Here is a 115343-nt window from a genome sequence, read left to right as displayed (position 1 = left end):
GCGCTAATACTGAAACTATGGCTTTGCATATGCTCAAAATGTGCGTTGGCATCAACAGTGTAGCCCAGTTGCGGGAGCGCCAGGGTGAGCGCCTAGGCCGGCTCGAGGCTGCCGGACAGCCGGCGCGGCTCGCCCACTGGACACGCAATTTTCCCCGTCGCGCAGCGCAAATTCTCGACGGCGGCTCGCTCTATTGGATCATCAGGGGCCAGGTTCGCGTGCGCCAACGCATCACTTCGCTAGATTGCCTGAAGGCGGAGGGCACAGGCAAGCGCTGCGCCATCATCCTCGATGCCGATTTGATCGAGACGGTATTGCAGCCGAGGCGGCCGATGCAGGGTTGGCGCTATTTTGAGCCTGAGGACGTGCCCGCCGACCTGAGTCCGGGTGCCGCGGCGGAGGCAGCTGCCATGCCAGTCGAAATGGCTGAGGAGCTGAGAGAACTCGGTCTGCTCTGAAACGTGCTAGGCTCTAGACCAAGGGCTTTTGGAAGGATGGACTGATTGCCCGCTTGTCAACTTTCGCCGGTCCGGCGGGGCCGGCACGGTATATCGCACTGACCCCGCGAACGGCGAAATCCGTACCCTGAGCGGCTACGGTAGTTCGTAGCCCTTCTTGGCCATCTTGATCTTGTAGAGGCTCTTGCCGGACGTCACGTACAGAACATCCGCTTCGGCGCCCCGGCCGAACCCAACATTGGTCGGCATTTCCTGGCCGGTCGAAATAAAGGCCAGTTCCTTGCCAGTTACCGTACGGACCGCGATGCCCGGCCGGCTCTCGGAGCGTTCGGCAACATAGATATTGCCGTCGATATCGGCGACTAGCCCGTCTGGGCCGCTGTCGGGTGCATAATCGATCAGGACCCGCCGGTTGCTGACGGTGCCGTCGGCGGCAAGATCGAACGCCTGGAGCAGATGGTGCCCCTTCAGGGTCCCCTCGCCTTCGTCTAGTTGCATGAAGCCCAGAAAACCGTTGTCGTTGCTGACCACGTAAAAGGTCTTCTGATCGGGCGACACAAGGACGCCATTGGTCTTGCCGGCAGCGGTCACGATTCGATGGACCGAGCCGTCAGTGTCCAGGCGATAGATCGCGAAGCCCGGCTGCTCGACCGGCTCATGGCCCAGATAGCGGGGGTCGCTGAAATAGATGCGGCCCTGCTCATCGATGGTGATGTCGTTCAAGGCGTTGTAGGGCCGGCCTCGGAACAGGCCGCTCAGGATAAAAGTCCGGCCGGTGGCCATTTCAGTCTTGATCAGCATGCGCCCACCGTAATCCGCCCCTAGTGCGGCGATCATGTTGCCGTCGGTATCGAATTTGATTCCGTTCGACATGCCAGACGGTGAACGGTAGATGGTTGTATTGCCAGACCGGGGATCGTATCGCCAGATATTGCCGGCCTGAAGGTAGGTGTTGGTGGGATCCTTGCAAAACTTGGTGAAGGTGATATCGCTGAAATACATGTAGCCGTCATGCCCGGCAGCGACCCCCTCGGTAAGAGCGCAACCGCCATCCCAAAGGCGCATCAGCTTCGAGCCGACGGGCAACACGCTCGTATCGCCGCTCGGCGCCGGGAAACCGGAATCCACACCTTCGTAAAACATCTGTGCTTCGGCGGTGGTCACCGCCAAGCTTAGCCCCATCGTCGCCACAAGGGCGAGACGAGCAACCCGGACTGTTGACATGTGTTCCTCCCAATTTGATTCACTGGCCAGCAGAATGGTGCACGAGCATTGCGCCTAGTTTCCAACTAGACTAGGGCCGATCCAGACTTTTGGGAAGCAGGGCTAGCACCCACGAGTGATCCTGGCCAAGAACGTGTCTCGCGCAGGATGCAGTGCATTATAGTCCACGATATTGCTGGGTGACGCCGGATCGGCCGGCAAGGTCAGCTCGGTGAGCGCGCAATGATTGCTGGCGTGTCACGGCAATGGCATAAACGCGCCATCGATCAGGGAGGATGAACGTTATGAGTTTTGGGCAGGCTATTTCGAGCCGGCGGCAGCTTCTGGCAGGCGCTGGGGCGGCGCTAGGTGTCACGCTGCTACCCTGGCGCGCACAGGCCGAGGAAGCTCGGCTCAACGTCTACAATTGGGATACCTATATTGGCGCGACGACGCTCGAAACTTTTGCGGCCGCGACCGGTGTTTCGGTGCAATACGACCTCTTCGCCTCGAACGAGGAGCTGTTCGCCAAGTTACAGGCCGGAAACCCGGGCTATGACGTCATCGTGCCGAGCGATTACATGATCGAGTCGATGATCGCGCTCGACATGCTAGTGCCGCTTGACCATGCGCAGCTGCCTAACCTACGCCATCTCGATCCCGATCCTAATTTCTCCGATCCGGCCTTTAATCCCGGCAACCGTTTTGCCGTGCCCTATCTCTGGGGCACAATGGGGATTGGCTATCGCAAGTCGGCGGGTCCCCGGCCCGACAGCTGGGCGACGGTGTTCGAGTCGGATGCTTATGCTGGGCGCATTGCGCTGCTCGACGACCCGCGGGCGATGCTGGGCATGGCGCTCAAATATCTTGGCTACAGCATGAACAGTATCGACGCGGCTCAGATCGCCGCTGCGCGCGATGTCATCATTGCGGCCAAGCCGCGCATCAAGACCTTTGCGCCGGATTCGGGCCAGGACATGCTGCTCGCCGGTGACGTCGACTTGGCCGTCGAATGGTCTGGCGATATCGTCCAGGTCATGCAGGAAGACCCGGACCTCGACTACGTCATCCCGAGCCAGGGCGGCAGTGTCTGGATGGATACGCTGGCCATCCCCAAGGGCGCGCCGCATCTTGAGAATGCCCATGCCTTCATCAATCACATCTACGATCCGGCGGTGAATGCGGAAATCGCTAGGATCACGCGCTATCCGACACCAAATCTGGCGGCTAAGGCGCTGATCGATGTGGCTGATCGCGATAATCCAGCAATCTATCCACCGGCGGAGGTCATCGCCACCAGCGAAACGCTCATCGATGTAGGCGATGCGGCGCGCCTCTACGATGAGGCCTGGACCGTGATCCAGGCCGCCTGACACGCCCGCGATGGAGAGCTGGCGGCGAGACAAGGCGGGGTTCACGATTCTGACTTTGCCGGCGAGCGTCTGGCTACTTCTCTTTTTTACTCTGCCCTTGACGCTGGTCTGGGTCTATAGCTTTGGCGAGCGTGGCCCGCATGGCCAGACAGAGTTTACCGTTTCGCTCGCTAATTATATCCGAGCGCTCGAATGGATCCATCTCGGCGTGATTTGGAAATCTCTGATGATCGCCGTCGTGGTGATGCTGATTTGTCTGGTGCTCGGTTTCCCAATGGCTCTCGGCATCGCCTTCGCCGCGCCGCGCTGGCGCACGCCGCTCCTGGTCCTGGTGATGCTGCCGTTCTGGACCAATCTGCTGGTGCGGACCTATGCCTGGGTGGCGGTGCTGCGCGATCGTGGCCATATTAACGGCGTGTTGGAGTGGTTGCACGGTTTGCTCGGTGGGGCGCCCGAGGCATTCGAGCCGCTACCCTTGCTCTATAACCAGACCGCGGTGATGATCGGGCTGGTGCATGTACATCTGCCATTCTTGGTCTTGCCGCTTTACGCCGCTATGGCGCGGCTTGACTGGCAGCTTCTCGAGGCAAGCCTAGATCTGGGTGCCAACCAGTGGCGAACGTTGCGCTCGGTGCTGTTGCCACTGGTCATGCCGGGACTGGTAACCGGTTGCTTGCTGGTTTTCGTGCTTGCCCTCGGCAGCTTCCTCACGCCAGATCTTCTCGGTGGCACCGATAGCATGATGATCGGTAACCTCATCGCACGCGAGTTCGGCGGTGCCCGGGACTGGCCATTCGGTGCGGCGCTGTCGTTTCTGTTGGTCTACGCTGCCTTTGCCGCGCTCTGGCTGCGTGCCAGCCTCGGTGGAGGCCGCGCATGAGCGCCGTCGACTATGGCCGCCGCGGCTGGGTGAGGCTGATGCTGGTCGCCGGTTTCATTTTCCTTTATTTCCCAATCTTGTCGCTAATCGTCTTCAGCTTCAACGACAGCAAGCGTAATGTTACTTGGCGTGGGTTTACCCTTGCTTATTACGAAAAGGCTCTGGCTAACGAATCCCTGCATCAGGCTCTTTCTAACAGTCTTCTGATTGCGGGTTGGACAACCGTCGTGGCGACCGTTATCGGTACTATGCTAGGTCTGTCATTGCAGCGCTATCGATTTCGCGGGAAAGGTGTCTTCGAGAGTTGGGTTCATCTACCTATTGTCGTGCCAGAGGTTTGTTTTGGCGTCGCTCTAATGGTTTTTTTTGCCGCTATCCGTCTGCCGCTTGGCCTGACGACGGTGATCCTAAGTCACATAGCCTTTTCTATCCCCTTCGTCGCCGTGGTCATCCGCGCTCGTATGGCGAGCTTCGACCCGGCGCTCGAGGAGGCCGCCCACGACCTAGGCGCCAGCCGCTGGCAGAGCTTTCGCCATGTCACCCTGCCGCACTTGATGGTGGGCATCGTTGCTTCGGCGCTGCTGGTTGCAACCCTATCTCTGGACGATTTTGTCATCACCTTCTTTACATCTGGTCCGGGTGCGACGACCTTGCCGCTCAAGATCTACTCCATGGCGCGATTCAGCGTCACGCCAGAGATTAATGCCGCCTCAACGGTATTGATGGCCCTGACGGTAATGTTGGTCCTCGGTGCTGTGGCAATACAAACCCGGTGGCGTCGATGAGTTCGCTAACGGTGCGTCATGTCTCGAAGCGCTTTGGCAATACCAGAGCTGCTGTTGATGTCAACTTGACGGTGGCAGAAGGAGAGCTGTTCGCGCTGCTCGGGCCATCAGCTTGCGGCAAGACCACGTTGCTACGGCTAATCGCTGGGCTGGAAGAGCCGGATTCCGGCAGCATTCTCGTTGGGGGTGCAGAAATGGTGGGCGTTGCTGTCAATGAGCGGCCCATCAACATGGTTTTTCAAAGCTATGCGCTGTTTCCATATATGAGCGTCGCCGATAACGTCTCATATGGCTTGCGCGTCCTCGGCATGGCGCGAAACGAGGTTGCGGCACGGGTCGCTGAGGCCCTGTCGCTGGTGCGCCTTGGCGGCCTGGAATACCGCCGCCCAGACACGCTGTCGGGCGGGCAGCGCCAGCGCGTCGCCTTGGCTCGCGCCCTGGTCAAGCGGCCAAAAGTGCTGTTGCTGGACGAGCCCCTGTCAGCGCTTGACGCAAAGCTGCGCGACGAGATGGGGCAGGAGTTGGTGCGTCTCCAAAAGACGCTTGGTATCGCCTTTGTGCTGGTTACCCACGACCAGGACGAAGCTTTGTCGATGGCCGACCGTGTGGCGGTCATGGATCACGGACGCATATGCCAGGTCGCCCCACCGCGCGAGCTTTACGAGAGGCCGGCAAGTCGCTTCGTCGCGGCCTTTCTCGGCACCACTAATATGTTTGAAGGGCAAATCGTTGGGCGCGAGGGCGATGCCGTCATGATCGAGGTCGCTGGGCTCGGGTGTCTTGCCGTACCGCATGCGGGCGACGCCTCTGGTAGGATAACCTTGGTGCTGCGGCCGGAAAAGCTGCTTCTCGCTGATGCGGCGCCGGCCTCTGGCCCCCGATTGCAGGGCCAGGTCCGCGAAACCAATTACCGCGGAGATCACACCCGGGTCACGCTCAATACCGCAGCTGGGCCCGTGGTGATGACGGCGGCGACAGCTCCCGCCATCGGCGAGACTGTTTGGCTTTGCTGGGACGCTGCCGACATGCGGCTGTTAGTCGAGGAAACCTAAGCCGTCCTGAAAGTTTTCGGTGATCTCCACATTAGCGAAGGTATAGGCGCCGTCGCCGCGAATGGCGATGACCACATAGTCGTCCGAGGGGGCAAGGATGTCTTCGGCAGAAACCGGCGCCGCGCTGAACGTCAAGACTGAGAGGAATGCTATGGCAAGCCTCTTCTTGATCAGCTCTTCTGTCTAGTTTGCAGTTACTGGTACCTGCGCAGCAACTGTCGTAAGCTTCCTCTGGGCTCCGACACGGAGGGCATCGACGATGCCATGGTCGTGGCGGAGAAGGCCGGAGCCGTACGCTAGAGCTTTGCCGGCAAGGACGAGGTGACTATTCATAACGATGGCGGTGCTGTGGCAACCTATCTTGGCTGATCCGATGATGCACGTCTGTTTAATAGCAAAGATGTCCTGAAATTCAAGCGTCTGCCATAACGCGAGACCCGGGAGGATTAGAACTGCGCCATGACGACGATGCAACCGATTGATCTTGGCAATAAGCAGCTTCCGCGCAAGCTGGTTGAAACGCTTTACACTACCATGCGCCGTATCCGCACTTTCGACCAGCGTGCGCAGGAACTGTTCGACGAGGGCGTGGTCAAGGGCACTGCGCACAGCTATGTCGGCGAGGAAGCGGTGGCAGCCGGTGTCTGCGCGGCGTTGCGCGACGACGACTATCTGGCCAGCAACCATCGCGGCCACGGCCATTGTATCGCAAAGGGCGCCAACCTCGACCGCATGATGGCCGAGCTGATGGGCCGCGATACCGGCTATTGCCGCGGCCTTGGCGGCTCCATGCACATTGCGGACCTCGATCTTGGCATCCTCGGCGCGAACGGTATCGTCGGCGCCTCCATGCCGCTTGCGGTGGGAGCTGGCCTTGCTGCCAAGCTGCGAGGAAAAGGCCAGGTTTCCATCGCTTTTTTCGGCGACGGTGCCAACAATCAGGGCACTTTCCACGAATCCCTAAATCTCGCCTCGGTGTGGAAGCTGCCGGTCATCTTTATTTGCGAGAACAATCAATACGCGCTGAGCACATCCTATCGCAACACCACGTCGGTGGAGCAGGTGGCTACGCGTGCCGCAGGCTACAGTATCCCCGGGGTCACGATAGACGGTAACGATGTCGCCGAGGTGCATCTGGTCGCAGCCGAGGCGATCGAGCGTGCCCGTGCCGGGGAGGGTCCGACGCTGATCGAGGCGATGACCTATCGCTGGGGCCAACATTCCATGCGCGTCAATATTCGTGACCCGCGCCCCGAGGCCGAGCGCGAGGATTGGACGACCAATCGCGATCCCCTGGCGCGTCTCGAGGACGCCATCACGTCGAACAGTGTGATCACTAAGAAGCGCATGAAGGAGATCAACGACACCCTTGCCGAAGAGCTGGCCGGTGCTGAGAGCTACGGCAAGGCCGGTCCCGAGCCAGTCGTCGAGGTCATGCAGGCAGCGGTCTACGCGCCCCACGCCAATGTCGTCGAGCCGGGGCCAGAGGGTAGCCGCGAGTTGTCCTTTCCCGAGGCCTTGAACGAGGCGCTGACACAAGAGATGGAGCGCGACGAAAGTGTCTTTCTGATGGGCGAGGATGTGGGCGAGACCGGCGGTATTTTCACTGTCAGCAAGGGGCTGTACGAGCGTTTCGGTGCCGACCGCGTGCGCGATACGCCGATCTCGGAGGCGAGCTTCGTCGGCTGCGGCGTCGGCGCCGCCATCGCTGGTATGCGTCCCATCGTCGAGATCCAGATCTTCGATTTCGTTGCCCTGACCATGGACATGCTGGTCAACCAGGCCGCCAAGTTTCGCTTCATGCTTGGGGGCAAGCCCACTGTGCCACTAGTGGTGCGTGGCCCCCAAGGAGGTGGTATCCGGCTTGCTGCGCAGCACAGCCAGAGCCTGGAGGCCTGGTTTACCCATGTGCCAGGTCTGGTCGTGGTGGCGCCGTCGACGCCCTATGACGCCAAGGGTCTACTGATGTCGGCGATCCGCGACGATAATCCGGTGATCTTTCTCGAATCCAAGCTGCTCTATCTGGGCGCCTCCGGCCCCGTGCCCGAGCAGCCCTACGCCATTCCGCTCGGCAAGGCCGATATCAAGCGCAAAGGCACTGACGCTACTGTTGTAGCCACCAGTTCGATGGTGCCGCGCGCCCTTGCGGCGGCGGAGATGCTGGCCCGTGAAGGCATCGAGATTGAGATTGTCGATCCGCGCACTCTCAAGCCCCTCGACGAGGAGACCATCCTCGCCTCGGTCGCCAAAACCAACCGCCTGCTCATCGTACATGAGGCCTGGCGCTCGGGCGGCTTCGGCGCCGAGGTGGCGGCCATGGTGGCAGAAAAAGGTTTCGATGATCTTGATGCGCCTATCGCCCGTATCGGCGCGCTGGACACACCCATGCCCTATAACGATGAACTCGAGCGCGCGGTGATACCGTCGCAGGATCGCATCATCGAGGAACTGCGGACCCTACTTCCGTGATGTTGGCGTACAATGCCGATTGCCCTCTCGTGAGCCATGGGGAATGGCTCAATAGATAGATAGGCAATCATGAGGGAAACCGAAGAGATCTGCGCCGTGCTTGTGGTAAGTCTACTCATTGCGTCCGCGGCCGTGGCGTAGTTTGCAGATGCCAATGCGAAAGACGAGCTTCGGGTCAAAAGTCAGCCCGGCGAGGACAGCGAGTGCGATGTCGTCAAGACCTTTGGTCTCGTCGCCTGAACAAGAAAATTCACCTCTTGCGGCGCCAGATAAATCAAGTAACCAAGCGTATTAACCAGTTGGAATCCCACACGGAGCCCTAAGTCACATGTCCGATACTGCCCATGACATCTCGGCCGAGACTCTCAAAATTTTGGCCGAAAAGCTGAACGGTCTGCTCGCTATTCGCACTTTGCCAATCGGTATCAAGCTGTTTGAAAACATCGACGAGATGATGCAGGTGCGCGGCATCCGCACGCCAACCGAAGGCTATAACTTTACCGGCTGTCAGCTTGTCACCCAGGCTCGCATTGCCGGCTTCACGTTGGGTATCGTGCACGACAATGTTCGCCCCGATAGCAATTGTGGTGGCGTCTTCGGTTTGAATGCTCCGAGCGAGAGCTACTTGTCTGGTGAACAGATGGACGGCGTGTGGTTCGAGAACCGCGAGGCGGCGCGTGGTCATCAGGATGGCATGACGCGCGTTGAGCCCGGGCGTTATCACGGTGTCTGCGCGTCCCCGCTTCGCGGTGCCCGTCTCAATCCGCCGGACATCGTTCTGTTCTACGCCAACCCGGCCCAGACAATCCTGTTCGTTAACGGCCTGCAGTGGAAGCGTTACAAGCGCTACGACATGTCGATTACTGGCGAAAGCGCCTGTTCCGATGCCTGGGGCAGGGCGCTGGCGACGGGCGAAACCTCTATCTCGATTCCTTGCTATGCCGAGCGCCGCTACGGCGGCGTCGCCGATGACGAGATGCTGCTCGCTATGCCGCCCGACGAATTCGGTCGCGGCATCGAGGGCCTGGAGGGCATCGCCAAGAACGGCCTGCGCTATCCCATCCCGCCATACGGCGCTCATATGGACCCGGGCGTCGGTTTGGCTCGCAGCTATGCCTCGGGGAGGGGTTAGACACCCACGTTTCGTCGTCGAGGTTCAGCAACGGCCGCGCTCCGGCGAGCACCTGATCGTCAACGGCTGACCCCTGACCCTCCGGCCGCAAGCCCGTTAAAGTGTGTCTGCGCCACGCGCTGGCGCATTGGCTACAACTTCATCCCTGCGTCTCCCGGCCAGGATTAACGGTTCAGGAACGGGATGCTCTAACTGGACACGGTACTAGCGTTTCGACGGTTGAATATATTCCACCGTCACCCCGTCATCATCGCGTGTATAGACGACGCGGCCACCAGCATTGGGGCCGTGGTGGAGGTCCTGGGGCTGGTTCAGGGGCTTGAAGCCGAAGGGTGCGGCGGCGGCAAGCGCGGCATCGATGTCATCCACGTCATAGGCAACATGGGCGAAGCCCGTATCGCAGGGGCGGCTCTCGACCCGCTTGCGGTCCGCCGGGCCCTTGTACTGGATCAGCTCGAGCCGGTGACCGGGGCCCTGAATGTAGGCGGCCTCGATATCGGCGCCTGGCACACCGACTACCTTCTCGATTAATGCCGGGTCACGGCCGCCGCGATGGACCAGACTAAAGCCGAGTGCCTCGGTGAAAAACGCCACCGACCGATCGAGGTCCGAAACCGTAAAACTGGTGTGGTTGGTCGCGAGAATCGCGAAGCTGGCCATGCTGTCCTCCCATATCTGCGATGGTGTCGATAATGTATTTTAAGGTGATATTCCCCAGGGATCGACATCTTTACTCCCTCGGAGTTGCGAGCCATGCTGAGCTATATTTGCGGCGTGAGAGACGTACCCTAATCAGCCCCTATGGCCGCAGCGTTCACTATCTCTCGTGACAAGTCAGCCGAGTTTTAAATTGCATGTAGCGCGTATGCACGAGGCCGAGCGTCAATTGCCATTTAGGTGCGAGTCCCACCCGGACCAATCTGCCGCTATTATGGCGCCCCTCGGGATCCGGAGGCGTGAGATGGGCATTCTGCAAAGCCATATTGATACCAAGGCGGAAGACTACGTCGCAAACCGCGAGCGCATGCTGGCACTGATCACTGAGTTTCGCTCGGCGGAAGCAAAGGTGCGGGCGTATTCTGAGCGCGGCCGGGTTCGTTTCGAAAAGCGAGGCAAGATGATGCCGCGCGACCGTGTCTCCATGCTGCTCGATCGCGGCCGGCCTTTCGTCGAGCTCTCGTCGCTGGCCGGGCTCGGTCTCGACGACGACGACGGCGACGCCACTGCGGCCGGTGGCGGGTTGGTCATCGGCATCGGCTTCGTGTCGGACCTGCGCGTCCTCGTCATTGCCCACGATAGCGCCATCAAGGGTGGCGCCATGACGCCATACGGCCTAGACAAGGCGCTGCGGGCTCAGGAGATAGCGATCCGCAACAAGTTGCCGCTGGTAACCCTTGCCGAGAGTGCCGGTGCCGACCTGCTCTACCAGTCGCGCCTTTTCGTGCGTGGTGGGCGCACCTTCGCCAACCAGGCGCGGCTATCGGCGGCGGGCATTCCCCAGGTCACCGTAGTGCACGGCTCGTCGACTGCGGGTGGTGCCTATTTGCCAGGGCTTTCCGATTACGTGGTGCTGGTGCGTGGGCACTCAAAGATCTTTCTTGCTGGTCCGCCGCTGCTCAAGGCAGCGACGGGTGAGGTCGCCGACGACGAGACGCTGGGCGGGGCGGAGATGCATGCGGCGGTCAGTGGCACCGGCGAATATCTGGCCGAGGACGACGCTGACGGCATCCGCATAGGCCGTGACATCCTCGCCATGCTGGCCCGGCGCTGGGAGCCGTTAGTGCCGCGCGCAGTGGCTCCCGCGCCGCTATACGACGCGGAAGAGTTACTCGGCCTGGTGCCGACCGACTACCGGCAGCCCTATGACGCACGCGAGGTCATCGCGCGGCTGGTTGATAGCTCCAATTTTCTGGACTTCAAGCCCGACTACGGCGCTGTCACACTTTGCGGTCACGCTGCGATCGAAGGCCATGGGGTCGGCCTGATTGCCAATAACGGACCCATCGATACTGACGGCGCCACCAAGGCGGCGCAGTTCATCCAGTTGTGCTGCCAATCGGCTACGCCAATCGTCTATCTGCAGAACACTACCGGCTACATGGTTGGTGCCGAGGCCGAGGCGCGCGGTATCGTCAAGCACGGCTCGAAGATGATCCAGGCGGTGGCTAACGCCACTGTGCCGCAGCTCACGCTGATCATTGGCGCCTCGTTCGGAGCCGGCAATTACGGTATGTGCGGTCGCTCCTACGACCCGCGCTTTCTCTTCGCCTGGCCCAACAGCCGCATCGCCGTAATGGGTGGCGAACAGGCTGCGGGCGTCATGACCATCATCGCCGAAGACCGCGCGCGGCGCGAGGGTAAGGCGCTGGATTCAAAGACCTTGGCAAAGCGAGAGCAGGCCATCGTCGCCCAGTTCGACCGCGAATCTACCGCGCTATACGCTACCGCTCACGTCTGGGACGACGGCATCATCGACCCCCGCGACAGCCGCCGGCTACTGGGGTTCTTGTTGGCTACCTGCGCCGAGGCTGATGTCAGGACGCTGAGACCCAGCAGCTTCGGCGTGGCGAGGATGTAGGCGCGCAGGCGACGAGAACATGAGTTGCCCCCAGGGCAGTTGCTTACCTGTAAAGTAGGCTAATTTTGTGGTATTCACGAGATTCCAGGCATTCATCCAGCGTTCTCCACGACCTACAGAAATAGATCGATCAGCGTTATCTGCCTTATCTCGGATGCGTCAACTCCATCTCAAACAACCGAAATGAGCTTTTGGCGGCTAACGCATCTGCTTCGGCGATCAGTGTCGTGGCCGGACCGGCCTGATCGAAACTGGCGAGTAGAGAATCATAGATGCGCCGGTCGTAGTAGTCGTCGGGATGGACCTCCAGCCAGAAGCGCACACGGTCGTATCCCTTCCACGGGACGGAGAGGGTCGCGGATTGATTGGGCAGCAACCGGGTGTCAGAACTCTCGATCCACCGCCCACCCGAATACGCCACCACTCTCTGAATGACGTACGATGCTGCCGTGTTGCCAACCGGCTGTCCCGCCGCATCTAGCGCGACGCCCTGCAAAATCACCTTCGGCGTCACGTAGCTGGGAAAGGCATGGCCGACACCGGTATTGGCGATGGAAAAGCGCGCCGCTTCAACCTCCGCGGCAAAGGTTGCCGTCAAACCGTCACGCACCATTTCCGGATCGTGAATGCCGCGCCACTCGTGACGGCGGCTAGGCATGTGGCAAGTCTGGCAGGTCTGGCCTGCGGCCGCTTGCGGGCTTGCCTGCCATTCGACGAAAGTATTTTCCAGCGGTTTGCCGTTGACGGCCATGGACAATGGGAACTGATGGCAAGTGCTACAGAAAGACGATTCTTCGAAATCAGTGGTTCGTGTCACACCGCCGTGTGGCATTTCATCATTCGACGGTCCCGTTAACCCCGTGTCCCGTTGTGGCGGCCCAAACCGCTGGTGTCGGCGCACATGGCAGCCGGCGCAACTGTTGCCGGAGGCGGCCAGTCCTTGGGCGTCCGTCAGGTGGCCAACGCCCTTGGCTCTGGCCTGCTCGAAGGCCTGTTTCTGCTCAGCTAGTGGCGCGTGGCAGTCCATGCATCTTGCCGTACCTGCGGCATCGAAGGTGAGGAGTTGGCCAACCAGCCCGGGGGAAAATGCCTTAGCATGAAGCGAGGTGCGCCACTCGTCAGCTTGGCGCATATGGCATTCACCGCAGGCCCCCGGCGCAAGGGAGCGCTCGATCTCAATCCACGCCTGCGGCGCCTCGCCCTGCTTGGCAAGCGGGCGATCCCAATATCCAGAAGGAAGGCTGGCGACCGGCGTATCCTCGCCTCGAGCATTTTGCGCTTGGCCGGCTAGGCCTAGTAATGTGAGGACGAGCATCACTGCCGCGAGTGCAGAAGACGGCCATCGCCGACGCCGCATCACGATTTCCTTCCCGTACACGGACCGTTCGCATCATGGTTCATAAGGAAAATACGGATAAATTAAAATTATAATAATCATAAGAAACAAAGGTCAAAGTAACAAGAATCTCAGCCGTGTAGTTTAGAAATTTTCTCACATTTCTAATTAGCATATGGAAAACTCACATCTTTGCGAAATGGGATGACTACTAAGAAACTTGAGCACAGAGTAAAAGTCTGTTTGAAAAGGGGATCAATGGTCGGCCCTACAAAGGAGAAGGCTTCCCATGGCAACATGGATCATAGCCTCGGAAACATCGCGTCGTTGCTCGTAATAGCGCAGGGGCCGCCACCATCGCCTCATTCAGCCGAAGTTCCGCTCTAGCATCTAGCGCAGCGGAGCGTTGCTAGCATCCATATAGCCAACTTGAATCACACCGTAGACCAAGTGCGAATCACATCTCAAACGGACAGTGGGATACTGTGATGACGGGTGAAATGCGGGTCACGTGCCACAAAACTTCAATGGCTCTGCTTTCACAGTCAAAGCGCTCAAAAACCCTAGGGAGGGCAAGTACAAATGGAGTCGAACAAGATATCGCCTGCAAGACGAATTGCCGCATGTATGGTCTTCGCGGCAATCGTTCTCGGAACCGCTAGCTTTGAAGAGTCTCCCGCCTTGGCTACGAACCCGTGTGCGGCAAATCCGTGTGCGGCAAATCCGTGTGGGGCGGCGAACCCGTGTACGGCAAATCCGTGTGGGGCTGCCAACCCGTGTGCGGCGCAACCTGCAGTCGTGCTCTCCAACACCGCGGCGGCCGACACCTACGATCGCATCGCCAAGCAGTTGCATGCCGGCTACGTCAAATCCGGCGATCCCGTCGCCGCAGTTTACTTCAATTGGCAGCGATATAACATGGCTCCCTATATATCTGAGACCCATGGCAGGCGCTACGTAAACAATTATGCCAACACTGCGGCCTCCGCCTATGCCGGATTCGAGGAGGCAGGTGTCATGCCGCAAGGCTCCGTGCTGGCCAAGGACAGTTTTAGGGTGGTGCCGACGAACCCGTGCGCGACGGAAAATCCATGCGTAGCTAATCCGTGTGCCACTAATCCATGCTCCGCCGGGACCGGTTCTGACTTGCAGTCTGGGCCATTATTTATAATGGAGAAAATGGTTACTGGTTTTAATCTAGCCACCGGAGACTGGCGCTACACCATGATCATGCCCGACGGCTCAATCTTTGGTACGACGGACGGTCCTGGTTCAGCCAAGATGCAGTTCTGCGCCGATTGCCACGGCGCCGTCGGTGACAAACAGGACCACCTGTATTTCTTGCCTGAGGAATATCGGTGAGAAAGTGCGAACCTTGAAACCATCTGACGGGGCACGGCAAGCGACCTTCGAACCAGGCCGCTTGCTTCGCTTGGCCATTATTTGTTCCTTTCTGATATTGGTGGCGCCACAGGTAGGCGAAGCGGAAAAACTTTCTAGTAGTGGATGGGGTTCATTCATCGTCACCACCCCACCGGTGGTGGCACCGGATACACTATTCTACGATTCTGCCGGCGCGCAGCGCCGAATTTCTGAGTTTCGTGGCCGCGTGGTCCTTGTCAACTTGTGGGCGACCTGGTGTGCCGCCTGCATTGTCGAAATGCCGGAATTGGACCGCCTACAATCGATGATAGGAGTTGATCGTCTGGCGGTTCTGGCAATTTCACAGGAGTCCGGATCGGCCCAGGCAATTGCGGATTTTTACGCCGCACGCAACATCGGTGCGCTGAAAATCTACATTGATCATGAACAGGAACTTGGCCGCGCGTTGGGGCAAACTTTGTTGCCAACTAGTGTGTTGATAGATCCGAACGGTGTGGAGGTAGGTCGTCTGGTCGGCGCCTATGCCTGGTCATCCCCGAAGTCAGTGGAACGCATTGTGCGACTGTTAGCACACCATCGATCAGTAGAAAATCCATGATCACGCCCTGGCCGTCAACGCAATGCTGCGTCTCTTCCAAGTTGCCATCAATGTGAGCCCCTTGCGGGCGTCTTCTCAGCTATCGATTTCGAAACGTAGTCCATGAACGGACTCAGGACGGAGCGGACTGGGACCTGTATGATCGCCGGCTTGCCGGCGGTCAGAGCGGCGCCAACTGCCGCGCCGATCTCTTCCACCGTCTCCGCCCGCGCACCAGTGCCGCCGAGGGCTATCGCGAGGCTGGGCCAATCGCGCGCTGGCAGATCCATCTCGTACTCCGCGCCGTAGGCTTCGCGTTGCGGCAAGGCGACCGCCGTCCACTTTTCGTCGTCGAGGACCACGACCACGACCGGACGGTCGTAGCGCGCCGCCGTATCCAGTTCCGCCACATGGTAGCCGATCCCACCGTCGCCCACGAAGACCACAACCGGGCGCTCTGGTTCCGCAAACTTAGCACCGATGGCGTAGGGAATCTCGGCACCGAGAGCGCCCGCCTGGCCGGCGCGCAGGTAACGCCGGGCTGCTCTGACCCGGATGCGGACATCAGCCCAGAAGTCAACGTTTCCGTGTGAGGTGACAATAAGGCTGTCCTCCGGCAGTGCCGCCAATACCGCGTCGACCGCCACCACGGGATGGATTGGTGGAACGGTTGCATCGTCACCCGCTTGAGCTTCGCGCTCATCCCGCCAGGAAGCGACGGTGGTGTCGACCCAGCTTCGGTCGACAGGACCAGGCGCTAGCCCTTTCATGAACGCAACCGTCGCCGAGGGTGTCGCGACGATGTTGAGCGTGGCGCGCCGATTGCGGCCAATCGAGGCGGGATCGAAAGAGCACTGCACGACCTTGGCATCTTGCGCGACGCTTTCACCGTAGCCGAGCTCGGCCTCGAAGTGATGTCCAAGCAAGATCACAAGGTCGGCCTCGGCGAGCGCTGTCCTGAGCGTCCGGTTGGCCGGCGTGTAGCCCGGGCCGACCCACAAAGGATGACGCTCGTCAACCGCGCCGCGCCCCAGGCGCGCGGTCACGAATGGCAGGTGCAGGTGTTCGATGACTTCTTGTAGCCCGGCCGGCGGATCCCAATGGGTATCGTCGCCCACGATCAGTAGAGGCTGCACCGCTTTGGAAAGAGCTTGCGCGAGAGCCGCGCTGGTGGAGGCGTCCAAACCCGGCCGTGGTATTCGGTGATCCGGTCGCGGGCCGCGCTCGGCCTCGGCTGCAAGCACGTCGACCGGAATTTCGAGGAATACCGGACCGGGCCGGCCAGCCCAGATGTGGCGCCAAGCCGCCTCGACGTATTCGGGTATGCGCTCGGTCGAGTGAACCCGCGCCGACCACTTGGTCACCGATGCCATGATCGGCAGGTGATCGGCGGCTAGAACGGCACCGCGGTCGAAGACCGGCGTTGGCACTTGTCCGCCGATGATCAGCAAGGGCGTCCCGGCGCGTTTGGCCACAAAGGCCGGTGTCACGGTATTGGTGACCCCGGCGCCCACGGTCACCGCCGCAACGCCCGGCACGCCGGTTTGGCGCCCGACCGCTTCGGCCATGAACGCCGCAGCTGCCTCGTGGCGGGTGTGCACAAGGCACATGCCGTGGGTGGCCGCAGCGGAGTAGATCGAGTTGATGACCCCACCGGAGACAGAGAAGATCTGCCGGACTCCGAGATGCTTGAGCGCTTCGACCAGAAGGTCGCCGCCTTCATAGCGATTGGTCATTTTGCCAATTTTACAGGGTGGCCGCCCGTTTGTCAGGTATGGGTCTGAGCACCATAAATGTCAGCTCGGGATCAGGCTCCGAGGGCATTTATGCCGCGCGCTTTGTGCGAGCCTGCTCGGCGCTCAGTGGCTAGGGCGAGTTGAGCGATACTGCCATCTTCGCCAAGCTTGAAGCTACCGCCGGGAGAGTCGATATGGATGCCGCCATCATGGCCGTGGCTGTCGCGAAAATCGACGTCTTAGCGCCCTAATAAGACTACTTTGTGACAGTCGTCACTCCTGCATCACGCCGTTCAGCATAGCTTCTGGTTGGTCAAGACAACACGGCACCGCACGGGGCGGTACCAGAACGTAGAGAGGAAAATACCATGCGTAGAGAGGAGAATACCATGCGTATCGTCACCACTTCGAGCAAGTTCGCCAAGGCCTTTAAGGTTTTGGTCGTTGCGGGTACGATTGTTTCGCTCGGCGCTTGCGTGCAGGGCAAAGGCGACAAAGAAGTTGGGGGCACCCTCTTGGGTGCGGCAGCTGGCGGCCTGCTCGGTTCGCAAATCGGTAGCGGTACTGGCCAGCTAGTAGCCGTCGGCGCCGGTGTGCTGCTCGGCGGCCTGCTCGGCAGCGAGATCGGCCGCTCATTGGACAAGGCGGACCAGGCCTATGCTGCTCAGAGCCACCAGCAGACGATGGAGACCGCGCCGGTCGGCCAGACCAATAGCTGGGTCAATCCAGATTCTGGCAATCAGGGCAGCTACACGCCGGTCAAAACCTACCAGGCCAACAACGGCCAGTACTGCCGCGAGTTCCAGCAGACCATCACGGTCGGCGGACAGACCGAGTCTGCGTATGGCACCGCCTGCCGTCAGCCGGACGGGGTCTGGCAGATCGCCAGCAATTGAGCGGTCGCGTTAGCGCCACACGCGACAAGCCTCCCCGGCACGTATAGCCGGGGAGGCTTTTGCATGCTTCAGGACCTGCGCCATGAGCGAGCTTTATCAAGTTCTCGGGGTAGAGCACGGCGCATCCCAGGAAGATATCAAGGCGGCCTATCGGCGCCGGGCGAAGCAGCTTCACCCCGACCGCCATCCTGACGACAGCGCCATCGAGGAACGCTTCAAACAGGTCTCGGCAGCCTATGCCATCCTCTCCGACCCGGCCATGCGCAAACGCTACGACCGCGGCGAGATCAATGCGTCCGGCCAGGAGCAGCAACAATACCAATACCAGCGGGGCGGTGGTGCCGGCGGCGGGTTCGAGGGCTTTGCCGGCGGCTTTAACGTCGAGGATATCCTCGGCGATCTGTTCGGCGGCGCCGGCGGATTCCGGCCCGGACGACGCGGCGGCAAAGGTGCCGATGAGAAATATAGCATCCATATCAGCTTCGCCGAAGCGGCCCGCGGCGGCAAGCAGCGTTTGACCATGGCGGGTGGTCGCTCCTTCGATGTTGCTATTCCCGAAGGCATGACCGACGGCCAGACGATTCGTCTGAAAGGCCAGGGCCAGAAGGGCCAGACCAGCGCTGGTGATGTCTTGATTCAGGTGGAGATTGAGCCGCACCCAAAATTTACCCGCGACGGCGAGCACGTGCGTATGGATCTTGGAATCACGCTCGGCGAGGCTGTACTCGGCGCCAAGATTGACGTGCCCACCCTCGACGGTACGGTCGCCATGCACGTCCCGGCCAGCGCCAATACCGGCGACACGCTGCGCCTGCGCGGCAAGGGTATTTCCGTCAGTGGCGGCAAGCGTGGGGACCAACTCGTACGCCTCAAGATAATGCTACCGCGCGAGCCCGACACGGAGCTTACCAAGCTGGTCGAAGCGTGGTCGCGCAACCACTCCTATACGGTGCGCTGAGCACGAACCATTGCCCAGTTGCGCCGTCCCCGCTACCGTGCCTCATAATGGATAGGGAGACTACGATGGCCGCCAGGCGGCTTTTGGCCACAAGCATGATCACGACGTTGCTGTGCACACCGTCGGCCGCAGCGCAGCAGAACAAGGAGACCAATACGGTTTCGACCTCGGCCGCTGCAGTCGAAGCGACACCGACGGCGCGCGTAGAGAGCGCTTACGAGGCGGGTGATCCCGGTGACTACCGTCTCGGCGTCGAGCCGCTCGCCGATCCTCGTCTGGCCCCGCCGGTACTGACTATCGGAGGCGAGTCGTTGGCTGTGGCCGAGGTCGAGCCCGTGGCAACCACCATCGAGCCGCCGCGGGCATCAGACCCCGCACTCGCGGCACCGCCGGCGGCCAGCGGTGAACTCGGCTTCTCCTTCACCGACTGGTTCGGACGCACGCCTTAGGCGCTGCACCGTGTGGGTTTTCTGCTGCCGTACCATGTTGTAGGCTGCGTATGCGCCATTGGGGACCCAGTGAGATTCAGCAACAACATCTGGTCGGACCAACCATGACCGTCCCGACACCGCATATCGCGGAAACTCGAACCGGCCTACTCGCTGCCCGTAAGGGCCTAGTGATGGGCGTGGCCAACGACCGCTCACTGGCTTGGGGAATTGCCCGCGCGGCCAATGCCCATGGGGCGGAACTCGCCTTTACCTATCAGGGCGAAACCTTGGAGAAGCGGGTGCAACCGCTGGCCGAATCGGTCGGCTCGTCACTGGTCTTACCCTGCGACGTGACGGATGAGAGCAGCGTCGAAACCACCTTCGCCGCGGTTGCCGACCAGTGGGGTGGTCTCGACTTCGTGATCCACGCCATCGCCTATTCCGACAAGGAAGAGCTCAAGGGGCAGTATCTCGATACCTCACGGGAGAACTTCCTCAATACCTTAGATATCTCCTGCTATTCGTTCACCGCCATCTGCCGGCGCGCCAGCGCACTGCTGAACGAAGGCGGCAGCCTGATCACGCTTACCTATGCCGGGGCCGAGCGGGTGGTGCCGCACTACAACGTCATGGGCGTAGCCAAGGCTGCGCTGGAAGCCAGCGTGCGCTATCTCGCGGTCGACCTCGGTGGCCGCGGCATCCGCGTCAATGCGATCTCGGCCGGCCCCATCAAGACACTCGCCGCTAGCGGCATCGGCGACTTCCGTTATATTCTCAAGTGGAATGAGTACAATGCCCCACTCAAGCGCAATGTCACCATCGACGATGTCGGCGGCGCCGCGCTGTTTCTGCTCAGCGATCTTGGTTCAGGCGTCACCGGCGAGGTGTTGCATGTCGATTCCGGCTATCATGTGGTCGGCATGAAGGCCGTGGATGCGCCCGACATCTCGATCGTCTAACAACAGTTATGCCAGGCAATAGTTTCGGTAAAAGCTTCCGCTTCACCACCTGGGGCGAAAGCCACGGTTTTGCCATTGGCTGCGTCATCGATGGCGTGCCGCCGCGATTGCCGCTCTCGGAGGCAAACATCCAGTACTATCTGGACCGCCGCCGCCCGGGCCAGTCGCGCCACACCAGCCAGCGCCGCGAGCCGGATAAAATACGCATCGTCTCCGGTGTCTTCGAAGGCCAGACCACGGGCACGCCATTGGCGCTCGTTATCGAGAACGTGGACCAGCGTAGCCGAGATTACGGCAACACCGCCGAGCAGTTCCGCCCAGCCCATGCGGATTTCACCTACTGGCGCAAATACGGTATCCGCGACTATCGCGGCGGCGGCCGGGCCAGTGCCCGCGAGACCGCCATGCGTGTCGCCGCCGGCGCTGTTGCCCGCAAGGTGCTAGGCGAGCGTATCCGTATCCGCGGTGCACTCATCGAGATGGGTGGTGAAGCCATCCATCGTGATCGCTGGGACTGGGACGAGATAGAACGCAATCCGTTCTGGTGTCCCGACGCCAAGATGGCAACGGTTTGGGAGGGTACACTCAACGCCTTGCGCAAAGACGGAAACTCCACTGGCGCGGTGATAGAGGTAGTCGCCGAAGGCGTACCCGCTGGCCTCGGTGAACCGGTCTACGACAAGCTCGATGCCGACCTTGCCAAGGCGATGATGAGCATCAACGCAGTAAAGGGCGTCGAGATCGGTAAAGGCTTCGCCGCGGCAGTGCAGAACGGCGTCGACAGTGCCGACGAAATACGCGCTGGCCAGGGCGCACATGCCCCAAAATTTCTCTCCAATAATGCCGGCGGCGTGCTCGGCGGTATCTCCAGCGGCCAGGATGTGGTAGTGCGCTTTGCGGTTAAGCCGACGAGCTCTATCACAATTCCCCGTCGTAGCATTGATGTGTCCGGCAATGAGATTGACATACTCACCAAGGGCCGCCACGACCCTTGCGTTGGTATCCGCGCCGTGCCCGTCGGCGAAGCTATGATGGCCTGCGTGCTCGCAGACCACCTGCTGCGAAATCGCGCCCAGACTGGCCAGGTGCCGTGAGCATAGAGACGCGCCGTATCCCGCTGGCGACGCAGTTACAGCCCTGGTTAAAGGCGAGAAAGTTCAACCGACGGCTCAAAGCGACATCGATCACGCCTTCTAGATTCGGTGTCAAATAGGCACGCGTGGCAAGTATCAGCCCCACATTGTCTCTCGCTCAAGTCCCCTATTTGGACGTGGCGTCAATGCCCTCGGGCTCGCCCACTACGACCACCGCGAAGCCATCGGGGTCTAACAGCTCGGCAGCGAGCGCCGCGATGTCCTCTCTGGTCACCGCCTCGATAAGGCCGTTACGGCGGTCCAGATAGTCGATGCCAAGCTTGGCGACCTGCATGCCCACAAGTATGGACGCGATCTCGCCGTTACTATCGAGCCTGAGCGGGAACGAACCCGTGAGATAGGTCTTGGCGTCAGCCAGTTCTTCCTCGCTGACTCCCTCATCGTGCAGGCGGGTCACTTCGTCCCGGACCACACTCAGAGTTTCCGAGACACGCGCATTCTGTGTCGCCGTGCCAATCATGAAGGAGGCGGCGTGATCTAACGGCACGAGATAGCTGAAAATTCCGTAAGCCAGCCCACGCTTTTCGCGCACTTCCATGTTCAGTCGGCTTGAGAAACCGCCGCCGCCGAATATGTGATTCATGACATAGGCGGTATAGTAGCGTGGGTCGGTGCGCTTGAGCCCGACCTGTCCCATCAGCAGTGCGCTTTGCGGCTGCGGCAATCGCTCCACAAGTACCATACCACCGGCCCCGGGAGAGGTTTCGGGAATATCGCCGGGTCGCGCCTCTCCCGGCAAATCCGCGAAAACGAGGTCAAGCATGCGCCCCAAATCTTGCGCGCTGATGTCACCCGCAACACCAATTATCAAAGCATCGCGCCCGAATCTATCACGGACGAAGGCAAGTAAATCGTCGCGGGTTATGGCCTCGACACCGGCAATAGTGCCACCCGGCGGGCGGGCATAGGGATGACCGGCGAAGGCCGTGACATACCATTGTTGTCGCGCCACCTCGTTGCCATCTCTGGCCGCACGCTCAAGCCCGGCAACGACTTGTGCGCGCACCCGCTCGAGCGCATCCAAATCGAAGCGCGGCTCGTTTAGAGCCATAGCCAACAGGTGATAGGCAACGTCACCGGTTTCGGTAAGGGTGGCGAGGCTGCCGCCGAACTCGTCAATGCCGGCCTTAAAGCCCATGCGCACAGCGCTGTCGTCAAGGGCCTTCTGGAAGGCGAGTGCATCCATCTCGCCGGCACCCTCGTTGAGCAGACCCGAGGCCAGCTCGGCGAGACCTTCCTTGCCGTCGGGATCGAGCGCGCTGCCGCCACGAAAAACGAAGCGTAGGCTGACGATGGGTACAGTATGCTCCTCGACCAGCCAGGCTTCGATGCCACCAGGGCTAACCACGCGCTGGACCTCCACCGCGGCGGCGGGACGCTGCACCACGAGCATAAGGGCGAGCGCAGCCAGGAGAATACGTGGCATCACGAGCCTTGCCTCTCGCCGCTTGGCAGCAATGCGCCCGTGACGGAGGCCTCGGGCCGCAGCACCGCCCGCGCCGCTTTGAGCACATCTTCTGAGGTTACCGCTTCCACCGCGTCAGACCAGTTCTCAACCTGCTCCACGGTAAGCCCCACGGTCAGCGCCACGCCGAAGATGCGCGCCAAAGACGACAGGCTATCGCGCGAGTAGACCGCAAGCGAGCGAATGCCAAACTTGGCCCGCGTTAGCTCCTCCTCGCCGACACCATCTTGCAACAGGTGATCGAGTTCCGCGTCGAATGCCGCCTCGACAGCTTCCATGGTCACACCGAGTGCGGGGCGCGCATAGACACCGAAGCGTGAGCGATCAAGCGTGGTGCCCTGGTAATAGGCGCCGGCATTGTTGGCGAGCTGCTGCTCCACCACCAGCGATTGGTACAGGCGGCTGGTAGTGCTGCCGCCAAGCACCTCCGAGAGCACGTCGAGTGCTACGGCAATTCCGTCTGGGTCATCGTGATAGCTGGGGCTAAGATAGCTGCGCATCCATTCTGGCACCGCCACCCGCTCATCCTTCATCACTAAGCGCCTCGCGGCGCGCTGCGGGGGTTCCGAGGGACGTACACGCTCTGCGACAGGTCGCGCGGGAACGCGGCCATAGGTGTACTCGGCCAACGGCCGCAATGCCTCGACCGTAACATCGCCGGCAACGATCAGAATAGCGTTACCGGGTGCGTAATGGCGCCGATAGAAAGCCAGCGCGTCCTCTCTGGTAAAGGCGTGGATCTCGTGCTCCCAGCCGATGACCGGCATGCCATAGGGATGGGAAAGGAATTGCGCCGCGGCCATCTGCTCGCCAAACTGGGCGTTGGCGCGATTGTCCGTGCGCATGCGCCGCTCCTCCAACACCACGTTGCGCTCGGTCTCGAAGTCGGTGTCCTCGAAGACCAAGTTGACCATGCGGTCGGCCTCCATCTCCATCACCACCGCCAGGCGGTCGACGGCAATATTTTGAAAATAGCCGGTGTAGTCGTGATTGGTGAAGGCATTATCGTTGCCACCGTTGCGTGCAACGACACGTGAGAAGTCACCATCAGGCACGCTTGGCGTGCCTTTGAACATCATGTGTTCAAGCATATGCGCAATGCCGGAGACGCGCGGTGGCTCGTCAGCAGCGCCGATCTTGTACCAAATCGCATGGTGCACCACGGGTGCGCGATGATTGGCGATCACCACCACCTGCATGCCATTGTCGAGGAAGAAGGTCTCGGCACCGAAGGTCTTGCCCGGCGCGGCCTCTGCCATCGGTGTCAGGCCGAAGACCAACACAAGACAGGCCGCAACGAGCCGCGTCCACATCATCTGATCTCAGCGCCTTGCCAGCGTGATCAGATCAGAACGAGCTCAGCAGGCCTTCGAGCGGCGCCTGCTCGCGGCGCATGATGACCGGCGTGTCACCATAGGTCGGGGCCCGACCCGCCGCCGCATTCTCCCGCAGACGCTGGGCCTCGGCAACCGGGTCCAGCGCCAAGCCTTCCTTCTCGTCCTGCTGCCAAATCATCAGTTCGTTTACCCATCCCTCATCGTCAGCGGCAAGCACGGAGTTTTCGCGGTTGATAAGGTGCCGGATTCCGGAATCGGCCTCGTTGGCACCGGCCATGTTGAGTAACGCCAGTTCACCCGGGCTGCGTGGCGGCGGTGCACCGCCGACCGATGTGTGCTCAGCATTAGGGCCGAGAATGATTTTCTCTGCCTGGCGGCGCACATCCTGCTCCTGCGGACGCGGGGCGCCGGGAGTCGGCGGGCGTAGGTGATAGTCGGGCGGCAAGGCGAGCGGCTGCGCCTCGACAACCTGGTACTCGTCAGGTACTTGACGACCAACGCCGAACTGCTCCTTGATGCTGTCCCCGCAGCCGCCAAGTACCACCAACGCCATAGCCGCCACGGACATGAAACGCGCAGTTCTGAGATACTTTGTCATGATCCTGACAGCTTACCGTTACCGAGCCGCGGGATCAAACTTGTCGCCAGCAGGCCGATCACTCCTAGAGTGATAGCGGAATCGGCAACATTGAAGGCGGGCCAATGCTCGCCAAGAGCGTGAAAGTCGAGGAAGTCGAAGACCCAGCCGAGACGCACGCGGTCTATGACGTTGCCGATGGCGCCACCCACGGCGAGCCCCAGCGAGACCGCCACCAAGCGCGACTCGGCCCGCGCCATCCATATGCAGAGACCTGCCGCGATGGCGAGCGCGATGGTGGCAATTAACCACACCGGAACCGATTGGAAGAGGCCGAAGCTGACGCCCGTATTCTGCACGTGCACCAAGTTGAAGAATCCAGTCACCGCGATGAACATACCGGGCTCGGGCAAGACACCAAGCGTGACTAGTTTCGATATCTGATCGAGCACAGCGACGACAAAGGCGAACGCTAAGCCGAGCGTCAGATAGGCCCGCCTCCAACTCATGCTGCGACTGCGACCACCGCGTCGCAACGCCCGCACAGCCCAGTCTCAAACGAGACCTCGTGAAGCTGGCGCCAACAACGCTCACACTTATCGCCGTCAGCCGCCCCAACCACGACTGCAATACCGGGCTCCTCTGCCATGGTGAAGACATCGGCCGGTGCAGCATCCGTGGTCACCGTGATCTGCGAGGTGATGGCAAGCTCGGCAAGATCGACGTCCGCCAGTAAAACCGCATCGACCTCGCCGACATGCACGACGGGATGGGCTTGCAGGCTGGACCCGATGCGCTTCTCGCGGCGCTCGACCTCAAGCGCGCCGGTGACCACACGGCGGATCGCGCGCAGGCGCCGCCAACGCTCGGCCAGCGCGTCGTCGCGCCAAGCCTCAGGCGTCTCCGGGAAAGTACGCAGATGGACACTGTCGTCATCGGACGGATAGCGAGATAACCATGCCTCCTCCGCCGTGAATGCGCACGCCGGAGCAAGCCAGGTCACCAGATGCTCAAAGACGATGTCGAGCACCGTGCGCGCGGCCCGGCGCCGAACATTGCCAATGCCGTCGCAATAGAGTGAGTCCTTGCGAACGTCGAAATAGAAGGCCGATAGCTCGTTACCGCAGAAGGTGTGAAGCGCCGCGTAAAAGCGGTGGAACTCGTAATCCTTGAAGGCCTCTACGCGCAGCGCGTCGAGCTCCACCAGCCGGTGCAGCACCCAGCGCTCCAACTCCGGCATGTCGGCCGGCGCGGCACGCTCGCTCTCCTCAAAGCCGGCGAGATTACCGAGCAGGTAGCGTAGCGTATTGCGCAAACGGCGATAAGAATCGACTAGACCCTTGATTATCTCAGGCCCGATACGCAGATCGTCGGTGTAGACGCTGAGCACCGACCAGAGCCTCAGAATATCGGCGCCATTGTCGGCAATGAGCTGCTGCGGCGCCACCACGTTGCCGAGCGACTTCGACATCTTGCGGCCATCCGCGTCGAGCACGAAGCCGTGGGTCAGCACCGCGTTATAAGGCGCGCGGCCACGGGTGCCGCAGGATTCAAGAAGCGAGGAATGAAACCAGCCACGGTGCTGGTCCGAGCCTTCGAGATAGAGGTCGGCCGGCCAGCGTTGAGTCTCGTCACAGTCGAGTACGAAACTATGGGTTGAGCCTGAATCGAACCAAACGTCGAGAATGTCGTTCACCATCTCGTAGTCTGCCGGGTCGCGATCGGGGCCCAGGAACTGGGCGGGATCGGCAGTGAACCAAACGTCAGCGCCCGCTTCTTCCACCGCCGCCGCGACACGCTTGATGACCTCGCCGTCGCGCAGGGGCTCGCCCGTCTCCTTGTGCACGAAGACCGTAATCGGCACGCCCCATTCACGCTGGCGCGAGACGCACCAGTCGGGCCGCGTCTCAATCATCGCGCGGATACGGTTCTGGCCTATCGCCGGCACCCAGTGCGTCTCGTCGATCGCGGCTAGCGCCACCTCGCGCAAGTTGTTGGTCTCCATGCTGATGAACCACTGCGGCGTGTTGCGGAAGATCACCGGCTTCTTGGAGCGCCAGCTATGGGGATAGGAGTGGAGGTAGGATTCCACGCCGAGCAAGGTTCCATAGTCGGCCAGCGTGGCGATGATCTCCGGATTAACCTTGTAGACATGCTTGCCGGCGAACAGCGGCACGCTGTCGAGAAAGCAACCGTCATCGTCCACCGTCGATGGGGCGGGAATGTCATGCACTCGGCCAAGTTCGTAATCGTCGGCGCCGTGGCCGGGGGCGATATGGACAAAACCAGAGCCCTGATCTATAGCAACGAAGTCAGCCGGCAGAAGCGGCACGTCGAAGGTATAGTGGTCGCCCGCCAGCGGATGGCGTGCCCGCGTGCCGGCGAGCGCATGGCCGGCGAAAACGTCCTTGCGCTGGAGGTACAGTTTTGCCTTCTCAGCCACCGCGCTCTCCAGCGCCGTGGCCAGCACGATGCGATCGCCGGGCTTAGCCTGGGCACCGTCTTGCGCCTCCACTACCTCGTAGACGGCGTATTCCACATCTTCACCATAGGCAATGGCCCGGTTGCCGGGCATAGTCCAAGGCGTCGTCGTCCAGATCACAATATCGGCACCGGCGATCGCGGGCATGCCAACCTCGGTCACGGGAAAGCGCACGAAGATTGCCGGCGAAGTGACATCGTGATACTCGACCTCGGCCTCGGCCAGCGCGGTTTTCTCGACCGGCGACCACATTACCGGCTTAGCGCCCTTGTACAGCCCACCATTAAGCAGAAACTTACCGAGTTCGCGCACGATCTGCGCCTCGGCCTTGTAAGACATAGTGAGGTAGCGGCGCCCCCAGTCGGCGAGTACGCCGAGGCGAATGAACTCCTCCATCTGGGTGCCAATCCACTTCTCGGCATAGGCGCGACATTCGCGGCGGAACTGCTGGACCGGTACCTCGTCCTTGCTCTTGCCCTGTTTGCGGTAGTCTTGCTCGATTTGCCACTCGATGGGTAGGCCATGACAGTCCCAGCCTGGGATGTAGTGGGAATCGAGGCCGCTCATCTGGCGCGTGCGATTGACCACGTCCTTGAGAATCTTGTTAAGCGCTGTCCCCATGTGTATCGGCCCGTTCGCATAGGGCGGGCCATCATGCAGGATGAACTTCTCGCGTCCGCGCGCGCTTTCCCGCAGCTTGGCCCAGAGTTTGACGCGTTGCCAGCGTGCCAGTATATCGGGCTCACGCTTGGGCAGGCTGGCTTTCATGGGAAAGTCGGTGCGCGGCAAAAACAAGGTGCTTTTGTAGTTCCGGGTCACGGTATCCTCACGGATTGAAAGCGGTGCGGCCCTTGTCGGGCGGCGGCGCCGAACCCGCCAACATGAAGCGCGCGTTATAGCAGTCCTCGTCCATGTGGCGCACCAGATCGTCGACATCGTCGAATTTTTCTTCGGGCCGGATCCAGTTAACGAAGGCGACGCGCAGATATTTGCCGTAAAGATCCCCCTGGTAATCGAAGACGTGCACTTCCAGCAACACGGTCTTACCGCCGAAAGTGGGGCGCACACCGCAGCTTGCCACGGCGGGATGCCAATGCGTCTCGCTGCCCTCGACGATGCCGGCCCAGACAGCATAAATGCCGAAGGCGGGCTCGACATGCTCGTCAAGGCGGAGGTTAGCGGTCGGGTAGCCGAGGTTCCGTCCGCGCGCATCGCCGCGCCCTACCCGCGCCTCAACCTCCCAGAGGTGGCCGAGCACCGCCGCCGCCAACCGCGGCTCGCCGCGCTGCAGATATTGCCGCACGCGGGTCGAGGAATAGACTTCGCCTGCATTGCCGATGGCGGCAACGCTGGTGACGCCAAAGCCTTGCGCTGCACCGGCGTCTTCCAGCAACTGGTGGTCGCCCATGCGGTGGCGGCCAAAACGGTAGTCGTGGCCGATGGTTACGTGCTTGACGCCAAGTCCATCGACCAGCACGTCGTCCACGAAAGCCTCGACGCTCATCTCGGCAAAAGCGCGCGTAAAACGCATACAGAAGAACCAGTCGACACCGCATTCGCGTAAACGCCGGGTCTTAGCGCGAAAAGGAGTCAGGCGCGAAGGCGCGCTGTCGGCGCGCAACACCGTCGCCGGGTGGGGCTCAAACGACATCACACCGAGCGGCAGGCCCTCGTCGCGCGCCACGTTGGCGGCGCGGCCAATAACGCCGCGATGGCCCAAGTGAACGCCGTCGAAATTCCCGAGCGCGACCGCTGCGCCGCGCGCCGCCGGCGGAACTCGCCCATATTGTCGGCAAATCCGCATGGCCCGCGCGCTTTACCGCAAATGCGAAGTCTGGGCAAGCGGGTGTGACGAATACATTGGGAGTTAATTAGGTTTCGCTTCGGGTGCCTTAAATCGATGGTAAGCGGGTGGCGCATACGAAATGAAAGCATCTTATGCGGCCCGGCTTGGCACCATGACGACGGCTTCGCCGTCGATCACCACTTTCGGGCCGACGCTGCAGGTTGTCTCCAAACGGGCAAAACATTTATCAGCGTCGAGGCTAGTGATCGTAGCGCGTGCCACCACCGTGTCGCCGGCACGCACCGGCGCGCAGAAGCGGCAGTTCTGGCTGACGTAAATGACGCCGGGGCCGGGCAGCTTCGTGCCGAGCACTGTCGAGATCAGAGAAGCCGAGAGCATACCGTGTGCGATGGGGCCGCGGAAGCGCGTACGCGAGGCGTATTCGCGGTCGAGATGCACAGGATTGGTATCGCCAGAAATGCCGCAGAACAGCACTATGTCGCTTTCCGTTATGGTGCGGCTGTAGAGATTGCTCATACCGACCGCGAGATCTTCAAAATAGTGACCATCGAGTTCGCGATCGTGTGTCACCTCAGTCTCGGTTTCTGTCTCGGTCGTCATCGTGGTTTCCCCTAAATGCACCGCACCATTATTTATTGCGACGCAGTATATAGGGGCAGAGAAAATGATCTAGTTGTGTTCGATATTCAGTCAGATCTCATCGGCCTTGGCGATATGGCCGAGAATGTCCTTTTCCCAGCGTGCCTGGACGTTAGAATTGAGGTTCAGATAGTGCCAGCCATCGGCGATGTGCCGCGCTTGCGGGTCGATATCGGGCTTTAAACCTTTGCTGACACCATAGGCGCAGTAAGCGCCATAGGCTGGGGCTTATCCCACCGGATCGGCGACAAACAAATCGTGGTTCTCGGCGCTGGTAAAACCCCAGGAGGCGCCTTCCCACTCATGCTCGTATCGGGCCCTTCGATGGCATTGCCCTGCCAGGTCGGGTTGACGTGGTTGTCGGCTGCGACGGGCGGGGCGATACCGACGGCGAGCAGCGCCGTGGCCAATAGGATGTGCAGCTTGGAGGACATCTCCCCACTCCCGGAATAGGTTGCCATTTTTGCGAACCTAAGATGCGCCTCCGCCTTGCACAAGGCCTTCTCGCAAGGACGTGTTTGGCCTTTGACTGGCCATTCCGCGGGCCCTAATCTTTGGCGTCTATCGGAAAAGGAAGCCGCCTGTGACCATGGATATTGCCGACGAAGCGCGTCTCTCCGGCGGCGCACTCGAAAAGCTGTTACGTGCCGGCCACTTCGTTGTGACCTCGGAAACAACGCCGCCACTCTCGGCCGATCCGGCGACGTTGCTGGCCAACGTCGCACCGCTGCGCGGCGTAGCGGATGCCGTTAACGTCACCGACGGCGCTGGTGCACGCTCGCATATGTCAAGCCTCGCGGCCGCCGCGCTGTTGGCGCGCGAGGGCATCGAGCCCGTGCTGCAGCTCACGCTGCGCGACCGCAACCGCCTGGCTTTGCAGAACGATCTGCTGGGCGCGGCAGCGCTCGGCGTTGCCAACGTCATGTGCCTGCATGGCGACGATGTCGCTGGCGGCGACCAGCCAGATGCCAAGATGGTGCACGACCTCGACAGCGCGGGCCTGATCGCGCTGGCCTGCTCCATGCGCGACGAAGGCCGGTTGCCATCGGGGCGCGAGATTGCCTTGCCGCCGGCGCTGGTGGTGGGGGCTGCGGACACCCCCAGCGAACCCGGACCGGATTGGTCGCCGGTCGCGCTTGAGCGCAAGCTCGCAGCCGGGGCGAGCTTCTTCCAGACCCAGTTCTGCTTCGATGCGGACATGCTGCGCCGCTATATGGCGCGGCTCGCAGACGAAGGCATAACCGAGCGCGCCTGGTTCCTCATCGGCATCGGCGCCTTACGCTCGGCCAAGAGCGCACGCTGGATGACCGACAATCTGTTCGGCGTGCACATCCCCGAGACCACCATTGCGCGCCTAGATGACGCAAGCGATCCGCGCGAGGAAGGTCTCGCCATCTGCGTCGAGCTGCTGGAAGCGCTGCCCGATATCCCCGGTGTCTCGGGCGCCCATGTCATGGGCCCTGGCGCCGAAGCCGCCGCCGCCGAAGCCATCCGCGACGCCGGCATCCGCGAGCGTCGCGCGGCTTAGCCAATTAGACCTGTAAACGCTCCACGACGAAGCTCTCGTCGACAAACCAGAGCCCACCATAAGTCTGCAGCACGTCCCAGGTGGCTTGCAAATAGGCATCGGAGCGCAGCACCTCAGCCAAGCGTACGTCCTCAATCTGTGCCACATAGACCGCAGCGTTCCACGCCGCTAGCAGTGTCGAAGTGCCGATATTGTTGCCAACCTCACCGGGCAGACACTGCAAATTGAAGCGGAACTCCGAGCGGTGGTCCGGGTAATCGTGAAAGCGGAACTCGTTCGCTGCCTCACCGAGATTCTGGCGCAGAGCCGCCACCAACTTCTGGCGCGACACTTGGAAAGGATCCTCTTCTGGCCAGACGGTACGGATGATCTCCATGCCTGGATCGCGCCCGGTAGACTGGATGGCGATCATGCGCCCACCCGGCGCTAGTGCCCGTGACAGCGGCGCCAGAACCGTACCTACCTTGCCCTCGGCCGGCATGCGCGCACGATAGGGCTGCGAGGCCACGACCAAATCGTAACCCGGCAACTCGCTACCGCGCCGCGGGATCACCGAATCGAGCACGAAGCGCCGATCCTCGCGATAGATCACCATTACCGACGGCACCACATAGACCGGGTTGCCGGACGACTCGCTCGTGCGTGCTCGCCAGCCATCGGCGATAAATGACTGCAGGCCCTTGATCTGCTCGTCGAACTCGTAGGCCGAATCGCCGCTCAGCGCTACCTCGTGCCAATTGAGGGCGCCGGCGTGGCTGGCGTCGGGGCGCAGCATTGGTGCCTCCGAATATCGCATGTTGGTTACCACCAACACCGTCTCGGGATGCTCGACGAAACGATCGGGCATCTTTTCCAGGCCGAGACGCACGTCCTCAACACTGATCTCCTTGGCCACCGCCAGAACCGGTACCGCGGGAAAATAGAAATGAACGCAGCGCATGACTCTGGTCAGCACCGTAGCGTCGCCCATGCCGGCATCGAACAGGCGCAGGGCCGGTGGGCGCGGCGCCAGTTTCTCAAGTTCCATGCCGACGCGCTCGGCGATCACCCACTTCTCGTTGCAGGTTGTCACGAAAAGCAGGTACTTCTCACGATTGTCGAAAAAGCGGAACGGGCGGTCGCCATCGTCACCGCCATATGGCACACCCATGTCCAAGGCGAAGCCACGGCGATCATATTTTTGTTTGATTTTCGTTATTTTGTCCCCTTTCCCCCCGCCATAGAGGCGGAAACTAGCTCCAACTTAACCCATGTTAAGGGCATGGTAGAGTGGAATCCATAGTGTCCTCTGTACCAAGTCTCCACTCCACTCGAATCTCGCATCCGACTTTGAGCCTCGCACCTAGGTGCGGGGCTTTCTTTCTTTGCCGCTGCTGGGCATAAGGGCGGCATGATCTTCAGCAACCTGAAGTCATTTGACGACGCGCTCCCTGCGGGACGTCTGCTCGGGCTCGATCTGGGAGCCAAGACAGTGGGCTTGGCGCTATCCGATCACGGGCGCGTTGTGGCTACGCCGATGGAGACCCTGAGGCGGACCAAATTCACCAAGGATACGAAGCAACTGCGCATAATTTGCCGTGAGTACGAGATCGTAGGTCTGGTGCTGGGACTTCCCCTCAACATGAACGGCAGCGAAGGCCCGCGGGCACAGTCGACCCGCGCCTTCGCCACTAATGTAGCAAAGCCGGTGCCCCTTCCGCTATTGTTGTGGGACGAGCGGCTATCGACCCAGGCCGTGACCCGCACCTTGCTCGATGCCGACCTGTCGCGGCGGCGCCGGGCCGAGCTCGTCGACAAGATGGCCGCCGCCTATATTCTGCAGGGCGCTCTCGACGCGCTTGCCGCCAGCGCCCCAAGAACGGCATGATGCCGCCTCTGGCGGCGCTGCTGCCGATTTTCACCCTGACCCCGTTTGGGTCCGGATTACTGCGCATCGACTTCCCAGCGACGGTGTCTGGTATCCTCTCGAGCGTCTGATTTATTTCCTGCTGTTCCCGGACGACCGCCTCACGCGCGCCGTTCGGCAGGCTGGACCTTGGTCCGACCATCATGGCGATTGTGGGCGCTGTGCTGATGCTGTCGCTCGTCGGACTCCGGGTCGGCCGCGCACTCGGTTTCAGCAGGCCGCTACCGTCCTGCTGCTTTTCGCCGCGCCGCCCGGTTCGCCTGTAACCTATCTGATGGCGCGGCAGATGAGCGGCAACGCACCGCTGATGGGGGATCATGCTCAGCGTTATCACCATGCTTACCGCGACCACACCGCAGATGTGGCGGGAACTTTTCGACTAAAGCGTGTTTGCCGGCTTGCCCTCGCGCAAACGAAGGGTATGATCAGCGTTTTGATGCCACTATCGGATCGTACCATAGCTAGCGTACAGTCGCATCTTCTCGGCATTGCCGGAATGAGCGCAGCAGAGATCGAGCACATTCTCGACCTTGCGGAATCCTATGCTGCACTCAATCGCAAAGCTGCCAAAAAGCTGGACCGCCTGCACGGACGTACACTGATCAACCTGTTTTTCGAAAGCTCGACGCGCACGCGCACCTCTTTCGAGCTTGCCGGCAAGCGCCTCGGCGCTGATGTCATCAACATGCAAGCGTATTCCAGCGCCATCAAAAAAGGCGAGACGTTGCTCGACACGGCGATGACGCTGAACGCCATGCATCCCGATGCCTTGGTCGTGCGCCACGGCGATTCAGGCGCCGCCAAGCTGTTGTCGGAAAAGATCGAATGCGCTGTCATCAATGCCGGCGACGGCAGCCACGAGCATCCTACCCAGGCCCTGCTCGACGCCCTGACCATCCGCCGCCGGCGCGGCAAGCTCGGCGGCCTGACGGTGGCAATCTGCGGCGATATTCGCCACAGCCGCGTCGCCCGCTCCAACATCCATCTGCTCGATATCATGGGCGCACGAGTGCGCCTAATCGTGCCACCGACCCTGCTACCACCCGCGGTCGAGCGTCTCGGCGTCGAGGTCTTCCACGACATGTGCGCGGGGCTGGAAGGTTGCGATATCGTGATGATGCTGCGCTTGCAGACCGAGCGCATGAAAGGCTCATACGTGCCCTCGATCCGCGAATACTTCCACTTCTGGGGACTCGACGAGGACAAGCTGGCGCACGCCAAGCCCGATGCCCTAGTCATGCATCCGGGACCAATGAACCGCGGGGTGGAAATTGACAGCCGGCTCGCCGACGACCTCACTCACAGTGTCATTCTCGACCAGGTGGAGCTTGGCGTGGCAGTGCGCATGGCCTGCCTCGATATCCTCGTGCACGGAGGCGAAACGTGAGCGACGACGATCGGCGCCACGGGCGCGTCGCCTATATCAACGCGCACCTCATCGATGGCGCAAGCGGGCTCAATGCACCGGGCGAGCTTCTGACTGACGACCGCCACATCGCCGATGTCGGTCCAAAGCTATTCGCGGACGGCCTGCCCGAGGATGCGGCGGTCGTCGATTGCGCAGGTGCGTGCCTAGCGCCGGGGCTGGTCGATATGCGCGCGCATCTGCGCGAGCCAGGTGCCGAGCACAAGGAGACGCTGGCAAGCGCTAGCAGGGCAGCAGCAGCGGGCGGCGTCACCAGTATTGCCTGCATGCCCAACACTGAGCCGGTTATCGACCAGATCGCCCTGATCGAGTTCATTGCCAGACGGGCGCGTGAGACCTCGATCGTCAAGATCTACCCCATCGCCGCCATCACCCGCGACCTCGAAGGTGTGGAGCTAACCGAGATCGGACTGCTGGCAGAAGCCGGCGCAGTGGGCTTCAGTGATGCCCATCGCACGGTCATGAACAGCCGCGTCATGCGCCGCGCGCTGACCTATGCCAAACCCTTCGGCAAGCTCGTGATGCAGCACCCCGAGGACATAACGCTAACCGCCGACGGCGTGATGAACGACGGCGAGTTGGCGACACGCCTCGGCCTCACCGGCATTCCGGCCGAGGCCGAGGTGATTATCGTCGAGCGCGACCTGTGCCTAGTCGAACACACCGGCGCGCCGTATCACGTGGCCCATCTGTCGACCGCCGCCGCCGTGGACGCTGTGCGCCGGGCCAAGGCGCGCGGCCTGCCCGTGACCTGCGCCACGGCGCCGCACTATTTCACGCTCAACGAATCTGCTTGCGAGGACTACCGCACATTCGCCAAGGTGCAGCCGCCACTGCGCTCTGAAGCCGACCGCATTGCCATGGTGGAAGGGCTGGCGGACGGCACCATCGACGCCATCGTCAGTGACCATGCACCACACGACCAGGATTCCAAGCGCACCACCTTTGCCCAGGCCGCATTCGGCATTATCGGGCTTGAGACCATGCTGCCGCTGGCGCTTGCCCTAGTGCATGGCGGCCACATGACGCTGCCGACGCTCTTCACACGGCTAAGCGCTACACCCGCACGACTCTTGGGCCTCGAGCAAGGCAGACTCTCGGCAAGCGCACCAGCCGATTTGGTGCTGTTCGACCTCAACACGCCCTGGACTATCGATGTCGACAGGCTGCGAAGCAAATCTCTCAACGCGCCCTATGACGACCACCCTGTGCAGGGCCGAGTGCTACGCACGATGGTGCGCGGACGCACTGTCTACGACGCGACAGAGAAGACCTGAGGGTGCCTGACCCACTCGGAGGCTTAGCCTATACCTGGCCGCTTTATATCACTGCGCTTGTCGCCTATCTGATCGGCTCTATACCCTTCGGAATGTTGCTGGCGCGCCTCGCCGGCCACGGCGACATCCGTGAGATTGGTTCGGGCAATATCGGCGCTACTAACGTGTTGCGGACGGGCAACAAGCGCCTGGCCGCGCTAACGCTGCTGCTTGATGCCGGCAAGGGCTGGTTTAGCACACGCGCTGCAGGTTATTGGGGTCCGGATGCCGCGGTCGTGGCCGGACTGTTCGCCGTGCTCGGCCACATGTTTCCGGTTTGGCTTCGCTTTCGTGGGGGTAAGGGCGTGGCGACAGTGCTGGGCGTGATCGCTGCCCTGGCCTGGCCGGTGGCCCTCGCCTCGGCGCTCGCCTGGCTAGCTATGGCCGCTTTGTTCCGCTTCTCCTCGCTCGCCTCAATGGTCTCGATCGTCGCGACCCCGCCGCTGCTCGCCGGCATGCTCTGGTTACAGCGCGATGGCGACCTACCCTATTGGCTGCCAGGCGAGCCCCAGCATATCGAACTCTTTGCAATGCTCGCAGTGCTGGTACTACTACGCCACCATGGCAATATCCGCCGCCTCATCACGGGCCAGGAGCCGCGCATCGGCCAGCACAAGGACTGATGATCACTCTTTCAGGGTGTTGCAGGCGCCGGTGACACGGGTCTGGCGCATCAAACGGCGCTGAGTATCCGCGTCATAGCCGCTGCCGCGATGCAGCAGACAACGGTTGTCCCAGATGACCACTTCGCCGGGTAGCCAGGCGTGGGTGAGGATGTGCTCTTCTCCGGTCGCCCGCGCCAGCAGATCATCGAGCAGGGCGCGACTGTTCGCCTCAGACCAGCCAACAATGGTCTTGGCGTGGGAGCCAACATAGTAATTCTTATGGCCGTGGCGCGGATTGCTGCGCACCAGCTTCTGCTCCACCGGCGGTACGGAAGCGGCATGCGACGGAGTTACCGCGTCGGGCCCAACCTTGCTGCGCGAAAAGACATAGTCGTGGATCGCATGCAGCGTGTCGATAGCGCGCTTCTTGTCCTCGCCGAGCCGTGCGTAGGCCGCCCGCGCGCTAACGAACAGCGTCTCGCCGCCTTCGGATGGCACTTCGTAGACGCCCATGATCGAGACATAGCTAGGCACGGAGCGGAATGACGAATCCGAATGCCACATATTGTTGCCTGTCAGGCGAACTATCTTGATGTGGTCATTGTCGAGCGCCGTGCCATCGTCCTCGACATTGCCGATGGTGCCAAAATAATCGACCACGCCGAGTTGACCGAGTTTAAGGTGATTGGGCTCCGGTTCGCCCAGCGCCCGAGTCAGCGCGAGCTGCCGCTCGTCATCGAAGTCCTGGCCCGAGAAGCAAAGGAAGGAGTATTTGTCGACCGCCGCATGCAACTTCGCCACCGCCACATCCGAGAGCGGCGCGCCGAGATCGATGCCCCAAACACGGGCGCCAAACTCATTATGCAGTGGCTCGAACGACCATGCCACCAAGATGACACTCCCCGGTCAGCGTGGCAGGCTGCTCGCGCCCATCAGATACTCGTCGACAGCGCGCGCACATTGACGGCCTTCGTGGATCGCCCAGACGACGAGTGACTGGCCGCGGCGCGTGTCGCCAGCAGCAAACACCTTCTCCACCGAGGTGCGATAGTCAACCGTGTCAGCTCGCACATTACCGCACTGGTCAAGCGCCACACCGGACTGGCTGACCATGCCTGTTTGGCATGGGCCGAGAAAACCCATGGCCAACAACACCAGATCCGCCTCGAGGCGGAACTGACTGCCCTCGACCTCGTCCATCTGCATGCGCCCGGTGTTATCCTTGCTCCACTCAACGCGCACGCATTCTATCGCCTCGACCTTACCGTTCGTGCCAACGGCGCGCTTGGTGACCACGGACCAGTCGCGCTCAGCGCCCTCTTCCTGCGACGAGGATGTGCGCATCTTGAGTGGCCAATCCGGCCAAGTCATGGCCTTGTCTTCCTTCTCCGGTGGTCGCGGCATGATCTCGAGTTGGATGATAGATTTCGCGCCCTGGCGCCGCGAAGTACCGATGCAGTCGGATCCCGTATCGCCGCCACCGATCACCACGACATGCTTGTCCTTGGCGCTCAGTGTGCCGTTCGGTGCCGCCACGTCCTCCCTGTCTCCAGCGCCGCGCTTATTCTGCTGGACGAGAAATTCCATAGCAAAATGGATGCCGTCTAGATCGCGCCCCTCGACCTGCAGGTCACGCGGATGCTCGGACCCACTGGTCAGGGTGACCGCATCAAAATCTCTTAATAAGGAGTAGGTCGGAACATCCTTACCGACTTCGACACCGGTGCGAAACGTGACACCTTCGGCCGCCATCTGCTCGATGCGCCGGTCGATCAGCCACTTCTCCAGCTTGAAGTCGGGGATACCGTAGCGCAGCAAGCCACCGATGCGATCGTTCTTCTCGAACAGGGTAACGCCGTGCCCAACGCGGGCGAGTTGCTGTGAACAGGCAAGTCCGGCCGGACCGGAGCCAACCACTGCAATCTTCTTACCGGTCTTCGCCTCCGGCGCCTGCGGCTTGATCAACCCCTCGCGCCAGCCATGGTCAACGATCGAGCATTCGATCGTCTTGATGGTGACTGGCGTGTCTTCGATATTCAGTGTGCACGCCGCTTCGCACGGTGCCGGGCAGACACGTCCCGTGAACTCAGGAAAATTATTTGTCGAGTGCAGCGCCGTAACCGCCGTCGCTCGCTGCTCTCGATAGACAAGATCGTTCCAGTCTGGAATCATATTATTGACTGGGCAACCATTATGACAATATGGAATACCACAGGACATGCAGCGTGCCGCTTGTCGCCCCAACTCCTCATCGGGAAGAGGCTTGACGAACTCGTTCCAGTTCTGGATACGAAATTCCAGCGCTTCGTAGCCGCGATCGTGGCGCTCGAATTCCAGGAATCCTGTAACCTTACCCATATTCTATTCCTTCGGACCGGCGCTGCGAATCATCCCGCAGCGGCAATGCCGGCCACGTCGTCATCCTCTTTCATCGCAAGCAACGCCCGTCGGTAATCCCTAGGCATGACCTTGACGAAGCGAGATAGCGTGTTGCCCCAGTTCTCCAGCAGCTCGCGCGCCCGCTCGCTGCCGGTGAACAGACGATGCCGCTCGATGAGCAGACGCAGCCGCTCTGCATCGAAGCGCAGCACGTCACCCATACCATTATTCTCGACCCCTTGTGGGTGCTGCAACGGACGGTCGGGATCGTCAGCGGCGGCGGGATCAGCGCGCGCAATCGGCTCGAGATCGACCATCGCCGTATTGCAGACACTCTCGAAACGTTTGTCTGGATCGTAGACGTAGGCGATGCCGCCCGACATACCGGCGGCAAAGTTGCGTCCCGTCTTATCAAGCACCACGACCACGCCGCCTGTCATATATTCGCAGCAATGATCACCGACACCCTCAACTACAGCAATAGCGCCAGAGTTGCGCACCGCGAAACGCTCGCCGGCAACACCCTCAAAATAGGCCTCGCCCGCGATGGCACCATAAAGGACGGTATTGCCGACAATTATATTTTCGACCGGCTCGCGCTCCGCTTCCTTGGGCTGGCGCACCACGAGTGTGCCACCAGAAAGTCCCTTGCCAACATAATCATTCGCATCGCCATATAACGTCATATTAACGCCATGGGCGAGGAAGGCGCCGAAGCTCTGGCCCGCGGTACCGGTTAGCTGGATGGCGATGGTGTTATCGTCTAGACCAGCATGGCCATAGCGCTTAGCAACTTCTCCCGAGAGCATGGTGCCAACCGTTCGGTTCACATTTCTGATCTCACGCTCGATCCGCACCGACTTGCGCGCCACCAGCGCCGGCTGCGCCACCTCGACTAGATCCTTGTCCAGCGCCTGGTCAAGATGGTGGTCCTGGGCCTCGCAATTGTAGATGGCGACGCCCGGTCGCGCCGGCGCCTCATAAAGCAGACGGGAGAGATCAACTCCGCTCGCCTTCCAGTGGTCAACGGCGCGGCGCATGTCGAGACGATCGACCCGTCCCACCATCTCATTGAATCTGCGAAAGCCCATGCAGGCCATTAATTCTCGCACTTCCTCGGCGACGAAGAAGAAATAATTGATGACATGCTCGGGCTGCCCCTTGAACCTGGCACGAAGCTCCGGATTCTGGGTCGCGATGCCGACCGGGCAGGTGTTCAGGTGACACTTTCGCATCATCACACAGCCCGACGCGATCAATGGCGCGGTGGAGAAGCCGAACTCGTCGGCGCCGAGCAGGGCACCGACGACAACGTCGCGGCCCGTGCGCAAACCGCCATCAGCTTGCACGACGATCCGCCCGCGAAGTTCATTGAGCACCAAGGTCTGCTGTGTCTCGGCAAGCCCAATCTCCCACGGTGAGCCGGCATGGGTAAGCGAAGTGACGGGGCTGGCGCCAGTGCCGCCCTCATAGCCAGATATGGTCACATGGTCCGCACGAGCCTTGCTGACGCCCGCAGCGACGGTGCCGACACCGACTTCTGAGACCAACTTGACCGAGATGCGGGCTTTGGGATTGGCATTCTTAAGATCGTGGATGAGCTGCGCCAGATCCTCGATCGAATAGATGTCATGATGGGGCGGCGGTGAGATCAGACCAACACCCGGCGTCGAATGGCGCACGCGGGCAATGTTGAGATCTACCTTATGGCCCGGCAGCTGACCACCCTCGCCGGGTTTCGCGCCCTGGGCCATCTTGATCTGGATGTCATCAGCATTGACAAGATACTCGATCGTGACGCCGAAGCGGCCCGAGGCCACCTGCTTGATCGCCGAGCGCATAGAATCTCCGTTCTCCATGGGCGTGAAGCGATCGACCTCCTCGCCCCCCTCGCCCGTGTTGGACTTGCCACCCATACGGTTCATGGCGATAGCGAGATTGGTATGCGCTTCGCGGCTGATCGAGCCGAAGCTCATGGCGCCGGTGGCAAAGCGCTGGACGATTTCGCTGGCCGGCTCGACCTCGTCGAGTGACAGCGGCCGCTCTGCCCGGCGCAATTCCATAAGTCCACGAATAGTCAGTAGGCGCTCGCTCTGGTCGTTTATGCTGCGTGCGAACTCGTGGTATTGCTCAGACATATTGCCGCGCACCGCGTGCTGCAGTGCGGCAACACTCTGCGGCGTCCACGCATGATCCTCACCGCGCACGCGATAGGCGTAATCGCCGCCCACATCGAGCATGTCGTGATATATGGGGTCATCGCCGTAAGCGGCATGGTGGCGCTCCAACGCTTCGCCGGCAATAACCGAGACATTCGCCCCTTCGATGGTCGAGGCCGTGCCGGTGAAATATTTTTCGACGAACTTCGACGACAAGCCGACCGCATCGAAAATCTGCGCGCCACAATAGGACTGGTAGGTCGAGATGCCCATTTTAGACATGACCTTGAAGATGCCCTTACCGACGGCTTTGATGTAGTTCTGGCGCACGTCTTCGCTGGACAGCGACATACCCTCGCGCACACGGATTTGCTCAAGCGTGGCAAAGGCGAGATAGGGATTAACCGCCTCAGCACCATAGCCGGCGAGAACACAGAAATGCTGCACCTCGCGCGCCTCGCCCGTCTCGACTACCAGACCCGTCGAGGTACGCAGACCTTGGCGGATCAGGTGATGATGCACAGCCGCGGTGGCCAACAACGCCGGAATCGGCACCCGGCTCTCGCACATCTTGCGATCCGACAGCACGAGTATGTTGTGGCCACCGAGAACCGCTTCGGTCGCCTCGGCGCAGATTCTCTCGACAGCCGGGCCAAGCCCGTCCACGCCCTTACTCGCCGCCCAGGTGGCGTCGATGGTGTGGGTGCGGAAGGCCTCACCGACCAGCGAGGAGATAGAACGGATTTTCGCCAAGTCGCCATCGGTAAGAATCGGCTGAGACACTTCCAGGCGCATATGCGAGCCGGCATGATGACCGAGCAGGTTCGGTCGCGGCCCGATCATGGAGACCAACGACATCACCAACTGCTCGCGGATCGGATCAATCGGCGGATTGGTGACCTGAGCGAAATTCTGCTTGAAGTAGTTGTAGAGCAGCTTGGCCTTATTCGAGAGCACCGGGATGGGCACGTCCACGCCCATCGAGCCAATCGGATCCTCGCCACTGCGCGCCATCGGCTCAAGGAAGACGCTGATGTCCTCGTGCGTATAGCCGAAGCCTTGCTGGGTGATCAGCAAATCGTCGATGGCATTGCGCTTAGCATCACGCTCGGATAGCGGCCTCTCGTCGAGATCCTCCAGCTTGAACTGGGTGATGTCGAGCCACTCCTGGTAGGGGTGCTTTTCGGAGAATGTGGTCTTGATCTCGTCGTCTGAGATGATTCGCCCTTCGTCGAAATCGATGAGCAGCATCTTGCCGGGCTGCAGGCGCCATTTGTGCACGATACTCTCTTCCGGCACCGACAGCACGCCGACCTCCGAGGCCATGATGACATGATCGTCGTCGGTCACCACGTAACGCGCCGGCCTTAGGCCGTTGCGGTCGAGCGTTGCACCGATCTGGCGGCCGTCGGTAAAAGCAATCGCGGCGGGCCCGTCCCAAGGCTCCATGAGAGCTGCATAATACTCGTAGAAGGCCCGCAGCTTTGGATCCATCAACGTGTTACCGGACCAGGCCTCCGGGATCAGCAGCATCATCGCATGGGCCAACGAGTAGCCGCCCGCCACCAACAGTTCGAGCGCATTGTCAATACAGGCCGTATCGCTCTGACCGTGCGGAATCAGCGGCCACATCTTGTCGAGATCCGGCCCCATCAGATCGGAGGCCATGGATTGGCGCCGCGCGGCCATCCAATTGACATTGCCGCGCACGGTGTTGATCTCACCGTTATGCGCCAGCATCCGATAGGGATGGGCTAGGCGCCAGGACGGGAAGGTGTTAGTCGAGAAACGCTGATGCACGAGCGCCAACGCCGACTCGGTTAGCGGATTTGTCAGGTCACGATAGAAAGTCCCGACCTGGCGCGCCAGCAGCAGGCCCTTGTATACGATTGTGCGCGAGGAGGACGAGGCGACGTAAAACTCGGTCAGCGCCTCTCGGCCGTAAGTGTCGGCGAGAGTGCGGATACTGTTCAGTGCCTGCTTACGGATGGTGAAGAGCTTGCGCTCGAAGGCATCCTGGTCCTTCAACTTGACACTGCGAACGACGATGGCCTGGCGGATGACGGGCATGCATTCAAGGACCCGCTCGCCGATGCCGTCGAGATCGAGCGGCACAGCGCGCCAGGCGAGAATGCTCTGCCCTTCCGCCTTGGCAAACGATTCAAAATGCTCCACCGCAATCTGGCGCGCATCGTCATCGGCCGGCAGGAAGCACATCGCCACCCCGTAATGGCCCTCCGGCGGCAGTTCATGTCCTTCGGAGGACGCCCAGTCGCGCAACAGACGGTCGGGAACCTGCAACAGGCACCCGGCCCCGTCGCCAACCAAGGGATCAGCCCCGACGGCGCCGCGATGGTCCAGGTTGAGCAGGATCTGCAGCCCATCACGGATGATCTCGTGGCTGCGCCGGCCCTTGATATTGGCCACGAAACCGACGCCGCACGAATCATGCTCGTTGATGGGGTCGTACAGACCTTGTGCTCTCACAGGCGTCATTCCTGTTCCGTCTCCATTGGTCGGTGCCGCCCATGACGGCGGAGATCCGCCGTCACAAAGGACGCGCAATAATCGTGAGCCAGCACCGGGCGCAAATCTCTCCGATTTCGGAATTCGCGCACACCTCCAGGGCCACCGGCAAGGTTTTTATTCTGCCCCGCGTTTCCAGCACCCGGACGTCCGATAGGTCTCCTCCAGCGCGTAAGCTAGCACAGGGTAAGCACATTTTGCAGCTTCTGGCTCAAAAAGCGCACAAAACTGCGGTAAACTCTCATTCTAAACCTGGTTTTCACGGGGGAATCCGGACCTCGCCACAGGGACCGACGGGGCTGCACGCGCATTCAATTCGATTGGGATGGGCTCCAAGTCCACATGATGCGCATCCTCTGCAATGGTGTAGGCTTGCGTCAGCTAGGCAGCCAAAGGCAGACCCGTGACGACTTCTACTGAACACTTCGACATTCTGATCGTCGGCGCCGGGATCTCCGGCATCGATGCCGCCTATCACCTGCAACAGCATTTCCCAGCGCGGCGTTTTACCCTGTTGGAGAGCCAGGAAAGCTTCGGCGGTACTTGGCTGACGCATAAATTTCCGGGCATTCGCTCGGATAGCGATCTTTATACCTTCGGCTACAAATGGAAGCCCTGGTCAGGCCCACCCATCGCCACGGCGCCCGAGATCCTGGCCTACCTCAACGAGGTGCTCGATGAGCAGGATATCCGCCGCCATATCCGCTTTCGGCATGCGGTCACCGCCGCAGTCTGGTCGAGTGGGGATCGCTGCTGGACGCTCGACGTGCGGCATGGTGAGGGTGGCAAGACCGCGCAGTTTACCTGCAACTTCCTTTGGATGTGTCAGGGATACTATCACCACCACGAAGGGTATACGCCAGAATTCCCCGGGAGAGAACTCTTCCAGGGACCGGTCGTGCACCCGCAAACCTGGCCAGAAGACCTCGATTACGAAGACAAGACCGTTGTTGTAATCGGCTCAGGCGCAACCGCCGCGACCCTCATTCCGGCGATGACCGAGAAGGCTGCGCATGTCACCATGCTGCAGCGCTCGCCCACCTATTTCTACCCCAAGCCCAACGTCAACGAAGTCGCGGAAATGATGCGCCAACTCGACATCCCCGAGGAATGGACACATGAAATCGTGCGGCGCAGCGTACTGCTGGAGCAGCGGACTACTACCCGTCGCTCTTTCGAAGAGCCAGAGGCACTACGCAAGGAACTGATGGACGGCGTGCGCGCCTATCTCGGCCCCGACTATGACGTCGACACCCATTTCAATCCGAGTTATCGGCCTTGGCGCCAGCGCCTCGCGGTTGTACCAGATGGTGACCTCTTCAAAGGGATTCGTGCCGGCAAGGCCTCAGTCGTGACCGACCACATCGAGACCTTTACTGAAAGCGGCATTCTGCTGAAATCCGGTAAGGAATTGCGAGCGGACATCATCGTGACCGCAACCGGCTTCAATCTCTCGGCACTGGGCGACATTCCCTTCGTCATCGACGGCGAGCCGCTTGATTTCTCGCAGTGCTTCGGCCACCACGGGATTCTCTTCAGCGGCGTACCAAACATGGCCTGGGTATTCGGCTACCTGCGCACCAACTGGACGATGCGCGCCGACCTAGTCTGCGGCTTCGTCTGCCGCCTGCTAAAGCATATGGACGCGATCGGTGCCGATGTCGTCACGGCCGAGCTGCGCGAGGAAGACCACGACATGTCAGCGCTGCCCTTCATCGACCCCGAAAATTTCAATGCCGGCTACCTGACACGCAAGATGCACATCATGCCAAAGCAGGGCGACCGCGAGCCCTGGACGTTCAGCCAGAATTACTACACCGAGAAAGATCTGATCGAAGGCGCCGACTTGGAAGACGGCACGCTGGTCTATCGCTATTTCACGCAGCCGACGCTTGAGATTACTATCCGCCATAAGGTCGAGGATCTGCATTCATAATCTGAAACGACTTCAATGATGCACGTGATAACCTAAGAAATAATATTCTAGACAATTAAGAGCAAGATATAGATATTATAGATGATCTTGATAAGGTCAGAATAGCCTGCAGGCCATTCAAAGAGTCAGAGCTCCGCAACGAGCCCCGCCCGCAGAGTTGATACGAAGACACCCAGCGCGAAGAACCCGCTCTGGCAAGCCAGAAAACCTATCTCAGGGGACTTCGTGGCTTACCTGACGTCAACCTAACGCTGATTGACCGGCCCCCGACGAAGATGCTACGAGCCGTCATCTGCACCCACCGCAAGAATTAGGATTTCAAGCCATGAAGACGCGCATCACCGAGCTGTTTGGCATCGAGCATCCGATCATCCAGGGCGGCATGCATTACGTAGGCTTCGCCGAGCTCGCGGCGGCGGTATCCAACGCCGGCGGCCTCGGCATCATCACCGGCTTAACCCAGAAGACGCCAGCCGATCTGGCCAACGAGATCGCCCGTTGCCACGACATGACCGATAAGCCTTTCGGCGTCAACCTCACCATCCTGCCGGTGATCGAGGCGCCGGACTATCCGGGCTATATAGACGCCATCATCGACGGAGGCGTGACGATCGTCGAGACCGCCGGCCGCAATCCCCAAGACCATCTGCCGCGGCTCAAGGATGCGGGAGTCAAGATCATTCACAAGTGCACCACCGTTCGCCATTCCCTGAAGGCGGAGAGCATTGGCTGCGACGCCATCTCGGTCGACGGCTTCGAGTGCGGCGGTCATCCCGGTGAGGACGATATCCCAAACATGATCCTGTTGCCACGTGCAGCGGAGGAACTAACCGTGCCGTTTATCGCCTCGGGCGGCATGGCGGATGCGCGCAGCCTTGTGGCGGCGCTAGCGCTCGGCGCCGACGGCATGAATATGGGCACGCGCTTCATCGCCACCCAGGAGGCGCCCGTGCATGAGAACGTGAAGCAAGCCATCGTCGCCGCGTCCGAGACCGATACTGAGCTCGTCATGCGCCCCCTGCGCAATACCGAGCGCGTACTCAAGAGCGATGCCACGACGCGGCTACTGGAAAAGGAAGCCGCACTCGGCAAGGATATCAAGTTTCCAGACATCATGGCCGAGGTCGCAGGCGTCTACCCGAAGGTCATGATGAACGGCGACATGGATGCCGGCGTCTGGTCCTGCGGCATGGTTGCAGGCCTGATAAACGATATTCCGACCTGTCAGGAGCTCATTGACACCATCATGTCAGAGGCCGAGGCGCTTATACGCCAGCGCCTTAAGGACATAATCGCCGCCTAGTGGATTCGTGAACATGGGTGATTGGTGATCCAAGCCCTCTATCTCAAACTCTTTGCGGGGTTTGCAGGGGGGGAAGGCGATAGAGGCATTGGTTGCCCACAAGAGGGCGACCAAGCTTCAGAAAATTGCTTCTGATGGCGTGTCGGTAGTGAGAAATTCAAGGAGGTTGCCGTCGGGGTCACGGAAGTAGACCGATGTGCCCCAGGTGCCGTCGGCAGCGGGGCGGGGGACGGGGCCTTCGATGATGGCGACGCCGCGCTCGCCGAGGAAATCGATAGCGCTCTGAATGTCACCGTCCCAGCGGAAGCAGACGTCGACGGTGCCAGCCTCCAGCCGCTTGGCAACGATATAAGCGGGCTCGTCGAGCCTTTGCACATTGACCACGACACCACCGAGGCGCACTGGCATCACCTTCAGGGTGCCGGCGCGAAAGGCAACCTCAAACGGCGTCTCGCCGCCGAGCGTATCGCGATAGAAGGCGATCGAGCGCTCGATATCGCTTGCCATAACGACGACGTGGTCGATGGTGCGCACAGGCATATCAGCCGTCGTTGTCTGTCTCGTTGGGAGTCGCGTAATTGAGGAAGCTCTCGGGCAGTGACTCACCCCAGTAGACACCGTCACCGCGGGTCTCCTCGTTCCAGACCACGGGCTCAAAATCCGGAGCAAAGACGAAGAAGCCACTGGTATAGACTTCGACACGATTGCCGCCGGGCTCGAAGGCATAGAGGTAGAAGCCCTGCGAATTGTTGTGCCGCGACGGGCCCGCCTCTATCTGGATGCCGTGCTCCATGTAGAGGTCGGCGGCGCGCAGCACGTCAGACTGGCTATCCACCCAGAGCGAGAAGTGGTGCAGCCGGCCTCTCAGACCCTTGACGTCTGTGACATAGGCGACCTCGTGGTGCGTTGCCGATGAGCTCATCCAAGCGCCGATCTCGGTGGCACCGTTGTTGTAGATCACCTGCTCGCGCAGTTGCAGACCTAACATAGCCTGCGCGAACTCGCGGTTGGCGCCAACATCCCGGCAGAGGATGGCGAGATGGTCGCTGCGGCGCACACCGACGCCGTGGTTTGGGGTGCGCATGGGCTGATTGCGCAGCGCCGAGCGCAGCCCCTCGGGCGCCTCGTATCTCTGCTCGTCGTAATAGATTTCCATCTCATGGCCGTCGGGATCGCCGAAGCGGTAGCACATGCCGTGCCCGAAGTCGCCGTTCGACCAGCCGAGGCCAAGACCGGCCGTCTCGATCGCGGTAGCGCGCCGATCGAGCGCTTCCGGACTGAGCGTGCGCCAAGCAACATGGCCGAGCCCGGCGGCAGCGGATTCAGTCAACTTCAGCGTCGTCGCTGCATAATCGCCGTAGCCTCGCAGATAGACCGACTGGCCCTCGCCATGGACCTTCGCCATACCGAGAACCTCACAGAAAAACCATTCACTTTCGCTCGGCTTCGGCGTCAGTAGTTCGACATGACCGAGATGGGCAATATCGCGAAGTGGCTCCATAATATGACCCCTTAGCGCGGCAGGTAATGCTTGAGAATAGACCAGCCGATCCGAGCCGCTCCGCTCCTGAGCAAGGCGGCAACTTTGCTTTCGCTATGGCCAGTCTCTCGCAACATGGCAACAGAGTCGCTGCCCGGCACGGGTGCAAGATATAGTATGCTGATAGCTGAGGTGCCAGAGCGAGTCCGGCATAGCAGTGACGGCCTTAGCGGCCTCCGCGTCAAACTGGCGGGTTGCGGCACTTTAGGCCCCCTAATCCCAGGTCCGCTCATCGTCGATGAGCTTGCCGTCGTCGGGTAGACTGTCAGGCTTAACGAAGATGACGTCACCGTGTAGCTTGCAGACGGCATGGATCGACTCGGCGATAGCCTGGGACAGACGCTCGCCGCCGTCGCTGGCGGACTCGCAATGCAATGTCATGCAGTCGCGGTTGTCCGGATTTTGCAGCACCAGACGGGCGCGAGAAATCTCGGGATGGCGGCCGACGACCTGGGCCACTTGCATGGGATGCACGAACATGCCACGCACCTTGGTGGTCTGGTCGGCACGACCCATCCAGCCCTTGATGCGCGAATTGGTGCGTCCGCATGCACTGTGCCCCGGCAGGATCGCCGAAAGGTCGCCAGTGGCGAAGCGGGTCAGCGGATAGACCGGGTTGAGCGCCGTGACCACCACCTCCCCGACCTCGCCTTCGGCGACGGGCGCACTGCCGAGCGGTTCGACAATCTCCACGATCACGCCTTCGTCTATGATCATGCCTTCGGGGATCGGGCTCTCATAGGCGATCAGGCCAACATCGGCGGTGCCGTAGGACTGCGTGGTGGCAATGCCGCACTCCTGGAACTCGGCACGCACCGATGGCGGCAGAGCCTCACCACCAACCGCTGCCTTGGTCAGGCAGGAGACATCATGGCCGGCCTCGGCCGCGCGCTCGAGCAAAATACGCAGAAAGGACGGCGTGCCAACATAGGCATTAGGCTTGAGGCCGACCAGCGCCTGCACCTGCTGCTCTGTATTGCCGACGCCACCGGGCACCACGGCACAGCCGCAGGCCTCGGCACCAGTCTCCATCATGTGGCCAGCAGGCGTCAGATGGTAGGCGAAAGTGTTGTAGACTATATCACCGCCGCGAAAGCCAGCGGAAAATAGGGCGCGGCCCATGCGCCAGTAGTCGCCGCTGCGCACGCCGGGCTCGAAGATCGGCCCCGGAGAGCAGAAGATCCAGTCGAGCTCTCCGGGGCTCAGCGTCGTCAGGCCACCGAGCGGTGGCTCGACCGCTTGGCGCTCGGTGAGCGCCGACTTGCGTATCACCGGCAGCGCCGCCAGTGCCTCGCGCGAAGTCACATCACCAGGCTCAATGCCGTCATGTAGCTTGGCCCAGGCTGGACTCGCCGCCTTAGCCGCCGCCATCTGCTCGCGCAGAGCTGCAAATTGTGCCGCCTCGCGACCTTCTGGATCGCGGGTCTCGAGATCGTCGTAAAATTCGCGCGCCGCCATGCTCACCCCCCCTGTATTCAGTGCGGCGCTAGCTAAGCCACCACAGCCGGCAGGGTCAAGCCCAGGGGCGGAAGTGCTTGCCGAGCTTGAGACCCTGGCCCTGATACGAAGAGCCAAGATCGGCACCGTAGATCCGGTCCGGCGTGCCAGCGAGGCGCTCGTAACGCAGCCAGCCGATAGTCTGGCCGTGCTCGAGCACAAAGGGCACGTCATGCGAGCGCACTTCCAACACGGCTTTTGAGCCCGGCCCCTCACCCCAACCAAAGCCGGGGTCGAAAAAGCCGGCATAATGAACACGGAACTCGCCCACCATGGTGTCGTAGGCGACCATTTCGGCGGCATGGTCGGGGGGCACGCGCACACGCTCGCGCGTTGCCAGGATATGGAAGTCATCCGGATCGAGCACGATGCCACCGCCCTTGTGGGGGCGGATCGGCTCCCAGAACTCAGCTGCCTCGTAGGCGCCAACCCGGTCAAGATCGATGACGTCGGTGTGCTTGCGCGCACGGTAGCCAACCACACCGCCAGCCTCGCCGTCTAGGTCAAGGGTGACGCCGATCAGATCATCCTGGATGATGGCGTGCTTGGGCGGCGTGTCGACCAGCTTGGCGTCCCGGTTGAGTTGTTCCAACGCGCTACCACGCACGCTCGGCCGGCCACGGCGCATACGCAGCTGGCAAAGCCTAGACCCCTCGCGCACTTTGATCGAAAATGTCCGGGGTGCGATCTCGGCAAAGAGCGAGCCGCCGTACCCCTTCGGCACCCGGTCAAAGGCAACGCCGCCGTCAGCGATGACGCGGGTAAACACGTCGAGCCGGCCGATCGAACTCTTCGGGTTGGCGAGGGCGTCGATGCGGCTCGGCAGGCGCAAGTGCTCCTGCAACGGCACCATGTAAGCGCAACCCTTTTCCAGCACGGCGCCTTCGGTGAGGTCGATCTCGTGCATACCGTAACGCGCGAGCTTCTCCAGCACCGCGGTGTCGGGGCCGGGCAGAAAGCTCGCGCGGATGCGATAGGCGACCGCACCGAGACGCAAATCGAGGCTGCTCGGCTGAATCTGAACCGCCTCCATCTCGCGCACGGCCGAGACCTCACCGGCGCGCACGGCAGCTGCTAGCGCCTGGTAGGGCAGAATGCCCGTGGCGCGCATGTAGCCCTTGCTTTTGCCTTGCGCAGCCGCTTGTTTGCTCATGGTGACAACTCTCCCCGACGCGCGGAGACTAGAGCCTTATCCGGCCGGAAGGAAGCGCTTTGGATGGGGCGGTGTGCTTGACTCGAGGAACCGCAAAGGTACTCTTCTGGTAAAATAGTACTAAAATACCGACTTGCGAGGGACGATGGCAGAAGAGCAGGTATCGGCGCCGCCCAATGCGCCGGCCGAGATAGATTTTCGCACCAGTCCGACGCGCTATCGCCATTGGCGGCTCGAGGTCGACGGTGCGGTAGCGGTTCTGGCGCTCGATGTGGACGAGGACGGCGGCCTGGCGTCGGGCTACGAGCTCAAGCTCAACTCCTACGACCTCGGCGTTGATATCGAGCTGTACGACGCACTGCAGCGGCTGCGCTTCGAACACCCGGAGGTAGGCGCCGTGGTGCTGACCTCGGCCAAGGACAAAGTGTTCTGTGCCGGCGCTAATATCCGCATGCTCGGCCAGTCGAGTCACGCCGCAAAAGTGAACTTTTGCAAGTTCACCAACGAGACGCGCTGCACCATCGAGGATGCCACCGAAAACTCGCACCAGGTCTATATTGCCGCCCTCAACGGGCCCGCATCCGGTGGCGGCTACGAGCTGGCCTTAGCCTGCGATCACATCATGCTGGCGGATGATGGCGCCAGCGCGGTCTCGCTGCCCGAGCTGCCGTTGCTCGCTGTGCTGCCCGGCACCGGCGGGCTGACGCGGCTGGTGGATAAGCGCAAAGTGCGCCGCGACCGCGCCGATTTCCTCTGCACCACGGCGGAAGGTATCCGTGGCAAACGCGCCCGCGACTGGGGCTTGGTCGACGAGCTGGTCAAACCAACTCAACTGCTGGAAGCGGCTCTGGCACGAGCCAAAGAGCTGGCCGGCGACGTGACGCTGGCGCAAGGCATCGCGCTTCCTCGCGTGGAGCGCTTGCTGACGCCCGAGGCCATAGGCTATCCCCATCTCAACATTACCATTGATGGCGAGGCGCGCACGGCGCGCTTCACCTTGCTCGGCCCGGACAGAGCTGCAGATGTGGGGGCGATGCACGAACAAGGCGCGAACTTCTGGCCCCTAGCTCTGGCGCGCGCGCTCGACGACGCCATTCTGCATTTACGCACCAACCGGCCAGAGATCGGCACCTGGGTGCTGCAATCGCGCGGCGACGGCGCCTTGGTCGAGAGCTTTGACGATCTTGGTGACGACTGGCTGGCGCGCGAGATTCGACTGTACTGGAAGCGTGTGCTCAAGCGTCTCGATTTGTCTTCGCGCAGCCTCATCGCTGTGGTCGAGCCGGATAGCTGTTTCGCTGGCACCCTGGCCGAGATTGTGCTCGCCGCCGACCGCTCCTACATGCTCGACAGCGACGGCAGCGCTAGCCTACGCCTTAGCGAGGCGAACTTCGGGGCCCTGCCCATGAGCAACGGCCTGAGCCGGCTGGAGACGCGCTTTCTCGGCGACCCGGACGCCGTGGTGACAGCGCGCGAGGTGATCGGCGAGGACCTCTACGCCATCGCTGCGGAAGAGCTTGGCCTGGTGACATTTATTCCGGACGATATTGACTGGGAGGATGAGGTGCGGCTGGCCATCGAGGAGCGCACTAGCTTCTCCCCCGACGCGCTCACGGGCATGGAAGCGAACCTGCGCTTTGCCGGGCCGGAGACCATGGAGACCAAGATTTTTGGCCGCCTCACGGCTTGGCAGAACTGGATCTTCCAGCGCCCCAACGCTGTCGGCGAGCGGGGGGCGCTAACCCTATTCGGCAGCGGCGAGCGCAGCGACTTCGATATCAAACGGGTGTAGATCATGAGCATCGACTACAACGAGCGCATTCCCAACAACGTCAATCTGTCGGACAATCGCCGTCTCCAGCGAGCGCTGGAGAGCTGGCAACCACGCTATATCGACTGGTGGCGCGAGCTCGGGCCGGACGGCTACCAGGAGGCCGAGGTCTATTTACGTACCGCGATCAGTGTCGAATCTGGCGGCTGGGCCCATTTCGACCATGTCACGATGCCTGATTACCGCTGGGGCATTTTCCTTGCCCCGCCGGAAAAGAACCGTCGCATCGCCTTCGGCGACCACAGGAACGATGAGGCCTGGCAGGAAGTACCAGGTGAGTATCGCAGCACCCTTCGCCGGCTTATCGTTACTCAGGGCGATACAGAGCCCGCCTCGGTCGAGCAGCAGCGCCTGCTCGGCAAAACCTGCCCCTCGCTCTACGACCTGCGCAACCTATTTCAGGTGAACGTAGAGGAAGGGCGACATCTCTGGGCCATGGTCTATCTGCTTGACGCCTATTTCGGTCGCGATGGCCGCGAGGAGGCAGAAGAGATGCTAGAGCGTCACTCGGGCGACCCCGACAAGCCCCGCATCCTCGGCGCCTTCAACGAGAAGACGCCGGATTGGTTGTCCTTTTTCATGTTCACCTATTTCACCGATCGCGACGGTAAGTACCAGCTCGCGAGCCTCGCCGAATCCGCCTTCGACCCACTGTCACGCTCCTGTCGCTTCATGCTGACCGAGGAAGCGCACCATATGTTTGTGGGCGAGACTGGCGTTGGGCGCGTGGTCAAGCGCGCCTGTGAAATCATGCGCGAGCACGGCCTCGACGATCCCGAGCGCGTGCGCGATTACGGCGGGATCGACCTCCTGACCATCCAGCGCTACATCAACTTCCACTACAGCGTCTCGGCCGATCTGTTCGGCTCGGAGCAGTCGACTAACGCGGCGACCTTCTACACAACGGGCCTCAAGGGGCGCTTCCAAGAGACCAAAATCGACGACGACCACTGCCTCGCCGATGCGAGCTATTCAGTTCCTACGTGGGATGACGGCAAGCGCCACCACATGAATGCACCGGCACTCACCGTGCTCAACGAGCGCCTGCGCGACGACTACCGGCAGGACTGCCAGCGGGGCCTCGACCGCTGGAACAAGATCATCGCCGAGCACGAGATCGACATCACACTGATCCTGCCCGATACCGCCTTCCACCGCGCCATCGGCATCTTTGCCGGCGCGCACTTCTCCCCGGTCGGCGAGCCCGTGGACAAAGCCACCTGGCAGGCACGCCAAAACGAGTGGTTGCCGAGCGAAGTCGACCACGCCTATGTCGGTTCGCTCATGCACCCGGTCAACGAGCCCAACCAGATGGCCGGCTGGCTGGTTCCGCCATCGCGCGGCATCAACGGTATGCCGGTCGAATACGAGTATGTGAGGTTCGCCTGAACCGACCACCGTTGATGCCGGCCCGAGAAGGGCTCTAATATCCCGCGATAGGGAGGGGAGACATCATGGCAATGTACGTCTATGCCCCTGTTGCAACACATCCAGACGCACAACAATTCCTGTGAACCGATCGGCAGAATACGGCTCGACACACCGCTGACGTCGCTTCTAGGAGGTGCAAACGAGTGCTAGTTCGCCGAGCGAATGCCGTGTTATGGGGCGGTAGCGCCAAATATTTCCGGTGGGAGACATTTTGGCTGGATTTGTGAGATAAAACTCAAGATTTTGCCGGTTGCGGGGACGCCATGAATTGGCTAACCGAGAGAGACTAAGGACGGCGCAAATTCCGGAGACCGTGGTGGCACGTAATGAGAAACTGCTTGCGTGGGCAGAGGAAATGGCGGCGCTCGCCAAGCCCGACTCGATCCATTGGTGCAATGGGTCGCAGGAAGAATATGATGGGCTGTGTGCCCGCATGGTGGCGACCGGTACGTTGACGCCGCTCAATCCGGAAAAGAGACCCGGATGCTTCCTAGCGCGCTCCGATCCCGCGGACGTCGCACGGGTCGAAAACAGGACCTACGTGTGTTCTGCGACAGAAGCCGATGCCGGCCCGAACAACAATTGGGTCGATCCCATCGAGATAAAGGCAACCCTACGCAGCTTGTTCGATGGCGCGATGACGGGTCGGACGATGTATGCCATCCCTTTCTCCATGGGTCCGCTGGGATCGCGAATCGCGCATATCGGCGTCCAGCTTACCGACGCCCCCTATGTCGCGGCGAGCATGCGCACCATGACGCGGATGGGGCGACAGGCCCTCGACGTCTTGGGCGACGGGGACTTCGTTCCCTGCATGCATTCACTCGGCGCGCCGCTGGCGCCGGGGCAGACCGACGTGCCATGGCCGTGCAACGAGCAGAAATACATCGTTCATTTCCCGGAAGAGCGCGCGATCTGGTCGTTCGGCAGCGGCTATGGCGGCAACGCCTTGCTCGGCAAGAAATGCTTCGCACTGCGCATCGCCTCGGTGATGGGGCGTGACGAAGGCTGGCTCGCGGAGCACATGCTGATCCTCGGACTGGAGTCGCCCGGCGGCGAGAAGACCTACGTAGCAGCGGCGTTCCCGAGCGCCTGCGGCAAGACGAACCTCGCCATGTTGATTCCGCCTGCAAGCTACGAGGGTTGGAAGGTCCATACCGTCGGGGACGATATCGCCTGGATCAAGCCGGGCGAGGACGGTCGTCTCTATGCAATCAATCCGGAAGCGGGTTGTTTCGGCGTAGTACCCGGAACATCGAGTGAGACCAACCCGAACGCGATGGCGATGCTCGAGCGCGATACCATCTTTACCAATGTCGCACTCACCGATGACGGTGATGTCTGGTGGGAGGGAATCGACAGTAAACCACCAGGTCATCTCATCGATTGGCAGGGCAAGGATTGGACGCCAGATTGCGGGCGCAAAGCAGCACACCAGAATGCGCGCTTCACATGCGCGACCAGCCGCTGCCCGAGTATCGATGCGGCATGGGACGACCCCGACGGCGTGCCGATCGACGCCTTTATCTTTGGCGGTCGGCTCAGCCATACCTTCCCGCTAGTTTATGAATCGCGCGATTGGGCGCATGGCGTTTACCTCGCCGCGACCATGGGCTCTGAGGCAACAGCTGCGGCGGCGGGTCAGGCCGCCATAAGGTACGATCCAATGGCCATGTTGCCGTTCTGTGGTTATAACATGGCAGACTATTGGTATCATTGGCTAACGTTTGGACCTAAACTCGAAAATCCACCGAAGATTTTCCGCGTCAACTGGTTTCGCAAGGATGATAAAGGGCGTTTCATCTGGCCCGGTTTCGGCGAGAACATGCGCGTACTCGAATGGATTGTCGCTCGCGTCAAGGGGCGCGCCGACGCCACGTCTAGTCCGTTCGGCAGCATGCCCAGACACCGCGATCTAAATTGGCGCGGACTGGATTTTAGCGAATCCCATTTCAGCGACATTATGGACATCGATTGCGACGTCGCGCTGGCGGAGACAGAGGCGCAATCCGACCTGTTCCAACGCTTTAAGGGCAGACTCCCGGGCCCGCTGGAAGACGAGCGTCGGGCCCTAGCCACCAGGCTCTCCGAGGGTGAGAAGATCTGGCGCATCGCGGATTGAGACCGTCACCAAAGGCAGGGCATCGGTATCATAACGCTACCGGTGGTCTATGACATCGTCGAAAGCCGCAGAGACGCTCTGCGTCGGCATCATCTGGCGGCGGCACCACCCTCGGAGAGCCGAGCCAGGCAGTAGCACCAAGCAATATCTACCATTTTGAAGTCCTCGGTCCCGCCCAGCCAGATATCTGTGCCAGAATGTAGTGCACTCTCGGGTGCTCGCTTGGTGCGATCGAACATGAGAAGCAGTGGCAGGGCGAAAGCGATATTGCGCATGGCCTGACTCCAGCAGGCTCAAGGACAAGCAGAAATTCAGCTCGAATCAGACCTTCGGGAGTCTTTTCATGGGCCTTGCAGCGGTGTAGGGTCCGCGCGCGCCCTTGTTCCGGGAGCCACCCGTGACCCAGACACCCCTTGCACCGCCTTCTGGCAGCCGTGATTTCTTGCCCGATAACATGCGCCACCGCCTTGCGCTGCTGGCGCGCATTCGCGATGTATTCGAGCGTCACGGTTTCGCGCCGATGGAGACCCCGGCCTTCGAGCGCCTCGAGGTGCTGGCGGGAAAATACGGCGCCGAAGGCGACAAGCTGATCTTCAAGATCCTCAAGCGCGGTGAAAAAGCGGCGAGCGGCGAAGCCGACATGGCGTTGCGCTACGATCTCACGGTGCCGGCAGTGCGTTTCTACGCCCATCGCCGTAACGAGCTGCCGCGCATCTTCAAGCGCTATCAGATGGGCCCCGTATGGCGCGCCGACCGCCCCGGTCACGGCCGCTTCCGCGAGTTTCTGCAATGCGACGTCGACATATTCGGCAGCGCCTCACCGCTGGCCGATATTGAGTGTCTGCTGGCGCTTGCCGCAGCGCTCACCGAGGTCGGCCTACCTGATTTCACCATCCGGCTCAATTCGCGCCGCGTGCTGCATGCCATGATGACCGCTTACGGTGTTGCTGAGGCGGATCACGGCGGCGCGCTCGTCGCTCTCGACAAGCTCGACAAGATCAGTATTGACGGCGTGCGTGCCGAGCTTTCGGAGCGAGGCATTGCAGCCGAGGCCCTGTGCGAAGATATTGCGCGGGACAATTTCGACGACCTACTGCGCAACAAACTCGACAACGAAGCCGGGCGCGACGGTCTGGCCGAGATCGATAGCATTCGGGACGGCGTCGCGGCCGGGCTACCGGCGGGAACGATTCGCTTCGACCCGCTGCTCGCACGCGGACTCGATTACTACACCGGCGCCATTTACGAATTTATCTCAGACGGCATCGGCAGCTCGATTGCCGGCGGTGGCCGGTACGACGATCTCGCTGGCATGTTCCTCAAGGACTCGGTACCGATCTGTGGCGGCTCGCTCGGCATCGAACGCATTCTCATGCTGGTCGAGGAGCGCATGGCGGCGCCCACACCGACGCTCGCCTACGTCACCGTCTGGGACGCGGACTCGGCCGCGGACTCACTGGCGTTAGCGGCACGCCTGCGCAAGGCAGGTTTGGCCGCCGAGACCGATCTTACGGGTGCCAAACTCGGCCGCCAATTTCGCACCGCCGACGACCGCGGCTGTCGCTTCGCGCTCGTGCGCGGCCCGGAAGAGTGCGAAGCAGACCTGGTTACGGTCAAGGATCTCAACAGCGGCGACCAGCAGCAGGTCGCGCTCGACGCTGTCGCCTCACATCTGCGCAGCGCACTTTGTCATAGCTAAATCTAAGCATCCAGGTGCCACGGGGCGAAGCGATCGGCAAGGACGAGCCTTGCACCCAAGCCGCACTCCGTGCGCAAGGCTGGTACGATAGCGGTGGCGGAAAACCACGACGCCAAGGCTAGCACCTGGGCGATAACCGTGAGAGTGAAGGCTCACCACTTGACGTTAGAGTGCGTCGATCTGCTCCGAGAGCATGTCGTAGCCTTCGCTGCCGAACGGCATGCGCGCGAGGAGGCGGCGCCAATAGGCTTTCGCTTCTTCCTTGCGATCATTCTGGGCAGCATCAAGACCCAGGAACCAAAGCGCTTCCGCGGCATTCGGATCAATCTCCAGAACCCGCGCGTACAGCGCCACCGCGTCGTCCGGCAGCACCTCGTCGCCGGCTGCCTCGTCGATCACCCCAGCCAAATTCTTCAGGGCCTCGAGGTCCTCGGGCAACAACTCGACCGCCTTCTCGTAAGCCGCCCGCGAGGCCGCGAGATTGCCGAGTACTTGCTTGACGCGACCAAGGCGCTTCCAGCCCTCGGCATCACCCGGCTCTTCGGCCAGACGGGACTCGAGGCGCGCAACCATGGTCTCGATTTGCACCGCCTGCTCATCCGGGGGCATCTCCGCCGCTGCCGCCATGCCTTCGACGCTCGGGTCAGGCGGCGCCGTAACGATCTCCACCTCGGGCAAGGCGAGGTCGAGTTTGTCGGCGAGCACCTCGAGACGCTGCATCACCGACGGTAACCAGGGCGCGTCCGGCGGTGAATTCACCGCCAGCACGCTCCAGGTAGCAAAGGCCCCTGTCCCGTCACCGGCCTGAAGCTGTGCGGTGCCGTGATATAACTGGCCCGCCACGTTGCCGGGATCGAGCGCCAGGATGATCTCGAACTGAAGCGCAGCGAGCGGCGTGACGAGACCGTCGGCGGCGAAGACCAAGGCCTCGCCGTAGGCGACAAGCGCGTCAATGTTTTCGGGCTCTAGGGCGGCCGCCTGGGCCATCGCCGCCGCCGCATCGTCATAGCGCTCCATGACCCCATAGGAGCGCCCCAGCATGAACCAGCCCTCGAAGTCATTGGGATTCTCTTCGAGCCGCGCAGCAAGCCCGGCAACCGCCGCATCCATCTCGGCCGGCATTCCCGCTGGTCCTTCGCGTTCGGCAAACGGCACATCAGGTGCCTCGGGAAAGCCGATGACGGCATAAAGCCAGACGCTCGCCAACGGCACCAGCACGGCCACGGCCAGAGCCGGCCTGATGGCCCGCCGCGCCGGATCGCCAATCAGCCAATCCAGCGCTAGCAGCAGCAGCGGAGGAGCCCACTCGGGGGTTCGTGCCGCCTCGGCATCGGGTGCCGCCCCCAGCATACGACGCTCAATCTCCCTACGCGCCGCCGCCAACTCGGCTTTGCCGAGCAGACCGCGGACGTGATCGGATTCCAGCTCAGCAAGCTGGGCGCGGAAAACCTCGAGGTCGAAATCGGCTCGAGTCGAGGCTGCCTTGCTTCGGCACAACATGGGCAGGGCAAGAGCCGCGGAGACGACCAGCGCCAAGCCGGCAAAGACAAGCCAGACGATCATTGCGGATTGTCGTCCAGCAAGCGCTGCACGCGAGCGCGCTCGTCATCGCTGAGCGCCGCGGGCGCGACCGATGCCGTCCTCCGGCGCAGGCTGCGCACCAACCCAAAGATGCCGATGGCCACGATGAGCACGGGGCCCAGCCAGAGCAGCCAGGTCTTGGGCTTGAAGGGTGGGCGCAGCAGCACGAAGTCGCCATACCGCGCAACCACATAATCGCGTACTTCATCGTCGCTAGCGCCGGCCGCCACTTGGTCGCGTACAACCAGACGCAGGTCCTTGGCCAAGTTGGCGTCGGACTCCATGATCGACTGGTTTTGGCAAACCAGGCAGCGCAGCTCCTTTGCCAGCGCTACCGCGCGCGCTTCCAGCGCCGAATCGGGCAAAGGTTTGTCATTCTCGAAAGCCAGAGTCGGCGCCGTCAAGGCAACGAGTGCGATGGCAAGAACCCATCTTATCATTGCGTCAGCCCTATGATCAGCGGTCGGATGCGTTCTTCTACATCCTGCTCCATGATGGGGCCGATATGCTTGTAGTGGATATTACCGTCGGCGCCAACGAAGAAAGTCTCGGGTACGCCATAGACGCCGAGATCGATACCAACGCGACCATCGAGATCGGCGCCGATGCGCGTATAAGGATCGCCGAGCTCGTTGAGCCAAGCGCGCGCATCCTCGGGTGTGTTCTTGTAGGCGATGCCGTAAAGCTTGACGCCGTCCCAGCGGGCAATCTCGGTGAGGATCGGATGCTCGGCCCGGCAGGGGACGCACCAGGAGGCAAAGACGTTGATCACGGTGACGCCCTCGGGTGCCACGTCGCCAGTCGCCAAGCTTTGTGCCGCCCCATCGAGCGCCGGCAGGTCGAAACTCGGCAGCGGCTTGCCTATCAGCGCACTCGGCACCTTCGAAGGATCGCTAGTCAGGCCCCAGCCGAGCAGGGCGGCCATGACAGCGAAGATTGCCGCGGGCACGATGTATATCGGGGACGGCATGGTATTACGCCGCGACGGCAGCGCGGGTCCGGCGCGGCGCACCGATGCGATGACGCCGGTCGGACAGTGACACCATTCCACCTACGGCCATGACTATGGTACCGATCCATAGCCAGGCAACCAGCGGATTGTAGTAAATGCGTGTGGCCCAACCGCCCTTGCCGTCGGCATCACCCACCACGACGTAGTGGTCGCCGAGCCAGGTGGTGAGGATCGCCGCTTCCGTGGTCGGCATCTGCGAGACAGGATAGACCCGCTTCTCGGGCTGCAGCACAGCAATCACGCGCTCGCCATCAAACACTGTGAATTGCCCGCGCTCGGCGGCGTAGTTCGGCCCCTCAATGATCTCGACGCCGTCGAAGCGGTAGTCATCACCGGCTACGGTGACGGTTTCGCCCGGGCGCATGATCTGGAAGCTTTCCGTTTTCCATGCGCTCGATGCGGTAATGCCAGCGACCACCATGGCGACGCCGAAATGCGCCAGGCTCGTGCCATAGGCCGAGCGCGGAAGATTGACGGCACGACGCAGCGTTTCGCCAATGGACACGCGAAACAGGCGCACCCGCTCGCCCCATTCGACGAGCACCGCCGCGGCGAGCCAAGCGGCCATGCCGGCGCCGAGGATCGCCAGCGGCGGGCCATCACCCGCCAGGATCAGTGCCGCAACGGCAGCGGCGGCAAACGCGAACCAGAGTCTGGCCAACGCTCCAGCAAGATCCGCCCGCTTCCAAGCCAGCAGTGGCGCGAGACCGGCAAGCACCAGCGTCGGCGTCATCAACGGGATAAACACGGCATCAAAATAAGGCGCACCGACCGAGACCTTACCGGCATCGAGGGCATCGATCACGAGCGGATAGAGCGTGCCCAGCAGCACCGTCGCCGCAGCGGTCGTGAAAAGAAGATTGTTGAGCACTAGGCTGCCCTCTCGGCTGACCGGCGCGAACAACCCACCCGGTGCGAGTTTCGGCGCCCGCAAGCCGTAGAGAATCAGCGAGCCGCCGACCACCACGACCAGAAAGGCGAGGATGAAGATGCCCCGCGTCGGGTCCGTAGCAAAAGCGTGTACCGAGGTCAGCACGCCCGATCGTACCAAAAAGGTGCCTAGCAAGCTGAATGAGAAGGCAACGATGGCGAGCAGCACAGTCCACGACTTGAGCGCGTCGCGCTTTTCGCAGACCAGAGAGGAATGCAGCAGTGCCGTGCCCACCAGCCATGGCATGAAGGAGGCGTTCTCGACCGGGTCCCAGAACCACCAGCCGCCCCAGCCAAGTTCGTAATAGGCCCACCAGCTGCCAAGCCCGATACCGACCGTGAGGAAGCTCCAGGCGGCCAGCGCCCAGGGCCGCACCCAGCGCGCCCAAGTGGCGTCCACGCGGCCTTCGATCAGGGCCGCGATGGCGAAGGCGAAAGTGATCGAGAACCCGACATAGCCAAGATAGAGGAAAGGTGGGTGGAAGGCCAAGCCCGGGTCCTGTAGCAGCGGATTGAGGCCGTTGCCGTCGAGCGGCGGCGGGAAGATCCGCTCGAAGGGATTGGAGGTGAACAACATGAAGGCAAGGAAGCCGAAGGCGATCAACCCTTGCACGGCCAGCACGCGGGCACGCAAGGAGGCCGGCAGATTGCCGGCAAAGGCCGCCACCGCGGCGCCGAACAACGCCAGGATCAGCGCCCAGAGCAGTAGTGAGCCCTCGTGATTGCCCCAGACCCCGGTGATCTTGTAGAGCAGCGGCTTTTCCGAGTGCGAGTTGCTAGCCACCGCCATGACCGAGAAGTCTGAGGTCACATAGGCCTGGGTCAGCGCAGCAAAAGCGCAGGCGATGGCGACGAACTGCACGGCGGCAGCGGGACGTGCCAGCGCCATCAGGCGCAAGTCGCCGCGCGACGCCCCGACCAGCGGCACGGCACCCTGCACAGCCGCCACCACGAAGGCGAGTACCAGCGCAAAATGGCCGGTCTCGACGATCACGGGACTTCCTCCTCCTGCCAATGTCCCGAGTCCTTCAGCGCCTGGGCCACCTCCGGCGGCATGTAGGTCTCGTCGTGGCGGGCTAGGACCTGGAGGGCAACAAAAATGCCGTCGGGCCCGAGACTGCCTTCGGCAACGACACCCTGGCCTTCACGGAAGAGATCCGGCAGTACGCCGATGTATCGCACCGCCAGAGTGGTCGCCATGTCGGTGATGACGAAGGTGGTCGTCAGACCGTCCTCCAGCTTCGTGATGCTGCCCTCCTCGACCAGGCCACCGACTCGGATCGACCGCCCCGGTACCAAGGTCTTCCCAGCAAGCTCGGAGGGGCTGAAGAAAAAGACGATATTGTCCTCGAAGGCGCTCAGCACCAGCGCCACCGCGGCACCGAGCGCCAGCAATCCAACCAGCACCACCATCAAGCGGCGGCGCTTACGCGTCATCTTCTTTGCCCAACTCAGCCCGCAAGGCCGCCAGCTCGGTTTTCGTACGCTTGGCCCGAGCAATAGCGCGCCAGGCCAGCGCGCCAAGCACCATCGACGCGACGCCATAGGCGGGCCAGACGAAACGGGCAAAACCGCCCATGTCGAAAAACTCGCTCATTACACTGCCGCCACCGTGGTTGCCGCGGCCACTTGGGTGCGGCGCAGGGCACGTAATTTAGCCGCTGTCACCTCGGCGCGCATGCCGAGCAGCAGCACCGTGACAAAATAGGTCTTGAAGGCCAAGGCCATAGTCATCAGTGGCCACATCATCTCGGCGGCGATTGAGGGACCGCCGCCGCGCACAACACTGGCCGGCTGGTGCAGCGTGTTCCACCAATCGACCGAGAAATGGATGATCGGCAGGTTGATGACCCCGACCAGTGCCAGGATGGCTGCCGCCCGCGCGCCCTTGGTGGCGTCGTCGAACGCATCCGCCAGGGCCATATGACCGAGATAGAGGAAGAAGAGGATCAAGACCGATGTCAGGCGCGCGTCCCAGACCCACCAGGTGCCCCACATGGGTTGGCCCCAAAGCGAGCCCGTGACCAGCGCGACGAAGGTGAAGCCGGCTCCGATCGGTGAGGCGACGCGGGCCGCCATATCGGCCAGCGGGTGGCGCCAGATCAACCCGACAGCGCTCGCCGCCGCCATCACCCCATAGACGAACAGCGCCATCCAAGCCGCAGGCACATGCACATACATGATGCGTACCGTCTCGCCCTGCTGGTAGTCAGCGGGCGAGGCAAACAGGGCGAGATAGATCCCCGCCACCAGGGTCAGCAGCGTAATGCCCACGGCCCAGGGTAGGAGAATTGCTGATAACCTCATAAAACGTGCGGGATTGGCGAACCTGTGGAGGATCGAGGCCATGCGCTTTCCTATCGCTATTCCGCTGCCAACCGCAAGCCGGCGGCAGCGGCAAAGGGCGCCAGCACCAAGGCAACCAGCAGCGCCGCGGCGAGAATCATGAGCTGACCCGAGACCGAAGCACCGGCGACGGCGCCGTCGACCGCGCCCACCCCGAATATCAGCACGGGGATGACCAACGGTAAGACCAGCAGCGGTACCAATGTGCCGCCGCGGCGCACGCCGACTGTGAGTGCTGCGCCGATGGCCCCCACCAGGCTCAGTGTCGGCGTGCCAAGCGCCATGGCGAGTACGAGCGTCGCGAAGCCCTCCCAGGGCAAGTTCATCAAAATTGCGAGAACGGGCGCGCAAACGATCAGTGGTAGGCCGGTGACGAGCCAGTGAGCACAGCATTTGGCCAGCACTATGGCTTCCAGCGACAGGGGTGAGGCCATCAGCAGGTCGAGACTGCCGTCGTCGTGATCGGGCAGAAAAAGCCGGTCGAGCGAGAGCATGGCGGCGAGCAGGGCAGCGACCCAGATAGTGCCGGCGGCGATGCGAGAGAGCACGGCGAGATCGGGACCGACGCCGAGGGGGAATAGCACGATGGCCAGCACAAAAAAGATCAGTACTGCGACTATCTCGCTGGCACGCCGCCAGGCAAGCGCCAGGTCGCGGCGGATGAGGGAGAATATAGCGCTCATCCCAGCACCAAGTTGGTCGCGTCATCGAGACCGAGCTCGATATGGGTGGCAGCGATGATCATACCGCCGCCGGCGCGGTGCTCGGCCATCAGCGCAGCAAAGCTCTCGGTGGCGTCAGCATCAAGTCCAACGCTCGGTTCGTCAAGCAGCCACAGCGTGCGCGGCGCGGCGACCAGGCGCGCAAGTCCGGTACGCCGCCTTTGTCCGGCAGAGAGAAAGCGTGCCGGCACCTCCGCCAGCGGGGCGATGGCGAAGCGCGCCAACGCATCCGACACACGCGCCGTACCAGCGCCCGCTATCTCGGCCCAGAAGGAGATGTTCTCGCGCACCGTGAGCAGCGGCTTTACGGCGTCCGCATGGCCGGCGAAGGCGAAGACGACGCGCCAAGCCTCGCGATCGTCGTCCACATCCTCGCCGTTCCATGTCAGCGTTCCCGCCTCGCGCCGCAGCAAGCCCGCGAGAAGGCGCAGCAGACTCGACTTGCCACTGCCGTTCGGCCCGCGCAGCACCAGCGCCTCACCCGACCCGAGCGAGAAGCCAAGGCCGGCGAACACCAGCCTCTCTCCCCGCCAGCAGGCGAGATCCTTTGCGCTGAGTCGGTTCGTCACGATAAGCAATTCTCCCTTGCGTGGGGACTTATCACCTTGGACATTTCCCTCCAAGCCAGATAAGGAGGCGGAGATGAACGAAGACACTTTCAACATGAGCATCCGCAAGTTTCTCAAGACCGTCGGTGTCACCAGCCAGCGGGAGATCGAGCAGACGGTGCGCCAGGCGATTGCAGACGGGCGTTTGCAGGGCAACGAGACATTGGCGATCACGGCGCGCGTTAGCATCGGCGACGTAGCGCTAGAAACCGAGATTCCCGGCAAGATCTCGCTGGATTAGGGAGCGGACGTGATATGCGCGAAAACCGGGTTCAGTCGATCTGGGCCGGTGGCGGTGCCGTGGTCAACGGCTGGCTGGCGATCCCCAACACCTTCAGCGCGGAGACCATGGCCAACACGCCCTATGACAGCGTGACCGTGGATACCCAGCACGGCATGGTCGACTTTCCCGACGCAGTGGCCATGTTCGGCGCCATGTCGGCCTATGCGCCGACACCGTTCGCGCGCGTGCCGTGGAACGACCCGGCGGCGATTATGAAGCTGCTCGATGCCGGCGCCTACGGTATCATCTGCCCAATGATTAACACCGTCGAGGAATGCAAGCGTTTCGTCGGCGCCTGCCGCTATGCGCCGACCGGCTATCGCAGCTTCGGTCCCGCTCGTGGCCTACTCTACGGCGGCTCGGACTACGCGGCCGAGGCCAACTCCACCATCACCACCATGGCCATGATAGAAACCGAGCAAGCAGTCGCCAATCTCGACGAGATTCTGGCCGTCGACGGCCTCGACGGCATCTATGTCGGACCCAACGATCTCGCCATCAGCCTCGGCAACCCGCCCAACCCGGAGCCGACAGCGCCAAATGTGGTGAAGGCGGTCGAAACCATCGTCAAGGTGGCACGCGATCGAGGCCTCGGCGCCGGCATCCATTGCCCCTCGGGCGCCTCGGCCCGTGACAAGATCGAGAAGGGCTTTAATTTTGTCACCATCGCCAACGATGCACGCCTGTTGGCACAAGCCTCGATGACCGAGATCAAGCTCGCGCGGGGCGATAATGCGTAACACTGAGTGGGCCGTGCCATTGCAACCATGGTACGGCCCGTAGAGCGCTATGACCGCTTGAGCGAACTCGCCAACTGCAACAGGGACGTGAACTAGGCGCGGTAGCCCTAAGGATCGACACCGCGGGCCTAGCTCGCGAGGCCGAATAGCCTATCGTAGCTATGGTCACCAATAACCTGATTGCCCCGCAGCATAAGACCAAAGGCCATCGGACAGACCCTAGTGGCTCGAACTTGACATATGGTACCCATAGGATGGCGGGGCGGCGCCAGACGCGATCCTATGGGTACCATATGTCAAGTTTGGACCACTAGGGAGAGACCCATGCGCACTATCTCGTTGCCGAGCCTTGGCGGCTAGCTCGATCGCTGACATCGAGCGTCATAAGGTGGTCGGTGTGATGGGCTCAGGCAGCGAGCCCCATGCGGCACGCGCCCAGGCACTAGGCGCCTGGCTGGCCACGGCGGGCTACCACCTGTTGACGGGCGGCGGTGGTGGTGTGATGGCAAGCGTCTCACGCGCCTTCGCCGAAACCGAGGGCCGCGCCGGATCGGTCATCGGCGTCCTACCAGCCGCAGCGGACCCGCCACAAGACGCCCCGACAGGCTATCCCAACCCCTGGATCGAGATCGCCATCCACACCCACCTGCCGGCGCGGGGTGACGACGGCGAGGAGGCGCTGTCGCGCAGCCACATCAACATCCTCAGTGCCGAAGCCGTGGTGGCCCTGCCGGGCGGTGCCGGCACCCTCAGCGAGGTGAAATTGGCGCTTGCCTACGGCCGGCCAATCGTGGCCCATATGACCAACGCTGCCGAGTTGCCCGGGTTGCCGGACGCAGTTCCTGTCGCGCCACACCTCGACGATGTTCGCGCCTTTATCGAGACCGCCCTGTGCTGACCCGCCTTTATACTTCCGTCATGGACCTTGCCGGCCGGCGCGGTGCAATGCGGTGGCTGGCCGGGATCTCCTTCATTGAAAGCTCGATCTTCCCGATCCCGCCGGACGTGATGCTAATTCCAATGATCCTGGCCGACCGCCGCCGTGCCTTTGTCATTGCCGGCGTCTGCACCATCGCCTCGGTGCTGGGCGGGCTTGCCGGTTATGCCATCGGCGCACTGCTCTGGGAAGCGCTCGGCGCACCACTGGTCAACTTCTACGGCTACGAACACAAGATGGCGCGCTTCGCCGAGGCCTATAACGAGTGGGGCGCCTGGCTTGTCTTCACCTTTGGCATTACCCCCTTACCTATCTTCCCCTACAAGGTGATCACCATTGCCAGCGGCTTCACCGAGCTCAACCTGCTGACCTTCACGATTGCATCGTTGCTGGCACGGGGCTTGCGGTTCTATGCGGTCGCCGGGCTGCTCTATTGGTTCGGTGAGCCCATCCGCGGCTTCATCGAGCGCAATCTCGGCCTGCTGACGATCGTTTTCGTGGTTGGTCTGTTCGGCGGCTTCCTAGCCATCAAGCTATGGTTCTGAATCCTACTGTGTCCGCAATTAGTGCGCCGCGGTCCGGGGCATGATAAAGGGCGGCTGTGGTACAGCTTTCGATCCGGTCCGTGACGACTGTGGCGGCAACCCCGTGGCTGGCGCTCGCGGCCGCCGCCGCGGCCAGTGCAATGATGCTGCTCGTTGCCTTCTTTTTCCAGTTCGTCCTCGACCTGTTTCCCTGCCGGCTCTGTCTCTATCAGCGCTATCCCTATGCCATCGTGGTCGTTGTCGGCATTCTCGGCGCGCTGTTGCTGCGCCGGGCCGGCGCCCCCAGCGCGCAGGCCATGCTGCTAGCTGCGGCCTGCGCGCTGCTCTTCGCCGTCGACGCCAGCATCGCGGCCTTTCATGTAGGCGTCGAGGAGGGCTGGTGGATGGGAACTGAATCCTGCGTCGGCGGCGATGTTGACATCGACGATATCGATGCCCTGCGCGAAGCTGTCCTGACGGCGCCCGCCGTGCGCTGCGACGATGTTACCTGGTCGCTGCTTGGCATATCGATGGCAGGCTGGAACTTCCTCGTGGCGACCGGCCTGGCGCTGGCCGGCATAGCCACACTGCTATCGTGGCGACGGGCATGAGCGAGACGGCGGAGAAGCGCCTGCCGGGCGATCTGGACCGCGCGGCACTGGTGGCGCGCATGCTGCGCGTCGACCATGCCGGTGAGCAGGGCGCCAAGCGCATCTATGACGGCCAGCTCGCGGTGCTCGGTCACACCATCGCCGGCCCCATCATAAGGCGCATGGCCGAGCAGGAGCACGAGCATCTGGCGGCCATGGACCAATTGCTGGCCGAGCGCCAAGTTCGGCCCACGGTGTTGTCGCCGGTCTGGCATGTCGCAGGATTCGCCCTTGGCGCGGCTAGCGCATTACTCGGTACCCGCGCAGCTATGGCCTGCACGGTGGCGGTGGAGGACACCATCGAGGCGCATTACCAGAACCAGATCAATGCCCTGGGCGACGACGAGGCGGACTTGCGCGAAAAGGTGACAAAGTTCCGCGACGATGAGCTCGAGCATCGCGACACGGGCCTCGCGCACGGCGCCGAAGAGGCGCCCGGGCACGCCCTACTCGACCGCAGCGTGCGCGCCGGCACGCGCCTCGCCATCTGGCTTTCCGAGCGTATTTAAGCTCTTGATTCGGGCCGGCGCATCGGGAACCCTAGGCGCACGATGCGACGCGCCCATGGCGGACCTTACGGGGACAACGCGAGCGGCCGGCTGACGGCCGTCCTAGGCCCCACCAATACCGGCAAGACCCATCTCGCGGTCGAGCGCATGCTCGGCCACCGTACAGGCATGATCGGCTGTCCGCTGCGCCTCTTGGCGCGAGAGATCTACGACCGCACGGTGGCGGTACGGGGCAGCGGTCAGGTGGCGCTGATCACGGGTGAGGAGCGGGTCGTGCCCGAGCGCCCGCACTATTGGGTCTGCACTGTCGAATCGATGCCGCTCGATCAGCGCGTTGAGTTCCTCGCCGTCGACGAGATCCAACTCGCCGCCGACCCTGAGCGCGGTCACGTCTTCACCGACCGCATACTGCGCGCACGCGGGCTCTCGGAGACCATGTTCCTCGGTGCCGGCACTATGGCACCGCTGCTCTCGCGCCTAGTGTCGGGCCTCGAGTTCATCAACCGACCACGCTTCTCGACGCTGAGCCACACCGGCGCGCACAAGATCATGCGCCTCCCCCGGCGCAGCGCCGTGGTCGCCTTCTCGGTCTCCGAGGTCTATCGCATCGCCGAGTTGCTGCGCCGCTTCCGCGGCGGCGCTGCCGTCGTCATGGGGGCCCTCAGCCCACGCACGCGCAACGCTCAGGTGGCGCTCTACCAAGCCGGCGAAGTCGATTATCTGGTCGCCACCGATGCCATTGGCATGGGGCTCAACCTAGCGCTCGATCACGTCGCCTTCGCCGGCGCAAGCAAGTACGACGGCCGCGAGGCACGCGAGCTCAGCCCCGCAGAAGTGGCGCAAATTGCTGGGCGCGCCGGCCGCCATACCCGCCACGGCACTTTCGGCACCACGCTGAACGCGCCGGCCTTCGAGCCGGAAGTGGTGAGCGCCGTCGAGGACCATCTATTCAAGCCTGTGCGCACTTTGTTCTGGCGCAATGCTGACCTTGACCTTTCCTCGCTTCCCGCACTCCTTCGCAGCCTCGAGGCGCCGCCGCCTGTGCGCGAGCTGATGCGCCCACGCGAGACCGAAGATGTGGCTTCGCTGCGCGCGCTCGCGGCCTTGCCTGATATCGCCGCCATGGCCAGTGGCCATGATGCCGTGTCGCTGCTCTGGGATGTCTGCCGCATTCCCGACTTCCGCAAGACCATGGCGGACGCGCATTTCCAGCTGCTGGCGACAATATTCCGCCACCTAATGAGTGGTGAGGGTCTGCTACCGAAAGCCTGGGTCGAGCGCATGGTCGACCAGCTTGACCGCAGCGAAGGCGATATCGACGGCCTAGCGACGCGCATCGCCCATGTGCGCACTTGGAACTACATCGCCCAGCGTCCACGCTGGGTGGCCGATCCGCGCGCCTTACGCGAGCGCGCCCGCGCCATCGAGGACAAACTCAGCGACGCCCTACACGAGCGTCTGACCCAGCGTTTCGTGGATCGGAAGACGACCCGACTGACGCGGCGCATGCGCGAGAGCGGGAGTCTTATCGCGGCCATCACGCGTAGCGGCGAGGTGGTGGTGGAAGGTGAGTATGTCGGCCGATTGTTAGGCTTCGATCTGGTGCCCGACGATGCCGAGACATGGCGCGAGGGTCGCGCCCTGCGCGCTGCCGTGCGCAGCGCACTGGCACCGGAGATCCGCAAGCGCGCCGGCAGCCTGGTCTCGGACGAGGACGAGGCGTTCACGCTTGCCACCGACGGCACCGTGAGCTGGCGCGACTCGCCCGTGGCGCGACTCGCACGTGGCGCGCAAAGCTTATCCCCTGGTCTGAAGTTGCTGGTCGGTGATCTCGTAGAAGATGCCTCGCGGCGGCGTGTGGAGCAAAGACTTTCAACCTGGCTGGCGGGCCATATCGCCGAGGGGTTGGCACCGTTATGGCGAGCCCGCGAGGCCGACCTTGTCGGCGCTGCGCGCGGTCTCGTCTTTCAGCTGGCCGAGGGCTTAGGCTGCGTCGTCCGCCAAGCGGTGAGCCAGCAGATCGACGCGCTTGAAAGCTCAGACCGCAAGTCACTGGCGGCACTCGGCATTCGCCTCGGACGCGATACGGTGTTTCTGGCGGCCCTGCTCAAGCCCAAGCCGATAGCCCTGCGCGGGCTGCTGTGGTGTGTCGCCAACGGCGCGTTGCCGCCGAAGGCACCGGACGGCCGCGTCTCGCTCGCCGTCGACCCGGCCCTGTCCGAGGGCTTCGTCGCGGCCACGGGCTACCGCCAGGTTGGCCCGCTGCTGATCCGTGTCGACATGTTCGAGCGCTTCGCGGCCGAACTGCGCCGCCGCGCCCGCCGGGGGCCGGTCGCACCCGACGCCGCGCTGCTCAACATCGCCGGCTGCACCGCTACGAATTTCGAAGGCGTGGCGCAGGCGCTCGGCTATCGCCGCGAGGAGACGGAAGACGGCATCGTGTATGTAACGCCGCAGCCGCGGCGTGCGGCGCGGCGGCGCAAGCCACGGCGCCAGACCCGCACGTCAACCGCCTCGCCTTTTGCCGTGCTCGACACGCTCAAGCGGAGCGGCCGATGAGCGACAGCCTGCGCCTCGACAAGTGGTTTTGGTATGCGCGCTTTCTCAAATCGCGCAGTCTAGCGAGCAAGCTCTGCGCCGGTGGGCGCGTGCGCGTCAACCGCCGCCCAGTGAACAAGGCGAGCGCGCAAGTACGCGTCGGCGACGTGCTGACCTTTCCGCTGGGCCGAAGGATCCGCGTCGTGCGTATCACAACGCTCGGTAGCCGCCGCGGTCCGGCGGCGGAAGCGCAGACCCTGTACAAAGACCTCTCCAATTCTATCGTCGAGCAACCGACGACAGCGCCGACACGCTCACGTGGCAGCGGCCGCCCGAGCAAGGCCGACCGCCGTGCCTTAGAGCGCCTACAAGGCAACTGAGCCGAACCGTCGGTAGCAGCTTTCTTTATCGCTCCAGGGCCACGCGGATCAGGTCTCCGGCCGCCAACATCACGGCCTCGCGGGCGTCCTTGTGGAGCGAATGGCCACAATCGGGGAGAAGCATGGTCCTGACCGGCCCGCTAACCGCCGCTGCGATGGCCTCAAGCTGAGCCGGCGTGCCGTAGGCGTCCTCGCTACCCTGCAGCGCCAGCACGGGACAGGTCACGGCGCGCAGATAGCCCTCGATATGGAAGGCCTCGAAATCCGGATCGAGCCAGGCATTGGCCCAGCCGCGAAAGGCGCTGTCCACTGTATTGCCGTGGTAGCGCGCCAGATGCTCGCGCAGGTCGCCCGTACGATATGCCGCGACGGCCGCTTCGATGCTCTCGATGGAAGCCGCCTCGACAAAGACATGCGCCGCCTCGCTGACCACGCCGCGGATGCGCAAATCCGGCGTCGATGCCGCGAGCAGCGCGATCGACGCGCCGTCCGAATGGCCAATGAGAACCGCCTCTTTCACGTCGGTACGGTCGAGCACCTCGGGCAGCGCGCAGCGACCCTCTTTGTGCATAAAATCTAGCTCACGACGATAGGGCGGCGGCAGCGGTTCTGAGCCGCCATAGCCATAGCGGTCGTAGACCAACGCGCCACAGCCGCTGGCGGCGGCCAGCGCCGCCGGAAAGTCCTGCCACTGACCGATGCTGCCCAGGCCTTCGTGTAGAAAGACCAGGGTCGGTGCCTCATCAGGCCCGGGCCCGAGCCAAACGGCGTTCAACCGTCTGCCACCCGCCTCAATGCCGAGCTGGCGCGATGGCAGACCGTGCGTGACGCTTGTGCTAGCCCCCTCATCCATGAGGGAAGTCTAGAGTGCTTGAGAGGCCGGGACCAAGCAAACCTTCTTCGGCGAGAGCAATCCGCGCATCAAAGGGCTCAACACCTGTTACGGCCCCGAGATATCCTGGCAGCTGGACGACTTCGAGAAGAGCCCGAGCAAGGCGCGCTCGCGGGCGCCGGGGGATCACCACCATCGGCATGCCTGTTGGTGCTGCCGGCGCTGTGCTGATCTGGCATCATGGCTGGATCGGCGTTATCCTCGCCTTTTACTAGGACCACGCCGACTAGGTGGGGATGCTGCCCGATCCGGCCATGCTGCCGCATCCATGGCACAATCGTCCCGTCCCCACCAATCAACCAAGGCCGACACTGAAGACGGCGGGTGCTTAGCGCTCTGTACGCCTGCGCGGAAGCGCACTAGTGTTGGCGCCACGTCTGAGTGAGAGGAGGTAGCCCATGGGCTCGGCAGCAAAGCACGTCCGCATCGGCTCGTTCCGCTACATGGACACCTTCGTGGAGCCCTCGCTCCATCGCAACGGCAAGGTGCTGACACACCGCGACCGGGACGGCAGCGATGGGGGCTGGGAAGGAGTTGATCTGGAGACGCGGCAGATGCCGGTGCACGACGCTCTGCAGCTGGAGGGCGCGGAGCGGTGCACGCTGGATCACAACGGCTACGAGGCCCTGACATGCCCTCTGCCCGACCCGGACATCGACTTCTTCGACCAAGACCAGGTGGTGCGCGCCTATTACCCCCATTGCGCCGAGATCGTGCGCGAGGCGAGCGGCGCGAGCCACGCAGTGGCCTTTGACCACAATGTGCGCTCGGCCGTTGGCAAACAGAGCAAGCGCCGCATCAAGGATGGCCAGCAGGTGCAGGGCCCGGCCCATGTGGTGCACGGCGACTATACGCTGACCAGCGCGCCGCAGCGCCTGCGCGACTTGACGCGCCCGCCGAGCGCCAACGACACGCTGCGGAAGTATTTGGCCGACGGAGAGACCCTGCTCGAAGCAGCAGCGGTCGAGCGCGCACTAGAACGCGGGCGCTTCGCCATCATAAACCTCTGGCGCAACATCGCCCACGAGCCCGTCGCCACCGACCCCATGGCGCTGTGCGACGCGGCGACCGTGCGCCCCGAGGAGTTGGTGGTCTTCGAGATCCACTACAGCGACCGTATCGGTGAGAACTACTTCGCCAAGCATGCGGACGAGCACCGCTGGTACACCTATCCCGGCCTAACTCGCAACGAGGCGCTGCTCATCAAGCAGTGGGATTCGCGTGGCGCACTGGCCCGCTCGAACGGCGCCACAGCGGATGAGATCGACCCTGACGCGCCTTGCACCTTCAGCTTTCACAGCGCCTTTGAGGATCCGGCCACAGCGCCCGACGCGCCGGACCGCTGGAGCCTCGAGGTGCGTTGCGCAGTGCTCTACGATTGATCTCGTGGCCCAGCGACAAAGACCTATGTTGACCCAGTTGAAGGCCAACAATCGCGCCTGGGCCGAGCGCATGGTCTCGGCCGATGCCAACGTCTTCAAAAGGCTCGAGCGTCAGCAGGCGCCGGAATACCTCTGGATCGGCTGTGCCGACAGCCGCGTGCCGGCGAACGAGATCGTCGGCCTCGATCCGGGCGAGCTGTTCGTGCACCGCAATGTCGCAAATCTAGCCCCGCCGCAGGACGCCAACTATCTCTCCGTGCTGCAGTTCGCTGTTGAAGTGCTAAAGGTCAAACACATTATGGTCGTCGGTCATTACGGCTGTGGGGGCGTGGCTGCGGCAGTCGACGGCAAGCGGCGCGGCTTAGTGGACCACTGGCTGCATCCGATCCGCGAGATCAACGAGGCACACCGCGACGAGCTCGATGCCATCGCCAACCTACATGCTCGCCTGAATCGATTGTGCGAACTCAACGTTATGTGCCAGGTCAGAAACGTTGCTTCCGACATCTTCGTGCAGGAGGCTTGGGCGCGAAGCCAAGACCTGCATGTGCACGGCTGGGTCTATTCCCTCGCCAACGGCCTGGTCACCGACCTCAACGTGACGGCCAGTCGGCCTTAGGCGCTAAGCTTCGCTCCGCAGCAACAATGCTGCTGTCCTGGGCTGAGTCTAGATATCCGCCTGCCGGCGCTTGAGGTTGGTGCAGCGCTCCGGGATAAAAATGTCCACAAAGGCAGCGAAGTCGACCACGCAAAGGGCGAAAATATCTGCCACCGTATAGTGCGGGCCGACGTTAAACTGGCGGTCGGCGCGTCTGGCACAAAACTTGTCGAAGAAGACATCGAGATTGGCCCGGCCGCGCCCGACCAACAGCGGAATCGCAGCAGCGGTACATGGCGTGGCAGCCCACGGTCAGCGAACTCGCACACGCTGTTGTGAAACACATTCCCGTCGGCAGCATGTCCTGCTCCTTGTTAAGGATTAAGGGGCAGAGGCTCGCCCTCGGGCAGAGGCACCTCGAAGACGTTGAGCGTCATCGAGACGAGTGTGTAGTAGCCGAGCAAGCCCACGAGCTCGACTACACCAGCCGCGCCCAGGTGCTTCTCGGCATTTGCATAGGTGTCATCGCTAATCCCGTGGGTCGCGTGCAGCTCGACGGAGAAGTCATAGACTGCGGCCTCGTCGTCATTGACAAAGTCAGGGCGGTTGCGCGTTTCCACGGCATTGATAACATCGATTGTCAAGCCGTTATCGATCGCAAGCTTCTTATGAGCGTACCATTCGAATTGAGCCGTCCAATGGCGTGCCACGGTGAGGATAGCGAGCTCTTTCAGGCGCGCAGAGAACGAGGCACCAAAGCGTAAAAAGACGCCGAGATGCTGGGCGCGATTCGCAAAATCAGGGCTTTGCAACCAGGCATTGAAGGGCCCACGCGCACCCGAGCCCCGCGGCCCAGTGCTGATAGTGTCGTACACTGCGCGCTGGGCGTCGGTCATCCCGTCCAGGCTGAGCGTCGGCAGGCGTGGCATGGCGGGATCTCCCGTTATGAGACGAGCTTGGCTTTAGCCTCGACGCGGCGCGCGTGCAGGATTGGCTCGGTATAACCACTCGGCTGAGCAACGCCCTCAAAGACGAGGTCGCGGGCAGCCTGAAAAGCGACGCTGGCAGCGAAGTCGGGCGCCATCGGTTGGTAAAGGGGATCGCCCGCGTTCTGCCCATCGACCACGGCCGCCATACGCTGAAGCGTCTCGTCCACTTGTTTCTCAGTGCAGACGCCATGGCGCAGCCAGTTGGCGATGTGCTGACTCGAGATGCGCAGGGTGGCGCGATCCTCCATTAGCCCGATGCCGTTGATGTCCGGTACCTTAGAACAGCCTATACCCTGGTCGACCCAACGCACCATATAGCCGAGGATGCCTTGCGCATTATTATCAAGCTCCTCACGTACCTCTTCCTCGGACCAGTTGAGGCCTTCGGCAAGCGGCACCGAGAGAATATCGTCGAGGCTAGCGCGCGCACGGCCTTTGAGTTCGTCCTGGCGCAGGGCAACGTCGACCTGGTGGTAGTGGATGGCGTGCAAAGTCGCCGCCGTCGGCGAGGGCACCCAAGCGGTCGAGGCACCGGCCTGAGGGTGGCCGACCTTCGCCTCCAACATAGCCGCCATCATGTCGGGCATGGCCCACATGCCCTTGCCGATTTGGGCCTTGCCCTGCAGCCCGCATTCGAGTCCGGCATTGACGTTCCAGTCCTCATAGGCCTGGATCCAGGCGGCGGCCTTCATGTCGCCCTTGCGGATCATGGCGCCGGCTTCCATGGAAGTGTGGATTTCATCGCCCGTGCGATCGAGAAAGCCCGTGTTGATGAAGCAGACCCGGTCCTGGGCGGCGCGGATGCATTCCTTGAGGTTGACCGTGGTGCGCCGCTCCTCGTCCATGATGCCCATCTTGAGAGTACAGCGATCAAGGCCGAGCACGTCCTCCACACGGGCGAACAGCTCGCTTGAAAACGAAACCTCTTCCGGGCCGTGCTGCTTCGGTTTGACGATATAGACCGAGCCCGCACGGCTATTCCGGAACTTGCCCTCACTCTTGAGGTCGTGCATGGCGATAAGGCTGGTGAATAGCGCATCGAGAATGCCTTCCGGCACCTCGTTGCCGTCGCCATCGAGCACCGCGCCATTTGTCATCAGGTGACCGACATTACGCACCAACAGCAGACTACGGCCCGACAGTGTCATCTCCTGGAAGTCTGGCGTGAGATATCGTCGGTCAGGGGCGAGGCTGCGCTCTACCGTTTGCCCGCCCTTGTCAAAGCTCGCGGAAAGGTCGCCCTTCATCAGTCCGAGCCAGTTACGATAGACTAGCACCTTGTCTTCCGCGTCTACCGCAGCGACGGAATCCTCGCAATCGACAATGGTCGTGATAGCCGATTCGACGACCACATCACAAATGCCGGCGAGGTCGTTCTTGCCGACGGGATGCTCGCGGTCGATATGCACCTCCACATGCAGGCCGTTGTTCTCGAACAAAAGCACGCTTGGTGCTTCCTCGTCGCCCTGATAGCCGAGTAACTGGCCTGGATCGATCAGGCCCGCGGCCCGACCACTGCCGAAGCTGACCGAGACCCGTCCATCAAAGACCTCATAGCCGGTGGCCTCGGCATGAGTGATGCGCTCCAGCGGCGCCACCTGGTCGAGAAAAGCACGGGCATAGGCGATAACCTTTTCGCCGCGCACCGGGTTGTAGGCACCGCCGCGTGTCGCGCCATCGCCCTCAGGGATCACGTCGGTGCCGTAAAGCGCATCGTAAAGGCTGCCCCAGCGGGCATTGGCGGCATTGAGCGCATAGCGCGCATTGGTCACCGGCACGACCAACTGCGGGCCGGCCAGCGTAGCGATCTCCTCGTCCACATTGGCCGTAGTCGCGGCAAAAGGCTCGCCCTCGGGCAGCAAGTAGCCGATTTTACTAAGGAAGGTCTTGTACTCTTCGGTATCGAATCCCTGCTCGCGACGCTCCCGGTGCCAAGCGTCTATCAGCGCCTGCAGTTCGTCACGGCGTGCCAGCAGTTCGCGATTGCGCGGCCCGAATTCGCTCAGAATCGCCGCAAGTCCGGCCCACACGGCATCCGCGTCCAGCCCGGTTCCAGGCACGGCCTCGTCATTGATGAAATCGTACAGCACTTTGTCTATAGCGAGGCCGTGGGCCTGGATGCGTTCGCTCATTTTTTTCTCCAACCTTCTCGTTCTGCGCGGACAAGCGCCTGTGTTCCCTATCTTTGGCCGAAGAGTCAATGCGTGAAAGCCCTCGTGCTCCGTCGCCATGGCGGACATTATGCGACGATGCAATTGCCAGCCACCAAGCGGTAGCCGGTCCAAACCCTCTTGACTGACCCATTATCAGTCACTTTGGGCGCCGTGGCGCCTCAAGGATTCGGACGAGCTGACCAGAGCCAAGCCCGACGCGGTACGTCTTGCCATCGCCGCCGGTCAGGAGCGTGCCGGCCGAGTTGATCGTGCCTTGCACCGATTGCGGCATGGTACTGGTGTCGCGCGATCTTACCGCCCCCAAGATGCAGGCGCTGGCCACCGATGCCGCGCTCATCAGGGATGAGCTTGGCGTGGCCTGAGCGGCCGTGTTAGGGTCGGAGCTCTGAGAAGAGGGAAGCCGGTAACGTGTCGCTGCCGCGATACCAGTCCGGCGCTGCCCCCGCAACTGTAAACGGTTAGGCTTGCGGCGACAGGCCACTGGCACGACGGTGTCGGGAAGGCGTCGCGAGCCGCTGAGCCGAAGCCAGGAAACCTCCTCAGGCCCGTCGTATTCCGTCATCTTCGGAGGGAAGGTGTGACTCAGAGCCGCCACGCTAAGATACCCGCCACGATCGTCACCGGCTTTCTCGGAGCCGGCAAGACAAGCCTGATCCGCAATCTCCTGGAAAGCGCCAATGGCCAGCGCCTGGCGATTATCGTCAACGAATTCGGCGACATTGGCGTCGACGGCGAGTTGCTGGCCGAGTGCGGCAGCGAGGCCTGCGGCGAGGATGATATAGTCGAACTCGCCAACGGCTGCATTTGCTGCACGGTGGTGGACGACTTCCTGCCGGCAATGACCGCACTGCTTGAGCGCGACCAACCGCCCGAGCACATCATCATAGAGACCTCCGGCCTCGCTTTGCCCAAGCCTCTGGTACGCGCCTTCGGCTGGCCCGAGGTACGCACGCGCGTCACTGTCGACGGCGTCGTCGCGGTGGTCGATTGCCACGCCGTCGCGGAAGGGCGCTTCGCCGACGACGTGGATACGCTGGACCACGACGCGCCGCTAGCCGAGCTGTTCGCCGACCAACTCGCATGCGCCGATATGGTGATCCTCAACAAAACCGATCTGGTCGCCCATGCCACCCTGCATGCGGTGCGCGGCGAGGTCGAGGCGGGCGTGCGCGGCGGTGCGGTTAAGGTCGTACCGGCCGTCAGTGCCATAGTGCCAGCACAGGTGGTGTTCGGGATCGGCGCCGCGGCCGAGAACGATCTTGATGCGCGCCCTTCCCACCACGACGACGAAGGCGAGCACGACCACGACGATTTCAACAGCTTTCATGTGGCGCTCGGCCCCGTTATCTCGCCACAAGCGCTGACCGACCGGCTGCGAATCATCGCCGCCGCGCACGACATTTATCGCATCAAGGGCTTTGTCGCCGTTGACGGGCGCGACATGCGCCTTGTTGTGCAGGGCGTCGGCGACCGCTTCCAGCATTATTACGACCGCGACTGGACGCCGGACGAGGTGCGCCAGGGCCAGTTCGTCGTCATCGGCGCCCAAGGCATGGACCGCGACGCCATTAGCGCCGCGATTCGAGCCTGACATGCACCTTCTGGCGGCCACACCGGGTACCATCCTCGATGGCGAGGAGGCGGTCGATCTCGGCCAGACGGCGGGCGACATTGTCATCTTGTCGGCGGCCGACAATGAGCTGGCCGGCCTGGCGCGTGCTCGTGACGCGGAAGGCCCCAGCCTGCGCCTCGCTAACGTCATGAGCCTCGGCCATAATATGTCGGTAGATATCTATGTCGAGGACATCATTGCCCGCGCCAAACTCGTGGTTGTGCGACTGCTTGGGGGCAGCGGCTACTGGGCCTACGGAGTGGAACAAGTCGCAGCCACGTGCCGCGAGCACCGCATTCCGCTCGCCATGCTTCCGGGCGATGATCAGCCCGATGCGGAGCTTGCCGCGCTCTGCACCTTGCCGGAAGCGAGATGGCATCGCCTGTGGCAGTATTTCGTCCACGGCGGAGCCGAGAACTTCCGCAATCTCCTAGCCTACGCCACCACGCTAATCGGTCAGCCAACCCCATGGATAGAGCCTTTGCCGCTGCCCCGCGTCGGGCTCTACTGGCCTGACGAGAACATCGCGACCGTGGACGACTTGCGTCCCCATTGGCGCAGCGGGGCACCGAAGGCGGTACTGATCTTCTACCGCGCACTGACCCAGGCCGACGACCTGGCGCCCGTCGATGCCCTGATCACGGCACTCGGCCAGCGCGGCCTCAATCCCCTGCCAGTCTTCGTCACCAGCCTCAAAGACCCTGTGTCAGCGGCAACGCTCGAAGCGCTGCTCCGCGAGGCGCCGCCGCGCGTGATCGTCAACGCCACCGGCTTCGCCGTCTCGCGACCCGGCGCACCGGCAACGAGCCCGCTCGACGGTTGCGATGTCCCAGTGCTCCAAGCGATTCTCTCGGGCGGGTCGAAGGCTGCGTGGGACGATGGAACGAGCGGGCTTACCGCGCGCGATATCGCCATGAACGTGGCTTTGCCGGAGGTAGACGGGCGCATCATCACGCGCGCCATCTCGTTTAAGTCGGAAGCGCGCTACGACGAGGAGGCGGAGATCTCACTGCGTGCCCACGCGCCTATACGCGACCGGATTGCATTCGTCGCCGACCTCGCATTGGCCTGGAGCAACCTGGCAAGGACACCGGCGGCAGAGCGTCGAGTCGCCATGGTTCTGGCCAACTATCCTACCCGTGACGGCCGCCTCGGTAATGGTGTCGGACTGGATACGCCACCCAGCGCACAAGGTCTGTTGGAAGCGATGGCGGCAGCCGGTTATCGCATTGAGAACATACCGGATGATGGGCGAGCCCTAATCAACCGTCTAGCACAAGGCCCGACCAACGCCCCGGCTAACCGGGCCACCAAGATAGGTGGTGTGAGCTATCCTTTGTCTGACTATTTGTTATTCTTCAGTACCCTGCCGAACAGTGTGCAAGCGGCAGTGACAAAACGCTGGGGTGACGCGGAATCGGATCCCTTCATGAACGGCGATGCTTTTCTTCTGCCCGCCCATCGTCTCGGCAACGTGGCGCTGTGCCTGCAACCGGCGCGCGGCTACAACATCGATCCGGCGGCGAGCTATCACGACCCAGAGCTGGTGCCGCCTCACGGCTATCTCGCCTTCTATGCCTGGTTGCGAAAGGACTTCGCCGCCCATGCGGTGATCGACTTGGGCAAACACGGTAATCTCGAATGGCTGCCGGGCAAGGCCTTGGCGCTGTCCGAGGCATGTTTTCCGGAAGTGGCGTTCGGTCCTGTGCCCCATCTCTATCCATTCATCGTCAATGATCCCGGGGAAGGCACTCAGGCCAAGCGCCGCGCGCAAGCCGTTATCGTCGATCATCTAACGCCACCGCTGACCCGCGCCGAGAGCTACGGCCCGCTTGCCGACCTCGAAAGCTTGGTGGACGAGTATTACGAGGCCGCCGGTATCGATCCGCGGCGCCTGGAGCTGCTGCGCGACGACATACTCGATCTCAGCCGCCAGCTTGGTCTCGATAAGGACTGCGGCTTTGTGGGCGACGATGATGAGACCGCACTGAACAAGCTCGACAACCATTTATGCGAGCTCAAGGAGATGCAGATCCGCGACGGTTTGCACATCTTTGGCCGGACCCCCGAGGGCGACCAGCTCACCGACCTGTTAGTGGCGCTGACGCGGCTGCCGCGCGGCGAAACGCCGGGCGAGGCCTCGCTGACCCGAGCGCTTGCCGCCGATCTTGACTTCAACTTCGATCCGCTAGATTGCGCCATGGCCGAGCCTTGGACAGGTCCGAAACCTACTCTGCTCGGCAATGGACGATGGCGGAGCCAAGGTGACACCGTCGAGCGTCTCGAAGCTCTAGCACGGGCGCTAGTCGCTGGTGAGAGATCACCTGAAACAAGTTGGCACAAGACCCGCGCGGTGCTCGAGTCCCTCGAGCGGGATATCCGTCCAGCCGTGCTGGCCAGCGGTGAAGCCGAGACCACGGCTCTGCTCGCGGGGCTCGATGGGCGTTTCGTCAACCCCGGCCCCTCAGGCGCACCGACGCGCGGACGGCTCGACGTCTTGCCGACGGGACGTAACTTCTATTCCGTCGACACCCGCATGGTGCCGACGCCGACAGCCTGGCGGTTGGGCTGGAAATCTGCCGGCCTGTTGCTCGATCGCTTCCGCCAAGACCACGGCGCCTGGCCCACAAGCCTCGCCATCAGCGCCTGGGGCACCGCCAACATGCGCACTGGTGGCGACGATATCGCCCAGGCATTAGCCTTACTCGGCGTGCAACCGAACTGGGACACGGCCTCGCGACGTGTCACGGGCTTCGAGATCCTGCCCGTGAGTGTTCTCGATCGCCCGCGGGTCGATGTGGTATTTCGCATCTCAGGCTTCTTCCGCGACGCCTTCCCTGCCCAGATCGACCTGCTCGATTCCGCCGTACGGGCGGTGGCAGCGCTCGATGAGCCGGAGTGTGACAATCCGCTCGCTGCACGCGCGCGCGCTGAGCGCGACCATCTGCGTGCCAAGGGACTGGACGAGGCGGAGGCGGAGGCGCGTGCGGGCCACCGCGTCTTCGGGTCCAAGCCTGGCGCCTACGGCGCCGGCCTGCAGGCATTGATCGACGAGAAGGGCTGGGAGTCGGACGCCGATCTCGCCCGCGCCTATCTTGCCTGGGGTGGCTACGCCTATGGTGCCGGCGCCAAAGGGGAAGCGCGCCATGGCCTATTCGAGGCGCGATTGCGCAATGTCGAGGGCGTGGTGCAGAACCAGGACAACCGCGAGCACGACCTGCTCGATTCCGACGACTACTATCAGTTCGAGGGCGGCTTGGCCGCGGCCGTACACCACCTCAGCGGACAGGCACCTACGGTCTACCACAACGACCATTCACGCCCCGAGTCGCCACGTATCCGTACTCTCGAAGAGGAGATCGCACGCGTCGTACGCGCCCGCGTGGTCAACCCGAAATGGATCGCTGGCGTCATGCGCCATGGCTATAAGGGTGCTTTCGAGATGGCTGCAACGGTCGATTACCTTTTCGCCTTCGCGGCGACAACGCATAGCGTGGCTGACCACCATTTTGATGCCGTCTACGAGGCCTATCTCGAGAACGACGACGTGCGCAACTTTTTGCTTGATGCCAATCCCGCCGCCGCGCGCGAGATGGCAGAGCGTCTTTTAGAAGCCCAATCGCGTGGCCTGTGGCAGCCGCGCGCCAACGATACGGGTCGCCGCCTGGAGGAGCTTGCGAGATGACTGACAATGATTTTGCTCGCGCCAACGATAAGGCGCACAAGAAGAAGATCGCCCGCGACAAGATGCTTGCCACGAAGACCATCGAGAAGGGCCTACTGATCGTCCATACCGGGAAGGGCAAGGGAAAATCCACCGCCGCCTTCGGCCTGGTCATGCGTGCGCTCGGCCACGGCATGCACGTCGGCATCGTGCAGTTCGTCAAGGGTAAATGGGAGACGGGCGAGCGCAGCGTGCTTGAGCGTTTCCCCGATCTCGTGACCATCCGCGCCATGGGTGAAGGCTTCACCTGGGAGACTCAGGATCGCGAGCGCGATATTGCAGCCGCAAAGAAGGCCTGGGAGGCGTCGAAAGAGATGATCTCGAGCGGTAATTACGATCTCGTGCTGCTCGATGAGCTCAATATCGTGCTGCGCTACGAGTCTCTCCCGCTCGACGATGTAGTGGCATTCCTTTCCAACAGACCCGAGATGCTGCATGTTGTCGTCACCGGCCGCAACGCCAAGGACGAGTTGATCGAAGCTGCCGATCTGGTCACTGAGATGACCCAGATCAAGCATCCTTTCCGCGCCGGAGTGAAGGCGCAGAAAGGCATCGAGTTTTGACAGCAACGATCATGCTTCAGGGCACAGGCTCGAATGTCGGCAAATCGCTGCTGGCCGCGGGGCTATGCCGCGCCGCCCAGCGCCGAGGCATCGCCGTGCGCCCCTTTAAGCCCCAGAACATGTCGAACAATGCCGCAGTCACGGCTGACGGCGGCGAGATCGGCCGCGCCCAGGCCTTGCAGGCGCGTGCCTGCGGCGTGGTGCCGAGCCGGTATATGAACCCAGTGCTACTCAAGCCTCAGTCAGATATCGGCGCCCAGCTCGTCGTCTGCGGCGAGGTGCGCGGCAATGCCGGCGCCGCCGACTACCAGGCGCTCAAGCCGAGCTTGCTGGACGCGGTGCTGGAGAGCTTTGCGCGACTCGGTGACGAAGCGGAGCTGATCGTTGTCGAAGGTGCCGGCAGTCCCGCCGAGGTCAACCTGCGCGCGAACGACATTGCCAATATGGGCTTTGCCACGACCGCCGGCGTACCCGTGGTGCTGATCGGCGATATCGACCGCGGCGGCGTCATCGCCCAGCTCGTCGGCACCTGGGAATTGCTCGACGCCACCGACCGCGCCTGTCTCGCCGGCACCATCGTCAACCGATTTCGTGGCGATATCCGGCTGTTCGACGGCGGCCTGGCGATGATCGCCGAGCGTACCGGGCTGGAGAGCTTCGGCGTACTACCGCACTTCGCCCATGCCGCGCGCCTGCCGGCGGAGGATGCCGTAGCGCTCGGCCCCAGCACCACTGGCTGCGGCATACGCATCGCCGCACCGGTGCTGCCGCATATAGCTAATTTCGACGACCTCGATCCCTTGCGTGCCGAACCCGATGTCACGCTCGAACTGGTTCACACCGGCACACCACTTCCGGGCGCCGCCGACTTGATCCTACTGCCGGGTTCGAAAGCGGTACTTTCCGATCTTGCGACGCTGCGACGCGAGGGCTGGGATATTGATATCCTCGCCCACCACCGGCGCGGCGGCGCCGTGCTCGGAATTTGTGGTGGCTATCAGATGCTCGGCAAACGACTTGCCGATCCTAACGGCATCGAAGGTGAGCCGGGAGAGACGGCAGGGCTCGGCCTGCTAGCGATCGAGACCACGCTGGCCGGCGCCAAAACCCTCATCCAAACTCAAGGAACCGATCTGGCGAGCGGCGAGGCGGTGCGAGGCTATCATATGCATGTCGGAGTCAGCAGTGTAGACGCGGCGCCGATGCTGCAACTCGACGCCGGGCCTGACGGCGCGGTCTCAGCCGACGGGTGCGTGCGCGGCTGCTACTTGCATGGCCTCTTCGCCGATGATGGCTTTCGCCATGCCTTCCTCGATTCCCTCAAACGCCGCGAGGCAAGCAGCGTAGCCTACGAGGCCGTCATCGACGAAACCCTCGATGCTCTTGCGGCACACATGGAAGGCCATTTGGCGGTGGATCGGCTATTGGAGGTCGCCTGTGCCACCTGACTCACAGCAAAGCAAGCAAGCCGAGAAGAATGGCAAGCGCGAAGCCGACCAGGCGGTAGATCCTGAGCGCCCCATAAATATCAGCGGGGGTTGCTTCGCGCCGACCATCGCCGAGCCAGGGCGCGTCTACCCCCTTGCCAGCGTAGGTCCGTGGACCAGCCAGAGCCACACCGAGTGCGCCTGCCATGGCAGCCTCTGGCCAGCCGGCATTGGGCGAGATTGTTTTGCGAGCATCGCGCCACATCACGCGCCAACCGCCGCCGACCAGGCAGAGCACGATGCCGGTGATCCGCGCTGCCGGCCAGTTCGCGGCATCGTCAAGACGCGCAGCAAACCTCCCGAAGGCCTTGTGGCGCGGTGTGCGATGGCCGATCATGCTGTCGAGGGTGTTGACAGCCTTATAGGCCAGCATGCCAGGCAGGCCGAGCAGCACATACCAGAAGAGCGGCGCTACAACGCCATCGCTCAGGTTCTCGGCGACAGACTCGATCGCCGCACGCGCCACACCCGCCTCGTCGAGACTGTCCGGGTCGCGCCCGACAATATGGGTTGCCGCCGCGCGCCCCGCCTCGAGGTTGTCTTCCTCCAGGCCAAGCGCCACGGCCCGCGCGGCATCGTGCAGGCCGCGATAGCCCAACAGAGCGCTGGCGACGAGCGCTTCCACGGCCCAGCCGCCGGGGAAGGTGCGCATGCCCCAGGCGAGTGCCCAGCCGATGCCTGCACACAGCGCCACGACAAAGACCGCCATACCGGCACCAACCCAGGCCGAGCCACGGTTAAAACGCATATCGAGGGCGGTGATAAGATGCCCAATCATCACCACCGGATGCGGAATCCGGCAATAGACTGGCGCCGGATCGCCAATCAGCCAATCCAGCGCCAGCGCCAGCAGCAGCACCAGCGGAGGAGCCGCATGAGAGAATTCAGAAAGACCCGGCGCCCACATAGCGCGAGCATGAAGAGGGCTGCGGGCGTGGTCAACGCCGGGGTCTGGTCATGAGCACGGGCGTCATGGTCTGTGGCCATGGTAGCCGCGACGATGAAGCGGTAAAAGAGTTCGCGGCCGTCGCCCGCGGCATCGCCGAGCGCCTGCCGGAGTACGATGTCGATTCGGGCTTTCTCGAGTTCGCCACACCGATCATTCGGGAAGGCCTCGATGCTTTGCGTGAACGCGGCAATACCCGCATTCTGGCCGTGCCCGGCATGCTGTTCGCCGCCGGCCACGCAAAGAACGACATTCCCTCGGTTCTGGGCGCCTACGGTGCCGAGCACCCGGAGCTGACCATCGATTATAGCCGCGAGCTCGGCATCAATCTGAAGCTAATTCGCGCCGCCGGGGTCTGCGTCGAGGAGGCTCTCGCCGCCGCCGGTGATCATATCGCGCGCGAGGACACGGCACTAGTCGTGGTCGGGCGCGGCACCTCGGACCCGGACGCCAACAGCAACATCGCCAAGGTCATGCGCTTGATCTGGGAAGGCCTCGGTTTGGGCTGGGGCGAGACCGCCTATTCCGGCGTTACCTTTCCGCTCGTTGAGCCGGGGCTGGAGCATGTCGCCAGGCTCGGCTATCGACGTATCGTCGTCTTCCCCTATTTCCTCTTTACCGGCATCTTAGTGAAGCGCATCTACCACTACACCGGCGTTGTTGCGGAGCGACATCCCGATATCGAGTTCCTCAAGGCTCCCTATCTCAACGACCACCCGCTGGTGCTAGACACTTTCGCCGAGCGCGTGCGCGAGATCCTCAACGAAACTAATGTCATGAACTGTAAGCTCTGCAAGTATCGTGAGCAGATGTTGGGCTTCGAGGACGAGGTGGGGCTACGCCAGGAAAGCCACCACCATCATGTGGAAGGCATCGGTACCGGGGAGTCCCAAGGTCACGATCACGATCACGGGTTTCACCACCATCACCCGTATCCCCATGCGGCACATCCGCTGGGGCCGAAGAGCATGAAATGAGCGCGCTCGGCGCATGGCTGCGCGACCCGGAGGAGATCTATCGCCGATCCTTCGCAATTATCCACGCCGAGACGCCGCTCGACGGTCTGCCACCCGCCTTGGCCGAAGTAGCGGTGCGCATCGTACACGCCTGCGGCATGACCGATGTCGTGACCGATCTCGCCCATGCGGGCGACCCCGCCGTAGCGGCCTGCCGTGCGCTTGCGAAGGGTGCCCCGATCTTGACAGACAGTCGCATGACCGCTGACGGAATCATCCGCAGCCGCCTGTCAGGTGAGAACGCGGTCATCTGCACCCTGGACGAGGCCGAGGCGCAAGGCACCACACGTTCAGCTGCCGCCGTCGACCTCTGGGGCACACGCTTAGACAACGCCGTGGTCGCCATCGGCAATGCGCCGACGGCCCTGTTCCGCCTGCTCGAGCTATTGGCCGACGGCGCACCCCGCCCAGCAACAATCCTCGCCTTTCCCGTGGGTTTCGTCGGCGCCGTGGAATCGAAAGAAGCGTTGATCGCCCATACCGACGTGCCTTATCTCACGCTGCGCGGGCGACGCGGTGGTAGCGCTATGGCGGCGGCGGCGGTCAACGCCGTGGCTGGACTCCCATGACACCCTGGCTCAGCGTCGTCGGCATTGGCGAGGATGGTCCCGAAGGGCTTGGCCCGGCCGCACGCGCGGCGCTTAACAATGCGGCGGTTTTAGTTGGCGGTGGACGTCACCTGGCCATGCTACCAGACGATGGTCGCGAGCGCCTAGCCTGGTCGAGCCCGCTCGGCCATCGGGTCAACGAGATCGTCACCCGCCGCGGCGAGGCGATCTGCGTACTGGCAAGCGGCGATCCCCTGTGCTGGGGTATCGGCACCACACTGGCGGCGCGCATCCCCATCGCCGAGATGCGCATATTCCCGGCGCCTTCCGCGTTCTCGCTGGCCTGCGCCCGCCTTGGCTGGCCACTACCTGACGTCGAATGCCTCAGTCTGCATGGGCGGTCTTTGGCGCTGGTCAACGCCTGCCTCTATCCTAGTGCGAAGCTGCTCGCCCTGAGCAATGACGGCGCAACGCCGGCTAAACTCGCGGCACATCTGGTGGCCTGCGGCTATGGCGAAAGTCGAATCATGGTGCTCGAACGCATGGGCGGTCCAGAGGAGCAACGCATCGAAGCAACCGCCGCCACTTGGCAGGACGAGACGGCCGATCTCAATACCATTGCCGTCGATTGCCTGGGAGGACCCGCCCACGCTCGCGTACCCGGCCTGGAAGATAACACCTTCGAGAGCGATGGTCAGCTCACCAAGCGCGAGGTTCGCGCCGTGACACTATCGGCGCTAGCTCCCTTGCCCGGACAACTATTGTGGGACGTTGGCGCCGGTGCAGGATCGATAGCCATAGAATGGCTACGCAGCGACCGTCGCTGCAGAGCCATCGCCATCGAGCGCGAGGCGGCACGTTGCGCCCGCATCATTACCAATGCCGAAGCTCTCGGCGTTCCTGGACTGGACATCGTGGAGGGGGCAGCGCCCGAGGCGCTAGCCGGGCTGACGCAGCCCGATACCATCTTCCTTGGCGGCGGCGTAGCGAACGAAGAGACTTGGCGGGTCTGCTGGCAGGCCTTGGGCAGCGGCGGACGGCTGGTCGCTAACGCCGTCACCGTGACAGGCGAGAGCCGTATCCTCGAATGGCAAACGCGCACGGGCGGACGTCTAGTACGCCTTGTCGTCTCCCGCGCCGAGCCCATGGGCGACAGCGTCGCCTGGCGCGCGCTCAGACCCGTCACCCAGTTGATTGCGGAGAAACCATGAGTGGAACCGTCTACGGGCTAGGCGTCGGGCCAGGCGATCCCGAGCTTCTGACCTTGAAGGCCTTGCGCATCTTGCAGGCCTCACCGGTACTCGCCTTTCCAGCGCCGGAGACGGGCGAGAGTCTGACCCGCGCCATCGTTGCCACACACCTGCCCGCCGGCCAGCGCGAGATCGCCATCCGCGTGCCCATGGTGGCCTCGCGCTTTCCCGCGCACGAGGTCTATGATCAGGCGGCGGAGGAGATCGCGGACATCGTTGCCGGCGGTAAGGATGTCGCCGTGCTCTGCGAAGGCGATCCATTTCTCTACGGCTCGTTCATGTATCTCTTCGCCCGCCTGGCTGACCACTGCCCGGTCGAGGTGGTGCCAGGTGTCTCCTCTCTGACCGCCGCGGCCTGCCGTCTCGGCGTGCCGCTGACCTCGCGTAACGACGTGCTTGCGGTCATTCCGGCACCGCTGAAGGCTGACGCGCTAGCCGCACGGCTGGCAGTGGTCGAGGCAGCTGCGATCGTCAAGCTGAGCAGGCATTTCACCAAAGTACGCCAAGTGCTCGACCATCTCGGCTTGACGGCACAGGCGCGCTACATCGAGCGCGCGACCATGGCCGACGAGCGCGCCCTGCTATTGACCAACGTCGACCCCGACAAAGTGCCCTATTTCTCGATGATCCTGGTGCACCGGCGTGGGGAGGCTTGGCGGTGAACCCTGCGATCGTGGTGCTAGGCGCCTCAGGAATGGCGACCGCGGAACGCGTTTCTACGGCACTGCCCGGTGCCACTCTGTACGGATTTAAGAGACGAACCGATGCCGAGGCAACTTTCTCTGATGTCGGTGAGCACCTGCGCGCCGTATTCGATGCAGGTATACCGATTATTGGTATCTGCGCAGCAGGAGTACTGATCCGCTGTCTCGCCCCCGTGCTTACCGACAAGACATCCGAGCCCCCAGTGCTCGCTGTCGCCGATGATGGAAGTACCGTAGTGCCACTCCTTGGCGGTCACCGTGGTGCCAATACCCTAGCCGAGACGATCGCCGCAGCACTCGGCGCGCACGCCGCCATCACCACGGCGAGCGAGGCGCGCTTCGGCACTGCCTTCGACGACCCGCCGCCTGGCTGGCGCCTCGCCAATCCCGAACATGTCAAGCCTTTTGCCGCGGCGCTGCTGGCTGGTGCCGGGGTGACGGTCGATGGCGAGGCGCCGTGGTTGCCAGACCTGCCGAGCGGCGAAGACTTGCATATCCTGATATCGGCTCAGGCGGCAGCGGGCGATGCCGCAACGCTTGTCTATCACCCGCAAACCTACGCCCTCGGTATCGGCTGCGAACGCGGCGCCAAGAGCGCCACCACCTTGGCTGTGGAGGTTCTGACCGAGGCCCGAATCGCGCCGGGCGCCGTCGCCTGTGTGGCCACTCTAGACATCAAGGCTGACGAGCCGACCCTGACCGCTCTCGCGGCGGAACTCGACGTGCCGTTGCGCGTCTTCCCCGCGGCGCGCCTGGAGCAGGAGACACCGCGCCTAAGCGCACCGTCCGAGACGGTGTTCCGCGAGGTCGGTTGCCACGGTGTAGCCGAAGGCGCGGCGCTGGCCTGCGTCGGAGGAGATGGCGCACTCATCGTTACCAAGCGCAAGCGCGACGGCGTGACTTGCGCCTTGGCGCGTGCCAGCGGGCTACTGGATGCCGCGGCCATCGGCGCCGCACGCGGACGCCTGGCTGTGGTCGGAATCGGTCCCGGCACGGCCGACTGGCGCACACCCGAAGCGAGCCGGCTGATTGCCCAGTCAACGGACCTGGTGGGTTATGGCCTCTATCTCGACCTGCTCGGCCAGGCCGCGGGCGAGCGCCATGCCTATGCGCTGGGCGAGGAGGAGACACGCGTCGATGCCGCGCTCGATCTTGCCGCTACGGGGAAGCGCGTGGCGCTGGTCTGCTCGGGCGATGCCGGGATTTACGCTATGGCGTCGCTGGTCTTCGAGCGCCTGGAGCGTTGCGCCAAGCCGGAATGGCGACCCGTCGAGGTCGTAGTGGCGCCAGGTATCTCCGCTCTGCAAGCCGCCGCCGCCCGTGCCGGCGCACCGCTAGGTCATGACTTCTGTGCCATCTCGCTTTCAGATTTGATGACGCCATGGGAGGTGATCGCACGCCGCGTCAAGGCGGCGGCAAGGGGGGGGTTCGTGGTCGCCTTTTACAATCCTGTCTCCAAGCGTCGGCGCCAGGGTCTGGCCGAGGCGCGCGGAATTTTGCTCAAGCATCGCGCGCCTGATACACCGGTGCTGCTGGCACGCAGTCTTGGCCGCGATGATGAAACCGTGACAGCAACGACGCTTGCCGCACTCTCGGTCGACGATGTCGATATGATGACTCTGGTGATGGTCGGCTCCCAGAGCACGCGCACACTCGACCGCGATTTTGCCGCGCCCTGGATTTATACGCCGCGCGGCTATGGGGATCGCGCATGACGGTGCATTTTATCGGCGCCGGCCCCGGCGCTACTGATCTTATCACCGTGCGCGGGCACGATCTGATCGCTACCTGCTCGGTTTGTCTCTATGCCGGCTCACTTGTGCCAACTGACTTGGTGGCCGTGGCTCCCGATAGCGCGCGCGTGGTGGACACCGCGCCACTCACCCTCGACGAGATTGTCGCGGAAATGCAGGCCGCGCACGAAGCCGGTCTTGACGTCGCGCGGGTGCATTCTGGCGACCCTTCGCTCTATGGCGCCATCGCCGAACAAATGCGCCGCCTCGATGCCCTCAGCATTCCTTATGACATCACCCCCGGCGTGCCCGCCTTCGCCGCCGCCGCCGCGACCTTGGGCTGCGAGTTAACCAAGCCCGGCGTGAGCCAGACCGTGATCCTCACCCGCACCGCCGGCAAAGCCTCGGTAATGCCCAAGGGCGAAGAGCTCGAAACGCTCGGGCAATCCGCCGCGACTCTCGCCATTCACCTTTCGATCCGCAACCTGCGCGCCGTCGTGCGGGCGCTCGCGCCCCACTACGGCGAAGCCTGCCCTGTCGCCGTGGTCTACCGCGCAAGTTGGCCCGACGAGCAGGTTATCCGTGGCACATTGGCTAATATCCACGCCCAGGTCCGCACCGCCAAGATCACCCGAACCGCGCTCATATTGGTAGGCCCCGCACTCGCCGACACCACCCACGCCGAGAGCGCACTGTATGCTGCCAGCCACGCGCATATTTTGCGACCAAGACGCAAGCCGGATTGACCGGCGCAACCGGTTGGCGAACAGTCCGACAAGCGAGAGCGCGATGCGCCGGTGCAGGTTCCACTTCGGCATCGCCGACGCAATTAGAAAGCTGCCCATGAAGAGGAACACCAAAGAATGCGCGTAGGCTGCCGCAGCGGCCTTGGCATTGGCGATGCTGAGCAGCGAGAATTGCGCCGACGGCAAGAGCGCTGTAGCCAGGATCGACAAGTGCCTCGGTCACCCACCAGATGCCCATCAGCACCGCCACCGTCACGGTGCACCAGGCTACGGGCTCGAGGCTCTCTGGCAGACCGATGAGCAACTCGCGAGTACGATAGCGGAGGCGAAAACAAGGTTCATCTCACGCCCTTTCGAAGCGGCCGTAGCGCGCCATCAGCGCCGGCAGCACCAGCAAGTTCAACAACGTCGACGAGGCCATGCCACCGATGATGACACTGGCCATTGGACCCATGATCTCGCGCCCGGGATTGTCGCTGCCGATGGCGATAGGCAGCATGGCAAGCGCGGTCACCAGCGCCGTCATGACAATCGACGGCAGACGCTCCTGGGCGCCGCGAATGGCAGTATCCATCGACCAGTCACAGCCCTCCTCCTCGACCAGATGTCGGTAGTGGGAAACCAGCATGATGGAGTTGCGCAGCGTGATGCCGAACAGCGTAATGAAGCCGACGAAGGAGCCAAGTGATAGCGAGCCACCGGTGACCAGCACCGCGACTACACCGCCAACAAGCGAGAACGGCAGATTGCTGACGACCAGCGTGACGTTCCAGATGCGGCCGAGGGCGAGATAAAGTAGCAGCAACACGCCAAAACCGGCAAGCGCGGAGTGCAGAACCAGCTCGCGGCGCGATTCTGCGAGCGCCACCGCAGAACCGGCAATCTCGATATAGCTGTCAAGCGGTAGCGCCACGCCTTGCAGGCGCTGGCGCAGCTCAGCCATGAAGCCGTCGACATCGCCCTGCACATTGGCTGTCACGGTCTGCAATCGCCGCCCACCCTCGTGCAGGATCGCGTAGCGGCCACTGTCCTGGACGATATCGGCGACGGCACCGAGCGCCACCGGACCGTCGCGCCCCGGCACCGGCAGCGCGGGCAGCCTCTCGGGACGTCCGCGCGCTGCGGGTGGCAGCGTGATCACCAGAGGCACTGTGCGATCGCCCTCGTGGATGACGCCGACCTGGCGACCCTCATAGGCAAGATGCAGGACATCATAGATGTCCCCGGCACGGGCGCCATAGAGTGCCAGGCGGTCGGACAGCGGCGAAACCGCGAGCACCGGTACGCCGTGCAGCGCGCGCACCTGCACATCGACCGCGCCGGGCACATCGCGTAACAACGCCGCAACCTCCTGGCCCTTGCGATCGAGCAGGTCGAGCCCGGCGCCAAAGATATTTACCACTACCGCCGCCGAATAGCCGGAGATGGTCTCGTCGACACGCTCGATGAGGAAGGTGTTCACTTCCGTTGCCATGCCAGGTATGCGGTCGAGAACATTGCGGATTGAGTCGAGCACCTTCTGCTGACCACGACCCGAGAGGCGCTCGAGATCGACCTCGTATTCCGAATAGTGACTGCCAAAAGTATCGGCACCGCGCTCGGCACGCCCGGCCCATTGCGACATGGCGCGCACGCCGGGAATGGCTATCACCGCCTGCGTGAGTTGGCTGCCAAGTCGGATGTTCTCCTCCAGCGAAGTGCCAGGGACGCCCGAGGTATGGATCATGTAGTGGCCCTCGCGCAGCTCAGGTAGGAAGCGGCTCGAGAGGTAGGGTAGTAGGGCGATGCCTGCGACCAGCATGATCGCGACTGAGACGATCACTAGCTTATCGTGGCGCGCGATAAGGCGCAGGGCGGCACCGTAGACCGGCCGCAACAGCCGCATCAACGGTGGCTCGGCTAGGTCCCGCTTGTGCTCGCCGAGCAAGAGCACACAAAGCGCCGGCGTCAACGTCAGCGCCACCACCAGGGAAGCCATGATGGCAAGGATATAGGTGACGCCGACGGGCTCGAACATGCGCCCGGCGACCCCCGACAGCGACAGCAGGGGAACGAAGGCGAGCGCCACAATGAATGAGGCATAGACGACTGAGCCGCGCACCTCCATCGAGGCGTTGAAGACCACGCGGCGTGTCGGCAAAGGCACCGCGCTGCGGCGGTTCTCGCGCAAGCGTCGGAAGATGTTCTCGGTATCGATGATAGCGTCGTCCACCACCTCGCCAAGCGCGATGGCAAGTCCGCCGAGCACCATGATGTTGAGGTTAACCCCGGTCTGCAGCAGCACCAGCACGGCGGCCACCAGCGACATCGGGATGGCCATAGCCGAGATGAACGCCGCGCGCATGTTGAAGAGGAACAGCAGAAGCACCACGAGCACCAACGCCGCCCCCACCATCAGGTGCTCCGATATGCCTTCCAGCGAGCGTTCGATATAGCCGGCGGGGCGGAACAGGTCGTCGTGCAGCACGACGCCTTGGGCGGCGAAGACGGGCTTGAGCTCGGTCAGGGCGGCATCGATGCTGCGGCTTACGGCAAGGGTGTTGGCGCCGAACTGGCCGATAATCATCACCACCACGCCCGGCGTGGCGGCGACGGTGGCCTTGCTGAAAGGCGGCGCGGCGCCGTCGGCGACCTCGGCGACCATGCCAAGGGGCACCGCCTCGCCGTCTGCCCCTTGCACGACGAGGTCTGCAAGCGCCTGGCGCGTTAGGGCCTGGCCTTCGGTGCTCAAGGCGAGCTGCTGGGTGCCGGTCTGCACGAAGCCGCTGCCGCGCCGGTCAAGCGCGCCGTCGGCCGCCGCCACCACATCAGCGAGGCTGAGGCCGTGGCGGGCCAGCGCCAGCGGGGCCGCCTGTACCTGTACCTCGCGTACATCACCACCGAAAACGTTCACGTCGGCCACACCCTCGACCCGCAGCAGACGTGGCTTTATGGTCCAGTCAGCCAGGCTGCGCAGGTCGGCCAAAGAGCGTTCTTCCGCCGTCAAACCGATGGTCATCACTGTCGCCGAGGATGAGGTAAAGGGCACCATGGTCGGGGCGGCGATACTGGGCGGCATCTCGGTGTCGAGATGAGCGAGGCGTTCCGCCACCATCTGTCGTATGCGCAGGCGGTCCGTCGATTCCGCAAAGAAGAGATTAACCACCGACAGGCCCTGGATCGACTGCGAGCGCACCGCCTCGATACCGATGAGGCCACCGAGCGCCGTCTCGATCGGCCGCGTCACCAGCAACTCGACCTGCTCGGCAGCATAGCCCGGCGCTTCGGTCTGCACGATCACCAGCTTGGGCGAGAACTCCGGAAAGATATCGAGGCTGACGAACAACAGCTGCCAAGCGCCATAGGCCAGGAGCAGAAAGGCCAACACTGTCACCACGCCAGCCTGGCGCACGGACGTATTTACGATGTTGGAAAGCATAGCGGAGTGGGGACCGTCCTATGGTCTGGGGCGCGCTGGAGTTTAGCCGCTAAACCGGTGTTCGGGCTACTTCGAATGCTGCCGAGTCTGATAGCCCTTCAGCGCAGTGCGAAATAGGAGAGAAACATGAGCCTGCGCATCTGATTACCTGTTATTGTCGTCGTGCTACATCTCGGCCTGGGCACGAGCGCCTTTGGCCAAGGCCTGAACCCGACAACTACGCCGCTTGTTGCCTATACCGACAACAGTATCCCCAGGTGGGCGGCCGACTTTTCGACTATGTGCATTTCGACGCGTTTGGCCATCACGTCTATCTCCTTAACGATCTATTCACGATCGGCGCCACCCTCGCGCGCGATCTGCCGATCAGGTGACAATCTATTTCTAATATATGTACCACTTATGATGTTATCAGCAATGAAACATGTTTCAATGACGATCTGATCCACCAGACAACGCCGATCGTCCGCAATGATGGGCATGTATGTTGTCAGAGAGATACGAGCGGTTTGGGGTATAAAACACAGGGGCAACCGTGTGCACCGGATAAGTGACCGGCTCCAGCTTTGCCCTGGCCGTCCTTGCCGCGACTGCCATCCTCGACTGCTGACCGCTTACGTCGCCTGCGCCGCCGCGCACCCGTCCGGGGTGCGCGAGGCGTGCCGCAGATCACTGCGCAGATACTTAGCACTATAGCCGTTGAAGAGGTGTCCGAGCAGCCCGCGATCAAGGTCCGAGGTGCCAAACATCCAATCCGCAATCGGAAAAGTAAGGTTCATATTGCGCTCCATCATAATCGACTGATCGTGATGGGCAGTGTGATGACGACGAATGGTGTCGATGAAAGGGCAGTTGCGCACGAACCAGTTCTCTTCGACATGGCAGCAGAAGTGCATGAACTCGTAGACCAGGTACATTCCTGTCGTGGTGCACATCAAAAGCCAGCCAACATTCGGTGAGATCAGCCAACTGAAAAACAAAGCCCCCGGAATGGACATAAGCGTAAAAACTACCAGCGCATAGGGGGGAAAGAAGGTCACGCGCCAGTCCTGCTGCCCAGCAAAGCGCATTTCACTATCGGTGAAAAACTGGTGATGCATCAAGGTATGGCGGGTGTAGATGGCGCGCAACGCCCGGTTCTTCTGTGGCCGGTGCATAACCTGGACGTGCAGGAACCACTCGAAGACGTTGCAGATCAGAAATACCACGGGGATGGTCAACCATTCCCACCAGGTCACGGCCGAGATGTGCGTGATGAAGATGATATTGGCCATGATGCCAATAGTGTAGATCACCGCGACATGTAAAAAGCCGTTGTACCAGCCGTCGATCCGGCGACGGTATTCAGCACGATAGGCCAATTGGCGCTCGCTTATATTGCTGTTGACGAGTTCCATATCTTCCTCCACCGTTCCCACAGCCAAAGCTTAGCCTTCTGATGAGATCGCCGCCAGTGCCGCGTCGATATCGTCGCCGGTCATCTCCCATTCATTGCCAAAATTGGCGACCACGACGCGCATGAAAACCTCGTGCAGCGCCAGCGCTTTGGTGTCATCGCCGAGATGGTCAGCGAGCAGTGCCAGCGCCAACTGTGTCGGCGAGGAGCCCTCGTAGGTCCATTCGAAACCGGTATCGGTCAGGGCAACAATATCGGTGCGCTCGCGCAATGGCGCGCCGTCGACTGTGACCTGGATGCCGTCCATGGTGCGCTCGCCAACATAGCGTTTCATCGCCACCCCCCCCTTTAATTGGCTAGACTAGAGCATATCTCGGTTAACTGTAGTCGAAACGCGTACGGGGGAGAACACCATGCCACCACATTTGAAGGCCTTGCTGTCGCTGACAGTCTGTGTCGTTGCCGGTGTCATGCTATGGGCCGAGCGCGGCCACGGCGCGCCGGCCATAGGTTGGCTTTCCATAGCACTCGGCGCACTGATGATCCTCGGCATCTGGCTCTTCCCCGAGGCCCGGCGCGAGGACAAGCAGGACAAGCGCTCAGCGTAAAGCGTGGGGCACGTCGACCTCGACACCGGGATTGGCCAGCCCCTGCTCAGCCAGGCGCAGGCGCACCAGCGACAGATGCTCCCGGCCCCAGAACAGTTCGTCGTCGACGACATAGCTTGGCACCCCAAACACACCCCGCTCTTCTGCCTCAGCACGGGTGCGATCGTGCTTGGCCCGACCCTCGCCGTCAAGATAGGCTTCCCAGCCCGCCGTATCAGCACCGGCTTCCGCCAACACGGCGCGCAGCACATCGCGGTCCTCGATATCGAGCTCGCGCTTCCAGAAACGGTCACAGGTGATGTCAGTATAGGCACGCACGACGCCTTGCGCCTTGGCATAGAGCATGCCGATACCGGCCAGTGAGGAATCCCAGATCTTCTGGGGCCCGCGTACGGTCAGACCTCGGAGGTTCGCGTAACGGCGCACGTCCATGTAGGAATAGTGCACGCGGCGCCATTGATGCTCGGAACGATCGGCCTCCAGTACCTCACCGTCCGTGCCGACGCGGGCGCTGCCAAGAAAATCTGGAATATTGAGGGTGTAGGGCAGCCAATTGAGCTGCACTGCGAAATCCCGCTCCAACTCCCAGGTCTGGGCGACCATGAGATAGGCATAGGGGCTTTTATAGTCGAAATAGACGTCGACAAACTTATCGGGCATGGGGTTTCTCAATCGTCATCTTCGTTGCGAACCTGCGAACGAAATTCCTCGGCATAAAGCACCACAGCGCCGGTGACAACCGCAGCCTCGTCCGCCGCCAGAGCCTGGATCAGATAGCGCCCATCGGGCAGGGGATGGGAGAGATCTACGACGCGACGAACAAAGTACTCCTCGTCGACCTGCACGTACGTCCAGCTGCGCCCTAGGGCATAAACCACGGCGCTGGCCGGCAGGGCGCGCCCCGTCAGGGACTTTGCACGCTGCGGCAGCCAGACCTGCAGCCGTGCCGCGGCCGGCAGCGAGGTATTGGCGGCGAGGAAGAAATGCGCCTCCCCCGGCGTCGCGCGGCCGCTACGCGGGGCAGCGGAAATGTGGCTGGCAGCACTTGCCCCCTGGCGCCCGCCATCGCTGGCGGTGAAGGCCTGCGTTACGCCGGGTACCAACGGCAGATCGGGCGGCAAGTGCACCAGGATGAGCGAGTCGCGGCGGTGGAAAAGTGCTTCGAACGCGGGGTTTTCTCGCTCGAAGGCCCAACCCGCCAGCACCGGACCCCAATCCCGCGTCGCACGTTGGCGCAGCGTGTCCAGGCTGTCCCATAGCCGGTTGCGCTCAGCGCGCTCGACCCGCCAGGCGGCCTCAGCCTGCTGCACCGTTTTCTGTGCCACATTGGCATCATCGTCGTAAAGTGCCACCAGGCGTCGATGCTCGGCACGCAGCGCGTCGAGACGAATATCGGCGGCCTGGGCCTTGAAATAGGCTTCGCGATAGGCCGCGCGCTGGTCAATCAAGGGTTGTATGTCAACCACTTCTCCGACCAGAGCGACCTCGGGAATCAGGCTGACAACGTCAAGGGTGGCCGTCTTGATGCCGCCGAGTGCCTGGATCTCTTCGTCGAGGCGTACCGCGAGCACGCCGGCGATGATCAGGGCCGGCCCGGCTTCATCGTCGTCCTCGTATACCGCGTAGTCGGGCTCGCCGTACGCTTGGAGCCAGACGACCGCCTGCTCCCAGGCAACACCCGCCTGCACACGGGCCTTTGCCAGAAGCGGCCCGGAAATATCAGGGCGAATGAGCCCGGCAGCGACTGCGGCCGCAATCGCTACCCACATCAGCAGTCTGAGATAGCTCACCGCGTTCCCCCATTCCAGCCGGGCTCGCGCAGGGCCAGGGCTTCGAGATCAAGTGGCGGCGCCCGGCGTCCGATCAACGGCAGACCGATGGCGTCCTCGTACCGCGCCTGAACCCCGATCAGCGCTAGGCGGGCAGCCAGGACGGCACTCTCGGCCTCGCGCACGGCGAGGCGCGCCTCGGTCACCTCCAGACGCCCGACATCGCCGCCTTGCAGACGCCGCTCGGCGATATCCAAGCGTTCGCGCCGGCGCTCGAGCAAGGCGTCGGCGGCCACGATCTCGACACGGGCAGCGGCCAGACGCGCGTCCGCATCGGCCAGGGCCGCAACGATACCACCCTGCACGGCAAGCACGTCCTGGGCAGCAGCGTGGCGCGCAGCCTCGGCCTCGGCGATAGGTCCTTCATTGTTGTGCAGCAAAGCCGCGGTCAGGCCACCGCCAATGGCCCAGAGCAGCCCCCCTTGGTCCCAGAACAGGCCCGGCGAGATGGCGACGTCCGGATATTTGTTGGCCGCGGCTAGACGCAGGCCCGCTTCGGCCGCCGCATAGTCGGTCAGCGCCTCGCGAATGGCGAGGCCGCCGAGAAGCGCGGCCCGACGCATGCCCTCGCTCGGCACCGCAACCGCATCGACCGGCATCATGCCGCCATAGTCGAGCACCAGGTTGCCCACGTCGGCCAGCGGTAGACCGAGACCGCTTGCCAGGCTTCCGCGACAGGCCTCGGCGGCCGCCCGCAATCTCGCCTCGGCGCCGCGGCTCGCATCGAGACCGCGCCGCGCCAGATTGACCTCGGTGAGATTGGCCTCTCCGAGGGCGCGGCGACGCGCGAAGATCTGCACCATCTCCTGGTGCAAGGCGATCTCGGCGCGCGCGAAGTCGAGCAGGCTGTCGGCGCGATGGCAGGCCATCAGCGCATCGCGCACCGCGGCGCGACGCCACCAGGCCAATTGCACCGCTGTCAAGCGGGCAGCCTCGCTGCCGGCCAGGGCCAGGGCAATGCGCGCCTCACGCTTATCTTCGGGAAGAAAGGGGATCTCTATCGCCGCACCGATGCTCCAGGGGCCGTCATCGCCCTCTGGGTCGGTGTGATAGGCAACCTCGGGCATGACCACGGGGTTCGACCGTTGCGCCGCGCTCACCTCCGCCAGCATATGGCGGCGCCAATCGGCCCGCGCCGCCGCCAGGGTCGGATCGAAGTGGATCGCGGCCATGGTCAAGGCTCGCAGGCGCCACCCGGCGGCTAAGTTCTCACCGTTCGCAGCCAATGCCGCCTGCAGCTCGGGATCACCGAGGTCCCGCGCCAGCAACCGCTTTGCCGTCGCCGCGACGTCGAGCGGCGCGGGTTGATAGCTGCGCTCGAGACAGCCTGCCGCCAGCGCCAGAGCCGCCATCGCCACCCCGCACCCTATCGCCCGCCATCCTAGTCCGCGCCACATCATGCGGCGCGGATCATGCCCACAGCGCCGATGCTAGGCAACCGCCCTGATATATTAGCCTTGTCGAAAGGCGTTTGCGCGCGCTTCGATCGGCACCGGTGTTGTCCTTGCCACTGGCCTAATTGTGGCGAGTGCCACCCCGGCCCTGGCGGCAAGCGCCGACGGGATTGACCCCGCCACCGGGGGCCGTACACTCACCTGAAACAATATGAGGGAAGTCGTGAGCGACGAGCCGATGCCAACAGAGGGTTACGCACGCTCCCAGGGCGTGGGATTGGTGCTGGGCGTGGTCGCCTTCGTTGCGCTGTTGCTAGCGCCGGCGCCTGAGGGCCTGTCAGCGGCGGGCTGGCGCACCACCGCCGTCGTGGCGCTCATCGCCGTCTGGTGGGTGACCGAAGCGATTCCCCTTTCGGCCACGGCGCTGCTGCCCCTAGCGCTGTTTCCCCTGCTCGACGTTATGCCGATCAAGGAGACCGCCTTTCCCTATGCCAACCCCATCATTTTTCTCATGCTCGGCGGCTTTATCATCGCACTCGGCATGCAGCGCTGGGGCCTCCATCGCCGCATCGCGCTGAACTTAGTGGCGCTGGTCGGCGCCAGGCCGGCCAACGTCGTCGGTGGTTTCATGCTGGCGGCGGGACTTGTGAGCATGTGGGTGTTCAACACCACAACCACGGTGATGATGGTGCCCATCGCGCTCTCGGTCATCGAATTCGTGGCCCAGGGGGCCGGTGACAATCCCGAGCGCCGGGCCATGAGCGAGCGCTTCGCCACGGTACTGATGATCGCCATCGCGTATGCCGCGACGATCGGCGGCATGGGCACGCTGATCGGTACGGCGCCCAATGCGGTTCTGGCGGGCTTCATGTCCGAGACCTACGGCATCACGGTGAGCTTCGGAGAGTGGATGCTGGTCGGCGTGCCGACCGTGGCCATCATGCTGCCGCTAACCTGGCTCGTGCTGACCCGCATCGCCTTTCCCTTGCGCATGCCGGCGGTGCCCGGCCAGGCGCAGATGATCGCCGACCAGCTTGCCGCGCTCGGACCCATGTCGCGGGGCGAGCGGACTGTCGCCGCCATCGTCGCCGCCACCGCCTTCCTCTGGGTCTTCCGCCCGGTCGTCGAACGCGCTACCGGCATCGACCTCAATGACACCAGCATTGCCTTCCTCGGCGCGTTGGCGATGTTCGTGGTGCCCGTCGAACCGCGCAAAGCCATCTTTGTACTGAGCGGCGAATGGGCGGCCAAGCTACCGTGGGGCGTAGTGGTGCTATTCGGCGGCGGCCTGTCGCTCGCGGCAGGCATCAAGGGCAGTGGCCTTGCCGACTGGATCGGGGGCGAGGCCGGTGGATTATCCGATCTGCCGACACTGTTGGTGATCTTCGCCGTGGTCGTGTTGATGATCCTGCTCACGGAGCTAACCAGCAATACCGCGACGACTGCCACTTTCCTACCGATCGTCGCCGCCATCGCCATCGGCATCGGCGAGAACCCACTGCTACTGGTCTTCCCGACTGTGCTGGCGGCGAGCTGCGCCTTCATGATGCCGGTGGCGACACCGCCCAATGCTGTGGTCTTCGCCTCCGGCCATATCCGCATCGCCCAGCTCATCCGCGGCGGTGTGCTGGCAAACCTCATCGGCCTCTGCGTGACCATGGTGATCACCTATACGGTGGTGCAGTTAGTTTTTGGGATTGAGTTCGGCGTCGTTCCCGACTGGGCGAACGGCACGCAATGAGCGAGGAAGAACAGCCGTCGTCGTCGGCGCTATTGGCATCATTGCCACAACCTGATGCGGCATCTCACCGATAGTGGCGGCTGGCGCATGGCCGGCTCATCGCAGCGCAGGCACGATGTGGAGATGTGGTGCTCCATTCAGGACTAGGACGACTCGATGAACGCTCACCAATATGTCTACCAGATGCAGCGCCTGGGGAAGGTCTTCCAGAGCGGCCGGGTCGTCCTCAAGGAAATTTCGCTTAGCTTTCTGCCCGGTGCCAAGATCGGTGTGCTGGGCTTGAACGGCGCCGGGAAGTCAACGCTGTTGCGCATCATGGCAGGTGAAGACAAGGAATATGTTGGCGAGGCCTGGCCGGCGGAAGGCCTGCGGATCGGCTTCCTACGCCAGGAGCCGGTGCTCGATGCCGACAAGACGGTAATGGAGAACGTGCTCGAAGGTGTCGCCGAAACAAAGGCGTTGTTAGGTCGCTTCGAGGAAGTCAACGCGAGCTTCGCCGAGGTCACCGACGACGTGGATGCCATGCAGGCGCTGATGGACGAGCAGGCTGCGCTACAGGAGCAGATCGAAGCGGCCGATGCCTGGAACATGGAGCGCGAGATTGAGTTGGCGATGGATGCACTGCGCTGCCCGCCGGGAGATGTGGATGTCGGCCCCCTGTCTGGCGGCGAACGCCGCCGCGTCGCGCTTTGCCGCTTGCTGCTGTCGAAGCCTGATATGCTGCTTCTCGACGAGCCTACTAATCATCTTGATGCTGAATCCGTCACCTGGCTCGAGCATTATCTTGACGAGTATTCCGGCACCGTCGTAGCTGTCACCCATGATCGCTATTTTCTCGACAATGTGGCGGGCTGGATTCTCGAGCTCGACCGCGGTCACGGCATTCCCTGGAAAGGCAACTATTCCTCCTGGCTGGAGCAGAAGGAGAAGCGTCTGGCCCAGGAGGGGCGGGAAAACCGGGCTATACAGCGCCAGTTACGCCACGAGCTGGAATGGATCCATGCCAGCCCGCGTGCCCGCCAGGCCAAGGGTAAGGCACGCCTGACCGCCTATGAGAGCCTGCTGGCCAAAAGCGTAGATCGCGAGCGCCAGGCACCGACCAATCAGATCACCATTCCGGCCGGGCCACGGCTCGGCGATGTGGTGGTGGAAGCGGTACATCTCGGTAAGGGCTTCGGCGACAGGTTGCTGATCGAGGACCTATCGTTTCGTCTGCCACCGGGCGGCATCGTCGGCGTGATCGGCCCCAACGGCGCCGGCAAGACAACGCTATTCCGCATGATCACGGGCGAGGAAACGCCGGATTCTGGCGCGCTCCGGCTCGGAGAGACGGTCAAACTCGGCTTTGTCGACCAGAGCCGTGACGCCCTCGACGACAAGAAGACTGTGTGGGAAGCCATTTCCGACGGTCTCGACGTCATCGAGCTCGGCAAGCGCGAAGTGCCGAGCCGGGCCTATGTCTCATGGTTCAACTTCAAAGGCAGCGACCAGCAGAAGCCTGTCTCGGTGCTCTCGGGCGGCGAACGCAACCGCGTACATCTGGCCACCATGCTCAAGTCTGGCGCGAATCTATTGCTACTTGACGAACCGACCAACGATCTCGACGTCGAGACCTTACGCGCACTCGAAGAGGCGATTCTGACTTTCGCCGGTTGCGTCGTCGTGATCAGCCATGACCGCTGGTTTCTCGACCGTATCGCGACGCATATCCTCGCCTTCGAGGGCGATAGTGAGGTCGTCTGGTTCGAGGGCAATTACGCGGACTACGAAGCCGACCGCAAGCGCAGGCTTGGGGACACGGCCGAACAGCCGCACCGCATTCGCTACAAACCACTCAGCCGCTGACGGTTACGAGTTTTCCAACTGATCGGCGTTAAGTACCCGCAGCTTCTCGATCAGGCCATCGAGCCCATCGCGCTGGATCACCGAGGAGAACTCCGAACGCTTGGTGGTCATCAAGCTGACGCCTTCTGCCGCGATATCGATCACACGGTATGCACCGGCCTCCTCGCGCACTAGCCAGTCGAGCTGCAGCGGCGCGTCCGACGACCGCATCACCTCTGTGCCGACGATAGTATCACGCTCCGTGCGCGACGCGACATTACGGATTGCCACGATCTCCTCGTTGTATACGCCGAGCTGGGAAGTATAAATCTTTACGATGTGCTCTTCGAACACCAACATGAAGGCCTGCTTCTGTGCATCGGTCGCACGGCGCCAATGACGCCCCACCACGAGCCGCGTGATCAGCGGCACATCGAATTTGTCCCGCAGCAACGTCCGGAACTGGGATTCGCGGGATACCCGCTCCTCGACTGGAATGCGCAACACCGCGATTGCTTCATCGATTAGGCCTTCGATGAAATGTGCAGCGCCGTCCGGCGAGGCCGAGCTTGGCCCCGGCCGGCCTCCAAGGGCAATCGCGAAGGGGACAAGGGTGGCAATCCTGGTCAGCGAGCGTCTGCTAATCATCGCTTTGCCTATTTTCAATCAAACACCAACCATCACCGCTGCGTGACTTACTCAGCCTCGAGGCGTGAAAAGACGTCATCGTAGTCGAAGGGGTCGTCAATGAACGGGTCGCCCTCAGGTGTCTCGCCATTAAAGATCAGATTGGTTCTGTGCTGGCGGTAGAGACTGCGCATGGCAGCATAGAAATCGACCGACGAGCGTTCGATCTCGTCGAGAGCCTCCAGGTGGCGCGAGCGTAGATCCAGCGCCGTAGTCGCCATAAACGACGGACCAAGGAAATCCTTGTCTGAGTTGATGGTCACATAGGTCATCGGGTCGAAGAAAATATCAACACCGCGGCCGATGCCGTCGCGCAGGCTGCTCGGTCCAAACACGGGCAAAACCAGATAGAAACCTTCGCCCATACCCCAGACCGCGAGGGTTTGTCCGAAATCCTCATCGACCGGTTCCAGTCCCAGTTCGGACGCCACGTCGAACATGCCACCGACACCAAACGTGGTGTTGAGCAACAACCGAAGAAGCGTCGTGCCCATGTGATCGAAATTCCCTTGCAACAGGGAATTGGCGAAGACCACCGGCTCGTGTGCGTTGCTCAGCACACGATGGACCACCTCGCGAAACTCGACGGGAAAGGCCCAGACATAGGCCTGTGCCGCCGGTTTCAAGACGGCGCCATCCAAGCCCTGATTGAACGAGAAAACACCCCGGTTGAAAGGCTCCAGCGGATCGTTTAACGCTTCGTAGTCAGCGCGCGCGCCGGGGTCCTCAGGCGGCGTCGCGCAGCCACATAACGTTGCACCAAGCAAGGCCGCTGCCAAAGCCAGCGGCCGAAGGTTGGGCCACGCCTTTTCCCGCGCCTTTACCGCCGTGGCATCACTCACGTGCGAGTCTCTCGCCACCATGACCTCTCGTCCCAAAACAGGTGCAACCGACTACTGCTGTCTTCCCCTCGGACTACACCGAGGCTACCCCAATCATGTAGCACAAGCCTCTCCCGCAACACCAGTCTCGCGCCTAGCGCGCGCAACGCCAGACCACACCTGTTGCAAATATATCTCAGCCATGGAACAGCAATGCCCAGACACAGTTTTATTCCTGCACGCCGTAACTAGTTTCCGGAGGCGCCAAATAAAAGGTGTTGCGAGAGTTTATACTTAAATATATCCTTATATGTAAATAACTAGATTTAAGTGTTTGAATGACACCTCTTGATTACTTGCTCAGCGGATTCCGTGCCGCGGCCGAATCAACCCGACTGCGCATCCTCGCGCTATGTGCCGAGAGCGAGCTGACAGTGACCGAGCTGACTCAGATTCTCGGCCAAAGCCAACCTCGCGTATCGCGGCATTTGAAGGTGCTGTGCGAAGGCGGACTGCTGGAACGTCATCAGGAGCGAGCCTGGGTCTTCTATCGTCTTGCTGACCCAGGCCGGGAAGCAACTCTGGCCGAAGCCATCGTCGCCCTACTACCGGACGACGATCCGACACTCACGCTCGACCGCGAGCGTCTGTCGGTGATCAAGCAGGCCCGTGCCGAGCGTGCTGGACGCTACTTCCGCGACAATGCCGCAGACTGGGACCAGATTCGCGCACTGCACGTCGATGAGAGTGACGTTGAAGCGGCCCTGGCCCAGCTGTTCGACGGCCGCAACATGGAGAACTTTCTCGATATAGGCACCGGCACCGGGCGCGTTCTTGAGCTAATGGCGCCAAATGTCAAAAGCGGTGTTGGTATAGATATGTCGCACGAGATGCTGGCTCTGGCGCGAGTGCGTCTGGAAACCGCGGACCTCAAGCACTGCCAAGTCCGCCAGGGCGACATGTACAACCTGTCTTTCGCCAACGATAGCTTTGACGGCATCGCCTTCCACATGGTGTTGCACTTCGCCGACGACCCAAGCGGCGTGCTTGCCGAGGCGGCGCGGGTGCTACGGCCGGGCGGGCGCCTAGTGCTAGTCGACTTCGCGCCTCATGATCTCGAGTTCCTGCGCGATAAGCACGCGCATCGCCGTCTTGGTTTTACGCCCTCTGACGTGACCAGCTGGTGCGCCGCCGCCGGTCTTGACCCGGCCGCCCCGCTGCGCCTTTCCAGCGAGGCCCTGACCGTGTTGCTATGGTCGGCCGATGCGGCGGAGCGGCCCTCATAACCTGCTCCCCGAGTCCGATCGACGACACACCTCGTATAAGCTTCGAGTCCTTCCCGCTGGGCAGCCCGCAAAAGGTCAAACCTCTGAGGCGCATCGCGAAGTGGCTGGCGCGCCGCCTTGAAGACCTCGACCATGAGCCCGACACCCCCAATCTGGTGCCCACGGCAACGATCCCGGAGTTGGCCGCAGTAGGTATCGAAAAATTTCACTTCTACACCCTCAATCGGGCCTATCCGGTATTCGCTATCTGCCACATGCTTGGGCTCAGACCCCGACCGGTAACCCCATGAGCCTACTCCTCGACGCCCTGTCCGAGCGTGTGCTGCTGCTCGATTGCGGCATGGGTAGCCACGTGCAGGCGCTCGACCTGGACATTGTGCGCGATTACGACGGCTGTGAGAACTGTCCCGAGGTGCTCAACCGCTCCCGCCCGGAGATCATCCGCGATCACCACCGCAATAACCTGCTCGCAGGCTCCGATGTCCTGCTGACCAACAGTTTCGGCGGCTCGCCGCTGACGCTCGCCGAGTTTGATCTCGCCGAAGAGGCGCCGATGCTCAACCGCCGCGCCGCGGAAATCGCTCGCGAGGCCATCGCCGACTGTGCCTTTGACGGCCGCGAGTACTTCGTGCTCGGCTCGATCGGCCCTGGCACGCGCCTCGCAACCCTCGGCCAGATCGATTACGACAGCCTTGAGGAGGCGCTTGCCATCCAGGCCCGCGGGCTTATCGACGGCGGTGTCGACGGCATCATCATCGAGACCGTGCAGGACATGCTGCAGGTCAAGGCTGCAGTCAACGGCACACGCCGGGCGTTGGTCGAGGCGGCGCGGGATCTGCCGATCGCGGTGCAGATCACCGTCGAGACCACGGGCACGCTGCTGGTCGGCGCCGATATCGGCGCTGCGACCACGGTCGTCCATGCTCTCGATGTGCCGGTGCTTGGCATCAATTGCGCTACCGGGCCACAGGAGATGGCGGAGCACGTGCGCTGGCTGGCCAAGAATTGGCCGGGCCCGGTCTCGGTCAAGCCCAATGCCGGCCTGCCCGAACTGGTCGACAACGAGGCACGCTATCCCCTCAGCCCTGAGGAAATGGCCAAGTGGCTCGCGCGCTTCGTCGATGAGGACAGCGTGGCCCTGATCGGTGGCTGTTGCGGCACGCGGCCCGAGCATATCGCGGCCCTCGACACCATGTTGCGCGAACGGTCCAACGGTGCCATGCGCCCGCCGGTGCGTGAACGCAGCCTGCATTGGGTGCCCTCCGTGGCATCGCTTTACGGCCAAGTGCCCCTGCGCCAAGAGACCGCCCTACTCATGATTGGCGAGCGCTGCAATGCCAATGGCAGCAAAGTCTTTCGCCAAGCCCAATCCGAGGAAAACTGGGACTCTTGTGTCGCCCTAGCGCGCGATCAGGTGGGCGAAGGTTCCCACTGCCTCGACCTCTGCGCCGCCTTTGTCGGCCGGGACGAGGTTTCCGACATGATGACGCTTGTCTCGCGCATCGGCCAGGCCGTGCCGGCCCCCCTGGTGCTCGATTCGACCGAGCTGCCGGTGCTCGAGGCGGCTTTCCGACTCTATCCGGGCAAGGCCATTCTTAACTCGATCAACTTCGAGGACGGCGAAGCGCCGGCCGCCGCACGGCTGGCGCTGGCCAAGCGCTACGGCGCCGCGGTGGTGGCACTCACCATCGACGAGGACGGCATGGCCAAGGACGCGGACGCCAAGCTGGCGATTGCCGAGCGCCTGGTCACCTTCGCCTGCGACAGCCACAACCTACCCCGCAGCGACTTGCTGATCGACCCGCTAACCTTCACCATTTGCACCGGCAATGACGCGGACCGCCGCCTCGGCATCGAGACGCTCGACGCCGTCGAGCGCCTCGCCGAGACACTGCCGGAATGTCAGATCCTGCTCGGGCTCTCAAACATTTCCTTCGGCCTCAAGCCGGCCGCCCGCCATGTGCTCAACTCTGTATTTCTGGAGCATGCCCGCCGCCGCGGCATGACCTCGGCAATCATCCATGTCGGCAAGATCGTACCCTTCCACCAGATCCCAGAGAACGAGTTGGCGGTCGCCGAGGACTTGATCTTCGACCACCGCCGCAACGGCTACGACCCGCTGCACGCCTTCATCGAGCTGTTCGCAGACCGAGACGCCAAAGCGGTGCGCGAGCGCCCACGCGCCGCGACCGTCGAAGAACGCCTCAAGCAGCGCATCGTCGATGGCGACTGCACGGGTCTCGAAGACGATCTCGACAACGCGCTCAAGACCTGGGCGCCGCTCGATATCGTCAACACGCTGCTGCTAGACGGAATGAAGATGGTCGCTGAGCTGTTCGGCTCGGGCCAGATGCAGCTTCCTTTCGTCCTCCAGTCGGCCGAGACCATGAAGGCGGCAGTGACGCAACTCGAACCCCGCATGGAGCGGACTGAGGGCCAGGAGCGCGGCACCATCGTGCTCGCTACGGTCAAGGGCGACGTGCACGATATCGGCAAGAACCTCACTGATATCATCCTCAGCAACAATGGCTACAAGGTCATCAATCTGGGTATCAAGCAACGTATCGCCGACATTATCACCGCGGCAGACGAGCATAAGGCCAACGCCATCGGCATGTCGGGGCTGCTGGTAAAATCCACCGCCATCATGCGAGAGAACCTCGAAGAGATGGCGCGCCGCAAGATTGACCTTCCCGTCATCCTGGGCGGTGCAGCACTGACGCGGCGTTTCGTGGAGGACGACTGCCGCCAAGCCTACGGTTCTGGCCGCGTGGCCTATGCACGCGATGCCTTCGATGGCCTCAGCCTGATGGGCGCTGTGGCCGAGGGCCGCTTCGACGACGCGCTCAGAAAAACGGAGTCGACAAAGTCAGTCCCGGAGAAAAGTAAGCGGGCGCCACCCGCCGTCTCACCAGAGGCGGCGACAGTCGCTGTCCGCCGCGCCGAATGGATTGCCGAGGCCCCGGTGCCCAAGCCACCGTTTCTTGGTGCCCGCATAATCGGGCGTATGGCGGCGACGGACCTACGCCAATACCTCAACACCAACACACTCTATCAGCTGCACTGGGGCTACAAGAAACAGGGGCGCAGCTTTCGCGAGTTCCAGGCCTGGTGTACCAAGGAGCTGAATCCGCTCCTTGATTCTCTAATTGCCAAGTACGAAGCCAACGAGACCTTGCGGCCGAGCGCAACCTATGGCTTTTGGCGCGCCGTTTCCGAAGGCGACGACCTGGTTCTCTTGGACGAGTCTGGAGCTAATTCTATAGCGCGCTTTTCCTTGCCGCGACAAGCGAAAGCGGGTGGCCTGTGCATTGCCGATTTCGTGTGTGACGCGTCGAGCGACCAGAGCGATATCATCGGCCTACAGGTGGTGACCGTTGGCAATCGCACGTCGGAGATCGAGCGCGAGCTGTTCCTGACCGACCGCTATCGCGACTATCTCTACTTGCACGGTCTCGGCGTCGAGCTGACCGAGGCCATGGCCGAATACGTGCACGCGCGCATCCGCACTGAGCTCGGCTTCAGCCACCAGGACGACCGCGCCATGGACAAAATGATTCGCCATGGCTATCGAGGTGCCCGATATTCCTTCGGCTACGCCGCCTGCCCCAACCTGGAGGACCAGGCCCAGTTGCTCGACCTCTTGGGCGCCGTGCGCATCGGCGTCACCATCGGCGAGGAAGCCCAACTCCACCCCGAGCAATCAACCTCCGCGCTGGTGCTCCACCACCCCCAGGCGCGCTATTTCAATACCTGACCAAACCCACCACCGGCCGGCGTCTCGATTGCGAAGACGTCGCCCGGGCCGAGCTCCGTCGTGGCGGCATGGGGCAGCTGTTCCGTTCTGCCGTCCGCGCGCTCGACGATGTTGCGGCCCGGGGCGCCAGAATTGCCGCCGTCGAGACCGAAGGGGGGGACGCAGCGGTGGCTCGACAGGATCGAGGCCGTCATGGTCTCGAGGAAGCGCAGGCGCCGGATAGTGCCGTCGCCGCCCCTATGCCGCCCGGCGCCGCCCGAGCCGCGACGCACGGTGAAGCTTTCGAGCAGCACCGGAAAGCGCCATTCCAGCACTTCCGGGTCGGTGAGGCGCGAATTGGTCATGTGGGTGTGCACCGCCGAGGTGCCGGCAAAACCCGGCCCTGCACCCGAGCCGCCACAGATGGTCTCGTAGTATTGATAGCGTGCATTGCCAAAAGTGAGATTGTTCATCGTCCCTTGGCTCGCCGCCAGAACGCCGAGCGCGCCGTAAAGCGTGTCAGTGATGATCTGACTGGTCTCCACATTGCCGGCAACCACCGCAGCGGGGCGGTGCGGCGCCAGCATGCAACCGTCGGGGATAATCAGCTCCAACGGCACCAGACAACCCTCGTTAAGGGGAATGTCGTCGTCCACCAGAGTACGAAAAACATAAAGTACGGCCGCACGGCAGACGGCGACCGGCGCATTGAAGTTCGTATCGAGCTGCGCCGAGGTGCCCGTGAAGTCGATGCGCGCACAACGTTTGGCGTGGTCCACATCGATCGTCACCTTGACTACGCTGCCGTCGTCTAGCGGGTAGGCAAAGCTGCCGCCGACCATGCGGTCGAGCTCGCGACGCACGCATTCGGCGGCGTTGTCCTGGACATGGCCCATATAAGCGTTAACCACATCGAGGCCGAAGTGATCCATCATACGGCGCATCTCGGAAACGCCCTTATGGTTGGCAGCAATCTGGGCACGCAGGTCGGCGACGTTCTGGTCGGGGTTGCGAGCGGGCCACTTGCCCGATGCCAGCAGATCACGGAAGGCCTGCTCGCGGAACGTGCCGTTATGCACCAGCCGAAAGTTCTCGATCATCACGCCTTCTTCCTCGATAACGCGGCTCGCGGCCGGCATCGAGCCTGGCGTGATGCCACCGATATCTGCGTGGTGACCGCGCGAAGCGACGTAGAAGAGGATCTCGCTGCCAGCCCCGTCGAAAACCGGCGTGATGACGGTGATATCGGGCAAATGGGTGCCGCCGGCATAAGGCGCGTTGAGTACGGTTACGTCGCCAGGCCGCTGGCTCGTACCGCGCTCGCCAATGACTGTGCGCACACTCTCGCCCATCGAGCCCAGATGCACCGGCATGTGCGGTGCGTTGGCAACGAGATTGCCATCGCGGTCGAACACCGCACAGGAAAAATCTAGCCGCTCCTTCACATTTACCGAATGAGCCGTGTTCTCCAGTACGCTTCCCATTTGCTCGGCTATCGACATGAAGAGATTGTTGAAAATCTCCAGCATGACCGGATCGACGTTGGTACCAATCGCCACGCGCGAGGGTCGAGGCACTGCGCGGGTGAGGAGAAGATGTCCACGTGCCGTCATAGTTGCCTGCCAGCCAGAATCAATCACTGTGGTCGCCGTGGGCTCTATGACGATTGCGGGGCCCGTCATTCGATGGCCCGGCAGCAGTACTTCGCGGGCGAAAATAGAGACCTCGTGCCAGGCACCGTCGCAAAGCATACGGCCATGACTGTCTGGCTCAGGCTTTCCCTCTGATAACATCGCCTCGGGCTCGTCGAGTGGCTCGGCGCCGCCGGACAGCTCCACTGACAACGCTTCGACCACCAGTGGCTTGTCAGGCGAGACAAAACCGAACTGGCGCTCATGCGTGGCGGCAAAGCGCCCGGCTATACTGACTTCGGGATCGAACGCCACAACAAGCGCCGTATCGGTGCCGAGGTAACGGATATGGGCGCGGCGTTCCAGTACTACCCCGCTCACGCCTTGCGTCGTCATCTCGGCCCGCGCGTCACTTTCGAGGGCCATCAGGGTCTCGTGCAAGGCCGGCATGGCTGTCGGCTCGAGCTCAGCCTCGACGCCACGCTCGCGGATCACCCGGATATCGGCCAGCCCCATGCCATAGGCCGACAGGACTCCGGCGAAGGGATGCAGCAGCACCTTATCCATACCGAGCGCGTCGGCCACGGCGCAGACATGCTGGCCGGCCGCGGCACCGAAGCCGCACAGCGTGTAGTCGGTGACGTCGTAGCCGCGCTGGGTCGAGATAACCTTGATGGCGTTGGCCATGTTGTCGACGGCAATACGCAAGAAACCTTCCGCCACGGCCTCGGACGTGCACCCGTCACCGATATTCTTAGCCAGGTCCGCGAAACGCTTGCGCACCACACCGGCGTCGAGCGGCGCATCGCCACCCGGCCCAAAGACATGCGGAAACACGTCCGGCTGGATGCGCCCGAGCATGACATTGCAGTCGGTCACCGTAAGCGGGCCACCACGGCGATAACTGGCTGGACCCGGATCAGCACCCGCAGAGTCCGGCCCGACACGCATGCGCGCGCCGTCGAAATGCAGGACCGAGCCACCACCGGCCGCCACCGTATGGATGCGCATCATCGGCGCGCGGATGCGCACCCCGGCGACGATGTTGTCCTGGGTACGCTCATATGTGCCATCGTAGTGGGAGACGTCGGTCGAGGTACCACCCATGTCGAAGCCGATGACCTTCTTGAACCCCGCCATGCCCGCTGTACGCACGGCGCCCACTACCCCGCCTGCGGGCCCCGAGAGGATCGCATCCTTACCGCGAAAACGGTGCGCGTCGGTGAGTCCACCATTCGATTGCATGAACATCAGTCTACGACCTTCCAACTCTGCGGCGATGCGCGCCACGTAACGCCCGAGAATGGGAGAGAGGTAAGCATCCGCCACGGTGGTATCGCCACGGCTCACAAACTTCATTAGCGGAATAACTTCGTGCGAAACCGAGACTTGCGTAAAACCCACCTCGCGCGCGATCTCCGCCACGCGACGCTCATGCGTATCGTGGCGATAGCCATGCATGAAGACGATGGCGCAAACGCGCAAGCCCTCGTCAAAGGCACTCTGCAGCGCTGAGCGCGCGCCGGCCTCGTCAAGGGGCGTGAGCACAGTACCCTCAGCCTGAACCCGTTCGTCTACCTCAAGAACCCGTCGATAGAGCATCTCCGGCAAGACGATATGGCGATCGAACAACCGCGGGCGATTCTGATAGCCGATACGCAGGGCATCGGCAAAACCGCGTGTGGTAACTAGCAAACAGGGCTCGCCCTGGCGCTCCAGTAAGGCATTGGTAGCGACCGTTGTCCCCATCTTCACAGCATCGATGACATCCGCCGGCAGCCGCTCGTCCACGCGAAGACCAAGAATGTCGCGCATTCCCTGAAGCGCCGCATCAACGTAGCGTCCCGGATTCTCCGACAGCAGCTTGTGGCTTTTCAAGGTACCGTCTGGGGCCTTGGCAACAACATCAGTAAAGGTGCCGCCGCGGTCAATCCAAAATTGCCAACCGTTTTTACAAGTCATTGTGATCCCAATATACTAAAATTATGGAGCCTCCATATTGAATAGTTTATTTTTTCTACGTTTTGTTGGTAGTGTAGATACTTGCTTTATATTTTGTAATATTCTTCTTTATCACTGTCTACGAAGAATAGCGTTGATCGCTTAACTAGCCTGCCAAACATATAGACTTTTGAGAGTGTTTACCTCCTTACTTTCTCGATGTATTGTTAAGTGCGCTAACGCTGAGCACAACGAAACGTGAGGCCCAAAAGACATGCTCCGAAAACTGCATTCAAGACAGCATTATTTAGTCAGCCTGCCAGTACTCGTTTCACTGCCTCGTTTTAGTGCTACCTGGTTTTGGGAGTACGAAAGGTGCGTGGGCGAAAACAGAGAAGGGGCCAGAAACGGACGTTTGACGTGTGCCGCCGGAAAAGCTGTGCGCAGAGTTTCTGCAATATTGTGTGCGTTTATATGCGCCCTTGTAATCTCGCTTCCAGCAAGTGCTGATTCGGATTTACCCAACTGTCCCAGTGACACACAGGTAACTTGGACCGACTGTCAGGGCACCTATACCTTTGACAATGGGAACACATATGCAGGGGAATGGAGGGATGATAAGCCGCACGGCCAAGGCACCAACACCTATGTCAACGGGGACAAATACGTAGGGGAATACAGCGGTGGCATCCGTAACGGCCAAGGCACTCTTACCTTTACCGACGGTTCCGAATACATAGGGAAATTCAGGGATGGCGACTACAACGGTCAGGGCACCTATACCTGGGCCGATGGAATGGTTGAATCAGGAATATGGGAGAACGGTAAAAGAGGTGGAGCAAATATTTCTGAGCAGAGACGGTTGCGATCGTTGCTTACCAAC

Annotated in this window: 97 protein-coding genes, 2 pseudogenes and 1 riboswitch; of the genes and pseudogenes, 53 read left to right on the top strand and 46 right to left on the bottom strand. The window is 62.3% G+C overall.

The annotated features are described in order from the left end of the window. Positions 1 to 29: 29 nt before the first annotated feature. Positions 30 to 458, top strand: a complete 429-nt coding sequence (locus QF629_03765) for a DUF1489 family protein (GenBank protein MDP6012654.1) — start codon at positions 30 to 32, stop codon at positions 456 to 458. A 135-nt stretch (positions 459 to 593) separates the two neighbouring features. On the opposite strand, the gene QF629_03760 is transcribed toward QF629_03765, so the two are convergent. Next, positions 594 to 1622 (bottom strand): SMP-30/gluconolactonase/LRE family protein, encoded by a 1029-nt coding sequence (locus QF629_03760; protein ID MDP6012653.1) that lies wholly within the window; start codon positions 1620 to 1622, stop codon positions 594 to 596. Positions 1623 to 1966: 344 nt separating this feature from the next. Between QF629_03760 and QF629_03755 the strand changes: the two genes are divergently transcribed. Genes QF629_03755 through QF629_03740 form a run of 4 tightly spaced genes read left to right on the top strand, consistent with a single transcriptional unit; the run spans position 1967 to position 5751 of the window. Next, on the top strand, positions 1967 to 3034 hold the full coding sequence (locus tag QF629_03755; GenBank protein MDP6012652.1) for a spermidine/putrescine ABC transporter substrate-binding protein: 1068 nt from the start codon (positions 1967 to 1969) through the stop codon (positions 3032 to 3034). Between the two features lie 10 nt (positions 3035 to 3044). Beyond that, on the top strand, positions 3045 to 3914 hold the full coding sequence (locus tag QF629_03750; protein ID MDP6012651.1) for an ABC transporter permease: 870 nt from the start codon (positions 3045 to 3047) through the stop codon (positions 3912 to 3914). After that, a complete protein-coding gene (locus QF629_03745; protein MDP6012650.1) occupies positions 3911 to 4699 on the top strand; it encodes an ABC transporter permease in 789 nt (262 codons plus the stop codon). Before QF629_03750 ends, QF629_03745 begins: the two co-directional genes overlap by 4 nt. Beyond that, positions 4696 to 5751, top strand: coding sequence for an ABC transporter ATP-binding protein (locus QF629_03740; protein MDP6012649.1), 1056 nt, complete (start codon positions 4696 to 4698; stop codon positions 5749 to 5751). The genes QF629_03745 and QF629_03740 overlap by 4 nt, the downstream gene beginning before the upstream one ends. On the opposite strand, the gene QF629_03735 is transcribed toward QF629_03740, so the two are convergent. After that, positions 5734 to 5886 (bottom strand): hypothetical protein, encoded by a 153-nt coding sequence (locus QF629_03735; GenBank protein ID MDP6012648.1) that lies wholly within the window; start codon positions 5884 to 5886, stop codon positions 5734 to 5736. The two genes, QF629_03740 and QF629_03735, sit on opposite strands and share 18 nt — an antisense overlap. Before the next feature lie 324 nt (positions 5887 to 6210). Between QF629_03735 and QF629_03730 the strand changes: the two genes are divergently transcribed. Both QF629_03730 and QF629_03725 read left to right on the top strand, forming a co-directional pair. Then, positions 6211 to 8220 (top strand): dehydrogenase E1 component subunit alpha/beta, encoded by a 2010-nt coding sequence (locus QF629_03730; protein ID MDP6012647.1) that lies wholly within the window; start codon positions 6211 to 6213, stop codon positions 8218 to 8220. Positions 8221 to 8548: 328 nt separating this feature from the next. Beyond that, positions 8549 to 9352, top strand: a complete 804-nt coding sequence (locus QF629_03725; protein ID MDP6012646.1) for a DUF169 domain-containing protein — start codon at positions 8549 to 8551, stop codon at positions 9350 to 9352. 204 nt (positions 9353 to 9556) lie between these two features. Here the strand turns inward: QF629_03725 and QF629_03720 are convergent, their stop codons facing one another. Further along, positions 9557 to 10012, bottom strand: a complete 456-nt coding sequence (locus QF629_03720) for a VOC family protein (GenBank protein ID MDP6012645.1) — start codon at positions 10010 to 10012, stop codon at positions 9557 to 9559. Between the two features lie 301 nt (positions 10013 to 10313). Here QF629_03720 and QF629_03715 point away from each other — a divergent pair, with 301 nt between their 5' ends. Beyond that, the gene (locus QF629_03715; GenBank protein MDP6012644.1) at positions 10314 to 11930 is read left to right on the top strand and encodes a carboxyl transferase domain-containing protein; all 1617 of its coding nucleotides are present in this window, start codon (positions 10314 to 10316) and stop codon (positions 11928 to 11930) included. Between the two features lie 145 nt (positions 11931 to 12075). On the opposite strand, the gene QF629_03710 is transcribed toward QF629_03715, so the two are convergent. Together QF629_03710 and QF629_03705 are read right to left on the bottom strand one after the other, a co-directional pair. After that, entirely contained in the window at positions 12076 to 13287 is a 1212-nt protein-coding gene (locus QF629_03710; protein MDP6012643.1) for a multiheme c-type cytochrome, read from the bottom strand. Positions 13288 to 13521: 234 nt separating this feature from the next. Then, positions 13522 to 13668, bottom strand: a pseudogene (locus QF629_03705) (IS5/IS1182 family transposase). Positions 13669 to 14064: 396 nt separating this feature from the next. Between QF629_03705 and QF629_03700 the strand changes: the two are divergent. Then, positions 14065 to 14628 (top strand): hypothetical protein, encoded by a 564-nt coding sequence (locus tag QF629_03700; protein MDP6012642.1) that lies wholly within the window; start codon positions 14065 to 14067, stop codon positions 14626 to 14628. A gap of 13 nt (positions 14629 to 14641) precedes the next feature. Continuing rightward, on the top strand, positions 14642 to 15247 hold the full coding sequence (locus QF629_03695; protein ID MDP6012641.1) for a TlpA disulfide reductase family protein: 606 nt from the start codon (positions 14642 to 14644) through the stop codon (positions 15245 to 15247). 47 nt (positions 15248 to 15294) lie between these two features. Here the strand turns inward: QF629_03695 and QF629_03690 are convergent, their stop codons facing one another. Continuing rightward, positions 15295 to 16962, bottom strand: coding sequence for a thiamine pyrophosphate-binding protein (locus tag QF629_03690; GenBank protein ID MDP6012640.1), 1668 nt, complete (start codon positions 16960 to 16962; stop codon positions 15295 to 15297). A gap of 368 nt (positions 16963 to 17330) precedes the next feature. On the opposite strand from QF629_03690, the gene QF629_03685 reads away from it, so the two are divergent. The 5 genes from QF629_03685 to aroC all read left to right on the top strand — a co-directional run bounded on the left by QF629_03685 (position 17331) and on the right by aroC (position 21300). Further along, positions 17331 to 17858, top strand: a complete 528-nt coding sequence (locus tag QF629_03685; GenBank protein MDP6012639.1) for an RT0821/Lpp0805 family surface protein — start codon at positions 17331 to 17333, stop codon at positions 17856 to 17858. A gap of 82 nt (positions 17859 to 17940) precedes the next feature. Next, positions 17941 to 18816 (top strand): DnaJ C-terminal domain-containing protein, encoded by an 876-nt coding sequence (locus QF629_03680; protein ID MDP6012638.1) that lies wholly within the window; start codon positions 17941 to 17943, stop codon positions 18814 to 18816. 65 nt (positions 18817 to 18881) lie between these two features. After that, the gene (locus tag QF629_03675; GenBank protein ID MDP6012637.1) at positions 18882 to 19265 is read left to right on the top strand and encodes a hypothetical protein; all 384 of its coding nucleotides are present in this window, start codon (positions 18882 to 18884) and stop codon (positions 19263 to 19265) included. 104 nt (positions 19266 to 19369) lie between these two features. Beyond that, complete coding sequence (gene fabI, locus QF629_03670; GenBank protein MDP6012636.1) at positions 19370 to 20206, top strand: enoyl-ACP reductase FabI; 837 nt, start codon at positions 19370 to 19372, stop codon at positions 20204 to 20206. An 8-nt stretch (positions 20207 to 20214) separates the two neighbouring features. Further along, positions 20215 to 21300, top strand: a complete 1086-nt coding sequence (gene aroC, locus QF629_03665; protein MDP6012635.1) for a chorismate synthase — start codon at positions 20215 to 20217, stop codon at positions 21298 to 21300. 166 nt (positions 21301 to 21466) lie between these two features. Here aroC and QF629_03660 read toward each other — a convergent pair whose 3' ends face one another. The 7 genes from QF629_03660 to QF629_03630 form a co-directional block, all read right to left on the bottom strand. After that, positions 21467 to 22786: a pitrilysin family protein gene (locus QF629_03660; protein MDP6012634.1), complete on the bottom strand. Its 1320-nt coding sequence runs from the start codon at positions 22784 to 22786 to the stop codon at positions 21467 to 21469. Further along, complete coding sequence (locus QF629_03655; GenBank protein MDP6012633.1) at positions 22786 to 24141, bottom strand: pitrilysin family protein; 1356 nt, start codon at positions 24139 to 24141, stop codon at positions 22786 to 22788. Before QF629_03655 ends, QF629_03660 begins: the two co-directional genes overlap by 1 nt. 31 nt (positions 24142 to 24172) lie before the next feature. Next, positions 24173 to 24760 (bottom strand): DUF3035 domain-containing protein, encoded by a 588-nt coding sequence (locus tag QF629_03650; protein ID MDP6012632.1) that lies wholly within the window; start codon positions 24758 to 24760, stop codon positions 24173 to 24175. Continuing rightward, on the bottom strand, positions 24757 to 25248 hold the full coding sequence (lspA, locus tag QF629_03645) for a signal peptidase II (protein MDP6012631.1): 492 nt from the start codon (positions 25246 to 25248) through the stop codon (positions 24757 to 24759). Before lspA ends, QF629_03650 begins: the two co-directional genes overlap by 4 nt. After that, positions 25245 to 28040: an isoleucine--tRNA ligase gene (gene ileS, locus QF629_03640; protein MDP6012630.1), complete on the bottom strand. Its 2796-nt coding sequence runs from the start codon at positions 28038 to 28040 to the stop codon at positions 25245 to 25247. The genes lspA and ileS overlap by 4 nt, the downstream gene beginning before the upstream one ends. Before the next feature lie 7 nt (positions 28041 to 28047). After that, positions 28048 to 29025, bottom strand: a complete 978-nt coding sequence (locus tag QF629_03635; GenBank protein MDP6012629.1) for a bifunctional riboflavin kinase/FAD synthetase — start codon at positions 29023 to 29025, stop codon at positions 28048 to 28050. A gap of 132 nt (positions 29026 to 29157) precedes the next feature. Further along, the gene (locus tag QF629_03630) at positions 29158 to 29628 is read right to left on the bottom strand and encodes a MaoC family dehydratase (protein ID MDP6012628.1); all 471 of its coding nucleotides are present in this window, start codon (positions 29626 to 29628) and stop codon (positions 29158 to 29160) included. 628 nt (positions 29629 to 30256) lie between these two features. On the opposite strand from QF629_03630, the gene QF629_03625 reads away from it, so the two are divergent. After that, the gene (locus tag QF629_03625) at positions 30257 to 31195 is read left to right on the top strand and encodes a methylenetetrahydrofolate reductase (GenBank protein MDP6012627.1); all 939 of its coding nucleotides are present in this window, start codon (positions 30257 to 30259) and stop codon (positions 31193 to 31195) included. Positions 31196 to 31199: 4 nt separating this feature from the next. On the opposite strand, the gene QF629_03620 is transcribed toward QF629_03625, so the two are convergent. Beyond that, positions 31200 to 32345 carry a hypothetical protein gene (locus QF629_03620; GenBank protein ID MDP6012626.1) on the bottom strand — a complete coding sequence of 382 codons (1146 nt, stop codon included), beginning with the start codon at positions 32343 to 32345 and terminating at the stop codon, positions 31200 to 31202. Positions 32346 to 32585: 240 nt separating this feature from the next. Here QF629_03620 and ruvX point away from each other — a divergent pair, with 240 nt between their 5' ends. From ruvX to plsY, 4 genes are all read left to right on the top strand, one after another. Next, positions 32586 to 33062 carry a Holliday junction resolvase RuvX gene (gene ruvX / locus QF629_03615; protein MDP6012625.1) on the top strand — a complete coding sequence of 159 codons (477 nt, stop codon included), beginning with the start codon at positions 32586 to 32588 and terminating at the stop codon, positions 33060 to 33062. Positions 33063 to 33537: 475 nt separating this feature from the next. Further along, the gene (locus tag QF629_03610) at positions 33538 to 34488 is read left to right on the top strand and encodes an aspartate carbamoyltransferase catalytic subunit (protein ID MDP6012624.1); all 951 of its coding nucleotides are present in this window, start codon (positions 33538 to 33540) and stop codon (positions 34486 to 34488) included. Then, entirely contained in the window at positions 34485 to 35804 is a 1320-nt protein-coding gene (pyrC, locus tag QF629_03605) for a dihydroorotase (GenBank protein ID MDP6012623.1), read from the top strand. The genes QF629_03610 and pyrC overlap by 4 nt, the downstream gene beginning before the upstream one ends. A 2-nt stretch (positions 35805 to 35806) precedes the next feature. Next, on the top strand, positions 35807 to 36466 hold the full coding sequence (gene plsY, locus QF629_03600; GenBank protein ID MDP6012622.1) for a glycerol-3-phosphate 1-O-acyltransferase PlsY: 660 nt from the start codon (positions 35807 to 35809) through the stop codon (positions 36464 to 36466). 3 nt (positions 36467 to 36469) lie between these two features. Here plsY and QF629_03595 read toward each other — a convergent pair whose 3' ends face one another. From QF629_03595 to gltB, 3 genes are read right to left on the bottom strand one after another with little or no spacing between them, the layout of a single operon-like run. Next, positions 36470 to 37336 (bottom strand): TauD/TfdA family dioxygenase, encoded by an 867-nt coding sequence (locus tag QF629_03595; protein ID MDP6012621.1) that lies wholly within the window; start codon positions 37334 to 37336, stop codon positions 36470 to 36472. Positions 37337 to 37354: 18 nt separating this feature from the next. After that, positions 37355 to 38806: a glutamate synthase subunit beta gene (locus QF629_03590; protein MDP6012620.1), complete on the bottom strand. Its 1452-nt coding sequence runs from the start codon at positions 38804 to 38806 to the stop codon at positions 37355 to 37357. Between the two features lie 29 nt (positions 38807 to 38835). Continuing rightward, complete coding sequence (gene gltB / locus QF629_03585; GenBank protein ID MDP6012619.1) at positions 38836 to 43482, bottom strand: glutamate synthase large subunit; 4647 nt, start codon at positions 43480 to 43482, stop codon at positions 38836 to 38838. 433 nt (positions 43483 to 43915) lie between these two features. Between gltB and QF629_03580 the strand changes: the two genes are divergently transcribed. Both QF629_03580 and QF629_03575 read left to right on the top strand, forming a co-directional pair. Further along, positions 43916 to 45448 (top strand): NAD(P)/FAD-dependent oxidoreductase, encoded by a 1533-nt coding sequence (locus QF629_03580; protein ID MDP6012618.1) that lies wholly within the window; start codon positions 43916 to 43918, stop codon positions 45446 to 45448. Between the two features lie 325 nt (positions 45449 to 45773). Then, complete coding sequence (locus QF629_03575) at positions 45774 to 46751, top strand: nitronate monooxygenase family protein (GenBank protein MDP6012617.1); 978 nt, start codon at positions 45774 to 45776, stop codon at positions 46749 to 46751. Positions 46752 to 46868: 117 nt separating this feature from the next. Here the strand turns inward: QF629_03575 and QF629_03570 are convergent, their stop codons facing one another. The 4 genes from QF629_03570 to QF629_03555 all read right to left on the bottom strand — a co-directional run bounded on the left by QF629_03570 (position 46869) and on the right by QF629_03555 (position 50941). Beyond that, a complete protein-coding gene (locus QF629_03570) occupies positions 46869 to 47291 on the bottom strand; it encodes a VOC family protein (GenBank protein ID MDP6012616.1) in 423 nt (140 codons plus the stop codon). A gap of 1 nt (position 47292) precedes the next feature. After that, positions 47293 to 48252 (bottom strand): VOC family protein, encoded by a 960-nt coding sequence (locus QF629_03565; GenBank protein ID MDP6012615.1) that lies wholly within the window; start codon positions 48250 to 48252, stop codon positions 47293 to 47295. A gap of 252 nt (positions 48253 to 48504) precedes the next feature. Then, positions 48505 to 49749, bottom strand: a complete 1245-nt coding sequence (locus QF629_03560) for an AMP-binding protein (protein MDP6012614.1) — start codon at positions 49747 to 49749, stop codon at positions 48505 to 48507. A 55-nt stretch (positions 49750 to 49804) separates the two neighbouring features. Next, on the bottom strand, positions 49805 to 50941 hold the full coding sequence (locus QF629_03555; GenBank protein ID MDP6012613.1) for a 2'-deoxycytidine 5'-triphosphate deaminase: 1137 nt from the start codon (positions 50939 to 50941) through the stop codon (positions 49805 to 49807). 145 nt (positions 50942 to 51086) lie between these two features. Between QF629_03555 and boxC the strand changes: the two genes are divergently transcribed. From boxC to QF629_03540, 3 genes are all read left to right on the top strand, one after another. Next, the gene (gene boxC, locus QF629_03550; GenBank protein ID MDP6012612.1) at positions 51087 to 52733 is read left to right on the top strand and encodes a 2,3-epoxybenzoyl-CoA dihydrolase; all 1647 of its coding nucleotides are present in this window, start codon (positions 51087 to 51089) and stop codon (positions 52731 to 52733) included. Between the two features lie 3 nt (positions 52734 to 52736). Continuing rightward, positions 52737 to 54161, top strand: a complete 1425-nt coding sequence (gene boxB, locus QF629_03545) for a benzoyl-CoA 2,3-epoxidase subunit BoxB (GenBank protein MDP6012611.1) — start codon at positions 52737 to 52739, stop codon at positions 54159 to 54161. 343 nt (positions 54162 to 54504) lie between these two features. Beyond that, positions 54505 to 56325: a phosphoenolpyruvate carboxykinase (GTP) gene (locus tag QF629_03540; protein ID MDP6012610.1), complete on the top strand. Its 1821-nt coding sequence runs from the start codon at positions 54505 to 54507 to the stop codon at positions 56323 to 56325. 89 nt (positions 56326 to 56414) lie between these two features. Here the strand turns inward: QF629_03540 and QF629_03535 are convergent, their stop codons facing one another. Continuing rightward, on the bottom strand, positions 56415 to 56600 hold the full coding sequence (locus tag QF629_03535; GenBank protein MDP6012609.1) for a hypothetical protein: 186 nt from the start codon (positions 56598 to 56600) through the stop codon (positions 56415 to 56417). 122 nt (positions 56601 to 56722) lie between these two features. Here QF629_03535 and hisS point away from each other — a divergent pair, with 122 nt between their 5' ends. Further along, the gene (hisS, locus tag QF629_03530) at positions 56723 to 58024 is read left to right on the top strand and encodes a histidine--tRNA ligase (GenBank protein ID MDP6012608.1); all 1302 of its coding nucleotides are present in this window, start codon (positions 56723 to 56725) and stop codon (positions 58022 to 58024) included. A 165-nt stretch (positions 58025 to 58189) separates the two neighbouring features. Here the strand turns inward: hisS and ccmI are convergent, their stop codons facing one another. The 9 genes from ccmI to ccmA are packed head-to-tail and all read right to left on the bottom strand — an operon-like array spanning position 58190 to position 65184. Continuing rightward, complete coding sequence (gene ccmI, locus QF629_03525) at positions 58190 to 59587, bottom strand: c-type cytochrome biogenesis protein CcmI (protein MDP6012607.1); 1398 nt, start codon at positions 59585 to 59587, stop codon at positions 58190 to 58192. Further along, complete coding sequence (locus tag QF629_03520; protein MDP6012606.1) at positions 59584 to 60045, bottom strand: cytochrome c-type biogenesis protein CcmH; 462 nt, start codon at positions 60043 to 60045, stop codon at positions 59584 to 59586. The genes ccmI and QF629_03520 overlap by 4 nt, the downstream gene beginning before the upstream one ends. After that, positions 60042 to 60575: a DsbE family thiol:disulfide interchange protein gene (locus tag QF629_03515; GenBank protein MDP6012605.1), complete on the bottom strand. Its 534-nt coding sequence runs from the start codon at positions 60573 to 60575 to the stop codon at positions 60042 to 60044. Before QF629_03515 ends, QF629_03520 begins: the two co-directional genes overlap by 4 nt. Before the next feature lie 4 nt (positions 60576 to 60579). Next, positions 60580 to 62541: a heme lyase CcmF/NrfE family subunit gene (locus tag QF629_03510; GenBank protein MDP6012604.1), complete on the bottom strand. Its 1962-nt coding sequence runs from the start codon at positions 62539 to 62541 to the stop codon at positions 60580 to 60582. Further along, a complete protein-coding gene (ccmE, locus tag QF629_03505) occupies positions 62538 to 62984 on the bottom strand; it encodes a cytochrome c maturation protein CcmE (protein ID MDP6012603.1) in 447 nt (148 codons plus the stop codon). The genes QF629_03510 and ccmE overlap by 4 nt, the downstream gene beginning before the upstream one ends. Continuing rightward, positions 62974 to 63144 carry a heme exporter protein CcmD gene (gene ccmD / locus QF629_03500; protein ID MDP6012602.1) on the bottom strand — a complete coding sequence of 57 codons (171 nt, stop codon included), beginning with the start codon at positions 63142 to 63144 and terminating at the stop codon, positions 62974 to 62976. The genes ccmE and ccmD overlap by 11 nt, the downstream gene beginning before the upstream one ends. Next, positions 63144 to 63896, bottom strand: a complete 753-nt coding sequence (locus tag QF629_03495; GenBank protein ID MDP6012601.1) for a heme ABC transporter permease — start codon at positions 63894 to 63896, stop codon at positions 63144 to 63146. Before QF629_03495 ends, ccmD begins: the two co-directional genes overlap by 1 nt. A 14-nt stretch (positions 63897 to 63910) precedes the next feature. Beyond that, complete coding sequence (gene ccmB / locus QF629_03490) at positions 63911 to 64576, bottom strand: heme exporter protein CcmB (GenBank protein ID MDP6012600.1); 666 nt, start codon at positions 64574 to 64576, stop codon at positions 63911 to 63913. After that, on the bottom strand, positions 64573 to 65184 hold the full coding sequence (ccmA, locus tag QF629_03485; protein MDP6012599.1) for a heme ABC exporter ATP-binding protein CcmA: 612 nt from the start codon (positions 65182 to 65184) through the stop codon (positions 64573 to 64575). Before ccmA ends, ccmB begins: the two co-directional genes overlap by 4 nt. Positions 65185 to 65257: 73 nt before the next feature. Between ccmA and QF629_03480 the strand changes: the two genes are divergently transcribed. The 8 genes from QF629_03480 (at position 65258) to QF629_03445 (ending at position 71784) form a co-directional block, all read left to right on the top strand. Further along, entirely contained in the window at positions 65258 to 65464 is a 207-nt protein-coding gene (locus QF629_03480; protein MDP6012598.1) for a DUF6494 family protein, read from the top strand. Positions 65465 to 65478: 14 nt separating this feature from the next. Further along, positions 65479 to 66246 (top strand): aldolase/citrate lyase family protein, encoded by a 768-nt coding sequence (locus QF629_03475; GenBank protein ID MDP6012597.1) that lies wholly within the window; start codon positions 65479 to 65481, stop codon positions 66244 to 66246. A gap of 349 nt (positions 66247 to 66595) precedes the next feature. Continuing rightward, a complete protein-coding gene (locus tag QF629_03470; GenBank protein MDP6012596.1) occupies positions 66596 to 67144 on the top strand; it encodes a hypothetical protein in 549 nt (182 codons plus the stop codon). Positions 67145 to 67164: 20 nt separating this feature from the next. After that, positions 67165 to 67728 carry a YqaA family protein gene (locus QF629_03465; protein ID MDP6012595.1) on the top strand — a complete coding sequence of 188 codons (564 nt, stop codon included), beginning with the start codon at positions 67165 to 67167 and terminating at the stop codon, positions 67726 to 67728. Between the two features lie 56 nt (positions 67729 to 67784). Then, positions 67785 to 68318 (top strand): disulfide bond formation protein B, encoded by a 534-nt coding sequence (locus QF629_03460; protein ID MDP6012594.1) that lies wholly within the window; start codon positions 67785 to 67787, stop codon positions 68316 to 68318. Beyond that, positions 68315 to 68866, top strand: coding sequence for a demethoxyubiquinone hydroxylase family protein (locus QF629_03455; GenBank protein MDP6012593.1), 552 nt, complete (start codon positions 68315 to 68317; stop codon positions 68864 to 68866). The genes QF629_03460 and QF629_03455 overlap by 4 nt, the downstream gene beginning before the upstream one ends. A 42-nt stretch (positions 68867 to 68908) precedes the next feature. Further along, positions 68909 to 71425: a helicase-related protein gene (locus QF629_03450; protein MDP6012592.1), complete on the top strand. Its 2517-nt coding sequence runs from the start codon at positions 68909 to 68911 to the stop codon at positions 71423 to 71425. Further along, the gene (locus QF629_03445; GenBank protein MDP6012591.1) at positions 71422 to 71784 is read left to right on the top strand and encodes an RNA-binding S4 domain-containing protein; all 363 of its coding nucleotides are present in this window, start codon (positions 71422 to 71424) and stop codon (positions 71782 to 71784) included. The genes QF629_03450 and QF629_03445 overlap by 4 nt, the downstream gene beginning before the upstream one ends. Before the next feature lie 25 nt (positions 71785 to 71809). Here the strand turns inward: QF629_03445 and QF629_03440 are convergent, their stop codons facing one another. Continuing rightward, positions 71810 to 72637, bottom strand: coding sequence for an alpha/beta hydrolase (locus QF629_03440; protein ID MDP6012590.1), 828 nt, complete (start codon positions 72635 to 72637; stop codon positions 71810 to 71812). 437 nt (positions 72638 to 73074) lie between these two features. Between QF629_03440 and QF629_03435 the strand changes: the two genes are divergently transcribed. Together QF629_03435 and QF629_03430 are read left to right on the top strand one after the other, a co-directional pair. Beyond that, entirely contained in the window at positions 73075 to 74058 is a 984-nt protein-coding gene (locus tag QF629_03435; GenBank protein MDP6012589.1) for a CmcJ/NvfI family oxidoreductase, read from the top strand. A 25-nt stretch (positions 74059 to 74083) separates the two neighbouring features. Beyond that, positions 74084 to 74677 carry a carbonic anhydrase gene (locus QF629_03430; protein ID MDP6012588.1) on the top strand — a complete coding sequence of 198 codons (594 nt, stop codon included), beginning with the start codon at positions 74084 to 74086 and terminating at the stop codon, positions 74675 to 74677. A 48-nt stretch (positions 74678 to 74725) separates the two neighbouring features. Here QF629_03430 and QF629_03425 read toward each other — a convergent pair whose 3' ends face one another. The 3 genes from QF629_03425 to QF629_03415 all read right to left on the bottom strand — a co-directional run bounded on the left by QF629_03425 (position 74726) and on the right by QF629_03415 (position 77777). After that, positions 74726 to 74926 (bottom strand): glutathione binding-like protein, encoded by a 201-nt coding sequence (locus tag QF629_03425; protein ID MDP6012587.1) that lies wholly within the window; start codon positions 74924 to 74926, stop codon positions 74726 to 74728. Between the two features lie 104 nt (positions 74927 to 75030). Then, positions 75031 to 75585, bottom strand: coding sequence for a carboxymuconolactone decarboxylase family protein (locus QF629_03420; protein ID MDP6012586.1), 555 nt, complete (start codon positions 75583 to 75585; stop codon positions 75031 to 75033). A gap of 14 nt (positions 75586 to 75599) precedes the next feature. Beyond that, positions 75600 to 77777, bottom strand: a complete 2178-nt coding sequence (locus QF629_03415) for a malate synthase G (GenBank protein MDP6012585.1) — start codon at positions 77775 to 77777, stop codon at positions 75600 to 75602. 248 nt (positions 77778 to 78025) lie between these two features. Between QF629_03415 and QF629_03410 the strand changes: the two genes are divergently transcribed. The 5 genes from QF629_03410 to QF629_03390 all read left to right on the top strand — a co-directional run bounded on the left by QF629_03410 (position 78026) and on the right by QF629_03390 (position 85166). Beyond that, entirely contained in the window at positions 78026 to 78181 is a 156-nt protein-coding gene (locus QF629_03410; protein MDP6012584.1) for a hypothetical protein, read from the top strand. Beyond that, positions 78163 to 78377, top strand: a riboswitch (cobalamin riboswitch). Its footprint overlaps the gene before it by 19 nt. A 19-nt stretch (positions 78378 to 78396) precedes the next feature. Beyond that, positions 78397 to 79410 carry a cobalamin biosynthesis protein CobW gene (cobW, locus tag QF629_03405; protein MDP6012583.1) on the top strand — a complete coding sequence of 338 codons (1014 nt, stop codon included), beginning with the start codon at positions 78397 to 78399 and terminating at the stop codon, positions 79408 to 79410. A 1-nt stretch (position 79411) separates the two neighbouring features. Next, the gene (cobN, locus tag QF629_03400) at positions 79412 to 83116 is read left to right on the top strand and encodes a cobaltochelatase subunit CobN (protein ID MDP6012582.1); all 3705 of its coding nucleotides are present in this window, start codon (positions 79412 to 79414) and stop codon (positions 83114 to 83116) included. After that, complete coding sequence (gene cobO, locus QF629_03395) at positions 83113 to 83718, top strand: cob(I)yrinic acid a,c-diamide adenosyltransferase (protein ID MDP6012581.1); 606 nt, start codon at positions 83113 to 83115, stop codon at positions 83716 to 83718. Before cobN ends, cobO begins: the two co-directional genes overlap by 4 nt. Positions 83719 to 83729: 11 nt before the next feature. After that, a complete protein-coding gene (locus tag QF629_03390; GenBank protein ID MDP6012580.1) occupies positions 83730 to 85166 on the top strand; it encodes a cobyric acid synthase in 1437 nt (478 codons plus the stop codon). 1 nt (position 85167) lies between these two features. Here QF629_03390 and cbiB read toward each other — a convergent pair whose 3' ends face one another. Next, a complete protein-coding gene (gene cbiB, locus QF629_03385; protein ID MDP6012579.1) occupies positions 85168 to 86061 on the bottom strand; it encodes an adenosylcobinamide-phosphate synthase CbiB in 894 nt (297 codons plus the stop codon). Positions 86062 to 86162: 101 nt separating this feature from the next. Between cbiB and QF629_03380 the strand changes: the two genes are divergently transcribed. From QF629_03380 to cobM, 6 genes are read left to right on the top strand one after another with little or no spacing between them, the layout of a single operon-like run. Next, the gene (locus QF629_03380) at positions 86163 to 87128 is read left to right on the top strand and encodes a sirohydrochlorin chelatase (protein MDP6012578.1); all 966 of its coding nucleotides are present in this window, start codon (positions 86163 to 86165) and stop codon (positions 87126 to 87128) included. Then, complete coding sequence (locus QF629_03375) at positions 87125 to 87736, top strand: precorrin-8X methylmutase (protein ID MDP6012577.1); 612 nt, start codon at positions 87125 to 87127, stop codon at positions 87734 to 87736. The genes QF629_03380 and QF629_03375 overlap by 4 nt, the downstream gene beginning before the upstream one ends. Next, complete coding sequence (gene cbiE / locus QF629_03370) at positions 87733 to 88926, top strand: precorrin-6y C5,15-methyltransferase (decarboxylating) subunit CbiE (GenBank protein MDP6012576.1); 1194 nt, start codon at positions 87733 to 87735, stop codon at positions 88924 to 88926. Before QF629_03375 ends, cbiE begins: the two co-directional genes overlap by 4 nt. Then, positions 88923 to 89627 carry a precorrin-2 C(20)-methyltransferase gene (cobI, locus tag QF629_03365; GenBank protein MDP6012575.1) on the top strand — a complete coding sequence of 235 codons (705 nt, stop codon included), beginning with the start codon at positions 88923 to 88925 and terminating at the stop codon, positions 89625 to 89627. The genes cbiE and cobI overlap by 4 nt, the downstream gene beginning before the upstream one ends. After that, positions 89618 to 91384, top strand: a complete 1767-nt coding sequence (gene cobJ, locus QF629_03360; GenBank protein MDP6012574.1) for a precorrin-3B C(17)-methyltransferase — start codon at positions 89618 to 89620, stop codon at positions 91382 to 91384. The genes cobI and cobJ overlap by 10 nt, the downstream gene beginning before the upstream one ends. Then, entirely contained in the window at positions 91381 to 92148 is a 768-nt protein-coding gene (cobM, locus tag QF629_03355) for a precorrin-4 C(11)-methyltransferase (GenBank protein ID MDP6012573.1), read from the top strand. The genes cobJ and cobM overlap by 4 nt, the downstream gene beginning before the upstream one ends. 69 nt (positions 92149 to 92217) lie before the next feature. Here cobM and QF629_03350 read toward each other — a convergent pair. From QF629_03350 to QF629_03335, 4 genes and pseudogenes are all read right to left on the bottom strand, one after another. After that, positions 92218 to 92334: pseudogene (locus tag QF629_03350) on the bottom strand (hypothetical protein). 157 nt (positions 92335 to 92491) lie between these two features. Beyond that, positions 92492 to 95566 carry an efflux RND transporter permease subunit gene (locus QF629_03345; GenBank protein ID MDP6012572.1) on the bottom strand — a complete coding sequence of 1025 codons (3075 nt, stop codon included), beginning with the start codon at positions 95564 to 95566 and terminating at the stop codon, positions 92492 to 92494. Positions 95567 to 96180: 614 nt separating this feature from the next. Beyond that, the gene (locus QF629_03340; GenBank protein ID MDP6012571.1) at positions 96181 to 96963 is read right to left on the bottom strand and encodes a sterol desaturase family protein; all 783 of its coding nucleotides are present in this window, start codon (positions 96961 to 96963) and stop codon (positions 96181 to 96183) included. Positions 96964 to 96993: 30 nt separating this feature from the next. Beyond that, complete coding sequence (locus QF629_03335; GenBank protein ID MDP6012570.1) at positions 96994 to 97296, bottom strand: DUF6166 domain-containing protein; 303 nt, start codon at positions 97294 to 97296, stop codon at positions 96994 to 96996. A gap of 79 nt (positions 97297 to 97375) precedes the next feature. Here QF629_03335 and QF629_03330 point away from each other — a divergent pair, with 79 nt between their 5' ends. Further along, entirely contained in the window at positions 97376 to 97570 is a 195-nt protein-coding gene (locus QF629_03330) for a hypothetical protein (GenBank protein MDP6012569.1), read from the top strand. Here QF629_03330 and QF629_03325 read toward each other — a convergent pair. Genes QF629_03325 through QF629_03315 form a run of 3 tightly spaced genes read right to left on the bottom strand, consistent with a single transcriptional unit; the run spans position 97562 to position 100751 of the window. Beyond that, positions 97562 to 98230 carry a DsbA family protein gene (locus tag QF629_03325; GenBank protein ID MDP6012568.1) on the bottom strand — a complete coding sequence of 223 codons (669 nt, stop codon included), beginning with the start codon at positions 98228 to 98230 and terminating at the stop codon, positions 97562 to 97564. The genes QF629_03330 and QF629_03325 overlap by 9 nt on opposite strands. Before the next feature lie 8 nt (positions 98231 to 98238). After that, on the bottom strand, positions 98239 to 99360 hold the full coding sequence (locus QF629_03320) for a hypothetical protein (protein ID MDP6012567.1): 1122 nt from the start codon (positions 99358 to 99360) through the stop codon (positions 98239 to 98241). Further along, a complete protein-coding gene (locus QF629_03315) occupies positions 99357 to 100751 on the bottom strand; it encodes a TolC family protein (GenBank protein MDP6012566.1) in 1395 nt (464 codons plus the stop codon). The genes QF629_03320 and QF629_03315 overlap by 4 nt, the downstream gene beginning before the upstream one ends. 265 nt (positions 100752 to 101016) lie before the next feature. Here QF629_03315 and QF629_03310 point away from each other — a divergent pair, with 265 nt between their 5' ends. After that, a complete protein-coding gene (locus QF629_03310; protein ID MDP6012565.1) occupies positions 101017 to 102534 on the top strand; it encodes a DASS family sodium-coupled anion symporter in 1518 nt (505 codons plus the stop codon). A gap of 156 nt (positions 102535 to 102690) precedes the next feature. Beyond that, positions 102691 to 104379: an energy-dependent translational throttle protein EttA gene (gene ettA / locus QF629_03305; protein ID MDP6012564.1), complete on the top strand. Its 1689-nt coding sequence runs from the start codon at positions 102691 to 102693 to the stop codon at positions 104377 to 104379. Positions 104380 to 104382: 3 nt separating this feature from the next. Here the strand turns inward: ettA and QF629_03300 are convergent, their stop codons facing one another. Further along, the gene (locus QF629_03300; GenBank protein MDP6012563.1) at positions 104383 to 105006 is read right to left on the bottom strand and encodes an ABC transporter substrate-binding protein; all 624 of its coding nucleotides are present in this window, start codon (positions 105004 to 105006) and stop codon (positions 104383 to 104385) included. 47 nt (positions 105007 to 105053) lie between these two features. Next, positions 105054 to 105887: a VacJ family lipoprotein gene (locus QF629_03295; protein MDP6012562.1), complete on the bottom strand. Its 834-nt coding sequence runs from the start codon at positions 105885 to 105887 to the stop codon at positions 105054 to 105056. A gap of 317 nt (positions 105888 to 106204) precedes the next feature. Here QF629_03295 and QF629_03290 point away from each other — a divergent pair, with 317 nt between their 5' ends. Both QF629_03290 and metH read left to right on the top strand, forming a co-directional pair. Next, complete coding sequence (locus QF629_03290) at positions 106205 to 107152, top strand: metalloregulator ArsR/SmtB family transcription factor (GenBank protein ID MDP6012561.1); 948 nt, start codon at positions 106205 to 106207, stop codon at positions 107150 to 107152. 286 nt (positions 107153 to 107438) lie between these two features. Then, complete coding sequence (gene metH / locus QF629_03285) at positions 107439 to 110909, top strand: methionine synthase (protein MDP6012560.1); 3471 nt, start codon at positions 107439 to 107441, stop codon at positions 110907 to 110909. Here metH and QF629_03280 read toward each other — a convergent pair. Beyond that, the gene (locus QF629_03280; protein MDP6012559.1) at positions 110894 to 114481 is read right to left on the bottom strand and encodes a hydantoinase B/oxoprolinase family protein; all 3588 of its coding nucleotides are present in this window, start codon (positions 114479 to 114481) and stop codon (positions 110894 to 110896) included. The genes metH and QF629_03280 overlap by 16 nt on opposite strands. 418 nt (positions 114482 to 114899) lie before the next feature. On the opposite strand from QF629_03280, the gene QF629_03275 reads away from it, so the two are divergent. After that, positions 114900 to 115343 (top strand): hypothetical protein (locus QF629_03275; protein ID MDP6012558.1); only part of this gene is annotated, 444 nt, incomplete at its 3' end.

The sequence above is a fragment of the Alphaproteobacteria bacterium genome (assembly GCA_030739735.1).
Lineage (GTDB): Bacteria > Pseudomonadota > Alphaproteobacteria > UBA7887 > UBA7887 > UBA7887.
Note: the sequence above shows the minus strand (reverse complement) of the source record. Positions and strands in the feature narration are given on the sequence as shown.

Coding starts and splice junctions, on each gene's coding strand:
- QF629_03420 (MDP6012586.1), bottom strand. CDS start 75,585: ATGCCACGCCTGCCGACGCTCAGCCTGGACGGGATGACCGACGCCCAG.
- QF629_03455 (MDP6012593.1), top strand. CDS start 68,315: ATGAGCGAGACGGCGGAGAAGCGCCTGCCGGGCGATCTGGACCGCGCG.
- QF629_03660 (MDP6012634.1), bottom strand. CDS start 22,786: ATGCCACGTATTCTCCTGGCTGCGCTCGCCCTTATGCTCGTGGTGCAG.
- QF629_03630 (MDP6012628.1), bottom strand. CDS start 29,628: ATGACGACCGAGACAGAAACCGAGACTGAGGTGACACACGATCGCGAA.
- QF629_03435 (MDP6012589.1), top strand. CDS start 73,075: ATGGGCTCGGCAGCAAAGCACGTCCGCATCGGCTCGTTCCGCTACATG.
- QF629_03575 (MDP6012617.1), top strand. CDS start 45,774: ATGAAGACGCGCATCACCGAGCTGTTTGGCATCGAGCATCCGATCATC.
- cobO (MDP6012581.1), top strand. CDS start 83,113: ATGACTGACAATGATTTTGCTCGCGCCAACGATAAGGCGCACAAGAAG.
- cobM (MDP6012573.1), top strand. CDS start 91,381: ATGACGGTGCATTTTATCGGCGCCGGCCCCGGCGCTACTGATCTTATC.
- ccmE (MDP6012603.1), bottom strand. CDS start 62,984: ATGACGCGTAAGCGCCGCCGCTTGATGGTGGTGCTGGTTGGATTGCTG.
- QF629_03325 (MDP6012568.1), bottom strand. CDS start 98,230: ATGCCCGATAAGTTTGTCGACGTCTATTTCGACTATAAAAGCCCCTAT.
- QF629_03755 (MDP6012652.1), top strand. CDS start 1,967: ATGAGTTTTGGGCAGGCTATTTCGAGCCGGCGGCAGCTTCTGGCAGGC.
- QF629_03480 (MDP6012598.1), top strand. CDS start 65,258: ATGAACGAAGACACTTTCAACATGAGCATCCGCAAGTTTCTCAAGACC.
- QF629_03710 (MDP6012643.1), bottom strand. CDS start 13,287: ATGCGGCGTCGGCGATGGCCGTCTTCTGCACTCGCGGCAGTGATGCTC.
- QF629_03475 (MDP6012597.1), top strand. CDS start 65,479: ATGCGCGAAAACCGGGTTCAGTCGATCTGGGCCGGTGGCGGTGCCGTG.
- ruvX (MDP6012625.1), top strand. CDS start 32,586: ATGATCTTCAGCAACCTGAAGTCATTTGACGACGCGCTCCCTGCGGGA.
- QF629_03340 (MDP6012571.1), bottom strand. CDS start 96,963: ATGGAACTCGTCAACAGCAATATAAGCGAGCGCCAATTGGCCTATCGT.
- QF629_03345 (MDP6012572.1), bottom strand. CDS start 95,566: ATGCTTTCCAACATCGTAAATACGTCCGTGCGCCAGGCTGGCGTGGTG.
- QF629_03725 (MDP6012646.1), top strand. CDS start 8,549: ATGTCCGATACTGCCCATGACATCTCGGCCGAGACTCTCAAAATTTTG.
- QF629_03520 (MDP6012606.1), bottom strand. CDS start 60,045: ATGATAAGATGGGTTCTTGCCATCGCACTCGTTGCCTTGACGGCGCCG.
- QF629_03765 (MDP6012654.1), top strand. CDS start 30: ATGCTCAAAATGTGCGTTGGCATCAACAGTGTAGCCCAGTTGCGGGAG.
- QF629_03740 (MDP6012649.1), top strand. CDS start 4,696: ATGAGTTCGCTAACGGTGCGTCATGTCTCGAAGCGCTTTGGCAATACC.
- QF629_03415 (MDP6012585.1), bottom strand. CDS start 77,777: ATGAGCGAACGCATCCAGGCCCACGGCCTCGCTATAGACAAAGTGCTG.
- QF629_03745 (MDP6012650.1), top strand. CDS start 3,911: ATGAGCGCCGTCGACTATGGCCGCCGCGGCTGGGTGAGGCTGATGCTG.
- cbiE (MDP6012576.1), top strand. CDS start 87,733: ATGACACCCTGGCTCAGCGTCGTCGGCATTGGCGAGGATGGTCCCGAA.
- QF629_03445 (MDP6012591.1), top strand. CDS start 71,422: ATGAGCGACAGCCTGCGCCTCGACAAGTGGTTTTGGTATGCGCGCTTT.
- QF629_03390 (MDP6012580.1), top strand. CDS start 83,730: ATGCTTCAGGGCACAGGCTCGAATGTCGGCAAATCGCTGCTGGCCGCG.
- aroC (MDP6012635.1), top strand. CDS start 20,215: ATGCCAGGCAATAGTTTCGGTAAAAGCTTCCGCTTCACCACCTGGGGC.
- QF629_03290 (MDP6012561.1), top strand. CDS start 106,205: ATGACACCTCTTGATTACTTGCTCAGCGGATTCCGTGCCGCGGCCGAA.
- QF629_03380 (MDP6012578.1), top strand. CDS start 86,163: ATGAGCACGGGCGTCATGGTCTGTGGCCATGGTAGCCGCGACGATGAA.
- QF629_03635 (MDP6012629.1), bottom strand. CDS start 29,025: ATGCGGATTTGCCGACAATATGGGCGAGTTCCGCCGGCGGCGCGCGGC.
- QF629_03750 (MDP6012651.1), top strand. CDS start 3,045: ATGGAGAGCTGGCGGCGAGACAAGGCGGGGTTCACGATTCTGACTTTG.
- QF629_03720 (MDP6012645.1), bottom strand. CDS start 10,012: ATGGCCAGCTTCGCGATTCTCGCGACCAACCACACCAGTTTTACGGTT.
- cobI (MDP6012575.1), top strand. CDS start 88,923: ATGAGTGGAACCGTCTACGGGCTAGGCGTCGGGCCAGGCGATCCCGAG.
- QF629_03440 (MDP6012590.1), bottom strand. CDS start 72,637: ATGGATGAGGGGGCTAGCACAAGCGTCACGCACGGTCTGCCATCGCGC.
- QF629_03610 (MDP6012624.1), top strand. CDS start 33,538: ATGCCACTATCGGATCGTACCATAGCTAGCGTACAGTCGCATCTTCTC.
- QF629_03685 (MDP6012639.1), top strand. CDS start 17,331: ATGCGTAGAGAGGAGAATACCATGCGTATCGTCACCACTTCGAGCAAG.
- QF629_03650 (MDP6012632.1), bottom strand. CDS start 24,760: ATGACAAAGTATCTCAGAACTGCGCGTTTCATGTCCGTGGCGGCTATG.
- boxC (MDP6012612.1), top strand. CDS start 51,087: ATGGCAGAAGAGCAGGTATCGGCGCCGCCCAATGCGCCGGCCGAGATA.
- QF629_03590 (MDP6012620.1), bottom strand. CDS start 38,806: ATGGGTAAGGTTACAGGATTCCTGGAATTCGAGCGCCACGATCGCGGC.
- ccmB (MDP6012600.1), bottom strand. CDS start 64,576: ATGAGCGCTATATTCTCCCTCATCCGCCGCGACCTGGCGCTTGCCTGG.
- ccmD (MDP6012602.1), bottom strand. CDS start 63,144: ATGAGCGAGTTTTTCGACATGGGCGGTTTTGCCCGTTTCGTCTGGCCC.
- QF629_03565 (MDP6012615.1), bottom strand. CDS start 48,252: ATGGAGCCACTTCGCGATATTGCCCATCTCGGTCATGTCGAACTACTG.
- QF629_03620 (MDP6012626.1), bottom strand. CDS start 32,345: ATGGGTGTGCCATATGGCGGTGACGATGGCGACCGCCCGTTCCGCTTT.
- QF629_03465 (MDP6012595.1), top strand. CDS start 67,165: ATGGACCTTGCCGGCCGGCGCGGTGCAATGCGGTGGCTGGCCGGGATC.
- ccmI (MDP6012607.1), bottom strand. CDS start 59,587: ATGATCGTCTGGCTTGTCTTTGCCGGCTTGGCGCTGGTCGTCTCCGCG.
- lspA (MDP6012631.1), bottom strand. CDS start 25,248: ATGAGTTGGAGGCGGGCCTATCTGACGCTCGGCTTAGCGTTCGCCTTT.
- QF629_03300 (MDP6012563.1), bottom strand. CDS start 105,006: ATGATTAGCAGACGCTCGCTGACCAGGATTGCCACCCTTGTCCCCTTC.
- metH (MDP6012560.1), top strand. CDS start 107,439: ATGAGCCTACTCCTCGACGCCCTGTCCGAGCGTGTGCTGCTGCTCGAT.
- QF629_03280 (MDP6012559.1), bottom strand. CDS start 114,481: ATGACTTGTAAAAACGGTTGGCAATTTTGGATTGACCGCGGCGGCACC.
- QF629_03535 (MDP6012609.1), bottom strand. CDS start 56,600: ATGCGCAATATCGCTTTCGCCCTGCCACTGCTTCTCATGTTCGATCGC.
- QF629_03675 (MDP6012637.1), top strand. CDS start 18,882: ATGGCCGCCAGGCGGCTTTTGGCCACAAGCATGATCACGACGTTGCTG.
- QF629_03730 (MDP6012647.1), top strand. CDS start 6,211: ATGACGACGATGCAACCGATTGATCTTGGCAATAAGCAGCTTCCGCGC.
- QF629_03680 (MDP6012638.1), top strand. CDS start 17,941: ATGAGCGAGCTTTATCAAGTTCTCGGGGTAGAGCACGGCGCATCCCAG.
- QF629_03625 (MDP6012627.1), top strand. CDS start 30,257: ATGGATATTGCCGACGAAGCGCGTCTCTCCGGCGGCGCACTCGAAAAG.
- QF629_03570 (MDP6012616.1), bottom strand. CDS start 47,291: ATGCCTGTGCGCACCATCGACCACGTCGTCGTTATGGCAAGCGATATC.
- QF629_03495 (MDP6012601.1), bottom strand. CDS start 63,896: ATGGCCTCGATCCTCCACAGGTTCGCCAATCCCGCACGTTTTATGAGG.
- cobN (MDP6012582.1), top strand. CDS start 79,412: ATGCACCTTCTGGCGGCCACACCGGGTACCATCCTCGATGGCGAGGAG.
- boxB (MDP6012611.1), top strand. CDS start 52,737: ATGAGCATCGACTACAACGAGCGCATTCCCAACAACGTCAATCTGTCG.
- ettA (MDP6012564.1), top strand. CDS start 102,691: ATGAACGCTCACCAATATGTCTACCAGATGCAGCGCCTGGGGAAGGTC.
- QF629_03690 (MDP6012640.1), bottom strand. CDS start 16,962: ATGACCAATCGCTATGAAGGCGGCGACCTTCTGGTCGAAGCGCTCAAG.
- QF629_03560 (MDP6012614.1), bottom strand. CDS start 49,749: ATGGCGGCGCGCGAATTTTACGACGATCTCGAGACCCGCGATCCAGAA.
- gltB (MDP6012619.1), bottom strand. CDS start 43,482: ATGACGCCTGTGAGAGCACAAGGTCTGTACGACCCCATCAACGAGCAT.
- QF629_03655 (MDP6012633.1), bottom strand. CDS start 24,141: ATGATGTGGACGCGGCTCGTTGCGGCCTGTCTTGTGTTGGTCTTCGGC.
- fabI (MDP6012636.1), top strand. CDS start 19,370: ATGACCGTCCCGACACCGCATATCGCGGAAACTCGAACCGGCCTACTC.
- QF629_03430 (MDP6012588.1), top strand. CDS start 74,084: ATGTTGACCCAGTTGAAGGCCAACAATCGCGCCTGGGCCGAGCGCATG.
- QF629_03315 (MDP6012566.1), bottom strand. CDS start 100,751: ATGGCGGCTCTGGCGCTGGCGGCAGGCTGTCTCGAGCGCAGCTATCAA.
- QF629_03375 (MDP6012577.1), top strand. CDS start 87,125: ATGAGCGCGCTCGGCGCATGGCTGCGCGACCCGGAGGAGATCTATCGC.
- QF629_03335 (MDP6012570.1), bottom strand. CDS start 97,296: ATGAAACGCTATGTTGGCGAGCGCACCATGGACGGCATCCAGGTCACA.
- QF629_03555 (MDP6012613.1), bottom strand. CDS start 50,941: ATGAGCAAACAAGCGGCTGCGCAAGGCAAAAGCAAGGGCTACATGCGC.
- QF629_03330 (MDP6012569.1), top strand. CDS start 97,376: ATGCCACCACATTTGAAGGCCTTGCTGTCGCTGACAGTCTGTGTCGTT.
- QF629_03450 (MDP6012592.1), top strand. CDS start 68,909: ATGCGACGCGCCCATGGCGGACCTTACGGGGACAACGCGAGCGGCCGG.
- QF629_03515 (MDP6012605.1), bottom strand. CDS start 60,575: ATGCCGTCCCCGATATACATCGTGCCCGCGGCAATCTTCGCTGTCATG.
- QF629_03715 (MDP6012644.1), top strand. CDS start 10,314: ATGGGCATTCTGCAAAGCCATATTGATACCAAGGCGGAAGACTACGTC.